Raw genomic sequence first — 115,343 nt, 5'->3', positions numbered from 1 at the left:
TAAGCACAGCCGAATCTGCATGTTTAATATCTAGAAAAACGTATAGATCGACACCGATACTGCTGAAAAAGTTTGTAATTTTTTTAAAAAAAGAGATAGCTTCGACATATCCTATAAATTCACCCTCTTTATAGACGGGAACAGTTGCCTTGATCCCTAAACGTCTTCCAACTTCTATGGAAGTTCTCGGTGTATCATGGGTATCGAAATATTTTAAATCGGTTCGGTAGTCTCCAATGGGCATCCCTGCATAGACATCATCCCAAGAGCGTGCAAATATATTTAATTCTTTTGTGATCACCTGCGCTCTGATTATGGAACCTGTGTTTTTTTGGATAGTTTGAGCAATGTCAAAAATAATCTGATATCCGAAATCCTCATCATCATTCTCAAGGCTGTCAATAAGAGTATGGTTTTTAGAGATCATTAACGCAACACGCAGATCTTCCATCTTCTGGTTTCTTAATTGGGTTTGCAGAGTAAGACGCATCTGATCCATAATTTTATAGATCTTTTGCTCTTTTACTTCATTTTTATAGTAAAAAAAGATGGTAACAGTAATGAAAATAATAAAAGTAAAAAGTGTTATAAATATTTTTTGCATTTTGTAATTGTATCACTAAATGTTATAAAACAATATTTTTTTAGATTTCTTAGAGATTGATTAGAGGAAAATAGCTTTTGGTTCTTAGAGGTTTACTTAAGAGAAACAATTGTAAACTTTCTAAGCTGATTGTCGGCTAAAAATATAGCGAAATATTATCTCTTTATTTTTCAGGAAAAACCCTCCGTTGGCTCAAGAGCCTAAAAATAAAGAGATAATATTTCTAAAAACCATAAAGAAAAAAAGTTTTATGGAAAGAGTATTGGGGAGAAAATGGAAAATATCGAAACTATAGATAGCGTATGTACATACTGTGGTGTAGGGTGTGATATCGCAGCAAATGTGGATACAAAAGAGAATAAGATTGTAAAGATCTTTGCTCATCCTGACGGTGTGGTTTCTCAGGGGAAACTCTGTATAAAAGGGAAGTACGGTTTTGATTTTGTTGATGCCGAAGACAGACTGAGAATACCGCGTATTCGTAAAAGCTTTTTAGAGAAAAATCCGGCGATTAAAGAGGTTGTGGCATCGGCGCTAAAAGAGTACGATGATACTTGGTATGAAACAGATTTAGATGCTGCTACTACTGCCTGTGCTATGAAGTTAAAAGAGCTTCAAGAGACGTACGGCAGAAAATCTGTCGCATCTATCGGAGGTGCTAGAACTTCGTGTGAATCTTCATACCTTTTCCAAAAGTTTACACGTCATACGCTTAACTCACCGCACGTAGATAACTGTGCTAGGGTTTGTCACTCTCCGTCGCTTAAAGGGATGCGTGCAACTATCGGTGAGGGTGCGGCAACAAACCCTTATAACGACATCTATAATGTTGAATTTATGGTTGTAATAGGCTCAAACACAACAGAAGCCCATCCGATCATTGCAAATCGTATCTTAGACGTGGCACGTGAAAACGATAACTTAGCAGTATTTGACGTACGTGAAATTAAACTCCACCGTTTTGCAAAATACAAAGCTATCATCCCTCATGAAGCGAACTTAATGGTTTTAAATATGCTTGCATATACGATTATCGATGAAGAGCTTTACGATGAGAGTTTTATAGCTGATCGTACAAAAGGGTTCTTAGAGTTTAAAGAGAAAATTTTAAATGATCCATACGCAAAACCTGAGTTCTTTGAGCAGATCGAAGGGTATGAGCATATGGGTAAAATGATCCGTAAAGTGGCTCGTGAGTATGCTCTGAAAAAATCTATGATCTTCTGGGGTCTTGGGATCACTGAGCACCTTGACGGCTCATACGCGGTAATGGCGATCACACACTTGGCACTTATGACGGGTAATGTCGGAAAAAGCGGTGCAGGTCTTATGCCTCTACGCGGACAAAATAATGTTCAGGGGACTTGTGATATGGGTATGCTTCCATATTATGATCCGGATTATCAAGAGCCTAAAGAGGTGGGGTTAATGACTCCTCAGCTTGTTGATGAGATGTTAGAGGGTCGCCTGAAAGCTGTTTTGAACATCGGTGAGGATTTAACACATATCCATCCGAACCTAAACAAAATCGACAAAGCGTTTAACGAGTTGGAACTTCTTTTTGTTCAAGAACTGTTTATGACAGATGTAGCAGAGCGTGCGGACATCGTAGTGGGTGTTAAATCTGCGTATGAAAAAACGGGTGTATATGTAAATGCGATGAGACGTTTACACCTTTCTCAACCGCTTGTAAAATCTGATCTTCCTGATGACTGGGAAGTTTTACAGATCCTTGATAACAAAATGGGCGGTTCAGCAAACTATGCAACTTCTCAAGATGTTTGGGATGAGGTGCGTGAAGTTGCGTACAGACGTTTTAGCGGAGCTGATTATCACAGACTTGAAAAACACCGTAAACGTGGACTGCAATGGCCTGTTCACACGGAAGATACACCGATCTTGCACCAGTTGGATTTCAGAACACCGGACGGTTACGGATATTTCAAATACAAACAGTATGAACCGCGTAACATGGTAGAAGAGATACTGGGTAATAAACTCAGCGGTTTTTATCTGACAACGGGAAGAACTTTAGCGCACTATAACAATGCTGCACAGACAAAACGTTCTGAAAAGTTAAACGATAGATACGACGAGGATGTTTTACTTGTAAGCGAAGCGGATGCTGAGCATTTTACTACAGAGAAAGTGATTCTTAAAAGTGAGTTCGGTGAATCTACACCGCTCACTGTAAAAATTACAGACAAGATCAAACCAAATACGCTGTTTGTAACATTCCACCATGCAAAATCAAAGATAAATAATCTCTTTGGTGATGCAAGAGATGAGCTGATCTTAACAGCTGCATTTAAGTCGATCAAAGTCGATGTAATCAAGTGCTAAAAATTATTTACCACTTTTAAAATGATAATGTTTCCAGTCAAGATGATTGGAAACATCTAACTTTTCCTCTTCAAACCATCCGGCAAAATTATTCTCTGCACATACACCAACTTGGTGGTGCAGTTTTCTAAAGCTGTTAACCTTCTCCTCTCTCGGTTGAAAATCAGTTGTAGCGTGACAACGCATACAGTGGGCATCATCCATCAACTCTTGCGGATCATCATCGCCATGTAGTTCCAGACAAAATAGGATAAGATATAATACAGTGTAGGATTTGAAGTAATTCATAGTAATCCTCCATCTCAAATAATTTTAGTATAGCGCTAACTTATAATGATTGACTTAAAGTTTTAGATTAGATAGGGGAGATTTCATCGGAATGAGTAGAGAAAAAGGTAGGGTTGCAGAGGATAAAGCGACTGTTTTTCTAGAGGAAAACGGGTATGAAATTATCGAGAGAAACTTCTATAGCCGTTTTGGTGAAATTGATATTATTGTGAGAAAAGAGAGGGTGCTCCATTTTGTTGAAGTAAAAAGCGGAGATGATTATGAGAGTGCCATTGCCAACATCACTCCGACAAAGCTTTCCCGTATTATTAAAACGGCAAATGTATATATGAAAAAGCACAATACCGAGTGTGATTTTACTTTTGATGCACTTGTTGTAACGTTAGATGAAGTAGTATTAGTTGAAAATATAACTTTATAAAGTTTTAATTATTAAAGTAGTAACATTTAGAAAAGTAATTATTAAGGATATCGTATGAAAAAACTTATGTTGGCATTGGCTTTGACTTCTGTAGCAACTTTTGCAGCTGACACGACTATTACTGCAACAATGCAATTGATGGATAGAGGTATGCAACAAGTACAAAGAGGGTTTATGTTTAACTCTAAAAGTGAGATTTTAAAAGGTATAGAAACTCTAAAAAACTCTGATGCAATATTTAAGACAGTTGATGTAACAACATTTATTCCTAATAACAACAAGGTTCGTGTTACACAAAACATTACAAATAATCTTAGTGAAGATTTAGAGGTACTGAAAAAAGCTATCGAAAATGATGAGTTTACTACGGCAACTGAGAAATACGGTAAAGTTCTTAATGATTGTGTAGCTTGTCATACAGTAATTAGAGGCTGGTAAAAATTTTTTCATTTAATTCAAAGATGGTATAATTTTTCAATTATACTTTTACGGAGAATTAGATGGAAGCAAAGATATTTTTCGGCTCACAAGCCGCTACGAAAGATACATTTAATGAACGAAAATCACCATATAACGGTGAAGTGGTTTCTAAATCTCCGATATGTGATGCCGGAGATGCAAACAAAGCACTGGAGATTGCCCAGCAAGCAGCAAAGAGTGCAAAACTCTCAACACTTTCTCAAAGATGCAACTGGCTTTTAGATGTTGTGTCAAAACTCAAAGAAGCAAAAGAAGATATTGCACAAACGATTACCGATGAGGTTGGAAAACCTATAGCATTTGCCCGTATAGAGGTGGAGAGATGTATAGAAACATTGACACTCTCGGCTGAGACTATGCGCACAATGGCTGGTGAAACGATCAATACAGACGCTATGGCTAGCGGGAAAAAGACACTCGCACTTTTTCGTCGTGAGCCTGTAGGTGTAGTAGTAGCGATTACACCTTTTAACTTTCCACTTAACTTAGTAGCTCATAAACTGGGGCCTGCACTTGTTGCCGGAAATGCCGTAGTACTTAAGCCGACTCCCGAAGCTCCTCTTACTGCCTATAAATTTGCAAAACTTTTCATTGAGAGTGAGTATGCTATCAAAGATGCTTTAAGTGTAGTGTACGGTGATGCCGAGGTTGGAAGTGCACTTATTACTTCAGATATTCCTCGTGTTGTGAGCTTTACGGGAAGCGTGCCTGTAGGGAACATTATCACTAAAAATGCAGGAATTAAAAAAGTGGGTCTTGAGCTCGGTGGAAATGCCGCGACGTTTATTGAAAAAACAGCGGATTTAAAACTAGCGGCTGAGCGTTGTGCACTCGGTGCATTTGTAAACTCGGGACAGGTATGTATCTCTTTACAGAGAATTTATGTAGATGATGCGGTATATGATGAGTTTGCAGCACTTATGGCCGAAGAGACGAAAAAACTTAAAGTGGGAAGTCCGTATGAGGATGAAACATTTATGGGACCGCTTATAGATGATGAAGCGTGTGAACGAGCAATGAACTGGGTTGAATCGGCAATAGAAGAGGGTGCCCAACCGATGTTACCGCCTCACAGAGAAGGACGACTTTTTTATCCTTGTGTAATGACAGAGGTTCATGACGATATGGCGATAGTATGTGAAGAGGTGTTTGCTCCTATCGTATCACTTGTGCGTGTAAACGGTTTTGATGATGCACTTCCGCGTATGAACAACTCGCCGTACGGTTTACAGTTCTCAGTTTTTACAAACGATCTAAGGATTACAAACCGAGCTATCGATGAACTTGATGCAGGGGGAATAGTGATCAACGATATGCCGACATTGCGTTTTGACATTCAGCCATACGGCGGTGTAAAACTAAGCGGTGTGGGACGTGAAGGTCCAAGATTTGCGATCGAAGAGATGACTGAAATTAAGTCAATTGTGATCTGCTAAGTTTTGATTACTCTGTTATTTCGCTCATCAAGTTTGAGCGAAATAACTTCAACTTGCCCTTGCGGCATAAATACAAGTTCCTTCCCATCGTCAGGGTTTACAAATATTACTTTTATATGGCCATCATAAAGTGACTTGGTTCTAATCTCAGCGTGAAGATCCTGCTCTAGTAACTTTTCAAGTTCGGCTTCCATCTGTTTTATGGACTCTTCTTTCTCTTTGAATTGATCTTCTCTCTCTTTGAACTCTTGAGATTTCCTTTTATACTCTCGAACACGAATTAGATCTTGTTTTGTTGGTGCTTTACCAGTTGACTGTGCTGCAAGTATACGTTTTTGAAATGTTTTTATTCTATCTATTTCTTGGGCGTGTTCTGCTATCTCTTTATGTAAAGCATCAAACTCCTCTTGATACTTTTTCTTTTTGTTCTTGATACCATTTTTCAAATCTTCTTTCTCTTGATGGTAAGCCTTAACTTTATCAGGATTGATCATTAAAGTGTTGTTAGAACCTCTGATACTTTTTATCTCTATAAGTTCGGAAGCTATAATTTTTGCATTGGAAACGAGTTCATCAATATATATTTTAGGGGCAATCAGTTCCCCACCGACAACTTTTTTAACATGAATCGATTTGTGAGCTGTTATTTTTCCTGTTTCAAGTATCTCGATTTCGGCATGATTAGCCGTAAGATCACCCCTGTGAAGTTTGATATTTGCTTTCTCTTCAACTGTAAAAGTTGCTCTTTTATGTGTTTGTGCATCAATGTTTACACTTTTGGCAGCTACATTTACGTTTGAGCCTATGCTTCCATTTACATGTAAATCTTTTACATCAACTTTTAATCCCTCTCCGATCGCATCATCATACGCTTCTTTATTGTGCCTTATCTCAACACTGATCTCATCTTTTAGCTCTTTTGCATCCAGGTGTCCCGTCGACTTATAATCAGCCCCTTCGAGTTTTAGCATTTTAGAGATTTTCAGTGTCTTGTCGTCATATTCGACAAAACCGTTATCGTTTGCATAAAATTCCAGAAATCTATCGTTTTCTTTGAGAATAACACTCTCATCCATCTCCGGTATAGTAAAGTTCTGAGCTAGCTTTTCAGGGATATATTTCCCTTCACAAGAGCGTCCGCCGCTACCGTTTAGAGGTTTTTTATAACGGAGGATTAACTCCCCTTTTTTTATTCCGTCTATATAGTTTCTTTGCTCATCTTGTTGATATGATAAGTAGACTTTTTGTAGCTCTCCGTCATTACCGTCAATCGGTTCAATCCCTTTTGCTACAACAAATTTTACATCTTTTGTCAGTTTTTTACCGTAAGGGAGAATTTTTACCAATTTTTCTAACTGTTTTTCTAGACCTTCTTCAAAAATATCTATTAAAAAGCCTGTGGCAAGTTTTTTGTGACGGATCTGTGTTAAAAGTTTTTCAGAAAGTGTGTCATCTTTGTTAAAGATACTTCCCGCTTTTATAATTGCTATCACTTTTGTTTTTTGTTTGTTTGCAGCTAGTGTTATTTTATAAGAGTTTATATCTAGGTCAGAAGGGAATATTTTAATATCGTAGCGTTGATAGATCCTTGCATCTTTGTCAAGTAAAATCTCTTGATCTATCTCGGCAGGATTTTCTACAATGAGATCATCTTTAATATCTTTACGTCGAACAAGTGTTTCATACTTTTCAAGAGTAAAATCAATATCTTTTATGTTAATATTTTTCTGTTGAGTATAGTTCTTGAGAGTTTTTGGTATCGATACTGTCTTTTTAGTAAAAGGTGCAAAAGAAATCATTTCAAGATAATAGCAAAAAAAATATCTATTAGGTGTAAAAATGAGAAAAAAAGTGATCATCTCTGCGTGTTTGTTAGGGGAGTTTTGCCGTTATGACGGAAAAACAAAAAAATATGATGAGTTATTGGAATATTTTAAAGAGTACGAGATTATCCCTTTTTGTCCCGAAGCGCCACTTTTTGGAACTCCCAGAGAGCGTATTAATGTGATGCTTATAGATGGAAAAAAGAGGATCGTAACAGATGAGACAAATAAAGACGTGACACAACTTTTAGAAGATGAGATACTCTCATTTATTGAAAAAAATCAAGATGCAGATGCGATAGTTTTAAAATCAAAATCCCCCTCTTGCGGATATAAAACGACACCTGTTTTAGATCAAAAAAAAGAGATACTTAAGTATGAAAACGGGATAGCAGCAGACTTATTTCAAAGCCACTATAAAGCCCTAAAAATCAAAGATGAGCTAACTTTTAGCGATTTTTAGATATAATCGCATAATTTTACAAGAAGAGATATATTGATGGATATTAGAGAAGAGTTTCTTAAGTTTTTTGAATCAAAACAACACGATAGAGTAGCTTCTGCGCCTTTAGTGCCAGATGATGCTACACTGCTTTTTAACAATGCAGGAATGGTACCGTTTAAAACTATTTTTACAGGTGAAATACCAACACCTGAAAACCCTCGTGCAACTTCATGCCAAACTTGTATCCGTGCGGGTGGAAAACACAACGACCTTGAAAATGTTGGACACACTGCGCGTCACCACACTTTTTTCGAAATGCTTGGTAACTTTAGTTTTGGTGATTACTTCAAAGAGGAAGCTATTTCACATGCTTGGGAATTTATCACTGAAGTTCTAGAACTTCCGATCGAAAAGTTATGGGTGACTGTTCATGAGAGTGATGATGAAGCCGAAGCGATTTGGATGAAGTATGTAGCAAAAGATCGCATTATGCGTCTTGGTGACAAAGACAATTTCTGGTCAATGGGTGATACGGGTCCGTGTGGTCCATGTAGTGAGATCTTTTACGATCAAGGTGCTGAACACTTTAGCGGTCCAGAGGACTATATGGGTGGTGATGGTGACAGATTTTTAGAGATCTGGAACCTTGTTTTCATGCAGTATGAGGTAAAAGTTGCAGGTGGTGAGAGAATTCCATTAGCAAAACCTTCGATCGATACCGGTATGGGACTAGAGCGTGTAGTTGCTATCAAAGAGGGTGCACTTTCAAATTACGGTTCATCTCTGTTTATGCCGTTAATCCGCAAAGTAGAAGAGCTTATTTCAAAAGAATACACGTATGCAACGGGTGCGAGTTATCGTGTTATTGCTGATCATATCAGAACGACTCTGTTCTTACTTGCTCAGGGTGTAAACTTCTCAAACGAAGGACGTGGTTATGTACTTCGCCGTATCCTTCGTCGTGCAGTAAGACACGGGTATCTTTTAGGATTCCGTGAGCCGTTTATGTACAAAATCGTAGATACCCTTGTAAGCATTATGCATGGACAGTATGAGTATTTGGCAGAAAAAGCTGATGCAGTAAAAGAACAGATCGAACTTGAAGAAGCAAGATTTTTCAAAACTATTGAGAATGGAATTGCACTTTTTGAAAAAGAACTTGATAATACTAAAGATGTGTTCTCAGGTGAGGTTGCATTTAAACTTTACGATACTTTCGGTTTCCCGTTAGACTTAACTGAAGATATGCTTCGTGAAAAAGGTTTAGGATTAGATGCCCAAAAATTTGAAGCACTTATGACTGAGCAGAAACAACTTGGAAAAGCGAATTGGAAAGGAAGCGGTGATGCAGCAGCACACGGTGACTTTAAAGAACTTATAGAAGAGTTTGGCGAAAATGTATTTGTTGGATATGACTTTACAGAACATTCTGGAGAAGTAAAAGCACTTTTAAATGAAGCGTACAAAAAAGTTGACACGCTTAAAGCGGGTGAAAAAGGTTGGGTATATCTTGACATCACTCCATTTTATGCTGAAAGCGGTGGGCAGACGGGAGACTCTGGTGAGCTAGAAGGTTTTGCAAAAGTTTTAGACACTAAAAAATTCTTTGAATTAAATCTTTCAGAGATTGAAGTGACAAAAGATCTAAGTGTTGGAACTGTAGTTGATTCTCATGTAGATATTTCAAGAAATGAGATCATCAAACACCATTCGGCAACACACCTTTTACACGCAGTTCTTTATGATGTACTTGGTGACCATATTGCACAAGCTGGATCACTTAATGAAGCAAACCGTTTACGTTTTGACTTTTCACACCCTAAAGCTGTGACTGCTGAAGAACTCACTGAAATTGAAGCACGTGTAAATGCACTTGTTTCTCGTGGCATTGAGAGAAAAACTGAAGTTCTGCCGATCGAAGAAGCAAAACATTCAGGTGCAAAAAGCCAGTTTGGTGAGAAGTATGGTGATGAGGTTCGCGTTGTAAGCTTTGAGAAAGCAAGTGTTGAGTTCTGTGGTGGTGTTCACGTTGACAACACTGCAAACATCGGAAGTTTCATCATCACTAAAGAGAGTGGTGTAAGTGCGGGAGTTAGACGTATTGAAGCTGTATGTGGAAAAGCTGCATACGATTACTTCTGTGAACAAAGAACTCTACTCAAACAAGTAGAAACTGAAGTGAAAAACCTTGATGTTCTTGCAGGTATTAACAGACTTAAATCGACTATAGAAGAGTTGAAAGTTGAAGTTAAAGAGGCTCAAGAATCTGCAAAAGTTGAAATCAAAGTAAATGAGATTAACGGTGTAGCTGTAGTTGTTGAAGAGCTTCCAAGCGGTGACATTAAAGAAAAAATCGATGAGCTTAAAAATCAACACGATAAAGTTGCTGCAATGCTTTTCCAAGTAAAAGGGGATAAAGTTTTAATTGCTGCGGGTATCAAAGATTGTGATGCTAAAGCAGGTGACTGGATCAAACAAATTGCACCGATACTTGGTGGTGGCGGCGGCGGCCGTCCTGACTTTGCTCAAGCGGGTGGAAAAGATAAAACAAAACTTCCTGAAGCGAAAGAAGCATCTTTACAATATATTCAAGAGGTACTTAACTAATGAAAGATTTTCTGGTACAACTTTTTGCGGAATATAAAACAATTATTGTTTTTTTACACGTAATCAGTGCAGTTGTATGGGTTGGTGGTATGATCGCGATGCGATATGCTGCTCATTACTCATTTGCTCAAATTGAGTCACCGCTTCACAGAATGCAAAGAAGTGCACATGCCTTAAAGAGATTATTTACAATAGTTTCTCCGTTTGTATTTATCTTAATTATTACGGCTGTTATTATGGCTGTGGGCTTAGGCTTTCGTGCGGCAGCTGTTGATGCAAGCGGTAATGTAATTGATGACTATGCAATGTATATCTATAACCTTGTACATGTGAAAGAGGTTATTTGGATGGTAATGGCAGTGAATCTTTTAGCTATGATTTTAAGACGTAACAAAGCACAAAAACTTTTAGATGCAGGTGACAGTGCAGGTGCTAAAAAAGCTTTAGAACTTATCGGAAAATATATGGTTCCTTTAAATATTATTTTAGGAGTTATCGCTATATTCTTAGGAGTTACCCTTAGAAATGCGTATTAGACTTGCTTCTTCATCTGAGACTCGTGCACTTTTACTGCAAAATGCAGAGATAGACTTTATTCAAGAGAGTGTAGAGTTTGATGAAGAGAGCATAGTTGCAACCTCTCCAAAAAACTTCGTATATCAGGCAACACTTGGAAAGTATGAAGCAAATCTCAAAGCTTTTGGGATTAATGATTATCCACTTTTAGTTGCCGATACCGTTGTTACCTCACAAAACCAAATTCTTCGAAAAGCAAAATGTAAAGATGATGCTCGTAATATTTTACTAACGCAAAGTGGAAATATTACAAGTATTATCACTTGCATGATCTACCATTCACAAACAAAGAAGATAGTAGATATCTCTAAAACAGATTATATCTTTGATGAGTTTGATCATGATGATTTAGAGAGTTATTTAGAAAGCGGCATGTGGCGTGGAAAAGCGGGCGGCTGTATGGTAGAAGGGTTTTGCAAGTCGTATATTAAAGATGTACGCGGGTATGAAAGTACTGCAATGGGACTCAGTGTAGAAGTGCTCAAGAGGTTTATGTAGATGAATATTTTCAACAACCGTAAGATCTATATATTCTTAGCAAGTTTTATCTCTATTTTAATGGTAGCTTCGTATTACTACTTTGATTTTGTAAATGCTAAAAAACATGAGATGCAAGAAGAGAATTACAAGCATCAAGCAACAAGTATGCAGTCTCGTGTAGCTCAGATGATTTACGAAAAACAAAAAGCTACTTTAGCAATTGCTTTAGTGCTCTCTCAAGATCAACGTCTAATTGAAGAGATAAAGCACAGAAAAGTTCATAGACAATATTATAAAGAGTTAGTAAAAAAATTAAAACAAGATACAGAGTATAAAAACATATGGTTCAATATAATAGATAAAGATTTAAACTCAGTATATAGAAGCTGGACCAATAGACGCGGAGATGACTTAACAAATGTAAGAGCTGATCTTGCAGAGGTTCTAAAAACAAAAAAAGTTCTCTATACAATAAGTTCTGGAAAGTTTACTGTTGCGATTAAGGCAATAGTGCCAATAATGGAATCAAATCGTGTAGTTGGTATACTTGAGCTGATTTCACACTTTAACTCTATAGAAAAAGGTCTTAAAAAATCTAAGATAGATTCTGTAGTTATGCTAAATAAAAAACATACTCAAAAACTGCAGTATCCTTTCACCGAAACCTTTTTAGAGGGGTATTACATCGCAAACTTTGATGTTCCAAAAGAGAAACTGGAGTATCTGCAACGCGAGGGGGTAGAGAACTATTTCTCTACTGGGTATAAGATTGAAAACGGTTACATGATAGTATCTTATCCAATAGTTGATTTTAACAAAGAGACTCTTGGGTACTATATAATGTTTCAAAAGTTGGCGGATATATCTACCGATGATGAAGAGTTTTTCATCTTTAAGTGGGTAGCAATCGGATTTATCTTTATCCTTATCTTAGCAGGTATGGTAAATCTTGTACTTTTTTATCTTTTAGCACGTCAAAAATCTTATATAAAAAATATTATAGACTCTTCAACAAATATAGTTGTTATAAACGACAAAAACAGAATTATAGATGTTAATCAAACATTTTTTAAGTACTTCTCAAAAGAGAAGGATATTGACGAGTTTAAAGATAGATACGGGTGTATATGTGAACTTTTTGTACATGAAGAGGGATATATAACGAGATATATGGACGGCGAATTATGGATCGATTACATCCTGAACAATCCTGAAAAAAGAAACAAGGTTAAAATCAATTATAACAATCAAAGCTACTATTTTACGGTAGGTGTTTCACTGGTTTCTGAAGAGAAAGGGTACTACAGTGCTATTTTTTCCGATGTAACCAATGAAGAGATGTATAAAATAAAATTGGAAAAATTAACTATTACGGATTCATTGACAAATATTGGTAACAGACGCTTTTACAAAACAAAAATTGAAGAGACCATCTCCCTTGCAAAACGTTACAAGTTCCCTATAGCAGTTATTATGATAGATATAGATCATTTTAAACGAGTGAACGATAAACACGGTCACGGTGTCGGGGATAATGTACTGATTGAGTACACAAAACTGATCTCTACAATGATTAGAGAGGCAGACATCTTTTGTAGAATGGGCGGTGAAGAGTTTGTGATTATCGTCCCGTATGCAGATGCTCAAAAAGGTGCAAAGTTAGCAGAAAAAGTAAGAAAAAAAGTAGCTGAACATAAAGTAGTGTTACCGATTACTATGAGTTTCGGTGTAACCGAATATATCCTAGGTGAAGATTCGGATCATCTTTTAACCAGAGCGGATGAAGCACTTTATCAAGCAAAAGCAAACGGTAGAAATCAAGTAGTAACCAGATGAATTTTTATAGCAACGAAATAAAAGCGTTAAAAAAGTCGGGGCGTTTTCGTACACGTGAAGTTTTAGATTATAAGATAAAAGATTTTGCCTCAAATGATTATCTGGGACTAGCTCACAATAAAGAGCTGCACCGCAAAACTGTAGAGGTTTTAAATGAGTTAGATCTCCATAGTTCAAAAGCTTCCCTTTTAGTAAACGGTTATCATCAGATACATAAAGATTTTGAAGATGAGTTGTGCAGCATAAACGGTTTTGAAGCGGGCGTTGTTTTAGGCAGCGGCTTTAATGCAAATATCGCCTTGATCGAGTCTTTGGTACGAAAAGGTGACAAGCTTTTTATGGATGAGCTCTATCACGCTTCAGGAGTGCTTGCTACAAACCTTGAACATGTAGATGTCACTTTTTTCAAACACAACGATATGGATGAATTGGAGAATTTACTCAAAAATTCAGATGCAAAAAGAAACATCGTAGCGGTTGAGGGGATCTACTCTATGGACGGCGATCTGTGTTCAAAAGAGGTTTTTGCACTTTGTGACCGATATGAAGCTATTTTAATTGTAGATGAAGCACATAGCAGCGGCATTGTCGGCAAAAAACTTATGGGTGTGTATGACCTTTACGATATTGAGATCAAACCAAACCATATTAAAATGGGGACACTCGGCAAAGCGTACGGAAGTTTCGGTGCGTATATTTTATCCTCTGCACATATTAACGAGTATCTCATCAACCGTGCAAAGCCTATCATCTATGCTACATCTTTATCTCTGTACGATACGCTGCTCGGGCATAATGCACTGAAATATATTATAGAGAATAAAGAGCTCTTAAGAGAGGAGATCAGCAAAAGACAGGCGATCATAAAAAAAGAGCTTGACTTAAAGATGGAGGGGCTAATTGCACCGATAGTTATCGGGGATAACCGTAAGGTGCTAGAGATCAAAAACAAACTCTTTGAGCAGGGTTACAGCATTGGCGCTATCCGTCAGCCGACGGTTCCAAGCGCAATTTTGAGGGTGATCGCACGACTTGGTGAAAGTTGTGAAGATTTAACCCTGTTATCTCAAATGATATCTCAAGAGGTGCATCTTGAAAATTAATAAGCTTGAGATAAAACATAAGGGTGATACTTTGGTAGATATCGCATTTGAGGTGAAAAACTCTTTAGCCCTTGTGGGACAAAGCGGAAGCGGAAAAAGTTTAACACTCAAATCACTTTTAGATATGTTACCTGATTCTATGGAGTTAAACATAAAAGTGGACAGTGCGATCAAACTGGGACGTAACGGGGATGTGAGTTTAGTTGTACAAAACCCTTTTACGGCACTCTCTCCCCTTACAAAAATAAAAAAACAGTTCTTTGTTCCTCATAAAAGGATAGAGCAGCTTTTTGATGAGTTGGGACTGGAACTTGCACTCTTAGAGAGATACCCTCCCGAACTTTCAGGCGGGCAGCTTCAAAGAGTTGTAATAGCTATAGCAATCTCTCAAAAGCCAAAGCTCTTACTGCTTGATGAACCGACAACTGCACTTGATCCGCAGACACGAATTAACATTATAGAGCTTCTAAAAGAGTTACAAAAAAAAGAGGGTTTTAAGATGCTCTTTGTAACACACGACATCGCTTCAGCGCAGTCACTTTGTGAAGATATCTGTGTAATCAAGTTGGGGAAGTTAGTTGAATGTGGTACAATGGCTAGTATAATTAACGATCCTCAAAATGAATATACAAAAACATTGATTGAAGCAAATTTTGCAAATAGGAAATATAGAGAATGATAAAAAAAATAATAATTACACTTTTTATTTTAGGATTATTATCACCATTTATAGTGTTTGGTTATTTTTATATTAAATTTGATTACGACGTTTCTGCGTTAGTTGATTATAACCCCTCAGTTACTACTCGTATCTACGATAAAGACGGGGAAAAAATAGCAAATATTTTTGATACAAAACACCGTTACTATGCACCGTTTGATGAGATTCCGCCGCGTGTAGTTGAAGCTTTGGTAGCCATAGAAGATACTACGTTTTTTGAGCATCCCGGAATTAATATCGATGCAATTTTTCGTGCAGCACTTAAAGTGATCAAAGCGGGGCATGCTGTTGAGGGTGCAAGTACGATCACGCAGCAGCTTGTTAAAAACGTTCTTTTAACACGTGAGAAAAAACTCTCCCGTAAGATCAAAGAGGCTATCTATGCGATCAAGATAGAAAAACTACTTACAAAAGAGCAGATTTTAGAGCGCTACTTAAACGAGATCTATTACGGGCACGGATATTACGGAATTAAAACGGCGGCTGACGGTTACTTTCATAAAAAACTGAGTGAATTAACACTTAAAGAGGTAGCTATCCTTGTCGGACTTCCAAAAGCTCCTTCATCATATGCACCGACAAAAAACTATGAGATCTCTATGGGGCGTGCAAACAGAGTTATTAACAGAATGCACGTACTGGGCTGGATAGACGATAGTGCTTACGAAAAAGCAATTGCAGAAAATCCAAAAGTATACGATGATACATTGACACAAAACAAAGCACCTTTTATTGTTGACGAGGTGGCTCGCAGAATGCATGCGATGGGATACAAAGATTTTAAAACAGGCGGTTATGAGATCTACACATCAATTGATCTAAAACTTCAAGATGCGGCAAGAGAATCATTGAAATATGCCTATGACAGATTTTTAACTAGGGTTGAAAAGTACAAAGAAAAAGAGGAAAAAGATATTAAAGCACTTCAAGAGCTTGATCCTGAGATTTTACTTGCAAAAGATATCAATTTGTCTAAAGTAAACGGAGCTATCGTTTCAATAGAACCAAGTACGGGAGATGTTTTAGCAATGGTTGGATCGGTTGACTACACTGTCTCTTCATACAACCGTGCTACACAGGGAAAACGTCAGCCTGGTTCTGCATTTAAACCTTTTATCTATCAAGTTGCCATCAATCTTGGATACTCGGGAGCAACAGAGTTAGTCGACATCGCAAAAACATATGATTATGAAAAAGACGGTGAGGAGATGAAGTGGCAGCCTAAAAACTATGAAAAAAATTATAAAGGGTTAATTCCACTTAGAGAAGCATTGATCCACTCAAGAAACCTTGCAACTATTAACCTTGTAAACGACATCGGCTTGCCGCAGTTGATAAGAGAGCTGAAAAAGTTTAACATCAAGCATCTTCCAAACGATCTCTCAATCTCGCTTGGGACAATGTCGGTATCACCTTTAGAGCTTGCAAAATACTATACATCTTTTTCAAATTACGGGACACAGGTGCAAACGCACCTGATCAGTTCTATCTATAAAGATGAAAAAAAGATCTACCAAAAAGAGGATCAAAGAGAGGAGATCTCTCCTGCCTCGCAGGCGTTTATTATGACAACTATCCTTCGTGATGTTGTTCAGCGCGGTACGGGTAGGGGTGCAAGAGTCAGAGGAATCGAATTGGCCGGAAAAACAGGGACTACAAACTCTAATGTCGATGGATGGTTTGCTGGATATTCACCGACGATTGAAACAATCGTATGGTTTGGAAACGACGATAATACACCTATGTACAGAAGAGAAACAGGGGGTAGGATAGCAGCTCCTGCTTTCTCACATTTTTATCGTCAAGTTTTAAAGATATATCCGCAAATAAAAAGAGAGTTTGATATCCCTGAAGGTGTACGTGAAGTAACCATTGACGGTGAAAAAGAGTACTTTAGCGATATCTCAAAACCACCAAAAGCAGAAGTTCATTCTGATGCTGCAGAGGAGTTATTATTTTGATAAGAGTTGTATTTTTATTTTCATTATTGGCTACATTGGTAAGTGGGGATGTCTTTACAAAAGGAAAGACTAATCTGAACTTTTTAGTAGGTTCGGGAGATACTTATAACCGCAGCTACGGAATAGTAGGTGTTGGAGCAGAGTATTGTGTTGTAGATAATCTTGCCGTGGGTGTTAACTATAGAGCATGGCTTGGTGCAGAACCAACGTTTAATGAACTCTCTTTACGCGGAGATTATTATATTTCACTCGATAGAAAACTAAGACCCTATCTCGGAGGTTTTGTGAAACAAACTTTTGTAAACAGCTCGATGTATGAGGATTTTACATCGTACGGTTTTAGAGGAGGTTTAAGTGTTATAACAAGTAAAAACACTTACATCTCATTTGGCTATACGGTAGAGTACTATGACACTTGTGAGCCATTGGAGCAATGTTACAGAAAATATCCTGAGCTAACGGTAGGACTCTCTTTCTAAGATGAAATCTCTACTGTTTCTAAGCCTTTCTTTCTTTTTCTTGTTTGGCGATGAAGCGGCAGATATTGTTAAAAAACTCGATGAAAATCTGAGGGGAAGCACTATCTATATAGAGCTTACTATGAAAGTAGTTTCATCGGGGCATGAAAGGGTGATCAAGTTAGAGAACTATGCGCAAGGAAGTGAAAAAAGTTTTGTCAAGATCACTTACCCGCCCCGCGATCGAGGGATCACTTTTTTAAGCTTAGATAATCAGATGTGGCAGTATGTCCCTAAAATCGAGAGGGTTATAAAAATACCGCCATCTATGATGTTGCAAAAATGGATGGGGAGCGATATCAGCAATGACGATATCGTAAAACAAAGCTCCCTTGTTGAAGATTACAATCCCAAGATCATCAATAAAAAAGAGAATATTGTGACCCTTCAACTTACTCCGAAAGAGGATGCAGCGGTTGTTTGGGGAAAGATAGATTTAGAGATTGACCTAAATACCTACACTTCCCAAAAAGACACCTACTACGATGAAGATGGAAAAATTGTACGTTTTTTTATCTATAGAGATGTCCAAAAGTACGGGAAATATTACATCCCTTTGTATTGGAGGGTAGAGCCGTATGACAAAGAGGGACAATATACGGAGATAACACTGCAAAAAGTACAATATGATATAGATATCCCCCATGAATACTTTCAAAAAAGTGCACTTAAGAGATTTTCTAGATAAAGAGAGTACAATAGCTTTATGTTCACTTTAGCACTCAAAAATATCTTTTATTATAAAGCACGCTCAATCACCACATTTATACTTACCTTTATCTCTACACTTCTTTTTATCGTCTATGTCTCTATGATGGACGGTTCACACAACTCTATGCTTGAAAACTCACTCAAAATCTATACCTCGGCTATAGAGATCTATAAAAAAGGGTATCGTGACGAGGGTGGCTATGAGTATTATCTTGAAAATGTTGACGCGTATAAAAACAAGATAAAAACAATAAACGGGATCAAAAATATTGCCGCAAGATATGAGACGTACGGTCTGCTTTCCTATAAAGACAATTCCAGTGCCTCTTTGGTTGTGGGGATAGAACCCGAGGCTGAAGCAGATATATCTACACTTAAAGAGGCTTTGCTCAAAGGAAGTTATCTAGAAGAAAATAGCGGAAAATGTGTCTATATGGGTGTCGATCTTGTGAAAAAGCTCTCTCTTGGTCTTGGAGATGAGTTTTCGTTTATAGGTGGTGCGAGTGACGGCTCTTTTGCCGCAGATATCTTTGAGTTGTGCGGTGTGTTTAAAACAGGGATGACTGAGTTTGATGCAGGAGCATCGTTTATCTCGAAAAAATATCTCGATGATTTGATGTATTCGAAAGACAAGGCCTCATATATTGTAGTAAGCGTAAAAGATTTAGAGCAGGTTGATGTTATAAATCAAGAGATTACTACACGCCTAAACAATGGGAACTTAGAATCACTTACATGGAAAACATTGATGGATACGATGGTCGAGGCTATGGAGGTTGACTCAATCTTTGGATATATCTCTTTGGCACTTTTTATGGTGGTTATCTTCTTTGTAATTATGATCTACGGTTTTATCAATGTGAGTGCTAGAATAAAAGAGATAGGTGTTCTACGTTCAATAGGAGTCTCAAAAAAAGCGCTTTTTAAACTGCTAAGTTATGAGATAGTCATTCTTACTCTTGCGGCACTTGTTTTTGCCATACCCATTGCAACATATATCACCTACTACTATTCACTCCATCCGATTGTAATCGATGGGATTGCGGAGATGTATAAAGATTATGGGGTAGTATCGGATGAGATCCCTTTTAACTTTGATCTATTTACTGTTGCCTGGAATAGTGCGGTTATTTTTCTTTTAAACTATATCAGTATCTTTTACCCGTATATCTATGTAAATCTTTTTACTCCGCTTGAAGCGAGCCGTCATGTATAAACTGCTTGCAAAACTTGCCTGGAAAAACTCTTTTTTACGACTTTCTCGTACATTCTTACTTATTATGATGATATCTGTGAGTATGAGTATGATGCTCTCGATCCAAGCCTTGTATGACGGGATGGCAGAGAATATGCTTGATAAAAACAGACGTTCATACAGCGGGGATGTGAGTATCTTTGCTAAAGGGTATCTGATCGACAAAGAGATCAAAGATATCATTAGTGATGCAGATATGATGACAAAGAATTTAAAAGAGAATCCCGGCGTTACTTCCGTGATAGGAAGGGTAAATGTTCAAGGGTTGTTATCTACTGCAAGAAAGTCCTCATTTATCACCTTGGTAGGGTTTGATTTAGAGGATGAAAAACAGTTTGGTCAGTTTGATCAGTTTTTAAAAAGTGGGGAGCTGAGTGTTGAGAAAAACTCTGCGATTATCGGTTTGGAGTTAGCTAAAAAACTGAAAGTGAAAATCGGCTCAAAAGTTGTTTTCTCCGCGCAGGATGTCCACGGTGAAATTATCTCAGTTGCTTACAAGATCAAAGCGATTGTACAAACTACAAATATAGCCCTTGATGCAAAAGGGATGTTTGTAGATAAAACAAGGCTGCAAAAACTGCTAGGACTCCAAAGCAATCAGGTCTCTCAAATATCTGTAATGCTCTCCGATGAAAAAGTAACAAAGGAGATTCAAAACAGATACAGAGAGTATGATGTAAAAAGTTTTATGGAACTCCAGCCGATGATGCAACAGATGCAAGATATAATGTATATCTTTAACTCGATCACTTTTATGATTGTCATGAGTGTTGTTTTTGTAGGAATCTTCGGGGTAATGTATGTCTCTATACTCGATCGTATACGTGAGTTTGGGATTATGATGAGTGTTGGGTATCATTATAAATATGTACGTTTACAGGTTATTCTTGAAGCTGTGATAGTTGGATTTTTAGGTTATGTTGTCGGTGCGGTTTTAGGGTACGGGATGCTTCTGTATCTACAATACTACGGGCTTGATTTTACCTCTTTTTCAGACGCTTTGGAGATGTGGGGATATGAGTCTGTGATATACGGAACAATCAAGGGGAGCTACTTTACAACTACCTTTGTCGCTATTGTCCTGGCCTCGTTATTGAGTGTAGTGATACCGCTAAGAAAATTGAAAAAGCTGAGTCTTGTAGATATCATAAAGGTTGAAAAATGATCAAAATTACAAATCTTCATAAATATTTTTACAAAGGTGAGCCGAGAGAGGTACATGCCTTAAACGATGTTGACCTTGTAATTGAAGATGGAGAGTTTACCCTTTTAAACGGCCCTTCCGGATGCGGGAAGTCAACCTTGCTCAATCTGATAGGTGCCCTTGATGATCTAAGCGAAGGTGAGATCTATTTTGATGATGATGAGGTAAGCTCACTGGGCGAAGAAGACAAAACTACTCTAAGGTTAGAGCAAATCGGTTTTGTTTTTCAGGCGTATAATCTTATCCCGGTTCTCAGTGTGAAAGAAAACATAGCTTTTATAATGCGTTTGCGAGGTTTTGAAGAGAGTATTATAGAGAAGCGTGTTACAGAGCTAGCAAAACTTTTAGATATCACAGACAAGCTTGAATATCTTCCAAATAATTTAAGCGGCGGGGAGCAGCAACGTGTAGCCGTTGCCCGTGCCGTGGCTACGAAGCCGAAAATAATTTTAGCGGATGAACCTACGGCAAATCTCGATTCTATAAACTCGAAAATTTTGATTGATATGATGAAAGAGTTAAATGAAAAAGAGGGGGTCACGATCATCTTTGCCTCACACGACGAGATGGTAAAAGAGAATGTACGAAGAGTGATCAATATGTATGACGGAGAGATAGTTGATGGTTAAGGTTTTAGCTTTTGTTATCTTGCTTATACCCTATACACTTTTTGCAGAGCTTGAGCTCAAAACGCAAAACACAAATATCACCCTGCTGCAAAACAATAATGACAAAAATCAAACAAAAGAGTATCTCTATAACTACGACAGATTGCGTTTTACTTTGGACTGGAAAGACAACGGCTATTTCTCTACCGTAATCGCAGACGGGATCAACTATTACGGGAACAAGTATGTAGAATCTGAACTCTTTGAGTATCAAAAAACCCTTAGAAGCGATACCCCCTTTAAAACACAAACCTCTTTTATGAACTACAGTAGCGGAAGTGCCTATGCCAAAGTTTACAGAGCTTACGGCGGATATGAAGACGAGGTAAACAGAGTTGTAGTGGGATTGCAGAGTATCACTATGGGGGTAGGTCGCATCTGGAATCCTACCAATTTGTACAACCCTAAAAATATCTATGCACTTGAGAGTGATGAAACTTACGGTGTAGTAGGCGTATTATATACAAGGTATCTTGATGATACATCACATCTAAGCGCTATTGTTTCTCAAAATGAAGCGGATAAGTTTCGCTATGCTATGCGCTATCAGGGGTTTTTAGAAGTAGCTGATTTTGCACTTGATGCAATCTACAGTGATGAGACCAAAATGATAGGGTATGAGGTTGACGGAAGTTTAGAGAGTTCAGGGGTAGGGGTACGCAGTGAGGGCGCTTACATTGAGAGTAACAATACAAAATTTTTTCAAGGTCTTGTTGGAGCTGATTACGGTTTTGAAGAGGGGCTTACTTTGGTTGTAGAAGCACTCTACAGCTCTAAAACGTTTACGGCTAAGGAGATATCTGAAAATTTAGATTCGGAGATATTGCCTAACTTGGTTTCATCCCCTTTATATGTAGCACTCTCACTCTCTTCCCCTCTAACTATCTATCTCGATGCATCTTTTATCTATATTGAGAGTTTTGGTGGTGAACAAAGTCGTTTTCTTTCACCGCAGCTTACCTATACGCTCAATGACTATAATAGTTTTACCTTAGGAGTTATGGTCAATGATGTTGAAAATAAGAAAAAGTATAACGGAGATTCGAGTACACTCTATTTTCGTTGGGATTTAGCGTTTTAAAAAAGAGATGCCTAAGAGGATGACCTCTTAGGACTTAGTTTGAGTAAGTTCTATTTAGTGCACAGAAAAGTGCTTTAACTGTAGCGATTGTGATATCGTTATCTCTTCCAACTCCAAAACAAGAGAATTTTTCTGCTGTTTTGAGCTCTATATACGCTACAGCTTTTGCAGAGCTTTTATCTCCGCAAGAGTGCTCAGAGTAAGATTTTATACTAAACTCATTTTTGTACTCTTTCATCAGTGCATCTTTACAAGCATCGATCGGACCGTTGCCAGTACCTTCAGATGTGATCTCTTTGCCGTTGTACTCATATGTTAAAGTGCATGTTGCAACTTTATTTTTTGTAGTTGAGCTAAAATCGATAAACTTGATATGTTGATCAAGTTCAAAATACTCAGCTTTAAATACACCGTAGATCTCTTCGCTAGTAAGCTCACGCCCCTCTACATCACTAAGCATTTGTACAGCACGTCCGATCTCAGGATGCATCGATTTTGGCAATTGGTAACCGTAGTTTTGCTCTAAAATGTATGCAACACCACCTTTACCCGATTGTGAGTTGATACGGATGATCGACTCATACGTACGACCTACATCGGCAGGATCGATTGGTAAGTACGGAACTTCCCAGAAAGGCTGCTCTTTTGCTTGCTGATATGCAAGACCTTTGTTAATCGCATCTTGGTGTGAACCAGAGAATGCAGTATATACAAGATCACCTACATACGGATGTCTTGGGTGTGTCGGTAACTCTGTTACACGCTCAACTACCTCTACAACTTCATTTACGTCTGAGAAGTCAAGACCGCTGTCAACACCTTGCGTTGTCATATTAAGAGCAAGTGTGATGATATCAACATTACCCGTACGCTCACCGTTGCTTAACAACGTTCCCTCAACTCTGTCAGCTCCCGCTAAAAGTGCAAGCTCTGTTGCCGCGATAGATGTCCCTCTATCGTTATGAGTATGCGTAGAGATAAGGATATGCTCACGATTATCTAAATGTCTGCTCATCCATTCGATCTGATCTGCATAGATATTTGGTGTAGCCATCTCAACCGTTGCCGGCAAGTTGATGATTACAGGACGCTCTGCACTTATTCCCCAACGAGCAGTTACTGCATTTGAGATTTTTGCCGCGAACTCTAACTCAGTTCCAGTGAAACTCTCCGGTGAATACTCTAAAAAGATTTTCCCGTCGTGCTGTGCTTCATATTTTTTTACAAGATCAACACCCTCTAACGCAAGTTCGATGATCTCCTCTTGAGATTTGCCAAATACGATCTTTCTTTGTGCAATTGAAGTTGAGTTGTAAAGATGCACAGTTGCTTTTTTTACACCTTGTAATGCTTCAAAAGTTTTGGCAATAAGATGTTCTCTTGCTTGAACAAGAACTTGTACCGTTACATCATCAGGTATTAATTTGTCATCAACCAACTTTCTTAAGAAGTCAAATTCAACCTTTGATGCAGATGGGAATCCCACCTCGATCTCTTTGAATCCAAGTTTGAGTAAGAGTGTAAAAAGTTCAAGTTTTTTCTCCATGTTCATCGGGTTAATAAGTGCTTGATTACCGTCACGTAAATCTACACTACACCAGATTGGAGCTTTTGTAATAGTATTGTCAGGCCATTGTCTGTTTGGCAAGTCTATTTTTGGATATGGCTGATATTTGCCACTTGGAATATGTTTCATAACAAACCCTTTTAACTTGAAATTTTTAATAAGACACTCTTACACACCTTATTAATTTTGGAATTATAGCAAAACTAAGGTTAGAAAACTTTTTGTTAAAGTAAAATGGGTAGTTTTGATAAGCTTAGTGTAAAAATTAGAATGTTGATATTTCAAGTAAGGTATCACGTGCAATTGTAATTTGAATAAATTTTTCATGATCTCCACCTAGATCGGGATGTACTTTCTTACTTATACGTCTGTATGCAGCTTTAATTTGGGCTGTTTCTAGTACACCTTCCAAAGGCAAACACAACAGTTCTCTAAACTCTTTTTCTTTGTGCTGTTTACTCTTTGCTTGAACTTGCTTTTGTTTATTAAAACGATCAATATCCTCTTGTTGTTTTCGTTGTTTATCCAAGGCTTCTTGACGTAAGAGCAGTCCATCTTCTATCCATTTTTCTTTAGAGATAACAATACAAGCGGCAAAACAGATTTTTCCATCTGTTTTTAGTTCATTTAAATCAAATGGCCCTACCATCTCATACGGCTCTTCCAGCCAAGCATATGTTTTGTCATCTCTGATTTTAATCTCACCGATTGTTACAAAATCACGAACACCTAAGTTGCCATTCCATATAATAAACTCCTCTTCCATCTTATTTACACTCGATCTAAAGAAAAAAGCTGCAGGGTATTTTTAGTTGCTTCTAAAGTTATGCTTTGCTCTGAACGGAACATTGCATTAGATATTTTTTCAACACAGGTGTATACTTCATCAAAATCATGTTCTGGATAGTTACTTTGTAGAACAATTTTTTTCATGGAAAGTTTGTTAAGCTCATCTTTGTCAAATGAATCTATACTGCTTGGACTAATGCCTAAGAAAAAATTTTCTAAGTCATTATGCTCTTTTGTAGCATTGAAGATGATACCTTTATGTTTATCTAACGCTTTATAGAGCGCCTTATCCAAGTTACTCTCTTCGATCATAATTACACGATCTTCTATACTCTCAAGCTCTTCAACGGTAGATATTTTTACACCTACACATTTTGCATCTGCTTTGTCTATAAGCTCTGTTGGCAGGGCATAAAAAATATTGTTATGTTCCTTGGATAACTTTTGTATCTCTTCGAGTGCTTTGGAATTTTTTGGATGAAGAACAAACATTTGTATACCTGTTTCTTCAATAATCTCTTCGATATCATCTATAAAAGTATCGTCGTAGTCACTTACATAAACATCAACAGTCATTTTCTTTCCTTAGGTTTCTAGATCGTTTAATACGACCCAAATTTTTGAAAAAGCAACCCTCTTTATATTCTTTAAAATCAAAGTTATCATAATGCTTTTTTATCAATATTAAATCTTCTTGACGTACATTGTACTTTTTGTTACAACGGTGGCAATATAGGGGTTGTATGCTCATGAAGTTTATATATGCAAGTTTTGTTCGTGTTAGTAGAGTAAAAAGAGTTAGTTAGATAGTTTAATGATTTATATTTGGAATTCTCAGTTGAAATACGGCACCGGCTGCGTTGTTTTTTACATTGAGCTCACCGCCGAGTTTTTGTGCTATCTGCATACTCATATAGAGACCGACTCCAGTCCCTTTTCCTTCCGGTTTTGTTGTTACTTCGGGCTTAAAGATATCACCGATTATATGGGCTGGAATTCCCCCTGCATTGTCTGCAATCTCTAAGTAGGTACAACCGTTGTCCTTCATAAAGTCTATAACAATTTCTCGGTTTTGTATAGCTCTTTCATTGAAAGCATCTTTGGCGTTGTTAATGATGTTGAGCACCAGGTGTTTAAACTCATTTTCATTACCGAAAATCAGTGTTTCATGCTCAGGTACTATTTTGATGTTAATGTTATTTTTCAAAAACTCGTCTTTGACTAAAAGTGCTACGCTTTGGGTTGAGCGTTTGAGCCCGAAAGTTTCATTTTTCTCTTTTGGTCTGAAAAAGTTTCTAAACTCTGAGAGGGTAGTGACCATATGATCGATCTGTACCTGCATATCTTCACGCATCTCTTTAAGTGAAGCAAGGTTTAAATCTCCCGATTCATAATCACTTACAAGTAGATCCCCCATCATTGAAAGAGCATTAAGAGGTTGTTTCCATTGATGGGCTACTGCATCCATCATCTCACCCATTGCAGCCATTTTTGCTTGCTGTTCAAATCTTTTTTGATTGAGTTTGCTTTTTTGTACTTCAGCGTTAATGCGCTGTTCGAGATCTTTGTTGAGTTTATCGAGTTCATCTTGACGTGCATTGTAGCGTTCTAAAAAAATTTCCAATAGAATGTCGAGATCGGCACGATGAGTAGAGTGTGCACTTTTTTTGACGGCGTCTAAAAGTTCTGTAGTATTTAAATGGGCGTATTCACCTTTAGGATTTTTGCGTCGTTTTATAACAATATCATTTTCTTGATTAAATGGATTGTTTTTCATGCTAAAGATTATAACCAAATTTTATTTGAAATTAAAAGAAAAAGAAAAAATTGAAAGGGGTAAATTTACACCTTTAAGGTGTAAATTTAGAAGAACTAGCACTGGTAAGTTGTTTTAAACTCGTATGCAGTTGGACGACCTTCATCAGGCCATACTTGACGCTCGAATTGGTAGTGTTGGTAAGCATCAATAAATTCTTGAGTAAATACAGGTTTTAGGAAATCGTTATCAGCGATTAAACCTTCAATTGCTTCACGTAAAGTGTGTGGCATTTGAACGATACCTTTTTCACGAATTTCATCTAATGAAAGTTCGAATAAATCGATATCCATTGGACCAGTTGGGATAGTTTTGTTTGCGATACCGTCAAGACCAGCCATCATCATAGCAGCGAATGCTAAGTATGGACATGCACTTGAATCCGGGAATCTCATCTCGATACGAGTAGCTTTTTCACCTGCACCGTAAGGGATACGACAAGCAGCTGAACGGTTTTGAGAAGAGTAAGTTAAAATACTTGGTGCTTCGAAACCTGGTAAAAGTCTTTTGTATGAGTTTGTTGATGGGTTTGTTAATGCAGCAACAGCTTTAGCATGTTTAAAGATACCGCCAGCATAGTGTAAAGCCATTTCAGAAAGGTTACCGTACTCACCCTCTTTGTAGAATAAGTTTTTACCGTCTTTCCATAGAGATTGGTGAACGTGCATACCGTTACCGTTGTCACCGAATAATGGTTTTGGCATGAAAGTAGCAGTTTTACCGTTAAGGTGTGCGATCATTTTAACAACGTATTTATATTTTTGAACGTTGTCAGCTGCACCGATAATGTCAGAGAAAACAACACCGATTTCACCTTGACCTTGAGCAACTTCGTGGTGACCAAGAACAACTTCTAAACCAACTTGCTCTAAAACTTGCATCATCTCAGCACGAAGATCTACCATTGAGTCTGTTGGAGCTACTGGGAAGTAACCACCTTTAGTTCCTGGGCGGTGACCAGTGTTGTACATATCTTCATAAGCAGTACCTGAGTTCCATTCACCCTCTTCAGTGTCGATTTTGTAACCAGCTTCATTGATGTTGTCAACAAATTTTACATCATCAAAAATGAAGAATTCATTTTCTGGTCCGAAGTAAGCAGCATCAGCAATACCTAACTCATCTGCGTGAGCAAGTGCTTTTTTAGCAATTGAACGTGGACATTTTTCGTATAGTTCACCTTTGTAAATATCAAAAACATCACAAAATACAACTATTGTAGGATCAGCAGTAAACGGATCTAAGAAAGCAGTAGGTACATCTACTTTAAGAAGCATATCCGACTTGTTAATTGGCTGCCATGCATCGATTGATGAACCGTCAAACGGTAAACCATTTGTTAAAAGTTCAGCTGATACAGCACTCATTCTGTATGAAATATGGTGCCATGCACCTTTAAGGTCTGTAAATCTAAAGTCTACAAACTGAACATCATTTTCTTCACAAAAAGTGAAAAATTCTTCTACACTGTTAACGAATTTTCCCATAAATTCTCTCCTAAATTTTTCTACTGTTAGTATATCCAAATTTTTTTTTGAGCACTACTTTTTATTGCTTAAAATTTAATCAATAAGGGATAAAACGCTTATTTTTCTAGAGTAAAGAGCTTGCAACGATTTTTGTTTTATCACTTTTTGCCAATTTTTTTTGCTTTGATAAGATGTGATTAATGTGATTTGAAAACTGAGATGTGTCTACATTATTTACATATAAAACTGATGCACTAACCGTTAACAATTCAAATTTTTTTTGCTCTCCGTCTCTATCTGAAGCAATTATGTAACCTCTCTCTCGATCCTCTTGCGAGTAAAACGTTTTTGCTTGATTTTCAAACTCTTTTATAACATTTTGTATCTGTTGATACCCCTGTGTCTGATCTTGGGATGAGACAAAAAAATCATCCCCTCCGATGTGGCCTTTGAAATACTCCTGAGGGAGATGTTTATGTAAAATATCTGCGAAAAGTTGGATGATACGATCGCCGTTTCTAAAGCCGTATTTGTCATTATACGCTTTAAAATTATCCAGATCAAAGTAACATAAAAGGTGTTTTTCATCGCATGAGATTGTAGAAATTGTTTTTTCAACAACTCTGTTCCCGGGCATTTTTGTCAATGGATTTTGATCACGTGCAGTTACGAGATTTTCTTCATGCATAAGTTTAATAATGTCACCTGCTGAAAGAAAACCTAAATAGTTTGCGTTTTGAGTTATGATAATCCCTTGGGAATCTCCGTTTTTGGAGTAGAGCTCAATGATTGTCGAGATGTCGCTTCTGACATCTGTTGAGGGACATTTTGCAATGAAGTTTTTAAGTTTTGAGGTCTCTTTATTTTCATTTAGTAAAAGTGACATCCCATAAGGCGAGTAGAGGTAGTCTTTTATTTGAGATTCGTAAAATACACCTACAGGTTCGTTGTTGTTATTGACAACAGGGACTATAGGAGTGTTGTTGTTCTCTTTAAAGTAGTCAACAACTTTTTGCATAGAAGATTTTGATTTTAAAGGTTCGATCTTATTAAGATATTTTAAAAGATTATTCCCTTTACGTTTGCGTTTATCCTCTTTAATCACATCAATAACATGGTAATATTTTTTCTCTATTTCATCAACGTTTACAGTCGGTTTTTGGACAAAATAACCTTGTACGAAATTACACCCTATCTCTTTACAGGTGAGGTATTCCTCTTTTGTTTCAACACCTTCTGCGATCACTTTAATACCGAGCTCAATGGCAAGATGGGTAATACTTTTGACCATCTGTTTCTTTTTGGTGTCTTTATCGATATTTTGGAGAAAATATCTGTCTATTTTTATAATATCGGGAGTAGAGTCAAAGAGAAGTTTATATCCAGCATAGCCAACACCGAAGTCATCTATGGCTATACAGAAGTTTGCATTTTTATAGTGTTGCAGCGTTCTTTCCATTCCGAATTTGTCAGATATTTCATGTCTTTCAGAGATCTCAAAACAGATAGTTTCTTGTTTAATGTTGAGCTCTTTTAAGATCTGGCTTGTGTTACCGGGTGCAAAATTATGCATCTCAAAGAGTCTGTTGTCAAGATTGTAAAAGAGTTTCAGGTTCTCAAAGTTTTTGATTTTTGTAAACTTTTTAAGTGCTTTTCTTCTGAGAGCCAGGTCAAAACAATAAAGAAGATTCTCTTTATATACCATGTCAAAAACTTCAAAAATAGATTTGCATCCAATATCTCTAAAGTTTCTAAGAAGTGCTTCAACCGCGTATATCTTACCCGTATGGATATTGACAATAGGTTGAAAAGCTATATCTAATAATTCAATTTTTTTCTTTAAATCATCAGCTAAATTACACTCAGGATTCTTGTGTTCCAAAATATCGTTCCTTTTGTTTTTTCTTTATTTTATCTATCGATACAACGATAAAACTATCGATACAGTCTGAAAAATCCGGATCGATATTGTAAGCACAAAATTTTATTCCACCCTCTTCACATAATTCACTATATTGTTTATAGAGTGTAGGTACGCTTGAACCTATACTGCTTAGTGACTGTTTTAAGGCTTTGAAGTTTTCCTTATACTCGCCGGAAGAGAATTCTGCTTTTATTTTTTTAGTAAGATCCTTATCGCTTTGAAAATTGTAAGGAATTTTCGATGTTACTAAATGCTCTTGGTCCGGAAAGTTTTTATCGTAAAAATAGAGGATCATATCTTTTGCGATCTTCGGTAAAGAAGCACTCAGAGTGACTGGACCATACATATAACGAATCTGCGGATTGTTTTTAAGATATGCTCCGATTCCATACCAAAGATAGTCTAATGCACGACTTCCCCAATATTTTGGCTGTACAAAACTTCTCCCTAACTCTATTGCATCGTTAAGGTAAGGATAAAAACTATCGTTGTAATTAAAAAGTGTAGAAGTATACAATGCATCTGATCCTAGTGTTTGTATAATATTTGAGCACTCTGCAATTCTATAGGCACCTACAATTTCGAGATCTTCATCATCCCATAAGATGATATGTTTGTAGTATCTATCGTATTTATCGATGTCTCTTTTCTTATTGATCCCTTCACCCACTTTTCTAAATGAGATCTCACGCAGGCGGCCGATTTCATTGATTACAATTGAGTTTTTATCTTCACTAGCATAGAGGTAGATAAACTTGCCGTCTTTCGTTTTTCCTAACAGCTGAGAGTTTTTTAACTCTTTTTTTATCGCTTTTGTATCTTCCGGATGGGCTATCGCTTTTTGTGTTTCAAAGTAGTTTTTTTTAGACTTTAACCCGTAGAGATGTTTTTTATAAAGATCGACAAGTTGAGATTGTTCGATCCCTTTTGGCATTATATTTTCAGCGGGAATCAACTCCCCTACAACCATCTCTATAGTATTGTTTTTTTGTTTAAACATCTCGTTTGGCAGCAGGGCAGTCGAGAGTTTTTTGTTGATTGTTGAAACAGAGTAAAAAGTTTTTGAGTTTTTTCCGCCGATATAGATAGGTAAAATAGGGGAATGTGTCCTGTGGGCAAATTTTAAAAAACCTTTTTTCCATTTTTTATCTTTGATCCCTGTAGGTGTTGCACGACTTACTTCTCCTGAGGGAAAGATTATGATCACACCCTCATTATCGAGTGTTTCATACACTTTTTCAATAGAGGCTTTTTTCTGTTTTGCCGTAAATACATCGATGTTTATAAGGATAGGTTTGATGTTTTCAAAAATCTCCAGAAAATCATTTGCAATCACTTTAATATCTTTTCTCACCTTAGATACGAGTTTAATGAGAGAGAGGGCATCTAGTGCACCTAAAGGGTGATTTGCAATGATCACAACTCTTCCGCTTGAAGGAATGTTTTCTATCTCGTTGTCATTTACAAAGAAGTTAAAGTTAAAGTACTCTAATACTTCATCTATAAACTCGTAACTTCCAAGGTGAGTGTTTTTTTTCATAAACTTGTTGATCTCGTCTTGATGAACAATAGAGTCTGCAAATTTTGTGACAGCTGATTTTAGTAGTTTTGAATTTTTTAGTTTAGGATATTTCTTGAGAATAGTTTGTTCTACGTTTAACATTAGGCGATCCTCTGAATAGATACATACCAGTCTTCGTTAAAGTATCTTACTTTATCGATAAGTTTGATGTATATTTTGTCATCTGTAAGCTCTAAGTTTTTTATATATTCTTCGGGGACATCAAGTTCTTCAAAAAGATGCTCTTCAATAACACCGAGGCTAAGTTCCTCTTGTGTGTATCCTAAGTATTCGAGTTTGTCTGTTTTGATGCTAAACTCACGCATTTTCATTTTATTTCCTATAAATAAAGTATAGGAGAATAATAAACTAGCTAGATTACACGGGGATTACAAGAGAATTACGAGAAGTAGATACTAAAAGTGGAACCTTCGTTCTCTACGCTCGAAATTGAGAGTTTAAAGTTATGGAGTTTAATAATCGTATCTACTAAAAACAGACCCAGTCCCAAAGAGTTGTTCCAAGTGTTTTTATGTACACGATAAAACTTGTCGGTAATGTTTTGAAGATCGTTTTCATTGATACCGATTCCTGTATCGATAATATCGATGTGTTCTTTGTCAAAATTGATAATCACTTCATCTTCTGAGTATTTGATACCGTTTTCTATTAGGTTGGAGAAGACAATACTCAGCATTGTTTTATCTGCTGTTATTTCAATATCGTGAGCACCGTTAATAAGTACTTCACGCCCTGAATAGTTGATCTTGATATTCTCGGCACAATCTTCAATCAACTCGTAAAGATTGAAAGTACTTAATTTTAATGACTGTTGTTTTGAATCAAGTTTTAACGATAGACGCAGAGTATCGATAAGCTCACTTAATTTTGTTCCATTGTTATGGATTTTGCTTAGGAACTTTTGTCTGATATTTGGATTGATATCTTCATCTTCGAGCAATGTTTGCGAGTAACCGTTGACAATAGCGATCGGGTTTTTAAACTCGTGTGATATTGCTGAGATGATGTCATCTTTTTGTTTGTTTAGCTCTTTGAGTTTATTTGTATATTTTGACTTTTTCTTCTCTTGTTTTACAATGATCTGAGAGACTTTTGTTAAGAGGTTTGTGATGAGTGCAAACTCTTGAGAATACTCAGATTTGATAAATGTAGATTTTTGTTTCTTTGTCAAAGACTTTAAAAAAGAGATGATGTTGGCAACCTCTTTTTCAACTTGGGAATTGAGTTTATACGTAAGATAAAAAATCGCGATAAAAAAGAGTGTCAGTACCGAAAAGATTTTAACTCCGAGTTGGAACATCTTCTCTTTGATCCCCTCAAGCTCAAGTGCCAGACGTATGTATAGGATTTCTCCCTTAATAGTGTACTTCTTTACTACATAGATCAGATCAAGTTTTAGCGTCTCGGAATGTCTTTTTTTGTAACCGTACTCTTTTGTATCGGCTTGGAGTACTTCATCACGGTATCGATGGTTTTCCATTTTTGTTTTATCTTTGTGAGATTCTGCAATAACGAGACCGTCGCCGTTTATGATCGTAGTACGGATATGAAGTTGTTTTTTTATATTTTGTACAAGTTTATCAAGGTCTGTACCGTTGTCGATCTGTAATGCTATAAGTTCTATATCTTGCAGAAGTGATTTTTTAGAACTGTCTAGATAGAAGTCGTACTCCCAAAAGTATACAATTGTACCAACGAACACGAAGAGTGTAAAAAAAAGTGCTAAAAACTTTCGAAGTACTATTTGATGAAATTTTAGCACTCTTACCCCTTAACTTATGAAGCTTGTAATTCGCCGCCAAGATTTACGTATAGTAATAAGCTCGCCATACTTATAGCACGTCCGGCAACTTTTTCACTTTTACGTAAAGCTCTTAGCATTCTATGATATTTTTCAAATTCACCGTTTCTTGTTTCAGCTTGTTTGATCAGATTTTTCTCGATCATAGAGTAAAGATCATCAGTTTTGTTCTCCTCTATAAGAACCTCTTCATATCTCTCTCTAAGTTCATCCGAATCAACACAGTTGATCATACTTACAGCAATTTTTACCGCTCTGATCGTAGAGTGCTGCATAGGAACAGCATACTCTTGAATAGTATCTTCTTCAAGATCTTTACATACATCTGTAAAACCTCTTATGAAACTTCTCGTATTTGCACATGCCCGAGCAAGTTCGTTAGTGATTTTAAAGTATGCTACGATCTGTCTTAGATCTCTTGCCTCAGGCGTATAAAGAGCTAAAATCTTGATGATTGAATTATCAATATCATTTGTTTTTGAAGATATGTTTTTAATGTAAGTTCTTGCTTCATTAAATTTATCCACATCGCATGTAATTATAGCATCAACTATCACTTCATTTGCTTTAAGCAGATCGTTTCCGATATTTGTAATTTTCTCTTGAACTTCATTTACGCTTGTTTTAAAAGTTTGTAGCATTTTTTCTCCTTCTTATCCAAAACGACCAGTAATATAGTCTTCAGTTTGTTTCTCTGCAGGGTTTAAGAATATTGTTTCTGTTTTGTCATATTCTACTAAATCACCAAGATACATAAACGCTGTATAGTCACTAATACGACTTGCTTGTTGCATGTTGTGCGTAACGATAGCGATACTTACTTCATTTTTCAACTCTACGATCAGCTCTTCAATCGCACCTGTTGAGATAGGGTCAAGTGCCGATGTCGGTTCATCAAAAAGTAAAACTTCCGGTTTTACCGCAACCGCACGTGCTATACAAAGACGTTGCTGCTGACCGCCTGAAAGACCCATCGCAGATTTATCAAGTCTGTCACTTACCTCTTTCCAAAGTGCTGAACCTTTAAGAGCTACTTCTACTCTATCTTGGAGTTCTGTCTTGTTTTTGATACCTGCAATTTTAAGTCCATACGCAACATTGTCAAAGATACTCATAGGAAACGGTGTCGGTTTTTGAAAAATCATCCCTACTTGTTGGCGCAGTTTGATAAATTCATTCTCTTTTTTAATATCTAGGATATTGTTATATTGTCCCGTTTCAAGATCAAGAAGTTCAATCTTCCCGTCATATTTATTACCAGGGTAAAGATCGTGAATTCTGTTCATTGAACGAAGAAGCGTAGACTTTCCACAACCACTCGGTCCGATAAGTGCAGTAATCTTGTTTTTTTCAATCGGTAGATTGATGTTTTTCAATGACGGATGATCAACTCCCGCATAAGTAAAAGAGAATTTTTTAATTTTCATAATTGACATAGAAGGTATCCTTATTTTTTGTTTCTTGTGATATATCTACCACTTAAATTGATGATCAGAACTAAAACCGTAAGTATAAACGATGCTGCCCAAGCTAAATCACGGCTTGATTCTTCAGGCTCATTTGCAAGGTCGTAGATACTTACCGTTAGAGACGGGAAACTTTCACTTAAATTTAGAGTGAAATAGTTTGAAGTCTCAGAAGTAAACAGTAAAGGTGCAGTCTCACCGATGATACGTGCAAATGCAAGTAGTATACCTGTCATAATACCCACTTTTGCCGCTTTTATTACGATGTCGATAATAACTTTGTATTTACTAGCACCCAGTGCAATACCCGCTTCACGAAGTTCACGAGGAACAAGAGAAAGCATAGAGTCTGTCGTGTTGATAACAACCGGAATCATCATAATAGCAAGTGCAATTGCTCCTGCATAACCGCTTGTTCCACCCGTTGGTACAACAACAACCGCATACACGAAAGCACCGATTACGATTGAAGGTGCCGACATCATGATGTCACTGAGATCGCGGATAAAAGAAGCGTACTTCCCTCGTCCGTATTCCTGGATGTAGATTCCCGCCGTCATACCGATAGGGATACCGATGAGTGACGCAAGACCTGCTAAGATCAGCTGCCCTACGATCAAGTTACGCAGACCACCCTCAACCAAGTCGTTTAAAAAGAGGCTGAAGTGAAATGAACTAAGCCCTTTTAAAAACAGCGTCGTTAAGATCCATGCCAAAAATGCAAGACCAATCAGTGCAGAGAGGATAGAGAGTGCTAAAAAGATTTTATTTAGAACAAGTCTCATTATTTAGCCTTTTTCAAAAAGTAAAATTTAGCAAGTGAAATTACACCGAAACTTATCACAAACAGGATAAGTGCTAAGTAAAATAATGCACTCTCACCTAAACCGCTTGCTTCACCAAAGTTGTTTGCCATTGCAACAGGAATCGAGATTGTCGGATCGTTGATAGCATCAGGGAGGCTAAAGATTGAACCGATAAGAAATGCTACAGCCATAGTCTCACCAAGTGCACGACCGAGTGCTAAGATGATAGAGCCGATTATACCAACTTTAGAGTATGGAAAAATAATATCTTTAATCACTTCAAATTTCGTAGCCCCAAGTGCGTAAGCCGATTCTTTTAAAACATTCGGAGTTGTGTTCATACTATCACGTGTAATTGCTGCCATAAACGGTAAAACCATTACACCAAGAACAAGACCTGCCGTGAGCAGTGAAACTTGGTAACCACCTACTAGATCGGCTACGATCGGAGCAAAATAGTAAAGTCCCCACATACCGAAAATAATAGACGGAATAGCAGCTAAAAGCTCAATTGCAATCCCCACGATATGGGAGATGTTTTTTGGTGCTATTTCAGATAAAAACACTGCAATCCCCATCGCAATCGGTAAGGCAAAAGCAAGTGCTATCAGAGTAGATAAAAGTGTCCCCACGATTGGGATGAGTCCACCGTAGATAGTTTTTGTATCTACATCATCTTCATCCAAAAGATCATCTTCATCTGCAAGCATCATATCGTCTTCATCAACAATTGTATTTGAAACGCTCTTAGACGCAGGTGCTTGTTCTAAAACTACCTCTTTATTCCAATCAGGATTAACAATGAAGCCTAAACCAAATTCATCGATAGCAGGTTTTGCAGCATTAAATAAAGTGATAAATATCCCAAGCAGGATTATAAGAACTAAAGAAGCACTACTTAATGAGAGCTTTTGAAAGATTTTTTCCATTAATTAAACCCTAGAATAAAAATTGGTCGAATTATATTGAAGGAATATTACAAGATGGTTACAATTGTTTAAAAAGAGGGAAAAAGGGGAGGGGAGAAAAGGTATTATTTAATACCTTTTTCTGCCCAGTATGTATTGATTTTATTTGTTAAGCTCTCTGGTAATGGAACGAAACCAAGACTCTTAGCAATCTCTTGACCGTTTTTGTATGACCAGTTGTAAAATGCTGTAACTTTTTTATTCATTTCCGGCTTTTCAGCAGGAACTAAAATAAACGTAGCCGCTACCATAGGGTATGAATCAGCTCCGGCAGGGTCAGCGATAACTGCATAGAAATCTTTTGCAGGATTTAAATCAGCTTTTGCAGCTGCAGCTTGGAAATATTTTAATTCCGGTTTGATGTAGTTACCAGCTTTGTTTTCTACAGTTGCCATTGCAATACCGTTGTTTTTAGCATCTGCATAGTCAATGTAACCTACAGAGAACGGAGTTTGTTTTAAAAGTGCAGCTACACCAGAGTTTGTTTTACCACCGATATGTTGCTCACCAGGCCAGTTAAGTGACTTTTTAGCACCAAATTCACCTCTCCACTCTGCAGAGATTTTTGAAAGGTAGTATGTAAAGTTATACGTAGTACCACTACCGTCTGCACGGTGTACGAAAGTTAATTTTTTATGAGGTAATTTAACACCTTTGTTTACAGATGCGATAACTTGATCATCCCAGTAAGCAACTTTACCGCTAGCGATAGCAACGATAGCATTACGGCTTAATTGAATGTTTTTTACACCTGGAACGTTGTAACCCATTGTGATTGCACCAACAACACCCGGGAATTGGTAAAGACCACTTTTCTTTAACGCTTTTGGAGAAAGAGGTTTATCTGTTCCTGCAAAATCAACTGCACGTGACTCAGCATCTTTGATCCCTTTAGATGAACCTTTTTTGATGTAGTCAACTTTAACACCAGTATCTTTATTGTAAGCTTTTAACCATTTTTGGTATACACTGTATGGGAAAGAAGCACCACTACCTTTAATAATGTCGTTAGCACTTAAAGAACCTGCTAGAAGCGTTGTTGCAAGAGCAATTTTAGCTATTTTAGTCATTTTGAATAACCTTTTTTAATTTGTTAAGATGCAGAAGTATAAAACAGTTAGGTTACAGAAGTATTACAAAAAATTTGATAGGGTTTAGAAGTATATATATAATATAAATGTATGTTTCTTTTTTGTAATCATTTTGTAATAAAGGTGTAATAAACTTCCATCAACAATTTAAAAAAGGAAGAAAACAAATGAAAAAAGTTGTTTTATCAAGCTTAGCTATTTTAGCAATAGGTTCAGTTGCTGCAAATGCAACTCCAAATCCAGAACTTGTATCAAAAAGTGTTTCTGAGGCTACAGGGATTGAACATGATATTCTTGAAAGAGTTCATTTCAAAGGTGACTTAAGATTAAGATATGAAAGTAAAGAAACTTACTATAACGATGGAACTGAAAGTTTAAAATATCTTAATAGATATAGAATTAGATTAATATCAGCTGTCGATTTAACTGAAAAACTGACATTTGAAGCTGGTATGAGAAGTGGATATGCAAATCCAACTTCAGGTAACCAAACATTTGAAACTAATAAAGCTTTAAGTGATTACATGTGGCAATCATTAAGATTTAATATCTTGGATGTAACATACAAAGATGGTGATCATACGGCAAAAATTGGAAGACACCCATATATGATCTACAGACCTATTAAGTCACAGCTTATCTGGGATAATGATCTCTCTTTTAACGGTGTAAGTTATAACTACGAAAATGATGCTCGTATCGTTAACGTAGGTGCTAACCAACCAACGTTTGCTGAAAGAGTGAACGCAAGAGATAACGTGAATCTATTTTTTGCACAATATGTAGAGAAAATGAAAGTAAACGATAATACTAAATTAAATTTAGGTGCAGGTCTTTACTATTACGACGGTTTAAAAGGGAATACAGCTATGTATTATCCTGAATATACAAAACATAGCCCATTAGGTGGAAAACAAATGGGTAATACATTTGTAACAGACGCATCGGGAGCTGATGTATATGAAAATGATTTCCATATTGCAGAAGCATTTGGAGAGTTACAGTTTAAAGATGTACTTGGTAAACCACTAGCTCTTGCTGCTGGAGTAGCATACAATGCTGCAGCGAGCAACAATAACTTTGGATATGATTTAGCTTTTCAAGTAGGTAAAGCAAAAGAAGTTCATGATTGGCAAGTAAAGTACTCTTATACTTACATTCAGGCAGATGCAGTACTAGGTGATCATAGTGACTCTGATAACTTTGGTGGTGGTTCTGCTGCTAAAGGGCATGCAATTAGAGCAAAATATAAATTTGGTAAAAATACATACCTTGCTGGAACATTCTTTTACAACTACCTTTTTTCAGGGAAAATTCCTGGCGAAGTAGGTGCAGATTATGAACGTGTACAGTTAGACGCTATCATCAAGTTCTAATAAACAAATTTCAAATTTCATTTCTCCTTTTTACAAGAAGCAAAGTTGAAAGACTTTGCTTTATTGTAAATCAAAAAAAATCAACTCTTAATTTATCATATATCCAATACCGCGGATAGTTTTTATGTAGTTTTTTTCTCCAAGAGGATCAATCTTTTCTTTTAATCTTTTGATCGCAACATTGACAGTCTTTTTATTTGTTGACTCTGATTCGTTCCAGATGTTTTTAAGTAAGAACTCTCTATCTAACACTTTCCCTTTATTGAGAATCATAAGTTTTAAAAGTGCTGTTTCAAGTTTTGTAAGACTAATCTCTACACCTGCTATTAAAGCTTTTTGAATATTGAGATCAAGTTGTATATCTTTATACTCTATATTTTCAATATTCTCCTTCGTTTGTGAATTTTGACGTTTGAGTACGGCATTGATGCGAAGCTTTAACTCTTCAATATCAAAAGGTTTTACTACATAGTCATCTGCACCTTTAATGAAACCCTCTTTGATCTCCTCTTGAGAGTTTTTTGCACTTAAAAAGATTACAGGTGTATTGATATTTTTGCTTCTGAGCATCTCTATATAGAAACTGCCTTCAATATCAGGCAAACCTCTATCCATTATTATTAAGTCGATCTGTTCTTCACTTAAAATATCACGGACATGTTTTGTATTTAACATCCCTATAACATCATAACCGTCATTTAAAAGATTGTACTCTAGTAACTCAAGTATATCTTGGTCGTCATCAACAAGTAATATCTGTTTTTTCATATAGATAATCCAATACTATTTTTAGGAGATTTTAAAATAGGTTTATTTCATTAGGATTACAAAGCAGTGAAATATTGTAATCGTTTTGTCGCTGTTTGGTTACGTCTATGAAATATTAGCATCTTACAATTGCAGCAAATCATTTTTACGGAGATTCTGATATGAACAAGTTAAAATCAACAACACTTAGTTTTGCTGCAATAGCTGCAATCGCTCTTACTGGCTGTGGTGGCGGAGGCGGTGGAGCAACAACTCCTGCTGCACCTGTAGCATCTTGTGATGCTAACTATATAGATGAAGTGTTATCATCTGATATTAATTCAAGTATTACTTTAGATGCTACTAAAGTATATGGTATGGATGGAAAAGTTAAAGTAACAAACGGTGCTACATTAACAATTCCTGCAGGTACAAAAATTGCCGGATGTACTGCAAGTTCATTTATGGTAATCACTCCGGGTGCACAAATTAATGCACAAGGTACACAAGCTGCTCCAATCGTGTTTACTTCACAAAAAGATATTAAAGGTTTATCAAGCGCGAATGCTGCTGGTGAATGGGGTGGTTTAGTATTAGCTGGTAATGCATATACACACAGTGGTGTAGTTGGTTACGAAGCTGATGAAACTGTACAGTTCGGTAACACTGATCATACTCACGATTTAGAGTCTTCTGGAACATTAAGCTATGTTGTTGTGAAACACACTGGTTACGAAGTTGAAAAAGATAAAGAGCTTAACGGTCTTTCTTTAGCTGGTGTAGGTTCTGGTACAACTGTTTCTAATGTAGCAATTATCGGTGGTCTTGATGACGGTTTAGAGATCTGGGGTGGTACTGTAAACATCGACGGTCTTTATGTTTACAATGCACAAGATGATTCAGTTGATACTGACTTAGGTTACCGTGGAACTATTAAAAACGTTTTAGTTCAACAAGTAAACGTTGACAGTACTAATGATCACGATTCAGCTGGTATGGAATTCGGTAACGATAACGATACTATTACAACTGACGATACTAATGCAACACAACCAAACATCATTAACTATACTGCTTATGTAAAAGGTGGTGGTTTCTATAATAAATACGATGCAGGTTTCAGATGGAACAATGTTAAATTTGTAAGTGAAAAAACTACAGATACTGCTCAAGTTTCATTCAGGGGTGCAGATTCATACTCAACTGGTGCTAAAAACATTGATGGAGACGTATGTTTCAAAGATACTGCTGTAACACTTACTGCTACAGAAGCGTACTCTAATACAAATACAAAAGATACAAGTCTTGATACTGCATACAAATATTTCACAACAAATGCATTTACATCAAATACAGGTGCAATTCACCTGGATGATTCTGTTACATGTGCAGGTGCAACAGAAGTAAATATCTGGAAAGGTAAAGCTGGTTCAAACAACGCGCTTGAAACACCATCTGATGCATTACCGTCTGAAATTACTACAAACATGACATTAACTTCTGACAAAGTTTGGTTAATTAACGGAAAAGTAAATGTTAAATCTGGTGCAGTTCTTACAATTGAGCCGGGAACAACTTTAGCTGGTGCTACTGCTAGTTCTTACCTTGTAGTTGAGCCGGGTGCACAAATTGATGCTAACGGTACTCAAGCAGCTCCAATCGTATTTACATCGAAAAAAGATGTTGACGGATATTCTCAAGACAATGCTGCTGGTGAATGGGGTGGTTTAGTATTAGCTGGTAATGCATATACACACTACTCAAACAACAAGTATGAAGCTGATGAGACAGTATCTTTCGGTAGTACAGATCATACTCACGATTTAGATTCTTCAGGTGTTTTAAACTATGTAGTAATTAAACACACTGGTTACGAAGTTGAAAAAGATAAAGAGCTTAATGGTCTTTCTTTAGCAGGTGTTGGTTCAGGTACAACTATTACAAACGTAGCAATTATCGGTGGTCTTGATGATGGTTTAGAGATTTGGGGTGGTACTGTAAACATCGACGGTCTTTATGTTTACAATGCACAAGATGACTCAGTTGATACAGACCTTGGTTACCGTGGTAACATCTCTAACGTTCTTGTAAAACAAGTAAATGTTGACAGTGTAAACAACCACGATTCTGCAAGTATGGAATTTGGTAACGATAACAACACTATCACAACTGATGATACGAATGCAACTCAACCAAACATCACTAACTTTACAGCATATGTAAAAGGTGCAGGTTTCTATAACAAATACGATGCAGGTTTCAGATGGAACAATGTTAAATTTGTAAGTGCTAAAACACTAGATACTGAACTTATCACATTCAGAGGTGAGGATTCTTACTTAACTGGTGCAAAACATGTTGACGGAAATGTAAGTTTCTATGATTCAGCTCTTACATTAACTGACAGCTCTACTTATGCAAACCTAAATGCAAAAGATGCTGTAGGTACTGCTTATGAGTACTTTGTAACAAATGTTGGTACAACTGGTTTAGCAGCAGCTGATGCAGCTCGTCTTTATGTAGATGATAACACATCTGCAACAGGTGTAATTGAAGCAAACGTATGGAAAGGTACAGCTGGTTCTAACGATCCTTTAGAGAACTAAGAAAAGCTTTATCCCCCTTCATGACTAAGAGTCCTTTTCTCTTAGTCATCCCTCCTATTTTTCCCCTTTAAATAACATTGTCACCAACTTGTAACCCTTGAGTAATCATAAGGTAATTTAGTTTTTTTATCATTGCACCATCTTAAAATATATGGGGAGTCCATGTCTAAAAAAACAATTAGTATCGCTTTGAGTGTGCTGCTTAGCTCTACTATGTTAAGTGCAAATTCTGATAATATGGCTGAGTCTTTGATGAAACTTCGTGGAGAAGTGGAACATTTAGATACACAAATAAATGATGAAAAGGATGCTTATAAATCTAGTATGAAATCACTTTCTATTCAAAAAAGTGAACTAGAAGCTATGGTATCTCGTGAAGATCTTAAAATCAAACAGATTAACAAAGAGTTATCTGACATTCAAGCAAAAATCGTTGCTGCAAGTAAAAACTCTCAAGGTTTAAAACCGATAGTTATTGAAGCAATCGATAATTTGAGTGCAATGATGAAAACTTCTATCCCTTTTAAAACAAGTGAGAGAGTTGAGTCTGTTGAAAAAATCAAACAACAACTAAACGATTCTTTAATCACTCCTCAAAAAGCGCTTTCACAAGTATATAACGCATATAACGATGAGATTAGAATGACTAAAGAAAACGGTATTTTTAAACAAACTATCGTTTTAAACTCTGAGGAAAAACTAGCAGAGATAGCTCGTATCGGTACTGCTATGATGTTTTTCAAAACACCTAACGATACAGTTGGATATGTTGTGAAAGACGGTAACTCTTGGACTTATCAAGAGGAACTAAACAAAGAGAAACAAACTGAAATTTTAAGTATCTTTGATGCATTTAAAAAGCAAATTAGAACAGGGTATTTTACATTACCGAATGCATTAATTTTAAGTGAGGCAAAATAATGAAAAAAATATTTTTAGCACTATTGGTTTTAGCGACAACTATGTTCGCATCGACTGAACTTGAAGAAGCATATGCAAAAGAGTTCGCGTTTTTAAAAGCACAAAAAGAGATGTTAAAAGCAAGAGCTGATGAATTAAAATCTTCAAATGCTCAAAAACTTCAATCTGCAAAAAATGAGATAGAGAAACTACAACAACAAGTTTTAGCAAAAGAGACAAAAAGCCAAAACTTGAGTGATGCACTGTTTCAAGCGCAACAAAATTTGGAGACGATGAGTGATGATACTTCTTTAATTGAAGCGGTTATCTCTCAAGGGACATCATCATTAAAAGAGTACGGAATTGAGCTTCCTTTAAATAAAGATGACTATCCGGCTACATTAAAAGCATTATTTGAAAAATCTTTAGCGCTTAGAGATGATCTGTCATCTTTAAAAGTGGAAGAAGGAAGTTTTTACTTACAAGACGGATCGTTAGCACAAGGAAAAATCGTAAAAGTTGGAAATGTTGCTGCATACGGTGTAAGTGATAAAGCTAGCGGTATCTTAGTACCGGCGGGTGATCATAAAATGAAAATCTTTACTGCACAGCCTGCAGAAGATGTAGCAAACGCTTTAGTAAATGAACAAACACCTGAGAACTTGAAAATCTTTATCTACGAAAATGTAAACAAAGAGATTTCAGATACTGAAGAGAAATCAACTTTAGATGTTATCAACTCTGCAGGGATCATCGGATGGGTTATCGTAGCACTTGGTCTTGTAGGAATTTTATTTTTAGTATTAAGAGTGTTCTACCTGCAATCAAGTACAGGGGCAAAAACACTTCCAACAGATACATTAAGTTCACTTTTAGGCAGCGGTGTAAACTCTACTTTAGAGTTCTTAAAACCGAAAAAAGGTGCAACTGCCAGAGTATTAAAAGCTACTGTTAGAAATCTAGACAGAGATAGAGAACATGTTGAAGATATCATCTCAGAAGCTATCATTCATGAGAGCTCTCGTCTTGATAAATTAAGTTCAACTATCTTAGTTATCGCAGCGGTAGCACCGTTACTTGGTTTACTTGGTACGGTAACAGGTATGATCGCAACATTTGACATCATTACAGAGTTTGGTACGGGTGATCCGAAACTGCTTTCAGGCGGTATCTCGATTGCACTTGTAACAACTGAGTTAGGTCTTATCGTAGCGATTCCATTACTTCTTGGTGGTAACCTGCTTAACAGCTGGGCTGAAAGTATCAAAGACTCTATGGAGCATTCAGCACTTCATATTGTAAATGAGTACAACAAGCAAAAATAATGGATACTTTAGTGACATTTATTCATCAGTTCATTGCTTATATGAACAGTGGCGGTTTTGTAATGTGGCCACTGTTTATCTTAGTCTTTGTACTGTGGTATGGACTTGGATACAGATACCATACGATTCAGCGCGGAACTAAAAAAAGTCCACGTGTTTTAATCAGAAAATTTGCTTCCGGCAAAAGAGAAATCCCTAAAGGGATCATTGACAGTGCTGTTGTTGATGGACTTGGGCTTAAAGCAGAGATTGCTGATCGAAAGATGCTCAGAAAGTTTCTTGATGATAGATTTTATGTGTATCAACAAACACTTAACCAATATGCTAAGTTAGTGAAAACGGTTGTAATAGTAGCACCGCTTATCGGGCTTTTGGGAACGGTTATCGGGATGATTGAGACTTTTGATTCGTTAGCTTCTATGAGTTTGTTTTCACAAAGCGGCGGGATTGCAGGGGGTATCTCTCAGGCACTATTTACGACACAGTTAGGTCTTGTAGTAGCAGTACCCGGGCTTGTTATGGGACGACTTTTAGATAAGAAAGCTTCAAAAATGGAGCTTGATCTAGAGCAGATAAAAGATATTTTATGTAGTGAGGAAAATTTAGATGAGATTTAGACGCAAAAAGGATGATATCAGCGACGTAGATATGTCACCACTGATCGATATGGTATTTATCTTATTGATCTTCTTTATGGTGAGTTCAACATTTGTAAAAGATATGAAACTAGACCTTGAGCGTCCTGGTGCATCATCTGCTACGCGCGCATCTAGTAAAGTTATCAGAGTATATATAGATAACCAAGCAGATGTATACATAGACAATCAACCGATTAAGCTATGGGCTGTTCAAGGAAAGTTAAGAGATATGTTAAGAACATCAACAAACAAATCTGTACTTGTAATTACAGATAACTCTATTGCGGTAGAGAAACTTATAGAGCTTGTTGATCAATGTAGACTCTCAGGTGCTAAAGATGTTGCCGTTGCAACTAAGAAAGAGGTAGGTTAATTGTGAATAACAATACATTTTTACTGCGTCTAAAAGCTTTTGGATGGTCTGTTTTTGGTTTATTTTTTGTTTTTGTTGTTGTAATTGAGATGAATGAAAACGGAATGTTGCCTCAAAACAAAGCAGAGAAATCTCCAATGAGTTTTGAGATGCAACAAGTTGTCAAACCAAAACCGAAACCAAAACCGAAACCAAAGCCTAAAAGAACTCCGCCAAAAGCACATAAGGCTTCAAACACTCCTAAGATGAGTTCAGCACTTAGCGGGATAGATACAGGTTTAGAATCTTTTATGGATAGCTCTCTGGATGTGGATGATAACCTTTTAAAAGATGCTGATAAAAATGTAATCATGAATGAAAGCAGTGTGGACGAAGCTCCGAAACCTGCTCGTCGTTCAGCGATGGAATATCCTAAAAAAGCAAAGAAAATGGGGATAAAAGGGTATGTACTTTTAAACCTTTTAGTAGATGCAAACGGTGATGTTAGTAAGGTAAAAGTTTTAGAGAGTGAACCTGCAGGCGTATTTGATGATGTCGCAGTAGAGGGTGTAAAAACTTGGAAATTTACTCCGGCACAGTACAAAGGCAAAGCTGTAAAAGTTTGGGCTAAACAAAAAATTAGATTTGATTTTCAATAAGAGATAGATGATGAAATTACTTTTAACAACAATATTTACTATACTGCTAAGTACCGGTATTTATGCAGACACTAAGAAAAATCAAGACGAAGTTGACTATGTAGCACTGGCAACGGTTCTGATCAAAGACGGTTACTACACTCGTGCAAATGATGCACTGAATCAAGTTGACCTGGATGATGAAACGATCGATAAAGTGCAGTACTACACACTTCAAGGTTTGGTAAAAGGAAAGTTAGGGATGTATGAAGCATCTAACAAAAACTTTTACCTTGCGATCGAAGCGGGTCAAACGGAAAAAAGCATCTATCTTTACATTGCACAGAACAGTTTTAAGCTTAAAAAGTATGGAGAGGCTATTAAAGCTCTTAATAGTGCAAAGGCAATTGTACTGCAAAAACCAAACATTATGGCACTTAAAGCCGAGTGTTATTTTCAGCTTAAAGAGTACGACAGAGCATTGGATGTATTAGCAGACGTAAATACTATTCATCCGAAATATTACGATGCGTACAGACAAAGATTTGCATACTACATCTCTTTAGAACTTTATCAAAGTGCTCTGAAAGATGCGGAAGTGTATCTAACGCATGCAAAAGTAAATGAGAAAGTGTTACTTTCGTTTATCAGTGCATTACGTGAAGCAAAAGAGTACAAAAAAGCTACCCTTTTAGCTGAAAAGGCACATTTGAAATATGAAACAAATGTAAAGCTGATTATCTTACTTGCAACACTTTATATCGACCAAGATATGATCCATCCGGCAGCGGATCTTTTTGATCAGGCGTCATTGCTTGATAGAAAATATCTTAAAGATTCTGCAGAGATGTTTAGACGTTCAAGAGAATATGTACAGGCTCTATATAAGAACTCGCAACTTCTTGATCCAAAACAAAAATACAAACAAAAGATAGCAATCTATCTTGAGTACGGAAACTATGAAAAAGTACTTTCAACACGTAGTGCATTAGAGAGAAACGGTTTACTTAAAGATCAAAACATCCTCTATGCTTTAGCGTATTCTTATTACGTAACGGGTGATTTTGACGAGAGTGAAAAATTACTTAAACGCATTAGCGATTCGGAACTTTTCAAAAAAGGGATCGAATTGAGAAAAAATATGAACAAATGTAAAAATAACCACTGGGAGTGTACACTATGAGATATCTATTACTAATATCCCTTTTTATCACAACAATGTTTGCACAAGGTTTGGGATCACTCTCTTTAGTTGTACTTAAAGAGGGGAAAGCACTCTCAAACCAAGAGTTTAAAATCTATAAGAAAGTAGATGGAAAACTTGATGACCTTAATGTTTTAAGCGGTAAAACAGATAGTGACGGATATTTCTTTTCAAAGTTATCTGAGGGTGAATACCAGATTCAACTCGTAGCAAAAGAAGATGGTAAAGTACAAGTATTTGTGAGAAAAAACGTAGCAGTTGCAGCGGATAAAGAATCGCAAATAATTGTTTCACTGAAAAATGACAACACAATTGCTTTTGTTGATTCGGAAGCACCTGATTCTAAAGAGCAAAATGCTAAAAAAGATCAAAAAGCTTTAGAGAAGGGGAGTGTTCTTTTAACATTGTCATCATCTGAAAACAAAAAGAAAATCGCCAATGCGACTATTTTTGTTAAGGGTACGCAGATCGAGGCAAAAAGTTCTAAGGAGGGTTTTGTAGAGCTTAATCTTCCGGCAGGTGAGCAAACGGTATCGATTATTCACCAAGATTTCAGCGCACAAACTATGAAAGTAAACGTAGTTGCAAACGAAGCAGTTACAAAATATGTAGAACTTACTCCTGCGGGAATGGAGTTAGACGAGTTTGTAGTACTTGCACCACATCTAGACGGTAGTGTAGAAGCGGTAATTGCTGAGGAGAGAAACTCTGATGCAGTTGGAAACGTACTTGGAAGCGAGCAGTTTGGAAAAAGCGGTGACAGTAGTGTCGCTTCAGCTCTGAAACGTGTGAGCGGTATTACAATTGTCGGCGGTAAATATGTATATGTAAGAGGGCTTGGTGATAGATACTCTACGGTTATGTTAAATAACTTGCATATCCCTTCACCTGAACCGACAAAAAGGGTAGTACCACTTGATATTTTCCCAACTTCAGTTGTTGAGAGTATTACAATTCAAAAATCATACACGGCAGATCTTCCTGCATCATTCGGCGGGGGTACTGTACTTATTAAGAGTAAAGATATTCCAAAAGGGAATGACGGGTATGCGAAGTTAGGATTGGAAGCTTTATACAACGATTCTACAGGGAAACAAGTTTTTACTAACAGTTCAAATTCGACACCGCTTCCTTCAAGTGTTTTAAACGGTGGAAACAACGTTGGCGGGATAGCTGTCACACAAGATGTTGCAAATGCAAGAACTTTAAACCGTGAGAGCACAACATTACCGGCAGGGATGAAGTTAGAAGCTAGTGCAGGAAAAAGTTTTGAGATTACAGATGATGTAAGTATCGGTGCTTCAGCAACATTCTATTATAAAGACAGTGCTGACAATGATGATGTAGTATATGACAAGTATTTCTTTGACAGAAATACAAACCAGGTTATTCATGATAACCATACTGAAACAAGTACAAGCACGTTAACAACAGAAACATCGGGTATGGTAAACGTTGGAGTTGATTATTTTGAGAACAATAAACTCAAATATACTTTCTTTACGACAGAAAAAGTTCAAGACAGAACTACAGTGGGTTCAATTGATTATACCGGTTCGGCAGACGATCGTGAAAAAACTTACTTAGAGTATGTAACGAAAAACTTAGATATGCAACAACTAAGCGGTATAAATGAACTGCGTTTCGGAGCTAAAACTGACGGTTACTTTGACAATATCATAGTTGAATGGGCTGCAGAAAAATCAGAAGCAAAACGTGAAGAACCGGGTACTGTAGAGTATAACTACAGACATGAATCGTCAGGGTTAAACTGGGACAGAAAAAACTGGTACTACTACTTTGTACTTAATGATGAAGTTGAAAACTACAGAGCAGATTTTTCGTTACCGTTTGAATTAAACGAACAAGACAACTATACGAAGTTTGGTATGTTTGTGTATAGCAAAACGAGAGATTTCGACAGTAGAAGATTTAAAATGTATAGTACTAACTTTACTCCGATGAGTGAAGATATGGATACTATCTATGATAAATATGCATCTTCACTTGATTTTTCGGCTTCATATAGAGATACGGATTCGTATCAGGCGACACAAGATGTTACGGCATTTTACTTGAAGCAACTTTTATCGGTTACTCATGATTTTGATATCGTGGCATCGGTACGTCAAGAGACATCAACGCAACAATTGACAGATGCAGCGGCAACGTATGCTCCTCTTGAAACAGCAGATATCTTCCCTAGTTTAGGGTTGACATATAGATTTGACAATGATGATATGCAGCTGCGTTTTGCATATGCGACATCGATTTCAAGACCGGACTTTCGTGAGTTTAGTAACAGTAGATACAAAGACCCGATTACGGAAAATATTGTATTTGGTAACCCTGAGCTAAAAGCAACATACATAGACCATTTAGACTTAAAATATGAGTGGTACCTCTCAAGTGATGAGGTGTTCTCTGTTGCACTATTCTCCAAAGAGTTCACGGACCCTATCGAGAAAGTTATCAAGCTTGACGATGCACAGGACAATACGTTCTTAGAAACGTATCAAAATGCAGATTCGGCAACAAGTTACGGTGTTGAAGTTGATTTACGTAAGAGATTTGGATTTATCAATGATAGATTTACAAACTTACTTTTAGCAACAAATGTGGCATACATAAACTCTGAAATCAAATTGAATTCAGATCCTAACAACCCATATACAAGCAGACTGACAAGCAAAACAAGAAGTATGCAAGGTCAGTCGCCGTATGTTGTGAACTTAACTTTAGGTTACGATAATGCAGATAGCGGAAATAGCGCACTTTTCTTATTCAATCAGATTGGAGAGAGAATTGTATCGTTAGGAACTGACGGAAATGAAGATATCTACGAACAACCGTTTAGTAAACTTGATTTTGTAACAAAATGGAAATTACTTGATAAAAATGACGGTGGTTTTTTCGAGTATGCAATCAGATTTAAAGCTGAAAACCTGCTTGATAGTGAATTACAATATAAGCAAGGTGAAAACATTGTTTCAACAACTAAACCGGGAAGATATTATTCTCTAAAACTAGATATTAAATATTAAAAACTCTCCTTTACACACTGCATAATTCCTAGTTTATTTAGGAATTATGTACTACTTATATCTCCTATAAAAAGTTTAATACAACATAAACATCATTTTCGATACAATAACGCAATTTTATATGTAATTCTTATTGGAGAAAATTAAATGGATGCAGCCAAATATATTTGGATGAATGGCGAATTTGTAGCATGGGATAATGCAAAAACACACGTACTTTCACACACACTTCACTATGGAAATGGTGTAATTGAAGGGACAAAAGCATACAAGACTGCAAAAGGGTATGCAATTTTTCGTTTAAATGATCATACGAAAAGATTAAAAGAATCGGCAAAAATGACACTTATGGAGATTCCGTACAGTGTAGAAGAGATGAACGAAGCACAGATCGAACTTTTAAGAAAAAATGAGTTCACTGGAGATAACGTATATATCAGACCATTTGCATTTTTAGGTTACGGTGTAATGGGTGTTTATCATAAAAACGCTCCTGTTGAAACTGTAATGGCTGCATGGGAATGGGGTGCATATCTTGGAGAAGAGGGTTTAAGAAAAGGTATTAAACTTAAAATCGCTTCTATGACAAGACCTGCGAATACTTCAAACATGGGTAAAGCAAAAGCTACTGCAAATTACTTAAATTCACAAATGGCAAAATATGAAGCTATTGACTGCGGATATGACGAGGCACTTTTACTAGATGACCAAGGGTATGTTGCAGAAGCAAGCGGTGCATCATTTTTCATGATCAAAGATGGTGAGATAATTACACCGCCAAGTGACAACGCTTTAGCATCGATTACACAAAAAACTGTAATAGAGATGGCAGAAGATATGGGCTACAAAGTAAGCCGTCGCCGTATTACTCGTGAAGAGGTATATATTGCAGATGAAGCGTTCTTAACGGGAACTGCTGCAGAGATTACACCTGTTGCACAAGTAGATGCTAGAATTATCGGTTGTGGTTCTCGCGGTGAGATTACAGAGAAACTTCAAAGTACATATTTTGATATTGTATTTGGACGTAATGCAAAATACGAGCACTATTTAACATATATTGACTAAACAGATAAAAGAACTAAAAAGAAAGAAGAGAATATGAAAGAAGAGAGTATGAAAATGGCCTCGGATATGAACGATTATTTTAATAAGAAAAAAAGTGAAAGCGGTTATAAAAAAACGTCATCAAACTCTGGTGGCGGTAACAGTGGTGGACCAAAAGGTCCGCAAATGCCAAATATAGATTTTAATTTTGGCGGCGGAAAAGCTGGACTGTTATACTTTATTATCGCTATCGTAATTGTTCTTGTTCTTGCAAAACCTTTTACGATTATCGAAGAGGGGCAAAGAGGTATTTTAAGTACAAACGGTAAGTACGAAGATCAAGCACTTTTACCGGGACTTCATTTCATCATCCCTGTTATCCAAAAAGTGTATCTTGTAGATACAAAAGTACGTGTAATCAACTATGCGACTAAAGTTGAAATGAGTGCTAACAATTCAGGGATTTTAACAAAACCTGCAATTACGGTTCTTGATAAACGTGGTTTACCGGTAAGTATCGAACTTACTGTTCAGTACCGTCTAAACTCACAACTTGCAGCACAAACGATCTCTAACTGGGGATTCAGCTGGGAAGATAAAATTATTAACCCTGTTGTTCGTGACGTTGTTCGTAACGTTGTCGGTAAATATGAAGCGGAACTTTTACCACGTGAGAGAAACACGATAGCACGTGCTATTGAAACTGGTATTCGTGAAAATATCGAAGGTTTAGAGAACTCTCCGGCTATTTTACAATCGGTTCAGCTTCGTGAGATTGTTTTACCTCAAAAAGTAAAAGAACAGATTGAGCGCGTTCAAGTTGCAAAACAAGAAGTTGAGCGTGCACAACAAGAAGTAGAACGTGCAAAACAAGATGCATTAAAACGTGCAGCTGAAGCACAGGGTGTGGCTGAGAAAGCTCGTATTGAAGCACAAGGTAAGGCAGATGCCGTAACTATTGAGGCAAAAGCAAAAGCAAAAGCAAATGATTTAATCTCAAAATCGTTAACACCAAAACTTTTACAACTAGAGCAGATCAAAGTTCAAGGGAAATTTAACGAAGCACTTCAAACAAATAAAGATGCAAAAATCTTCTTAACGCCTGGTGGTTCAACTCCAAATATTTGGGTTGATATGAAAAACGCTAAACAAAGAACAACGGCTCAGTAGGTTATGAAAGAGATTGTTAACAGAGTAGACTGGGAGAAGCAGGAGCTTCTTCCTGTCATTGTTCAGGAAGTTTCAACGAATGAAGTGCTCATGATGGCATACATGGATAAAGAGGCACTAGGGCTTTCTTTAGAGACAAATATTGCACATTATTACTCTAGAAGTAAGCAGCGTATTTGGAAAAAGGGTGAGAGCAGCGGACACATCCAAACAATTCATTCTTTTAATCTTGACTGTGACAACGATACTCTTTTGATTAAGGTTACACAAGAGGGTGTAGCATGTCATACGGGACGTAAATCTTGCTTTTTCACAGAGCTAAAAAGCGGTGAAACAACTAGCGAGGTTGAAGTAGATACAACTGCAGCCTACGGTGTGATCGATACACTGTACCATACGATTCAAGAGCGTAAAAATGCAGATCCTTCAACATCTTGGACGGCAAAACTTTTACATAAAGGTGAAAATACAATTTTGAAAAAAGTTGTAGAGGAAGCCGGAGAGTATTGTTTTGCGCATAAAGACAACGATGAAGAGGAGATGGTATATGAGGCGGCAGACCTTACATACCACATGTTAGTTGCACTTGCCAGCAAAAACATCTCTCCTGATCGCATTAAGCAAGAGCTTGCCCGTAGATTCGGAATGAGCGGAATTGCCGAGAAAAACTCAAGGGACGATAAGTAGGTAAGATGCAGGGTAGTAGGTTTAAGAGTTTTATTGACGGATTAATTACACAAGATTATATTCTCTTTGGAACTGTTTTACTTACCTTCTTAATTTTAATCATCCTAGCGATCGTATTACGTAACCGATTAAAAACCGCAGTGTTTTTAGTCCTTTTAGCATTTGGAATTTTCATAATCGCTCCCACTTACGGATATATAGAACTTCATAAATATCTTTTTAAAAATAAAGTTGAACTACTCAGTCAAAAAAAACTTAGCTTTGTAGAAGCGGTCGTTGTAAAAGGGAAAATTACCAACCTCTCTAAAAGGGATTTTTCTCAGTGTAAGATCGTTGCATCTGCGTATAAAGTGACAAGTAATAAGTTTAAAAACTATATCTACGAATTAAAGCCTTTTAAAAAAATGTCGATAACTAAAGATAATATTTTAAAAGGTGAAACGCAAGAGTTTAAAATTATTGTAGAGCCTTTTAGATACCAAAATAATTATAATATTTCTCTAGAGGCTGATTGTAAATGACTGCATTAAACTACGTACATTATATAACTTTTTTTGTAATATTTCTTCTATTCGTCGTTGGGGTGTATAAATCTTTCAAACAAAAAAAAGCTTCATTAAAAACTTCAATGCTTTTTACTACAGTATTAGTTAGTGTATTTTTAGCAATTTTCAGTGTCTTTGTTGTTGATAAATATACAAAGTCGGCAAAGCTTTATAAGGTAAAGAATAAACGCCTGTTGAGTATTGAAAAGATTGTTTACAGCGGTGTAGTAAAAAATACAGGTAGTTTCCCCATCGGTAAAGTTACTATAGAGATTAAGCTGGTTAACCGAGGTCATGCTACGGGTAATGTAAAAGGGGGAAGCTTTTACAAGTCTACAGGCTTTTTTGAGTTTTTTAACGACGGCCTTGGATTTGAGAGAGATAAACCGCAAACTATCATTAAAAAATTTGTGATCGCAAAAGATATGAAACCTGGAAAAGCAGAATCTTTCAGAGTTTACTTTGAATATCCTCCATATTTTACAAGTACAGCAGACTATATTAAACTTGAAGCTCACTAGGAGTTAAGTGTGCGAATTTTAATGTTAGAGGATGATCTCGTTCTAGCAAAACTTGTAAGTACTTTTTTATTACTCCATTTTAGAGTAGATACCGTCCATACAATCGAAGAAGCGAAGGTATATATAGCACAGTTTAATTATGATGTCGTACTCCTTGATCGTAATATTAACGGTGTAGATATAGGTCTTGAACTTATTGAGACTATTAAAAAGAAAAGTGCTTTAACAAGCATTATAGTAATTAGTGCTTATGACAGCATAGGGGATAAGATCAAAGGCTTAAATCTAGGTGCTGATGATTACCTTGACAAACCTTTTGACAATGACGAACTACTAGCCCGTATCCATGTCCAGGGGAGAAAAAATCAACCGCTTCCTGAAGTTTGCATAGATGGCTTGACATGTAATACGGTTGAAAAAACATTACTATATGAAGGGGAAGTGATCTCACTCTCTAAAAAAGAGAACAACCTTTTTTTCTATCTGCTGCAAAAAAGAGGTTCTATAATCTCCAAAGATGAATTACTGGATGCCCTTTATATCAATCCTCAAAATATCTCCTCAAATACGTTAGACGTTACCATTAAAAACATTAGAAAAAAACTACCTATATCATTGATCAAAACGATTAAAACAAGGGGATACACTATTGAATAAGTACTCTTTACAAACAACACTTTTAATTTATATGAGTGTTACAGTTATTTTTATAACACTAGTTTTAGGTTCATATATTATTTCAGATCACAGACGTTCATTAGAACAAAATTTATTATATAAAATGCATATAATTGCACATTACATAGTAGAGTCTAAATTATATATGAACTCTTCTAAGAATTTTAAAACAGAGTATATTGAAACAGAAAAAAATTTTCATCCGGAGAGTTTTGATACATTAGAAGATATCGAAGTATCTTATGTTGATAATATTCCGAAAAACCTACCTTTATTAAGTCTTGTAGAAATACTTCCTAATGATAAATATGTAGTTCTTATTGCAAATGAAGAGGGAGTTAATAAAGAAGTTCATACACTAATATTGGAGTTAGGTCTTGGTTTATTATTTTTATTACTATTTGCTATTGCGATATTCCACTTATTGTTAAAAAAACTTCTTTACCCGTTAAAATGTTTAGTCTCTTATTGTCATGCAGGTGCACAAAAACAAGACTCTTTAGAGATATGTTCAGGAAGTTACGAGATCAATGCGCTCAAAGATGCAATTTTAAATCTTCAGCAAAAAAATCAACTCTTATGTAAAGAGAAGCAAGATATTTTTAAAGAGGCGGCTCATGAGATTAAAACACCGATATCTATCTTAAAAGCAAGACTTGACCTCTTCTCAAAAAGCGATATGGATAAAGAGGAGTTTTTACACGAGAGTAATAATGACATCAATACTATCAGTAATAAACTAAGAGAACTTATCTTTTTAAAAGCGATTGAGTGGGATATACAGCAAGAAAAAGAGTTTGTTCCGATGCAAAATCAATGTAGTATGATGCAGGAGTTGTTTAAGCCTATTCTTGCAAAAAAAGAGCTCCATATGATCTCAAACCTGCAAGAAGATTTTTCTCTTTACATTCATAAAGAAGCGATTGGCAGAGTGATGCAGGCTATATTTGAAAATATTTTTATGCATACGAAAAACGGAACAACGATCAACACTTATGTAGATGCCAAAAAACATCAACTGAAAATCGTAAATGAGATAGACAATAAAAGTGATGAGTTACTTTTTAGTTCCCACATTGGAACAAAGCTTATTAAAAGACTTGCAGATAAATTAGAGTATACATACGATGCGTATGAGAAAGATGGATTGTTTTATACTGTAATTACTTTTGAAGGGCAGGAGGGGTAGTTACGGAGAATTAATTCTCCGTAACTGTTTTGCTAAATACTTCTGTAACTAGAAGTTTTTTACTATCGCTTAATGCTTGGTCTAACCAACCATCTGCACCTGTTAAGAATTTACCGTTTGCACCTTTTTGCATATAGTAAACTTTGTATGTAGTCGATACGCCTGTTTTTCCAGAGATATCATAAGTAAGTGTGTATGTCTCAGTCTCATTTGGACTTAAACGGTTATCACTTTCTACCATGTTTGAATCAAATCCAGGACGTACTACAAATACCGTAGGTGTAGAAGTATTATTATCTAAATCATACTTTTTACCTGTTTCATGTCCATAGATACGAGTAAAGTTTGTCGTATCAGTACTGTTAATGATTGCAGCATTAAATACGGTACCTTTAGTATCTGTACCATCAATATATTGATTTGCAATAGTTGTATCTGCTCCAGTTATCGTAACATTTTCAGCAGTAAACTTTTGACTTGATACTGCACTACCGTTAAGATCAGCTACTTTTCCTGGGAAATCTAATGCATCACTACCGTTTAGGTTTACAGATACTGAACTAGCAGCACTGCTATGAAGTGTTTTTCCTGTAAGTGTTGCAACACTGTTTGTTATATCTCCAAATGTAGATGCTCCCGTAGCACTTACAACCGGTAACATAGTCCCATTTTCATCTGTAACGATAATACGGCTTAATGTTCTTCTCATAGGATGAGCACCAGGGAACATATGTGCAGTTTTATTTGTAATAGTAGTTGTAACAGTTAGTATATTACCGCTAACAGATGTTGTAACATCAGCATTAAAACCGCTTTTTATTTTAGCGACAGCTGCTGCTTTATCCCCACCTGTTTTACTAGCACCTAGGAATGCATGAGAGTTTAACCATCCACTTGCAACAGGGTTCTCATCACCGAATCCTTCACTGTCATCAGCATAGAAGTGTGAAGTAAGTAATGTTTTGTCTGTAAAGAGTTTATCCGGACTTGCCCATTGATGTAGTACTTTGCCTTCAATACGCTCCATATGACACTTAGTACATTTTGGAGAAGTTGCTGTATCTTGGATATTATCATCAGTTCCGGTTGTAACTGCATTCCATGTAGAACATAGTTCCATAAATTGTCCCGCACCATCTTCACCGCTTGGCACTGCTGCACCTGCACTTCTTTGGTGACAAGATAAACATAATGTTTTTCCGTTGTTTCCAAAATGATTGTTTGTAGCATAATCAAAATCAGGATGTACTTGAGCAGTTCTGTTTGTCTCATCAGTACTGTTTTCATTTCTAAGACCAGTTACACCGAAAGGTCCATAGAACGGTCCACCTGTATAATGTACTTTTCCGTCTGTACCGTTAAGATCTTTACTCGCCATAGTGTATCTACCGTCAGCAGATTTTGCTATATCGTAATCATTTACATTTTTTGGCGTACTTGCAGGATTACTATATTTTTCAGGTCCCCAAAGTCTAAAGAACTTATTCATATCCGGATCAGTTGCATCTACATTATAGTTTAGAGCTGTTCCTGCTGCAGCTTTTACCGGTCCATGCGGTCCTACACGTAGATCTTTAAGGAGTGTATAGCTTGCAGGATCCTGCGTTAGTCCCATTAATCTTGGAGTTTCTATACTATGACAAAATGCACAGTTAATCCCTTCACGGTTTGCTTCATGACCTACATGGTAAGAGAGTTTATATAAAGTACCGGTTGTATGACTTACTGCAACTACACTTGCTTCTTGTGTAGGATCATAAGTCGTAGTTGTCGTTGCCAGATTGCTTTGATCATTAGCTTGAGCATTTTGTAAAGCTGTTGTATCTGCACCTGTTTGAAGCGTTGTAAGTGTAGCTTTGAAGTCACCTGCATAATAAGCTGCCGGAGCATGACATTTTACACATGTAAGAGCTACTTTAGATACCATCGCTTCAGTATATGGTATACCACCTACACTTGTCTTATCTTCACCGATTTTATTGATCTGCGTTCGTAAAAAGTCTTGGTATTTACTTTGGAAAATAGGATCTGACCAAGATTTTCCGTGCATAGAGCCTTTCCAAGTATCGTAGAGTTCATTATGACAGTTTTGACATTTGTTATCTGCACTGTCAAATAATGTATGCCCGTAACCTTCACCTGTATGGTACTCTGCAGCTGCAGCACTCGATAAAGCCTCTCTCGTCTCACCTTTATAATCAGTATATAAAATTTTTGCATCTGGTTCTGCTGCTAATGTAGCTGCCAAATGGGTACGAGCTTCTTCTATTGTTTTGATCTGTGTCTGATTTAAATCGTTTGCCTGAAGTTTTGTTTGCAGTTCATTTGCACCTATTAAGTGTGTCGCATTTACTTCAAGTGAAGTGATGCTGTTTTCAGTTGCCCACTCTTGAACTGCTGTACGTGTTTGACTGGTAACAGATATACCGTTTGTTGCATTTCCGTCATCATCGATTGATTGAAGAAAAGTAATAACGGCATCATCTGTTTCAATAATCTTTTTACCGTTTGTAAGATTTGCAGAAGAGATATTTCTAAGCGTAATATCTCCTAATCGTAAAGATACACTATCTCCCGCATTAAATTTAAATGAGCCATCACTTCCCGTATAACCTTGATAACCACCAGAAGTATTGTAGTCTACTCCGGCAACCGCTGAGTCTAAATAATACCCAGTTAAAGACGGTGTAGTGCTTGTTACACTACTTGTGTCACTATCTGAACCACAACCACTAAATCCACTTACAAGAAGTGTAGTAAGTGCTATAGAACCTAAAGTTGCATACTTCATATATTCCCCTTTGTATTTTATAGAATAGAATCTAACAGGAAATAGTATATAAAATCAAGATGAAAAAATTATGAAAAAATATTATTTTTTATAATAGATTGAAAATTAATGAAGGTTTTATAGCATTAAAAAATATTATGTTTCTGTAGGTAACAAGAGGAGGATGAAGTATTAGTATTTTAAATACTACTAATACTTAAGACCTATCTTTTTAAGGGCGGCATTTATGTGTCGAACTTGTTTGTTCTTATCACGGCACCAATCAGGTGCGATCAAAGAGTTGTCATCAATCCCTGCGGTAATTCTTTGTACATTGATATTTGCAGGCTTCATCTCTATCGCTTTTATAAGGGTATCGAGATAGAGCTCTTCTGTGATCGGAGTAAATTCTCCACGTGCATACTCATTTGCTAATGCTGTACGTTTTACAACATAAAGCGGATGGTATTTTACGGAGTCTATTCCCCATTCATAAGCTTGTTTTGCAGTCTCTAGCATCATCTCCTGAGTCTCATCTGGAAGACCGAAGATTAAGTGACCGCATACATTTAAGCCGGCTTTTTTAGACTTTAATATCCACTCTTTTACATTGGCACTATCATGCCCACGGTTAATTCTGTCTAATGTTTTATCGTATACAGACTGAATTCCAAACTCAATCCATATCTCTTTTTCACGTGCAAGCTCAGATAAATATTCTAAAGTTTCATCGGTAATAGAGTCGCTTCTAGTCCCTATACTAAGACCTACTACATTAGGAAATGTAAGTGCTTTATCGTAAAGTGCTTTGAGTGTTTCAAAGGGTGCGTAAGTATTTGTAAAAGATTGAAAATATACGAGAAATTTTTCAGCTCCGTACTCTTTTGCTTGTCTTGCAGAAATAGCTTGAAATTGTTGTTCAAGTTGTAGTAGCTGTTTTTCTAGAAAAGGGTTCTCTTTTGAATCGAGGTTAAGATGAAACCCTTTGAGTTCTTGTACCTGATCGGTACTTGCACTAAAAGAGTCGTTTTCACAAAAGGTACATCCACCTTTTGCTACTGTTCCATCTATATTCGGGCATGTAAAGCCTGAGATGTTTATACCAACTTTATAAACTTTGCAGCCAAATTTGTCTTTGAGATAGCCGCCAAATGTATATATTTGTTTTAAAGACATTAAACGATGTAGTTACCCGTAAAACATGCTGTACAATATGTGTCTTCTTTTGCATTTACACTGCGAAGTAAAGCTGCTTCGTCAAGGTATGCTAAAGAATCAGCTTCGATATATTTACAGATCTCATCAACACTCATATTTGCTGCAATGAGTTTATCTTTGTCCGGTGTATCAACTCCGTAGAAACAAGGATCAGTTGTCGGTGGAGAAGAGATACGCATATGTACTTCGGCAGCACCTGCTTCTTTTAACATTCTTACGATTCTTCTTGAAGTTGTTCCACGTACGATAGAGTCATCGATAACGATAACTTTTTTACCCTTGATCACTTCAGGCATAGGTGAAAGTTTCATTTTTACTTTTAGATCTCTCATCTCTTGAGTAGGCTCGATAAATGTACGACCGATGTAGTGATTTCTCATAATACCCATCTCATAAGGGATACCGCTCTCTTGAGCATATCCGATAGCAGCCGGGACACCACCGTCTGGAACAGGAATAACAACATCAGCTTCAATAGGCTCAATTCTCGCTAACTCTTTACCCATATCTTTTCTTGTTTGATACACTGACTGACCAAATACAGTTGAATCTGGACGAGCGAAATAAACATACTCAAAGATACAGTGTTTTGGAGTCGGTTCAAATACCTTGATACTTTGTGGAGCTTTACCTTCTTCAAAAACTAAAAGTTCACCCGGTTCTACGTCACGGATAAATGTAGCACCTACAAGATCAAACGCACATGTTTCACTCGCAACTATATAGCCGCCGTTTCCAAGACGACCAAGGCTTAAAGGACGGAAACCATGGCGATCACGCATAGCAAACATTTTTGTTCTACTTAAAAATACAAGTGAAAATGCACCCTCGATTTTCTCAACAGCATCGATGATACGATCAAGAAGTTTTTCTTTTGAACTTTTTGCAATCAGGTGGATAAGGTTTTCAGTATCCATAAATGTTTGAAAAATTGCACCTTTTTCAATAAGTTGATTTCTAACAGCCTCTGCATTTGTAAGGTTACCGTTATGAACGATAGCCATTTCGCCAAGATCGTATCTTGCAAAAACAGGTTGTGCATCAAGGATAGAATCATCCCCTGCAGTTGAATATCTTGTATGACCTATAGCACTTGTTCCTCTAAGAGTTTCTAAGTTTTTTTCGTTAAAAACTTTCATTACTAAACCACGGTCTTTGATGGTATGAACTTTTGTACCATCAGCTGAACTTATTCCTGCGGCCTCTTGACCACGGTGTTGAAGAGAATGGAGCGAGAAGTAAGCAAGTTTTGAAGCTTCTTCATGACCAAAAATCCCAACTACTGCACATTTTTCATTCATATTTTCGAGCAAGATAGAGTCCTTATATATATCTACTTAAATTAATGTCGTAATTATACTCAAAAAAACTATAAAGAAGATGAAAGTTCTTTCCGATACTTTCTTAATCGAAGAGAAGTTTAAGATAGGAATTGGAACTGTTTTTGCTTTTTAATTTCTATCAAACAAAATAGGTAGGAGAGAATGGATATAGTATTGCGCAATAACCTTATTCTTATTACTACAGGGTTTGATACCCTAAATACACCTTGGATGAGGGAATTTCTAAACCATCATACACGCGGTATGCTGTTCTTGCCTAAAGCGGTATTAGTGTTTAGAAACGAGTCTTTAAAAGAGATTAGGGAAGAGTTTTTACATAAACTCAGTGCCCATCATGCACAAGTACACGATTTTAATCATCAGTTTTTTCTACGCTCGATGTTAAAGTTCGGTTCTCAACCGATCAAAATAGAACTTGATAAAATGGAAGAACCGGAAAATGTGAAAGTAAATCTTTACGCATACGATAAAAATACGGTCTTAATCTCTTTAGAAAAACCAAATTCATGGGTAACTAACTATATGCGCTCACAACTTGAAGTGTATGTGGAGCGTGGAACCGATGTCTCTTTAGTTGTAGATGTTAGTGATTACAAGGCAAAAGCTAGACTTGAACGCGCGTTAAACAAGCGACACATTTTGCATTATCAGATCCAATATACTTTCGATAATAAGTTTATGTCAAAACTTTATAGTGATTTTGCAAGTTATAGTTTCGGTGATCTCGTAAAAGAGAGTGAACAAGAGAGTAAAAAACAGTTTTATACTATTTTAGAGTGTCCGGTAGGTGCGAGTCAGGATGCCTTGAAGAAAAGTTATAAAAAACTTACTAAAGTGTACCATCCAGATAAGATCTTTCACGAAGAGCCTCATATGGTTGAACACTATACAAACAAGTTCCAACTGCTTCAAGAAGCGTATGAAGCATTGAAAATTGTCAGCTAAAAAGGTGAGGTAGGGCACACTCTTTAGAGTTGCTTTTTACAAGGGCTTTAAAATCATCACTTGTATAAAGTCCAAGCTCGGCACCCTGCATCGCTTCAAGCTCTTTAGAAAATCCCCGTTTTGAAAATAAGACGATTTGAGTAGGGATGAGGTTGAGTTTTTCACACTTATCCCGAATTTTATGAAGCTCTTTTTTATTTACCTTATGATTGGTCCATTTACATTCACCGACATAAATTCTGCCGTTTTTTGTCACAGTCAAGATATCTATTTCAACATTAGCATCCCAGTAACTCCCAGAACTGATAATATGAGCATCTCTTAAGTTATAGTTTAGCAGAAGTTCTGAAAGCTCTTCATACACTAAGCTTGTATAGGAGTTGTGTTTTTGTTCAAACTCATCGAGTACTTTTTCAAAATCTCCCTCTTTAATCGCTCTGATGTTGGGACTTATAAAATAGAACCAAAAACGTATAAAAGGGTAGGTGAAAAATACTTTATGGGAGATTCTATGTCTTGCATCTGCACGTTTTAGCTTTGCATTGGGTGAGTCTTCTCTTGGGTGTTTTTCACGGGAATATTCCATCTCGATCAACCCTTTCTCTTGAAGATAGTTGATCGCAGCACCACCGTTACTGTTGTTAAGACCAGCTCTGTTAAAAGCGGAAAAGATTCTTCGATCACCAACTGCTAAAGAGCGAAGAAGTCTTTTATACTCTTTGTTTCCGAGTGTAAACTCTTCGATCTTCTCATGAAGTGATTCAAAGTTTTCTAAAACTAATGTTTGGATAAGCTCTTTGAGATCTTTTGTCGTATCTATTTGCCAGTCCAGTCCGCCAAAAACTGAAAAGTAAGATATCTGTGTCTCCATATCATCAGGGTAATTTTTAAAATAAAATGAGCGAAATTGCTCTAACAGCCTCAAGTTTGTCATAGAGGTATTTTAGCACAAGAAATCTATATTTTTACAGTTCACTGCCCCATTTTATAGCATCCAGTCCATACTTCTCCCGTAAAACCTGAGAGGAACGTGTAAGTTTATGCATCTTTTGTTCATCATCAAAACCTATGAGTGAGAGCTCTTTTTTTGAGTGTTTCGTAAAACTGCCCGCTTGGATACTGAGTCTGATCACACGTAATCGTTTCTGTGTATCTGCTTCATTAAAGAGTTCTACACAGATGCGATCAAATTTTTTGTCTGTGAACACTTCCGCCATTGAAAGGCTTGCACGAGTTTTTTTGTTAAGCTCATAAGCAATAGAGAGATGAAATACGGTGGGAATAACATCAAGTTTCATAATCGCAAAACTTAGATGCCTTGCCAAGATATGGATCCTTCTTCGCAACTCTTCTCTGTCAAACAGCGGTTCAATAGTGCGTGAGATCCCGATCGATTTTCTCTCCCTCTTTGTCTGTATGGGAGCATCGACCTCTCCGTTTACACGTTTATAGAGCTCTTTGGCATAAGGTCCCCAGGATTCTAAAGTACCTCTTCTTTGTCGCAGTTCTCCGAGTGTATGGATCTGTACGGCGTGAAGTTTTTCTCTCATGCTTCTTCCCACTCCTGCAAAATCTTCTACCTTTATGGGGTTTACAAACTGATCAAAATCCCAAGGGTAGATCGTTTTTGAACCAAAAGGTTTTGCATAGGTTGTAGCGAGTTTTGCAATATATCTGGTTTTCGCGGCACCTATCGAGACGGGAAGTTTTATATCTTTTTTTATCTCATGACGCAGTGTGTCTATAAACTGAGGGACATCCTCATCTTCGATCCATCCACCGAGATCTCCGTAAAACTCATCTATGCTCGCTTGTTCGATCAGCGGGATTTTGAGGTTAAGATATTCATGGAGTTTATGGGAAAGCTCCTGATACAAACTCATATTGGGTGCTTTGATAATAAGATGGGGGCAGAGTTGCAGAGCATCTTCTATGCGCATTGCTGTTTTAACACCGTATGCACGTGCTTCATAACTTGATGTTGTAAGTATACCGCGAACCTTACCGTCACTGTCCCTAAAAGCATCAAGGTCATCATCTTTTTCCTCATACGCTTTAAAAAATGTCGGAACAAAACTGCCGCTGTTTGCAAAGTTTACGGTTTGATTTTTTGCTTCGGTATTAAATATTTTGGTATCACTGCGTCCACCGATAGCTACGGCTTTGTGTTCAAGGCTTGGATCAATGGTGCGGATGGCACTGACAAAAAAGCAGTCTATATCTATATGGATCTTCATAAATAGAATAATATGAAAAAAAAAGGGTAACTTTTTGTTTTATGTCAATTTGCAAAAATTTTACTATAATTTGGAAAAATTTCTTTGGAAGTACACTATTTTATGAAATATCTACTTATCTTTTTAGTTCTCTTTTTCAGTGCCTGTAGTGTTAAACAACTTGAAAAAAGTTCTAAAATGGTTGTTTTTAAAACGAAAAATATCCGCTTTTCCGATCTCGGGTATATAGGTCAGGGAAAAGAGAGCGTGGAGATCGATCTCTACGTTGTGGGTAAAGCGTTTAAAAAGATCTCTATTGACGGTATGATATGTATCGACGGGGAAGGGTGTATGAGAAAGTCCTCTTTTAATGAGGAGTATCTCTCATCGGCATACCCGGATGATCTCCTTAAAAATGTTTTTTTAGGCGAGCCGATTTTTGATAAAAAAAATTTGATTAAAACAGATATTGGATTTGTGCAAATTATTCAAAGCAGCGGTGTAGATATTGTATATAAAGTGGAGTTAGATGAAATCTATTTCAAAGACAGAAAAAACAAAATATTTATAAAGATAAAGGATGTAAACTAATGGCGAAATTTGTAGGGGCACATACGAGTGCAAGCGGCGGAGTTTTTAATGCAATCACAAATGCACAGGAGATAGGGGCAAAAGCATTTGCACTTTTTACAAAAAATCAAAAAAGATGGGATGCTAAACCTTTTGATGCTAAGACGTTAGATACTTGGTTTAAAACTTTAGAAGCATCTGGAATCCAGCCAAAACATATATTGCCTCACGATTCATACCTGATTAATCTCGGACATCCCGAAGAGGAAAAACTCCAAAAAAGTCGTACAGCTTTCATAGACGAATTACAGCGTTGTGAGATTTTAGGACTTGATAGATTAAACTTTCACCCGGGAAGCCATCTCGTAAAACTCTCTGCTAAAGAGAAAAAAGACCCAGAGTATGTAGAAAAAGTGGAAAATGAGTGTCTGGATGTGATCGCAGAATCTATCAACATCGCACTTGACAAAACAAGCGGTGTAAAAGCGGTGATCGAAAACACGGCCGGACAGGGGACAAACCTGGGGTATAAGTTTGAGCATCTAGCGCGTATTATCGAGAAAGTTGAAGATAAGAGCCGTGTGGGTGTTTGTATTGACACTTGTCATATGTTCACAGCAGGGTATGACATCAGAACTCGCGAAGCGTACGATAAAACTTGGGGTGATTTTGACAAAATTGTAGGAAGAGAATATTTAAGCGGTATGCACATTAACGATTCGAAGCCGCCGCTTGGAAGCCGTGTTGACAGACACCACTCTTTAGGTCAAGGGGAGATAGGTCTTGATGCATTTAGATTTATCATGAATGATGAGAGAATGGATGACATTCCACTTGTTCTTGAAACGATTGATGAATCTATCTGGAAAGATGAGATCGCACTTTTATACTCTTTTATTGATTAAGGTTGATTTTTGTAATATAAGTTAAAACAATACAAAAAAAGGACTATAAGTAGATGAAAAAAGTGGGATTATTGTTAATTATTACAGCAACGGCACTTATGGCAGGTGGGTATAAAATACCTGAGACTTCTTCAAATGCAGTAGCATTAGGAGCTGCAAATATAGCTCACAATCATGAGAATGCAGATGCTTCATATTACAATCCGGCAAAGATGGTCTTTATGAAAGATACAAATAATCTTGAAGTCAACCTTATGTATATCGGACTTGATAAAGTGAAGTATGATGGTACTGTAAGTGGCACTGGACCATATAGTTTAGAATCTACAAAAGAGAATTTTTTAATACCTTCATTGCATTATGTATCTCCAAAACTTGGAGATAACGGAGCAAGAATCGGTGTAAGTGTTGTAGTCCCCGGCGGACTCTCAAAAAGATGGCAGAGCGCTCCTGCAAAGAATTTTGCCGAAGAGTTTACATTGGAGATTGTAGAAATAAATCCGACAGTAGCATTTGAAGTAACTGACAAGTTGGGATTTGCCGCCGGTTTTAGAGTTATAGATACAAAAGGTGTAGTGAATAACGCGTATTATGACATGGAAGGTGATAGTACAGATTATGGATATAATCTTGCATTGGCGTATCAGCCTACATCAGATTTAGAATTGGGTGTAACGTATCGCTCAAACATAAACCTTAATGTGAACGGAAATACGACAAGAATTCTTACTGTCAATAACGGAGGTGTAGATGTGAGTGTACCGCTGCCGGCAGCTTTTAGTATCGCAGCTGCATATACATTGCCGAGTGCTACAACAATTGAGGTTGTATATGAAAAAACTTTCTGGTCTGCATACAACTCTTTAGACTTTAGTTTTGAAGATCCTACGGCTAATGTTGTCTTTGGAGATTCGATAGAGAAAGATTGGAAAGATACAAATACTTTTCGTGTAGGTGTTACTCAAGAGTTAACTGATTTGACTATAATGGCAGGTTTAGTAATAGACCAGACACCGGCTCCTGAAAAAACATTAGGTTTTGAACTTCCCGATACAGATACTACATCAGTAGCCTTAGGGGGAAGATATAGAATAAATGAAACTTTTGATTTTGGAGTTTCTGCACTATACTCTATGCATAAAAACAGAACAGTGCAAAATGATGACCTTGACGGTGAATTTACCGAAGGAAATGTTATACTTATCTCAGCAGGACTGGGATATAAATTTTAAGGATATTTTTGAAAATACTAGCAGACTTTTTAAACACACAAGATGTCGAAAAGAGTGGGATATATATACATCTCAAATGTAGTGTAGAGGAAGCAAAAATGCTTCGTTACGTGGTAAAAAAATATGTTGAAGGGCAAGACGACGTCTTGGTTTTTCAACTTTTACAAGATCTTTACACACATACAAACTATGAATATTTGGACAACTTACAGTCTGTCAAAAACTTACTGGAACTAGGATGGCTGCACCAGCAAAGTTTTACTCCGATCAAGATTGCAGACGTGACACCGTTAGAGTTGTTAAACGGTGCAGTGGGTCTTACATCTTCATTTTTTAAACTGCTACAAGACGGCTCACTTGATCTTGATCTTCCGGAAGTAAAACCGTATGCCGATCATCTTGAGTATCTCCAAGATCAGTTTTTTAGAATCGAGCTCTATCAAAAGATGAGTGTGATTCGTCAAAATGTGCACGAACACTCTGTAGGGATTGACAGACTTCAAAACAAACTGCAGCTTTTAGAGAAAAGGATAGAGGAGAGAGTTTCACAAACAGATGAGGAACTTGTACTTGACCGCTTTTTTAAACAAAAGAAGATGAACAACTATGAGCAGGTGATCTTTATTGCCCTGTTACGTGAAGAGTACAGCTCAACAGATATTTCGCTTCGTGAGATGAATACACTTATTGATCTTATCTCTTTAGATGAGTATGAGCGTATTAAAAACCGTTCACTTTTAGAAGACGGTTCAAACTTGATTGAGAACAACATCATTGATTATGAAGAGATGCTCAATCCTTTTGGTGGTATTTCACGTGCATTTTACATTGTTGATGAGGTACTTCAAAGTATCATCCATCCTCAAAAAACAAAAAAAGTAACTCGTTTGAAGCTCAATGCTTTGATCGAAGAACAAGATATTTTTGAGCTTGTTGAACCGGATACATCGCTAGAGGATGTTGTTTTAAATATAAAGACAAGAGAAACTCTAGAAAATCTGATGAAACAGGTTGACAAAGAGGTGGTAGCCCGTTTAGTCAAATGGGGTATTAAAAATAAAAAGTCAGGGATAGATGCACGTATAATTTTCTATGGAGCGGCAGGGACCGGAAAAACTATGACGGCATACTCTTTGGCAAAGTCGTTAAAGAGACAAGTACTTGCTTTTGATTGTTCAAAGATCCTCTCTATGTATGTGGGTGAAAGTGAAAAAAATGTACGTAAAATTTTCGATACTTTTTATGAGCTTACTGAAAAAACAAAAACAGAACCTATCTTACTTTTAAATGAAGCGGACCAGTTTTTAGGAGCGCGTAGCAGCGGAAACATAACAGGTTCTGATCAGATGCATAATCAGATGCAAAATATCTTTTTAGAGCAGATTGAAAACTTTAGAGGGATGCTAATCGCAACTACAAACTTACTCGAAAATATAGATGTGGCATTCTCAAGAAGATTTAACTACAAGATCGAGTTTAAAAAGCCTGACTTTGAACAACGTATTGAGTTATGGGAGAAGATGCTGCCGGCAGAAGCACCGTATGAAGAGGATTTTGATAAAACAAAACTTGCAGAGTATTCGTTAACGGGCGGACAGATTAACCTTATCATTAAAAATACAGCGTATAAAGTTGCAGTAAAAGATGAACCTGTCTTTTTAATGCATGATTTTATCACTGAGATAGAGCGTGAAAAAAGCGGTAGTTTTGATAACGAAAAATCTATGGGGTTTTTAAATAAGTAACAATATATCAACATATATTGATGTATTTGTTTTTTTTAGATAAACTTTTGTATCGTTAGGATACGGGGTGCTGTTTGGATAAAAGATCAGAAGCTTCATTTGCAAAATATAAAGAGTTTATTCAAAGATATATCTCTGTAAATATTTTAGAGTGGAAGATATTTACCTCCAAACTCTCAATAAAAAAGTTTAAAAAAAATGAGACAATCCTCTACCAAGGGGACGTTTGCAAAGAACTCTACTTTATTAACAGCGGTTTGGTGAGGGCTTACATCTTAGATGAAAACGGTAAAGACTTTACATGGACTATCTTCTTTAATGATCAAAACTCCCATGTGACCAATCTTTTTGTAGTTGATTATCAAAGTTTTCTTGAACAAAAGCCTGCAACTATTTACATAGAAGCATTAGAGGATACAGAACTTGTTTGTGTCTCTTACAAAGATGTAGAGTTTTTATATAACAACTTTAAAAAGTGGGAACGTTTTGGACGTTTAATGTCTGAAGCTGCATACAGATATCTCCATAAGCAAACTATTGAACGTCAGTGTAAAAGTGCCGATGAGAGATTTTTACTGTTTATGGATGAGACACCACACCTTTTAGAAAAAGTTCCACAGTACCACATTGCAACTTTACTTGGGATCACCCCGCAACATCTTAGCCGTTTAAAAAAGAGAATTAACATAGGTGAATGATTAAAATTTTGTAATTGAGTAAGATATTGCAAAATCAAAACATTAGATTAAATTAGACAAGGAGAAAAGAGTGCATCATAAATTAGAAAAGATGCTTGGAAAATTTGGAGAGTTTATAGGAAAACACCCTTTTATAGTGTTGTTATTTTCACTATTGGTAATAGCTTTTCCAATCTCAAATGTTCCAAAGATCACTATGGATACGTCAACGGAAGGGTTTTTACATGAAGAGGACCCGATGCTCATCAAATATGAAGCTTTTAAAGAGCAGTTTGGTAGGGATGAGAGAATATTAATCGCTATAGAAAACGATAAAGTTTTTTCTGTAGAGTTTTTAACAAAACTCAAAAAGCTTCATAAAGATTTAGAAGATAATGTTCCATACCTCGATGAGGTGACTTCACTCGTAAATGTAAGAAATACACGAGGTGAAGCTGATCAGCTGATCGTTGAAGATTTACTTGAAAACTTTCCTCAAACACAAGCAGATGCACAGAAGATAAAAACGATTGCCATGGCAAACGAGTTTTACAAAGATCTGCTTTTATCACGTGACGGAAAAATCACAACGATTATGATCGAAACAAAAGCGTTTATCTCTGACGAAAAAGAGAATATAGACGATATGTTTAGTGAGTTTGATGAAGCCCCTGCACAAGATGTGGTAAAAACTCCTTTAACAGATACACAAAATGCCGAGATCGTACGAAAAGTAAGAGAGATTGTAAATAAATATTCCGATGATGATTTTAAGATCTACTACGCAGGAAGTGCGAGTGTAATGGATGCTCTGAAATCTATGATGAAAGAGGATATGCAGAAGTTTACACGTGTGACGATTTTAATTATTTTAGTATTTCTGTTTTTAATTTTCAGACGTGTAAGTGCAACGTTTTATCCCCTTGTCGTGATCATCTTATCACTTCTTACAACTGTCGGAACGATGGCATACTTCGGCGTAGCGTTTAAACTTCCGACTCAGATAGTTCCTTCACTTTTAATTGCGGTGAGTGTCGGTGCAACGGTGCATGTACTTTCGATCTTTTTTGACAAGTTTAATGCGAGTAAAGATAAAAAGGGTGCCATCGCTTTTACGCTGGAGCACTCGGGTCTTGCTATTGCTATGACGGGGCTTACAACTGCAGTTGGAATCGCATCGTTTGCGGGGAGTGAAGTTGCACCTATTTCCGATATGGGTAAATTTGCTTCACTAGGTGTACTTATATCGCTGTTTTTAACACTTACGCTTTTACCGGCGCTTTTAATGATTACCCCAATGAAGCCAAAAGAGATTAAAGAGAACCATTGGTTAGACAATCTAATGAAAAAGTTTGCATACTTTCCGACACACCATCCAAAATCTGTTGTAGTTGTGAGTATATCGTTAGTAGTGCTTTCAATCGCGCTAGCTACAAATATAAAACTCTCTCACTACCCTTTAGAGTGGTTTCCAAAAGATGATCCAAACTATGTTGGTACTCACTATATCGACGACAATTTAAACGGCTCGTTGACAGTTGAAGTGGTAGTTGATACAAAAGAGCAAAACGGCTGGCAGAACCCAGAGAGACTCCAAAAGCTAGATAACCTTAACAAAGAGCTTGCAGAGTATGATGACGGCAAAACATATATAGGAAAAGTGGTCTCACTCGATACGATCGTAAAAGAGAGCAATAAAGCGCTTCACGAAAACAATGAATCACTTTACACAATCCCATCAGATCAAGCTTTACTCTCTCAAGAGCTGCTGCTTTTTGAAAATAGCGGCAGTGACGATCTTGAAGATGTTGTTGATTCCCAGTTTTCAAAACTACGAGTTACCGTGAAGGTGCCTTGGGTTGACTCTATAGAGAGTGAAGATATGCTCGCTCACGTTCAAACAAGATTTGAAGAGACATTCAAAGATGAAGAGGTTACGGTAACGGGGATTATCCCTATCTTAGTGCATACTTTTACACAGGCAATCCGCTCATCGGTAGAGAGTTACATTATCGCTTTTACGCTGATCGCAATTCTTATGATGTTTATTATGGGGGATGCGCGTCTTGGACTTATCTCTATGATACCAAATTTATCTCCTGTAATTGTGGGGCTTAGTTTAATGTACATCTACCATATCCCTCTTGATATGTTTACCCTTTTAATCGGCTCGATTGCTATCGGACTTGCAGTGGATGATACCATTCACTTTATGCACAACTTCAAGCGTTACTATCTCAGAAGCGGTGATGCAATTGTAGCGGTTGAGAACACTTTTTTCACAACGGGTAAAGCGTTAGTGATTACAACTATAGTACTTTCACTTGGATTTTATGCGTATATGTTTGGAAATATGGAAAGTGTACAAAACTTTGGATTTTTAACGGGAAGTGTTATTATCTTAGCACTTATTGCCGACTTATTGTTAGCTCCGGCACTGATGGTTCTAATTGCAAAAAGAGGATGGATAAAATGATCAAAAAGATATGTTTAGTTACGTTATTGGGGTTTGGGAGTTTCATTCAAGCGAATGAAGCAAGAGATATCGCTCAAAAAGTTTATGACAGAGATGACGGTAAAACTATCATCCAAGATATGAAGATGATACTTATCGATAAAAATAACAATCAAAGAATCAGAGAGATCAAAACATTCGGAAAAGATTTCGGCAAAGATGACTACAGAATCATGTTTTTTAAATCTCCTGCAGATGTAAAAGATACTGCATTTTTAACGTATGATTATGATGATGCAAGCAAAGATGATGATCAGTGGCTCTATCTTCCGGCACTTAAAAAAGTAAAAAGAATTCCGACAAGCGATAAAAGTTCAAGTTTTATGGGGAGTGATTTCTCATACTACGACATGACAAAAAGAAGCGTAGATGATTACACATACAAAATTATGAAACATACACAAGTACGCGGACATGACACAACTATGCTTGAATCGCTTCCTGTGAATGAAGATGTGATTGAAGAATCGGGTTATGTAAAAACTATAGGTTTAGTGCGAGAAGATATAGATATGGTGGTTCGTTCAATCGGTTTTATGAAAAACGGAGATAGAAAATATCTTGATGTGACTAAGATGCATAAACAAGAGGGTATATGGGTAGTTGATGAGATGGTAATGACAACAAAGCAGGGCAAAGCTACTCTTCACAAAACAATCTTGCAGTTTGAGAATATCAAAGTGAACAAGCCGATCGATGATGATGTATTTACTACTAGAAGACTCGAAAAAGGACTCTAGTTGTTAGGGCGTTTTTTTCTTTTATCTCTACTGGTAACTACATTGGCTGTTGCAGATGATGCCGATGCTTTTATGGATGGGTTTGATGAAGAACCTCTTAGCATGGTAGTACAACCTCAAAAAGAGGAGAGTAGATTCTCTTTATCAGATTACGGCATTGAAGGAAAATTCAAACAGGAGTTTGCCTACAGTTATCAAAATGATGCCCCACACGACAGATTCTCTTCTCTAAGAACATCTTTGTTCCTTGAGTATAACAGAGATCTTTGGAAGAGCTTTAAATTTAAAATCAACGGAAACGGATTTTACGATCTCTCTTACAAAATGAAAGGGGAAGAGGAGTTTACAAAAGAGGAGCTAAATGCTCTGCAAAGTGAAGTTGAACTTTTTGATGCCTATATCCAAGGCTCGATTACTGATGATCTTGATATAAAACTTGGACGTCAGGTGATAGTGTGGGGGAAAAGTGATACTATCCGCGTAGTTGATGTACTTAATCCTTTAGATAATCGTCGTCCCGGTATGGTAGATATTGAAGACCTTCGTCTAAGTACGACGATGGCAAAGTTTGATTACTATTATGACAACTGGGATATTGCACCGGTTATCATACTTGAACAGCGCGAAGATAAAAATCCCCCGTTTGGTGGAGATTTTAATCCGTCACCTGTCAAACAGCCTTTACAGAAAAAGCCGAATGATGTAACGTATGCTCTAAATATTTCCGGAGAGTTTACAGGGTTTGATTTAGATTTTTATTATGCAAATATCTACCCGAATTTCGAGTTTTATCCAAGAACAGATGTTAATATTGAAAGTAAGATCAATATGTACGGTGCAGCTATCGCTTATGTATATGGAAGCTTGCTTGTTAAAGGAGAAGCGGCATATATGCAAAACTATAAGTTTTTGCAAACGGGAGATGAAAAGTTTGACAGACTTGATATGTTGCTAGGTTTTGAATATAACGGAATTGCAGATACAACGGTGAGTCTAGACCTTGCCAACAAACGGTTTGTAAATACGAATTCGTTTAAAAAAGATAACTATCAAGGAGCTTTTCGAATTACATCCGACTTTAAAAATGCAACGGTGCACCTTAACTACTTAGTAAGTGCATTTGGAGATACGTTTGATGGGGGTGGATATCAAAGAGCTTGGATCGAATATGATGCTTCAGATAGTATCAAAACTACTTTAGGTGTAGTGGACTACCTTAAAGGAAATAGCTTTTTTGATGCCATAAGTGATAACGATATGCTTTTTTATGATATTTCATACAGTTTTTAGCGGGTTTGTCACAAAAGTATTACTAAACTACACACAATCTTTCACTACAATTTTTTCAGTGTTGCAAATCGTGACACTGAAAATTTCTTTTTTTCATAAAAACTTTTTTTAATACTCTTTTTGATATAGTGCAGTAACTGTTTTTTCTAACTCTAAAGAGCATTTTATTTTAATAACATAAAGTGTTTTTAGAGGTTGGAAAACAAATATATAAACAAGGGTTACATTCTTAGGGGTAACTTCTTATTTAAAAAAGGTAGGTTATATGGAGCATATTAGTACTGCAAATCCGTATTTTGGGGTATTTGTACTTTTTGTTATAACATTTGGTGCTTTTATTGCAACGACTACAATCGCAAGACTTGCGAGTCGTGCATTAGCTGCTAAAGACACTGAAAAAATTAAACTTTCGGTTTATGAATGTGGGCCTGAGGTAACGAAACAACCAAACAGAGTTTCACCTCAGTTTTATCTATTTGCACTTTTGTTTTTACTATTTGATGTAGAGATAGTATTTATGTTTCCTTGGGCTGTAGATTTTAAAGTACTTGGATGGTTTGGATTTGCTGAGATGATTATGTTCATCCTATTATTAGCAATAGGTTTCGTTTATGCATGGAAAAAAGGAGCGCTAGAATGGCACAACATAAAGTAAATTATACACAAGACGGTGGATTGCCGGTAGCACTTACATCGATCGACAAAGTGGTAAACTGGGGTCGTTCGAACTCAATTTGGGCATTGACTTATGGTCTTGCTTGTTGTGGTATTGAGATGATGGCTTCGGGTGCATCACGTTTTGACTTTGACCGTTACGGAACTATTTTCCGTGCATCTCCTCGTCAGGCTGATGTTATGATTGTAGCGGGAACACTTACAAAAAAACACGCTGAGTTTATTAAACGTCTTTATGACCAAATGACTGAGCCTAGATGGGTTATCTCAATGGGTTCATGTGCAAATACTGGTGGTATGTTTAATACTTACGCAACTGTTCAAGGTTGTGACAGAATTATCCCTGTTGATCTTTATCTTCCAGGTTGTGCACCTCGTCCTGAAACACTTCAGTACGGTGTAATGTTATTACAACAAAAGATCCGTGCACAAAAAGCGGGTAAAGCACAAAAAGCTAAAAGGTTAATGTAATGAGAGCGTATACACCAAAAGATGATGTACAAGCAAAAGCTTATTATACAGATAGATATTATGTAGCACCGCAAGTTCCTAAAACTCCAGTTGAAGATGATGCAGTGTTTGCTGCTGATCTTGCAGCTATCAAAGCGAAGTTTGAAGTAAGCGATGCGTATATCCAAGTTGAGCAAATGGTTGTTTATATTCAGCCGCAAGATATTTACGGTGTACTTGAACTTATGAGAGACGAGTTAGAATATACTCAACTTTCAGAGTTAAGTGCGATCGATTGGTTAGCAAAAGACGGTACTTTCGAGATTTTCTATCAAATGCTTTCTATGACTAAACGTAAACGTATCCGTATCAAGTATTTCATCAAAGAGGGGCAAGCTGTTGACTCTGTTGAAAAACTTTTCCGTTCTGCTGACTGGTCTGAGCGTGAGATGTTCGATATGTTCGGTATCGAAGCTAACGGTCACCCATTCATGAAACGTATCCTTATGCCTTACGACTGGCAAGGTTTCCCACTTCGTAAAACTTACCCGTTAGAGGGTGATGAGTTTGCTGCTTGGTATGAAGTTGATAAAATCTACGGAAAAGAAGCACGCGATATTATCGGGCCTGAACTTCGTGATACTGCAAGAATCGACAGATACGATTCAGAACGTTTTGCACGTCTTGGTTTTGAAGTTCCAAAAGGTACTGAAATCACTGACGATATGGAAAGAACAGTTCAAGAGTATCAAGAAGATGGTGGAGTATTCCTCATCAAAAAATATACAAAAGAGTCATCAAAAGTTATTGATGATCCGCAAAGATAGGGTGGTATAAATATGGCACAAGTAAAAAACAGATTAACACCGTTTTTTGAAAATATTACATTTGACAGAGAAGATAATGAGCTAATCTTAAACTTCGGTCCACAGCACCCGTCTGCTCACGGACAGTTAAGACTTATGCTTCACCTTCAACAAGAGCAAATTACAAAAGCACATCCAGATGTTGGATATCTTCACCGTGGTATGGAGAAGATGGCTGAAAATATGATCTATAACGAGTTTATGCCTACTACTGACCGTATGGATTATATCGCTTCATCTTCAAACAACTACGGTTTTGCACTTGCAGTTGAAAAACTGATCGGACTTGAAGTTCCTCGTCGTGCAAAAGTAATTAGAATGATGCTTTTAGAGATTAACCGTCTTATGTCACACCTTTTCTGGTTAGCAACTACTGCTCTTGATATCGGTGCGATGACTATCTTCTTATTTGCATTCCGTGAAAGAGAATACCTAATGGATATTATCGAGGGATACTGTGGTGCACGTTTAACTCACGCAGCTATTCGTATCGGTGGTGTTCCTTTAGATATCCAAGATGATTTCTTGGCACAACTAAGAACTTTCTTAGACAAACTTCCACAAAACATTAAAGATTACGAAGATCTACTGGATTCTAACCGTATCTGGAGAATGAGAATGGAAGATGTTGGTGTTATCTCAACAGATATGGCACTTTCATGGGGTTGTACAGGTCCAATGTTAAGAGCTTCTGGCGTAGCATGGGATATCCGTAAAGAAGAGCCGTATGAACTTTATGATGAAGTAGAATTTAATGTACCGTTCTCTGACAAGGGTGACAACTTCGCGCGTTATAGAATCTATATGGAAGAGATGAGAGAATCTGCGAAGATCCTTTATCAAACAATAGAGATGTATGAGAGATGTGTTAAAGAGGGACAAACTGAGTTAATGGCTCACGCTCCTAAATATATCTCAGCTCCAAAGCTGGATATCATGACACAAAACTACTCTTTAATGCAGCACTTCGTACTTGTAACTCAAGGTATGAGACCGCCGGTTGGTGAAGTTTATGTTGCTACTGAATCACCAAAAGGTGAACTAGGGTACTACATCAACTCTCAAGGTGGACCGTATCCGTACAGATTAAAACTACGTGCGCCTTCTTTCTGGCATACAGGAATTTTAACTGACCTATTACCTGGTCACTATATTCCGGATGTTGTTTCTATTATTGGTACAACAAATATCGTATTTGGTGAGGTAGATAGATAATGAAAAGATATGATCTAAGACATTTAAAAGATAATTTTGAACCTCGTATGAAAGAGATCTTAGGTGAAACTCACAAACCAAGTGAGACACTTATTTTTCTTTTTGAAATTGGCGACTTTACACCTGTACAAAGAAGTGCAGACTTAGTAAAAGAGTGTGGTTGGGAGTTATACAACTCACTGAAATTCAACGAAGTTGACTGGACTATCGTTGTTAAAAAAGATTAGGAATTTGTTTTGAGCAAAGTATATTTTTCTACTTGGAATGGTGAACTGGTAAACAATGTCGGTAAACCTCAAGAAGAGTGGGAAGAATCAGCTTATAACCTGCCGGCACAGTATGACGATCATAGATCTTCACGTGCATTCATCGGTTGGGACGGTGTTACACTTTTTGATGAAGATGTAGATGTTATCCGCCTGGCGATGGAATACGCAGCTCAGTACCAAGAGTACTCTGAAGCGTGTGGTAGATGTGCACCGGGACGTTGGGGTGGACGTATTTTATACGATCAACTTGATAAAATCGCTCGCGGTGAGGGTGAAGTAGCTGATTTAGACCACTTAAAAGAGATCGGAAAAAGTATGCAGATCACATCTAAATGTGAGATAGGAAAAACTGTTCCAAATCCTATTTTAGATCTGATGACACACTTTGAAGATACTTTCCTTGAGTGTATTAACGAGAAAAAGCCGTCAAAACATTACGATGCAGATGCAAGTTATATCGCAAAAATAACTGCACCTTGTACAGACGCTTGTCCGGCACATGTTGATATTCCTGGATATATTGAAGGTGTAAGAGATTTACGTTTCGATGATTCACTAGAAGCAACTCGTCAAACTATGCCGCTTGCTCACACTTGTGGTCGTGTTTGTCCACACCCTTGTGAAGATGCATGTCGTAGAACAAACCTTGATGAGCCTATCTCTATTATGGCGCTGAAACGTTTAGGTGCTGATTATGAAACTGATCATGGTTTTAATTATTTCCATCCTATGGAGAAAAAAGAATCTATCGGTAAGAAAATTGCAGTTATCGGTGCAGGCCCTGCAGGTTTAACTACAGCATACTATACAGCTGCTGAGGGAATTGAAGTTGATTGTTATGAAGAGCTTCCGGTTCTTGGTGGTGAGGTAACTGTTGGAGTTCCTGAATACCGTATGCCGTGGGATAAGTACGCACAAGATATCGAATGTGTTCGTGATATGGGTGTAAACTTTATCACTAACCGTAAAATTACAGCTGATGATATGCGTAGATTTGAGCAAGAATATGACGCTGTAATGGTAGCAACTGGTACGCGTATCTCTAAAAAAGTTCGTTGTGACAATGAACGTGAAGAGATTAAAGGTTACTGGGGAGCAATCGATTTCCTTGACTGGGTAAACCTGTATGAGAAGTTTGATATTAAAACTCCTAAACATGTCCAAGAGCAGCAATTGCTTCCAACTGATCACGTAGATTTAACTGGTAAAACAGTTGTGTGTGTAGGTGGTGGTTTTACATCTATGGACGTTGTACGTTGTTCAATCCGTGCAGGTGCTAAAAAAGTATATATGATTTATCGCCGTGATGAGAAAACTATTATCCGTAATACTACGTATGAAGAATATCACGAAGCAGTTGAAGAGGGTGTAGAGTTCCTTTTCCACTCTGCGGTAAATAAAATTACAACTGATGAGAATGATGTATTAACTGAACTGTTGATCGATAAGTTTGAATTAGTACCGGATCCTGATGGCGGACGCCCGAATTTAGAAAAAGTTGAAGGTGCGTCGTATACGATTGAAGCAGATTATTTAATCCCTGCAGTTTCTCAATCGGCTGATCTTGATCTTCTTCCTGAAGAGTGGGATATTGAGATGACATCATGGGCTACTATTAAGACTAACGGTAAAGACTATATGACATCTCGTAAAGGTATCTTTGCTTCAGGTGACTGTGAATATGGTCCGATGACTATCGTTAATGCAGTAGGTCAGGCTAAACGTGCAGCATCTGTAATGTCAAGATATGTACAAACTGGTGAGATCACTTTAACAGATGAAGAGATCATGGAAGATCACTTAATGAAGTTAAAAGTGTATGACAAAAACGAGAAAATTACTGGTTGGTTACCGGGATTACCACGTGAGCATGCAGAAGTGCTTGATGTTGATGTGAGAAAAGATAACAACAAAGAGGTAAATCTTGGATTTACTCAAGATCAGGCTTTAACTGAGGCTGAGCGTTGTATGCGTTGTTATTATATCGCTATGGTACAGGCATAAGGGGGCTGAATGAGTAAGACAATTAACTTTAAAATTGATGGTCAACTTGTAGAGGCTCAAAAAGGTGAGACTATTTTACAAGCTGCACGTAAAGCGGGAATCTATATTCCGACTATGTGTTACATCTCAAAAACAAGTCCGTGTGCATCGTGCCGTATCTGTTCTGTAGAGGTTGAAGGGGTTGATGGTTTCATACTTTCATGTAATACTCCTCCAACTGAGGGAATAGAAGTTAAAACAAACTCTGCAGAATTAGAGCAAGAACGTACAAACATCATGAAGCTTTATGATGTAAATCACCCGTTAGAGTGTGGTGTATGTGACAAATCTGGTGAGTGTGATCTACAAAATATGACTCTAGAATTTGGTGTAGATGCTCAAAACTTTTCTGCTCGTGAACAACATAAAACTGTAAAAGATTGGGGACTTATCTCTTACGATCCGGCTTTATGTATCATGTGTGAGAAGTGTACACACGTTTGTAATGAGTCTATCGGTGATGATGCAATTGATGTTTATTTTGGTGGATACAGTTCAACTATTATCCCTAAAAATGCAGAGAAACTTGATTGTACTTTCTGTGGAGAGTGTATAGCGGTTTGTCCTGTCGGTGCACTTGTAAGCAGTGAGTTTAAATACTCTGCAAATGCATGGGAACTTTCTCGTGTACCATCAACTTGTGCACACTGTTCAGCAGGATGTTCATTAGAGTATGAAGTAAAACATACTGGTTTAAACGGTAATGATGCTATCCATAGAGTGAAAAATAACTTTGAGTTTACATCTTTATGTGGAGCTGGACGTTTCGGATTTGACTTTAACAATGAACAAAAAAGTGATGCAGCGGCATTTAACAAAGCTGTAGAGGCTGTGAAAAATGCAGGTGCTATCCGTTTTAGTTCTATGATTACAAATGAAGAGGCGTATATTCTTCAGAAATTAAAAGAGATGTTAGGTCTAAAACTTTTCAATGAAGATGCAAAACAATACGCTGACTTTATGAAATCGTACAGCTCTGTAAGCGGTAAACTACACCACAGCGGTTCATTAGATGCTATTAAACAAGCTGAGGCTGTAATTGTTCTTGGTTCAAGAATAGCAACTGATAATCCTGGTGTAAGATATGCACTTACAACTGCATCACGTCACAACGGTGCAAAAATTGTATATGCACACCCGATCGAGGATGCTTTACTTCAAAATACTGTTACGCAGTTTATGAAATATGAAGCAGGTTCTGAAGAAGGTGTACTCGCACTTATCGCTAATGAACTTTTAGAGAATGTTGATGTAGATGAAGATACAAAAGCATTTTTAGATAACTTAGATCTAGGAAACCTATCTGCTGAGAGCAATGTAGGTGACGATGAACTCAAATTTATGAAAAAATCTTTTGCTCGTGCAAAAAATAATGTACTTGTAATCGGTAGCGATGTTTTAGCTCACGCGCGTGCAGAAAATATTGCAAAACTTGCAGCAACAATTGAAAAGTATACTGACTTCTCGTTAGTTGTAGTTCCATCTGAAGTAAACACGACGGGTGTAAGTATGATTTGTGATCTTGATGCTGATGAAAACAGTGCTAACGTAGTTGGTTACAACGAAAAAGGTGATTTTGTTATCTCATCTTTAGGCTCTGCTGATTTAGCGGTACCTGCACTGAATCAACAAGAGGGTACAGTTGTTAGCATTGACAATAGAGTATTGCCTTTAAACGTTGCACTTGGTTTTGATGGATATACGTTAAACGATATAGCAAACGCTTTAGGTTTAGAAGCGAAAAATACGATCGACTACACAAAAGAGTTATCAAATATTGCAGGCTTTAAAGCGGTAGAGTTTGATAACTTAGAGAACTTCTTAAGCCCGTTAGGGGAAGATGTAAGAGGTTATCTATTAGACGAGGTTGAAGTTGAAACAACGGCAAAACTGGAAGATGTAGAGGAATTACCGGAGTATAACGGTACTATTATCTACAATGCAAACCCTGTTTTACAGTTTAACAACTATACAAACAAAACAACACAATTACCAAAAGATGATGCACTAAGAGGTTCACAGCAATTTGCAACAGCTGCTAAAATCTCTGACGGTGACAAAGTTACAATCACATTTGGTTCACAAAGTGTTACAAGAACTTTTAAACTTGATGATGAGTTAAAAGGGACTATTGCACTTAATCCAGTATTTGATATGGAAAGTATGAGTGCATATAGATTTGCAAAATCCAAGATAGAAAGAGTGGTATCATGAGTAAAATCAGTATAAATATTGATGGTCGTGAGATACAGACGCAAGAGGGTGAGTATATACTCAACGCCGCTCGTGCGAATGATATCTTTATCCCGGCAATATGTTATTTGACTAGATGTTCTCCAACTCTAGCTTGTCGTATTTGTCTTGTTGAGGCTGACGGGAAACAAGTATATGCTTGTAACGCTAAAGCAAAAGACGGGATGAATATTACAACTACGACTGAAAACATTGAAAAAGAGCGCCGTGCAATTATGGAAGTTTACGATGTAAACCATCCATTACAGTGTGGTGTTTGTGACCAGTCGGGTGAGTGTGAACTACAAAACTATACTTTAGAGATTGAAGTAGATTCTCAAAGTTATGCGATCAAAGATGTAGATAGAAGTGCTCATGATTGGGGACACTTACACTACGATCCGGGCTTATGTATCGTTTGTGAAAGATGTGTAACTGCATGTAAAGATATGATCGGTGACAACTCTTTAAAAACAATTGCACGCGGTGCTGAAGGTATCGATACAGAGTTTAAAGAAACAATGCCTAAAGATGCTTATGCAATGTGGAATAAGTTAAACAAGTCTGTTATCGGTCTTACTAACGGAACTGATGAACTAGATTGTACATCTTGTGGTGAGTGTGCTGCTGTATGTCCTGTTGGTGCATTAGTAGATACTCACTTTATGTACAAATCAAATGCATGGGAATTAAAACAAGTTCCAGCTACTTGTGGTCACTGTTCTGCGGGATGTCAGATCTCTTACGATGTAAAACATACAAGTTTACATGATGACACAGAGAAAATCTATCGTGTAATGAATGAGTGGAACTATGTATCGCTTTGTGGTGCAGGTCGCTACGGTTTTGACTATCAAAACGCCGATGTTACAAAAGATGAGACGGCATTTACTAATGCTCTTGAAGCTTTCAAAAAAGCAGATACTATCAAGTTTACATCAACGATCACGAATGAAGAAGCATACCTACTTCAATCTATGAAGGAAAAATTTGGTTACAAACTTGTTAATGATGAAGCAAAAGCGTTCCAAACTTTCTTAAAAGATTACTCTGAAGTGAGTGGAACATCATTATATGGCGGCGATCTAAAAGTTACTATGGATTCTAATTTCATCGTTTCTGTTGGTTCGGCACTAAAAGCTGATAATCCAAATGCAAGATATGCACTTAATAACTCTTTAACTGTTAACAAAGGTGCGGGACTTTATTTCCACCCTGTGAAAGATCCTATTATTGAAGGTCTTGGTAAGTCTATTATGACAGTTGAACATGCTCCTCTTCAAGAAGAAATAGCACTTTATTTAGTACTTGATCTATTCGGTGATAAAGCTGCAATGCCTGCTGATATTACTGAATATCTTGCATCTTTCCACTCTGAAAAAACTGTAACGGTTGAAGAGACTGTAAAAGAAAAAGTTGTTGAGATCGTTAAAGAGATGAAAGTTAACGAAGAGACTGGTGAAGAGGAAGAGGTTGAAGTAGAAAAATCTAAGATGGTAAATAAAAAAGTCTCTAAAGAAGTTGTTGTAGATGATAACAAACTTTTAGAACTTCTTGGCGCACAATCTGACTTTATGGAAGCTTTAGAGAAAAATACTAAAAAAGCTGAAACTTTTGCTCTTATGGTTGGACCGGATCTTTATACGCATCCAAACGCTAAAAACTTAGCAAGATTAGTAGCTCTTATTGAGAAGTATTCTAAGTTTGAAGTAACAATGATCCCTGCACTAACAAACTCTTTAGGTGTAAGCTTAATTTGTGATTTAGATGAGGCAGCGGGTTCATATGCTATCGGTTATAACACAAAAGGTGACTTTACGCTTTCAGCTTTAGGTGACGGTGATTTAGATATGCCTGCTATGAATCAGCAAGAGGGAACTTTAACATCTATAAATAAACGTGTTAACCCTACAAATGCAGCAGTGTCATATGGCGGATATGAATTAAATGATATCGCTAATGCATTAGGCTTTAATGCTGAGAATGTAATTGACTATACTGCAAGTTTACCGACAGAAAAAGGTTTCAAAGCAGTTGATTTTGACAGCCTACCAAACCATTATGAAAATGACGGTACAGAGGTTAGAGGTTACGTGTTAGAAAATGTAGCAGTTAGCGCTACTGGCGACGAAAGTGTGGCTAAATTCAGCGAGGACAAGCTAGAAGGTAGTATAATCTACCTTGCTAATCCGGTAAGACAATTTAATGATTTTACTAATAAAGCTACTGAACTTGATGAAGTAAGTGGTGTATATATGTCTGAAGAATTTTTATCTAACTCAGACTTTAATGAGGGTGATACAGTTAGAGTTAAAACTAATAAAGGGGAGCTTACTGCTGCTGTAGTTAGTGATAACAAAATCTCAGGTTCAATAGTAGTTCTTCCTACTTTTGATTCAAAATTAAATTCAGAGGCTTTATTTGACGGTTATCGTTTTAATTCAGCTTCGATAGAAAAGGTGTAGTGTATGGACAGCGCATATTTAATAGAAACGATAATTAAAGTTGTTGTAATTTTACTAGTGTTTTCAGCATTAGCTGGTATTGGTACATACTTCGAAAGAAAGGTACTGGCATTTATGCAACGTCGTTTAGGACCAATGAATGTTGGTCCTTACGGTTTACTGCAAGTTGCAGCGGACGGTATTAAACTTTTTACTAAAGAGGATATTATCCCGACTGGTGTTGTTGTAAAAATCTTTAAAATAGCTCCGGTAATTACAGCTGCTACTGCATTTATGGCTGCAGCTGCTATTCCGTTTTTACCGTCTTTTACACTATTTGGATATGAAGTTCATCCAATAGTTTCAGATATCAACATAGGTATCTTATACATCTTAGGTATTATGGCTGTTGGTTTATACGGACCTTTACTTGGTGGTATGGCTTCGGCAAATAAGTATTCACTTATTTCAGCTGCTCGTACAGCTGCAGTATTTATCTCTTATGAGGTTGTAACTGGTTTATCAATTTTAGCTCCAATTATGATGGTTGGTTCACTTTCATTAATTGATTTTAATGAATATCAAGCTGGTGGAATTTCAGAGTGGATCGTATGGTCACAACCTGTTGCATTTGTACTTTTCTGGATCGCAGCATTTGCTGAAACTGGTCGTACACCGTTCCACTTAATTGCTAATGACCACGAAATTATTGACGGTTTCGGTACTGAGTACTCTGGTATGAGATGGGGTCTTTTCTTCATCGGTGAGTATGCAAATATGTTCTTTATCTCATTTGTTATTCCTCTAATTTTCTTAGGTGGATATGGTGACGGTAGTTTACTAGGTGCTTTAGGTTTACTTGCTAAAGTTGCATTCTTTTTCTTCTTCTTCCTGTGGACTAGAGCTGCATGGCCAGATGTAAGACCGGATCAACTTATGTGGTTATGTTGGAAAGTGCTTATGCCAATCGCAGTGATTAATGTTGTAATCACTGGTTTTGTGATGATGTTTTAAGGGGATATGAATGAATATGGAACCATTTAATGATAGAAATGTAGCAGAGGGTGGCTACTATTTAGTAGATATTGAAGATTATCCCACAACTCCATGGGGTAAATTCAAACGTGTTGCAAAAAGAACTTTTAAAGGGGAGCTTTTTGTAGGTCTTTGGGTTGTACTTCGTGAAATGATCAAAGCTGATATTCACACGGTACAATATCCTGCTGAAAAGATGCCAATCGGTCCAAGATACCGTGCGGTTCATGAGATGAAACGTCTTTGGGAATCTGATGCTGAGAGATGTATCGGTTGTGGTCTTTGTGAAAAGATTTGTATTTCTAACTGTATCCGTATGGAAACAAAATACGATGAAAACCAAAGAAAAGAGGTTTCTGAATATAGCATCAACTTAGGTCGTTGTATCTTCTGTGGTTATTGTGCAGAGGTTTGTCCTGAACTTGCTATTACTCACGGTGGTGAGTATGAAAATGCAAGTGACCAAAGAGAGCATTTCATCCTTTATGATGATATGTTAACACCGATAGACACTATGAAAGCAAATGCTCAAAAAGAGTTTGAAGGTTTCGGTGCTATTACACCACATGAAGATGAGCGTGTTAAGAAAACACCTCTAGCATATTAAGGAGTTTGGATTATGTTTGAAGCGGTAGCGTTTTACTTGTTTGCATTTTTAACAATTGCGATGTTCTTTATCACTGTAACGACATCTCAAGCGTTATATGCATTAACTGCATTAGCAGCGGGAATGATTTTTATATCGGCATTTTTCTTTATCCTTGGTGCTGATTTCTTAGGTGCGATACAAATTATCGTTTATACGGGTGCTGTAATGGCTCTTTATGCGTTTGGTATGATGTTCTTTGATACTACTCGTGAAGTTAAAGAGAAGCAGGGGAACAAATACATCATCGTTGGTATGGCAACGCTTTCAGCTATTTTAGTTGTTGCAATTTTTGCAGCTCCAATCGTATCTGATAACATGATGGCTTTTGCTCCGGCACTTGATAATGTTGGAAATACACAACAAGTTGGTGTTGTATTATTTACAAAATATCTTATCCCGTTTGAAGTAGCGGCTGTAATGCTTTTAGTAGCTATGATCGCAGGTATTATCTTAGCTGGTAAGAAAATGGATCTTTCATTAACTCTTATGAATGCTGATGAGATAAGAGAACTTGAAGAAAAAAATAAAAAGGTGCTTTCATGATGGAAATAGGTTTAAATCACTATCTTGTTCTATCTACAATTTTATTCGCTATTGGTTTAGTGGGTGTAATGAAAAGAAAGAACCTATTATTACTGTTTTTCGCAACTGAGATTTTACTAAACTCTGTAAACATCGCTTTTGCTGCGATTTCACACTACTATGCTGACTTAACTGGTCAGATGTTTGCATTTTTTGTAATTGCTATTGCTGCTTCTGAAGTTGCAGTTGGACTTGGTCTTTTAATTGTATGGCATAAACGTCACAACAATGTTGACTTAGAAACTATGGCAAGTATGAGGGGATAAAATATGGAAAAATATTTATACATTGCACTTTTTGCACCGCTAGTAAGTTCTTTGTTCTCAGCGCTTTTTACAGCGACACCAAAGAAAACTTTTACTGGTATTGTAGGAAGTTTACTAATATTTACATCGTTTGTAAGTAGTTCTATTCTTTTAGCTCACATACTTGGTGGTGGTGAAGCTGTTCATGTAGAGCTTATGACTTGGATGGCTACGGGAGATCTTTATATCCCATTTGGTTTTGTTGTAGATCAGGTTTCTGTAACTATGATGATGGTTGTAACACTGGTATCTACTATTGTTCATATCTATTCAATCGGATATATGGACCATGATGCAGGTTTCAACAGATTTTTTGCTTGGTTATCGGCTTTCGTTTTCTCAATGATGGTTCTTGTAATGAGTGACAACTTCGCTGGTCTTTTCATCGGTTGGGAAGGTGTTGGTCTTTGTTCTTGGGGTCTTATCGGATTCTGGTACCATAAAGAGATCGCAACTTGGGCAGCAAACGAAGCGTTCATTATGAACCGTATCGCTGACCTTGGTATGTTAATCGGTATCTTCTTAATTTACTGGAACACAGGTACTTTACAATATACTGAAGCATTCACTGCAATGGCTAACTTAGATACAGCTACACTTGTATGGATTGGTATCTTCTTATTTATCGGTGCTATGGGTAAATCTGCTCAGTTTCCTCTACATACATGGCTTGCAGATGCGATGGAAGGTCCAACTCCTGTTTCGGCTCTTATCCACGCGGCAACAATGGTAACGGCTGGTGTTTACTTAGTTATCCGTTCAAACGAACTTTATGACATGATTCCAAATGTTGGATTATTCATTGCGTCTCTTGGTGCATTTGTTGCGATCTTTGCTGCATCTATGGCACTTGTAAACCGTGATATGAAAAGAATTATTGCTTACTCTACACTTTCTCAGTTAGGGTATATGTTTGCTGCAGCTGGACTTGGTGCATACTGGGTAGCACTTTTCCACCTTATGGCTCACGCATTCTTTAAAGCACTATTATTCTTAGGTGCAGGTAACGTAATGCACGCTATGCATGATGAGCTTGATCCGTTTAAAATGGGTGGACTTAAAAAGGTTATGAAGTGGACATTTATTATGATGACTCTAGCTTCAGTAGCACTTGCTGGTATCTTCCCACTTGCTGGATTCTTCTCAAAAGATCTAATCTTAGAAGCAGCATTTGTTGAGCATCACTATATTATCTACTCAGTGTTATTAATCACTGCAGGTTTAACGGCATTCTATTCATTTAGATTAGTTGCTCTTATCTTCCACGGTGAAGAGAGATATAAACTTTTCGGTATCCATCCTCATGAAGCATACAAATTTATGCTTGTAGCGATGAGTCCGTTATTGTTATTAGCTGTAATTGCAGGTTCACTAAAACTTTCATACTTTGAGATGATTACAAACCTTTTACCGGCTATTGAATACCATATTCACCATCCTGTAGTTTATTGGGCAATGACAATCGGTACGCAGGTTTTTGTTATCTTAGCAGTACTGTTTGCATATAAAAAATATGCATCTTGGTCAACTGTACCTGACGGGTCAAGCAAAATGGAACAAAGTTTTGTGTATAAAGTGTTATACAACCAATACTATATCCCATATGCGTATGAGAAATATTTAGTAGAGCCGTATAGAGAGATCTCAGAACTATTTTGGAAAAAAGTTGATCTTAAAATTGTTGATGCAACAGTTGACGGTATTGCAGGTATTCTTTACGGTACAGGTGAGAAAACTAGAGGTATGCAAAGTGGAAATCTTTCTACGATGTTAAAATGGATGGTAGGTGGTACTGTAGTACTACTATCTTTAGCTGTAGTTTTTGGATTAGCAGTTAGATATATTGATGAGATTAAAGCTATCTTATCAGGTTTAGGAGTAATGTAAGATGATAGATCACATTTTATCAATTTTAATTTTCTTTCCAGCATTAGCGGGTATTTTAGGATTTATGATCCAAAAAGAGAGTATCCGTGCTTTTGGTGTGAGTGTTTCTGTTGTTGAGTTCGCACTCTCGCTATGGCTATGGTTTGCATTTGACGGCAATGTTTCTGGTATGCAATTTATGGAGCAGTTACCTTTAGTACCTGCATATGGTATTAACTATATTTTAGGTGTTGATGGTATCTCTTTATTTATTATCATCTTGGCTTCATTCTTTACAATGATTGGTATTGCGTCACTTACTGATACTCCAAACGTTAAGAACATGATCATTACACTACTGTTTTTACAAATGACTATGATTGGTGTTTTTGCTGCTTTAGATGCAATCGTGTTCTACGTGTTCTGGGAACTTTCTCTTGTACCAATGGTATATATCATCGGTGCATGGGGTGGACCGCTTCGTATATATGCATCAATTAAGTTCTTCCTGTATACATTTGCAGGTTCACTTGTAATGCTTGTTGGTATGCTTTTTATGGCATTCTTTTACTACCAAGCTACTGGTGTATGGAGTTTTGCTCTACTTGACTGGTATAGACTTATCTTACCGGAGACATTCCAGTTATGGTTATTTGCAGCATTCTTTATCGGTTTTGCGATCAAAGTTCCAATGTTCCCGTTCCATACATGGTTACCATATGCTCACGGTCAAGCACCGACTATCGGTTCTGTTATCCTTGCAGCTATTTTACTTAAGATGGGTACATATGCGTTTATCCGTTTTTCATTACCACTGTTCCCGGATGCATCAGCATTCTTTATGGTGCCAATAGCAATTATCGCTATTATTATGATCATCTATACTGCGATGGTTGCATATGCTCAAGAAGATATTAAACAAGTTGTTGCTTACTCTTCAATTTCACACATGGGTGTTATTATCCTTGGTACTTTTGCATTAAACGTTGAAGGTATCTCTGGTTCTATTTTCTTAATGATTGCACACGGTGTTGTTTCAGGTGCACTGTTCTTACTTGTTGGTGTTATCTATGACAGACGTCATACTAAGATGATGAGTGAGTTTGGTGGTTTAGCGAATGTTATGCCTAGATATGCAACTATCTTTGGAATCATGTTAATGGCTTCTGTTGGTATGCCGCTTACAATCAACTTCGTTGGTGAGTTCTTAAGTTTACTTGGATTCTATCAACAATCACATATGTTGACACTACTTGCCGGTACTGCGATCATCGTTGGTGCTATCTATATGTTGTCAGCATACAAAAAAATGTTCTTTGGTAATGAGATTAAAGAGGAGAATAAAAATCTTCCTGATGTAAATAAACGTGAACTTATTGCATTAATTCCATTATCTGTTATTACAATCTGGTTAGGTGTATATCCAAAACCTGTATTAGAGCCAATTGACAACTCTGTAAAAGCAATTGTTCAATTAATGCACAATAAGTCACAAACTGATTTAGCAAAAGAGAGAATTCCTAATCTTGTTGAGTCAAAAGAGATAGTTATTGCTGCAAAATCTTCTATTAAGGAGGTACATTAATGTTATCACCAATAAATATCCCTGTAGAGTCGTTAAACTTAATGACTCTAGCACCAATGTTAATACCTATCATTGGAGCACTATTAATTTTAGTTGTTGATCTATTTAAAGGTGGTCTTCATAAGAGTTTATATGTAGTACTTTCTTTATTATTCTTAGGTATGGATTTTATCGCACTTGTAGATTCAAGTGAGATCTTTACTCAAAGTGGTGTCACTATGGGTGTGTTTGATTTAATGTTAATTGACGGTTTAGCAATACTTTCACAATTTATTATTGTGCTTGCATCTATGCTGTTTATTCCATTAGCGTTAACACACAAGCGTTTCCACGAGTTCTCGTATCCTGAGTTCTTTGCATTGTTCCTATTCATGATTGGTGGATTCCAGTTTATGGTTTCGTCTGATAACCTAATCCTTATCTTTGTAGGTTTAGAGACGTCATCTTTAGCGCTTTACACTATGATCGCTATGCATAACCGTGACAAATCATTTGAAGCGGCAGTTAAATACTTTACTATGGGTGCATTAGCAGCTGGTTTCTACAGTTTTGGTGCGATGGTATTTTATGCACTTACTGGTTCAGTTGAGATCAATAAAATCGCTTTAGTTTTAGCAAACAACAACTATGCAGATATCGGTTACGTGCTTGTAGCTGTAGTGTTTATGTTAGCATCTTTTGGTTTCAAACTATCTCTTGTTCCATTCCATACATGGGCACCTGATGTTTATGAGGGTAGTTCTGCTGCAATGGCTGGATATATGTCAATCGTACCAAAAATTGCGGCATTTGTTGTGACTATGAGACTTTTTGAATTCCTAGTTCACAGTGATATCGTTTGGTTAGAAGTTATCCTTTACATCTTTGTTGTTGTAACAATGACTATCTCTAACCTTTGGGCACTTGTACAAACAGATGTGAAACGTATGCTTGCATACTCTTCAATCTCTCATGCAGGTTTTGTTATGGCAGCTATCTTAATCGGAACAACTCAAGCAAATTCTGCATTGTTCTTATACTGGGTACTGTTCTCATTTGTAAACCTTGGTTCATTCTCTATGTTATGGATCTCAAGACAAAAACATTTACGTGAGCATCAGATGTCAGATCATTCATTTGATAAATTTGCAGGAATGATAAAAACTGCACCGATTAGTGCACTTATTATGGCTCTGTTCATGTTAAGTTTAGCAGGTATTCCTCCATTTGCACTATTCTGGGGTAAACTATATATGATTTCTTCTGCAGTAACAAGCGGATATACGATATTAGCACTTATTATGGCTCTTAACTCTGCAATTGCAGGTTACTACTATTTAAAACTTATCGTGTATATGTTTATGAAAGAGCCAATCATCGACAACGACGGTGGTCAGCTATATGTAGCAAATGCTACGAAACCGTTAAACACTATCATTGGTATAGCAGTATTAGGAACAATCTTTGCTTTTCTAGCTGTAAATCCACTACTAGAGTTTATTACGGCTTTTGTATACAACAGTGGTTATTAATAGATAATAATTTCAATAAAGAAGGGGAAGAGATTTGTTTAAATGGATACTCTTAACCCTTATACCTATCCTCTCTTTTGCACTTGAGATCTCTATCGACAGTGCAAAAGAGAACTTCATAAAATACTCTATCTTACATCTCAACGATCAAAGTAAATTTACCTGTAAAGCTTTACAAAATGAATTTCAAGAAACAAAAGAGATCGTGTGTGCATTTTCAAAAAGATCATCTAAAGATGTAAAACATCTAGAAGATGAGTTTTTTAAAGTGAATACCTTTATACAAAAGGGTACTTTTTTCCTCTCTATAAAACCAAAACATAAGATGAAACTCTATTCAAACATATTTGACCTTACAGAAGACACTACTCTTTTTAGTGCAGATGTTTCGTTAAGTGATAGCTGGATAGTTGTAGGATATAAAGACAAGTTTCCTTTAGTGAAAAAAGATCAGCGTTCCGATTTAGCAATTAATTTTCCTTTTTATATGGAGCAAGATAAATTACCGTATGTTGGTAGTTTAGATATCAAAGGGAATCCGGTTGCAATCAAAAGAGTGGAAGATGTTTCGGAATATATAAAAGTAAAACAATATTTTGAACAAAAAGATTATGAGAGATGTTTAGATATTACAAATGATATTTTGAAAAAATATCCAAATACACTTTTTAAAGCAGAACTTCTTTACTATAAAATTAAGATCTATGAAAAACTAAAAGATTATGACAATGTTATAGAGAGTGCAAAAATCTTTTTACGCGAGTACTCGGCAGATGAAAATGTTGCAGAAGTACTCTCTTTAATAGCATACGGATATTCGAAAATAGGTTTAAGTTCCGATTCCGACTATTTCTTTGATAGATTATTCAGTGAACATGCAGGAACTAAATATGCACAACGCGGATTTATCTATAAGGGGGAAGCACTAGAGGAATCTGGCGGTGCTTCACAAGCTGAAAAATTTTATAAAAAAGCTTTATATGAAACGAAAGATGTTGATGTGGCAGTAGAAGCTGCTTACCATCTTTCTAATTTGGCATTTTCACAATCTCCAAAAGAATCAAGTAAGTATTTAGAAAAAATATTGAAAGTAAAACCGCAGTATTTTAAAGAGGATTTAAAAACCTCTTTAGACCTCGTTAAAGAGTTGGTAGAAGCAGGGCAATATCAAACTGCTGCGGATATCGATTCTGCATTGCTTGATGCTATTAATCCTACTTACGATGAATATGAAGAGGTCTTGGCTTATAAAGGATTGTATTTAGCTCATACAAGTGAAAAAAGAGCAGCATTAGATGCTTTAAACAGTTATATGAAAAAGTTTCCGGAAGGAGATTACATAAAAGAGGTTGAATTAGCCAAAGATCAACTCTTTTTCGATGTAGATGATATGAACAGTAGTGTGAAACTAGCAGAGTTCAATAAGTTGATCGAGGAGTATCAAAACGATTCAATCGGATCAAAAGCATTATATGAAAAAACAAAACTTTTGAACAGTTTGGGAAAATATGCTCAAGTTCTTAATTTAAAGTCGGAACTATTGGCTTTAGACCAAACAACATATACTGAAGTACCTTCTATCATAGAGACTGCAGCTATTGGAGCAATGCAAGAATCACTGGAAAAGAAAAACTGTGAAGAGGTCCTTATAATATCAAGTGAACACAATGTAACCCTTTCAAGTAAATGGGATGACGGTGTTTATGAATGTGCCATGATGGGCGGTGATTATCAGTTGGCAAAACAGATGACAGTTAAAAATATTGACACCAAAGATGTTCAAGAGAAAGAGAAATGGCTCTTTAGATACATAAAAGTAGATTTTGCGACAGGAAACTATCAGGATGTTCTTCAAGCAGCAAAAGATTTAACGACACTCATAGAGCTAGATAAGGATGAAAAATACTTAGAGGTATATAGAATCTTGTTTGACACATATAACCGTTTAGAAAAACAAGATGAGATGATCAAAGCGATAGTAAAAGTTGAAGAGGTTTTCAAAGACAGTTATAAAGATATAGACAGATATGCAAATATGGTTGCAGTAGGTGTTGCAAAAAAAGATGATAACATGGTGATTAAATATGGTAAAAAAATCTATGACTTGCAAAGACGAACATCATCACATGCACAAACACCATATATAGAGTTCTCTTTATATCAAGCATATATGAATAAAGATAACTATGAAAATGCCTTAGAGGTTATTAAGTCTTTAGATGATGCAAAACTCTCTACAAGCGATAGAGCACGCCAAAAATATTTACTTGGTTCTGCATATAGTAAGTTGTGGAAAGATGATGAAGCTCAAAAAGCATATGATGAAGCAATCCAAGCAGATAAAGGTTCTGCTTGGGCGAAGTTAGCACAAAGTGCTAAAAATATTTAGAGATAAATTTTTTTAGTTTATCTCTAAACAATCAGAGATAGAGTAAAGTCCTGCCTCTTTATCTGCAAGCCATTTTCCGGCACGGATAGCACCCTTAGAGAACGTATTTCTACTTGTTGCAGTGTGGTTCAGTTCTATAAACTCACCGTCGTTATAAAAACCTACAGTATGGCGTCCTACGATATCACCACCGCGAAGTGCCATTACTGCTATCTCATCACTAGTTCTTTCTCCGATGTTACCGTCACGTCCACTTACGCGTACCTTGTCTATATCAAGTCCACGACCTGCTGCAGCTGATTCACTGAGTGTTAGTGCCGTACCGCTTGGTGCATCTTTTTTGTGTCTGTGGTGCATCTCAACGATCTCGATATCAAACCCTTCTAAAGTTTTTGAAGCCTGATATACAAGTTTATTTAAGAGTGCTACACCTAGACTCATGTTTGTAGCGTATAAAACAGGCATAACTTCACTAGCCTGTTTTAAAAGATTTAGTTGGTGTGTATTTAAACCGGTTGTTCCGATAACGAGCGGTTTTGGTGTTTTTACTGCTTCTTCAAGTAAACTTTCACAAGCTTCAGGAAGTGAAAAGTCTATTACTATGTCACAACCATTTAAAAATGTATGCATGTCAGATGTTACTAAAACAGAAGGATCAATAGCAAAGTCTAAAGAATTACGTACAAATACACTACTTACACTCATACCCGCAGTTGATTTTAAATCCTCTATTAACAGTTTTCCTACACGACCGCTTGCACCAAATACGCCAACTTTTATCATTTGTTATCCTTTTACTCTATGAAAAAACTTTTTGAAATAGTAACATCTCTTAGTTTAAAAGTTCATCAACATAGCTAATTGCACTCAGTGCGGCAACTGCACCGTCACCTGCTGCACTAACAACTTGTTTTGGAGCTTCAACACGCATATCGCCTGTTGCAAAAAGTCCAGGAACTGAAGTTTTCATACTAAGGTTAACCATAACTTGCCCTTGCTCATTTACATCACAAAGGAAAGAACCGTCTTCTTGGATAAGTACTTGGTTGTTTACATCATTACCAACAAATGTAAATACACCCGGTACTTCAATATCTCTGGTTTCACCATTATTATTGATAACGCGTACACCAGTTACACCCATAGCATCACCGTAAACTTCTTCAGGAGTAGAGTTTAATACAAGTTCAATATTTTCAGTGTTCTCTACACGTTTAACAGTATTTGGTGCTGAACGGAATGTGTCGCGTCTGTGGATCAGATATACTTTTGAACAAATTTTTGCCAGGTAAAGTGCTTCTTCAAGTGCTGTATCACCACCGCCGATTACTGCTACCTCTTTCCCTTTATAGAAAAAACCGTCACAAGTAGCACATGTACTTACACCTTTACCGAAGAACTCATCTTCACCTTTAAAACCTGCACGTCTTGGAGAAGAACCAGTTCCTACAATTACAGAGTGTGCCTGATCTGTAGAGCCATCACCTTTGTGGATTGTAAAAACATCTCCCTCTTTAGTAATACGAGTAACTTCTACCATATCGTGTTTAAGACCAAATTTTTGACATTGCTCAGGCCATGGCATCATAAGATCCATTCCCGTAATCTCACCTGTTACACCAGGATAGTTTTCTATCTCAGAACTTTGTGTAATTTGTCCGCCGGGCATACCTTTTTCATACATAACTACATTTTCTAATCCGCCGCGTGTCGCATAAAGTCCTGCAGTTAAACCTGCAGGTCCACCACCAACTATAGCACAATCAAGTATCATTTAAAATCCTTTTATAATGTTTTTATTTTGTTTGATATCTCATCTAAATTATCAAGTTTGTGTATCATACTATCTTGTTTATAAAGAGAATCTTTTTGTTTCTTTATAAAAAAAATAGATGGTATTTCATAAATATTAAAGCGTTGAATAAACTGTAAACTTGTAGTAGTTCCTGAATGTAAAAAGGTAGTGTTTTCTGTATTTGGAGCAACATCATTATAGTAATCGATAGCAATTACAGGGAGCTCTGTCTTTATGTTTGAGAGTTTTTGTATAGTATTTCTTTGTTTTGAAGAGTAAAAGATAACAAGGTATTTATCCTCTTTAGGAATAAAAAGATCCTGCTTTTCGTAAAAGACCCAATCTTTGAAGTTTATAAATTTATACTCTGAAAACTTGTAGTTAAAATAAGCAAAGGCACCAGCGATCATAGCAGCACCGAAAAAAGAAGCCAGCAGTGTTGAGAGAGAAAAAAGAGATGTACCCTTTTTTCTTTCCCTTTTTTCTTTCATATATTATAAAAGAGAGTTAAGTTTGTCAGCGAAAGCTTGTTTTGAAGCAGCACCAACCATTTGCTCAACCATCTCACCATCTTTGAAGAAAAGAATAGTTGGGATAGAACGAATACCGAATTTAACAGCAATGTCTTGCTCTTCATCTGTATTTACTTTACAAATCTTAGCTTTTCCGTCAAACTCTTCAGCTAATTCTTCGATGATTGGAGCAATCATACGACATGGACCACACCATGGAGCCCAAAAGTCTACTAATGTAACACCTTCTGCTACTGTTGATTCAAAATCTGCACCTGTTAATTCAATATATTTACCCATTCGGATTTCCTTTTTACATTTATTGTTGTATGTCTGTATTATACAAATGAAAATATTAAAGCTAACTTTATATCTTCACAACATATTTCTTTTTAGAGTTTTGTTAATAATATGGGCAAATATGGGTAGTTCTGTGTGAGAAGTTTTGTTATACATCGAGCAATTATTATAAGTTTCTTGATATAAATCAAGTAATAATAAATATAAATTTGTATAATTAATGCCATATCAATGAAAAAAGGGTAAGTTGTGGATTTACAAATTACTGATGGAGAGATAGGTGTTAGACCACCTGTTGCAAAACCCCATCCCGGTTTTTTACATGAAGTAGGTGAAGAGAGATTCAAAAAACTTGTATATGATCACTATGAATCTATAAAAACAAGTGATATCGCATTTTTATTTCCAATTTTTGATGATGATGATTTTGAAGAAGCAAAAGAACATGCTTTTGCATTCTTAGTTGAAATTAGCGGTGGGCCTGATTACTTTACTCAAACAAGAGGGCAGCATCAAATGGTTGGGCGTCATGCTCCGTTTCGTATAGATGAACATGCTAGAAAATCGTGGTTAGCACTCTATAAACCACTTTTAGAAGCATTGGTAGATGAAGGGATTACACCTGAATATATCGAATCTTTTTGGAATTACCTTGATATATTTTCAATGTGGTTGGTAAATACGAAGAGCTAAAATTTTAAAAATTTTCGCTCTCTGTTTTCATAATAGGCACATTCTTTGTACCCAACGTCACGTGCAAGTTTAACAACTTGATCGTTATAAAGGTTCACTTGCTCAGGTTTATGAGCATCTGAACTAAATGTGATCGGAATATCTAACTCAAATGCTGCTTGGAGCAACTCTTTTGAAGGGTAAGCTTCACCGATAGGTTTTCTATACCCTGCAACGTTAATCTCCAATGTCATATCAGCTTCTTTAATAGCATGAAGTGCATTTTTCGCAAGTTCTACAATATCTTTATTTGGCATAAACTTAAATACTTTAATAAGGTCAAGATGTCCTACAATATCAAACAGTTTTGTTTTTGCCATTTTTTCAATGGCTAAAAAATATTTTTCCCAAATTTCATCAATATTTTCATGTTCATATCGACCGATAAATTCCGGATTGTCAAATCCCCATTCATCTATGAAGTGAACAGAACCTATAAGATAGTCTACATCTGCATCAAGTACTCTTTTATCCATATGCCCTTCTAGGTAGTCAACCTCATATCCGAGCAAAATTTTTATCTGATCTTTATACCTCTGTTTTGCATCTAAAACATCTGATTCATAACAGCTCATCTCTTCAAAGCTCATACGATATTTAGGGTCAAAATCCATAGGTGCATGATCGGCAAAACCAAACACTTTTGTGCCTGAATTAACAGCTGCTAATATATACTCATCAATCTTCCCATCTGCATGATTACAAAGGGGTGTATGGTTGTGTAAATCGACGATCATGTGTGCCTTTTATTATTTATTTTATGTTATTATAGTGTTAATTAATAAATTATTCAATTTTGGAGATCTTGATGACTCAAGAAGAATTAGATGCATTGATGGGTGGCGATCTAGACCTAGACAGTCTTGAAGACGAAGAAGAGGTGCAAAACGAGGAAGTTGAGCTAGAAAGTGATGCTTCTAATGTACCTGATATGGAAGGTAAAGAACCACCAAAGTGGGGACCTCCTGCAACTCATGAAAATAAAGTAGTGCATCAACTCGATGATGTTACCAAAGAGTCTGAAGAGAAAGCATCAGAGATTTTTGATATTATTGAGGCAATTAGCAATGACCTTATGGATAAAGAAACAGATCTTAGTAATGTAGTGGATATATTAGAAGCAAATGTAACACTCTTTAAAACACTAAGTGAAAAGTTTCCGGATGTAAGTACATTTCAGACACAACTTGAAACAAATGAGAATGCTTTAGCAGAAGCACAGTCTGTAGTGGAAGTATTACAAAATTCAGGTGATTCGATCATGAATGTAATGGATATTATGCAGTATCAGGATATCCACCGTCAAAAAATCGAACGTGTTATTAATGTAATGAGAACTTTATCTCATTATATGAACTCACTATTTGAATCACAAGTAGATGATAGTTCACGTGTATCTTCAGCAAAACATATTGAGGGTGATGAGAACGATGAACTTGCTTCAACAGAAGATATAGAAGCATTATTAGAACAATTTGGACAGGCATGAAAAAAGTAGAATTATTATCTCCGGCAGGAACGCTGGAGAAGTTAAAGATCGCTCTTGATTTTGGAGCAGATGCAGTATATGGCGGGGTGAGTCATTTCTCGCTTCGTATTAGAAGCGGGAAAGAGTTTACGTTTGAAGATTTTGAAGCGGGTATCAAGTATGCTCATGAGAGAGGGAAAAAAGTATACGCTACGATCAACGGTTTCCCTTTTAACTCACAGATAGAGCTTTTAAAAAAACATATAAAAAAGATGGCAGAGTTAAAACCTGATGCTTTCATTGTGGCAACTCCTGGCGTGTTAAAACTTGCACATGAAATAGCACCGGAAATGCCCTTACACCTTTCAACACAAGCAAACGTGATGAATGTTCTTGATGCAAAAGTGTATGCAGATATGGGGGCAACTCGTATTATTACAGCTCGTGAGATCTCTTTAAAAGATTTAAAAGAGATCAAAAAAGAGTTGCCTGAACTTGAACTTGAAGTGTTTGTTCACGGAAGTATGTGTTTTGCATACAGTGGAAGATGTTTAATCTCAACACTTCAAAGCGGACGTGTTCCAAACCGTGGAAGCTGTGCAAATGACTGCCGTTTCCCTTATGAGATGTATGCTGCAAATCCTGAAACAGGAACACTTTTCAAACTTGAAGAAGAAGAGGGGATTGGGACATATATTATGAACTCAAAAGACTTGAACCTTGGCTCACATATCAAAGAGATACTAGACAGCGGCGTAGTTGACAGTGTAAAGATCGAGGGTCGTACAAAAACATCTTATTATGCTGCAGTAACTGCTAAAGCATACAGAATGGCTATTGATGATTATTATGAAGGTAAAGAGGATATTGCTAAGTATCAGTATGAACTTGAATCTTTACAAAACCGTGGATATACAGATGCTTATCTTATCTCTCGTCCGTTTGAGAAACATGATACGCAAAGTTTAGATTTTACTATGCAACTGGGTACCCATCAGGTAACGGGTGAGTCTACGGAAGACGGTGAGTATTATATGTGTAAGTATAAAACACTTCCGGGAGATGAACTTGAAGTTGTTATGCCGTTAGGTGAAACAATAGAGTTTGTTGAAAACGAATTTGGTAAAACATACGAGAAAGATGGACGTGTCTATTTGAGTTTTGCAAAACTTCAAGCACAAAACGGAAAAATTTGGGAGAGTGTTCATAGTGGAAATATTAACCCTATAAAACTTCCTACTAAGTTCCCGTCATTTACATTCTTTAGAATACCTTCACACCCAGATATGGGAACTTATCCGAAAAAGTAGAGAATCTCTACTTTTTACTCTCATTACTCTCAAGGTATCTTTTTTCAAACTCATTAACCGTAAGAGGTTTAGAGTAGTAATATCCCTGTACTTCATCACAACCGTTTTCTTCTAAGTATTTTAGCTGTTCAAGTGTTTCAACACCCTCTGCAATTGTTTGCAACCCAAGGCTGTTTGCCATGTTGATAATCGCATTTACTATCGCTTTATCTTCTGGATCGATTGTAATGTCTCGAACAAAAGATTGGTCAATTTTGAGTTTATATGCTTTGAACTTTTTGAGATAACTAAGGCTTGAGTATCCAGTTCCAAAATCATCAATCGCAATTTTTATACCTACGTGATGCAGTTGATTTATAATATTGATGGCACTCTCAGGATTACTCATAATAGCACTCTCTGTGAGCTCTATCTCTAAATAGCTTGCAGGAAGGTCAATCTCATCTAAAAGTTGAATAATATTATGTTGTAAATTTGCTTGATTAAATTGCACAGCTGATAAATTTACCGATATACTAATATCTTGAAGTCCTCTATTTAACCAGTTTTTTAACTGTCCTACAGCAGTTTTCATCACCCAGTCACCTATCGATAAGATAAGACCGCTACTCTCTGCTAAGGGGATAAATTCAGCAGGAGATATATTTCCGTATTCGGGATGTTCCCATCTTAGCAGTGCTTCTAATCCAACAAGTTTGTGTGTAGTTAATGAGATCTGTGGCTGATAAACGACATGGAGTTCATCGTGTGCAATTGCATTATGTAATGCGTTTGTTAAGAGCAGATTTCTTTTTGTTTGCATCTGCATCTCTTGTGTAAAGAATGAGTAGTTGTTTTTCCCATTATATTTTGTACGATACATAGCAGTGTCTGCATTTTTATAAAGGGTGTCTTTATCCATACCGTCATCCGGATATACAGAGATTCCCATAGAAACTGTAACAGTTAGTTCATTCTGTTGAATAGTGAAAGGCTGGTAAACTGTAAAGAGTAGCTTTTCTGCAATTTTTTGTGCTTGTGCAGCATCTGTCATCGGTAGGAGAATTATAAACTCATCCCCTCCGAGTCTTGCTATCGTATCTTCATCTCTTAAGACGTCACGCACTCTTTTAGAAAATTCAATAAGGAGTTGATCACCTATGTTATGCCCAAGAGTATCGTTGATATCTTTGAAGTTATCAATATCTAAAAATATTAAAGAGAAATTCCATTGATTTTTTTTAGATAATGCAATGTTGTACTCTATCTTAGATTCAAGTTTTGCTCTATTTGGAAGCCCTGTTAAACTATCATAGTTTGCCATATATAAGATACGCTTTTCAGACTGCTTTTGTTCCGTTATATCATCATAAAGGCCAATAATTCCTATCACTTCACCCTTGGCATCGAGTAGGGGAAGTTTAGAGGTTCGTAACCAGATGGTCTTTCCGTTTGGAGTAGTTTGGGGTTCCTCAAAAAAAAGTTTTGGCTTTTTTGAAGTGATAACTGTGAGGTCATCGGCATTATAGAGATCGGCTTGATCTTTCCATGGCATTTGTTGATCGGTTTTTCCAATCATCTCATCAGGAGAATTTGTACCTGCATCTTTTGCAAAAGCAGTATTACATCCAAGATAAGTTAAGTCTTTATCTTTCCAAAAAACTCTTGTCGGTAGTGAGTTGATAATGGAAGAGAGAAGATTATAAGACTCTTTGAGTGCACTTTCTGCTTGAGTCCTAGCAGTTTCACTCTCAAAAGCATTAAGAGCATGGGTAATATTAGATGTCATCTTTAGAAGTAGCTCTTGTGTTTTTAGATCAAAAGCATTGAGAGTATCGGAATAAAGGTTAAGTGTCCCTATAATCTTAGTACCGGTACCGATAGGGAGTGCAGCAGATGACCTCCAATGAAATTGACGTGCTCTATCATGCCAAGGAGTTGTATGGGGGTCGTTTAAAAAATCTTGACACCAATAAGGCTTTGCTTGCTTATATGCAATTCCGCTTGGTCCGTTTCCTAAAAGGTCATCTTTTATTTTGATAGAGATATCTTTAATATACTGAGTACCTATTCCACAGTATGAAACAGGTTTAAGTTGACTCGAGTTTTCATCAACCAATCCGATCCATGCCATGCTTATATGATTGATAGTAAGAATATCTTTACAAATTTGGGCAAATAATTCAGATATGTCTTTTACATTATTAATAGTGTCATTACACAGTGATAATGCACTGTAGAGTTGAATAATCTGCTCTTTTTCTTCCATTGCTAGTATATACCTTTATTTAAATCGTCGCTATTATATCAAACTCTATTAAAAAACAATTTGATATACTTGCACTGTAAAAATAAGTAAGGATAAAAGTATGAAGTTTGTTTCTATAGTTATAGGTTCAAAAAGTGATTATGAGGTAATGAAGTCGTGTTCTGACACATTAGAGGCTTTTGGTGTAAACTATGAGATGATTATTTCATCTGCTCACAGATCTCCTGAGAGAACTAAAGAGTATATAGTTGAAGCTGAGAAAAAAGGTGCACAAGTTTTTATTGCTGCAGCGGGTATGGCAGCGCATTTAGCGGGTGTTTTATCTTCTAAAACAGTAAAACCAATCATTGGTGTACCTATGTCTGGATCTGCTTTAAGTGGAATTGATGCACTTCTTTCTACTGTTCAAATGCCAGCTGGAATGCCAGTTGCTACAGTAGCTATAGGTAAAGCCGGAGCTATTAACTCTGCATATTTAGCGATGCAAATTTTAGCGCTGGAGAATGAAGAGCTAGCTATCAAGTTACAAGAAGATAGAATTGCAAAAGCAAAAAAAGTTGAGATGGACTCGCAAGAGATAGAAACTATCATTAGCTAATTTATAAATATGCGGGAGTAGACAATGCAGTGGATGCGTGATGAAGAATATAGCAAACTAACAGGACTTGAGCTTAGTGCGATCGAGGATCTGATCGAGCGCGGAAAGTTAAGTGTTAAAGTTGAAGATGGTGTACGCTATATAGATCCTTCAAAGGGTGCCACTGAAGTTGTCGTTCCTGCAAAATTACAAGAGCTATCACAAAGAAATATCCACGAAATGATAGTTCAACCGGAATTTGTTGAAAAAACTATAGGGACAATTATAAATCTTCATGAGAAAGTTCTTGATGCAAAAGATGAGACGATAGAGTCAATCAAAACAGAGAATGAATTTTTAAGAGAAGCATTAGCTTCCTTACAAGAACTTTATGATGAAGATAGAAAAACAATCCATACACTTCAAGAACAACTCAAACTCTCTCAGCAAGAGGTTGAGTTTATGAGAAGAAAATACAAACTGATGTGGAATAAAGCGATAGATGAGCACACTTCATAATGAAAATAGATGAGGCTTGTGTCGGTTGCATAGTTAACCAAAGTTTTAAAGTAGCTAATTCGATCAACGCTGATAAAACACTCTCAAACAAACTTACTTCAACTGTTGAAAAGATGAGTGAAAACTTCTCTTTTGAACAAACTCCCCCTGAAATTGCAGCCGATGTGTATGAAAAAATGGCTCAGATTGCAAATAAATTTGACCTTTATGATGAGGTAAAAGAACACTCCACACAAAAGGCAATCTCTTTTATACCCTTACTTAAAGAGAGACTTTTCCAAAGTGAGAACAAGCTTTTAACAGCAACTAAAATAGCTGTAGCCGGTAATGTGATAGACCTTGCTGCTGAGGTTGAATTTGATCTGCACGAGGAACTGGAAAATATTTTTCATATAGATTTTGCCCATGATGATTTTGAATCGTTTGCAAAAGAGGTGCATAAAGCAAAAAACATACTTGTGATAGGTGATAATGTGGGGGAACACATTTTTGATCATCTTTTTATCCAAACACTTCAGGAACTTTACCCCAAAAAAGAGCTTTCATACATGGTACGTGGTAATCCTATCATTAACGACGTAACAATGAAAGAAGCTAAAGAGGCAGGATTCGATACACTATGTAACTTAGTAGACAGTGGTGTAAATACACCTGGATTTATGTACGAAAGAGCAAGCCAAGAAGCAAAAAAACTTTTTGATAATGTCGATCTTGTAATTAGCAAAGGGATGGGTAATTACGAGTGTATGAGCCCGGCAAAAAGAGAAAATATTTGCTTCCTACTTAAAGTAAAATGCAATGTAGTAGCATCCTCTTTAGGTAAAGAAGTAGGGGATATTATCTGTAAGTTAACATAAGGAATCTCATGAAAAAGAAACTTTTGAACATAGCAAGTTTAGCGCTTTTATATTCAAGTTTATATGCAGGAAGCGGAAGTTATTCAATCTCGCTTGTTAATATGGAGATGGATTATAGAGAATATGACGAGAATGGCCTCATTTTAGATAGTGAACAATCAAATGCTATTTTAGGTTTTGAACTTGGATATGATTTAGACTTATCATGTAGTGCATATGGATGTTCAAATTTAGGATTTAGATTTTCTGGAATTACTGGGCGTTCAGACTATGTCGGCTCATATATTGATAGTGGTCTCCCTTACGGAAGTTTACAATCGACTACATTTAATATTTTATACGATTTAAGTGTTGATTACACATTAAAAAAAGAGTTTTCAGCGATAGATTTAATATATGGAGCTGGAGTTGGATATCATGCTTGGTATCGAGAATTGTCCAGTACTCAAAATGAACTTTATAGTTGGTTTTATGTAACACCTGTTGTCGGTATTTCAAAAGAAGTTATAGACAATTTTAATATTGGTTTAATTGCAAAATATAAATATGGAATTGCTCCTACAATGATCGCTAATACTATTAGTGATGAGTTTAAGCTGGGAAGTGCTAATACATTTGAATTAAGCATCCCTGTAGAGTACAGCTACACTGATGAAGTAAATTTTTGTATTGAGTATGTTTATTCAAGACAGGTGATTGATAAATCAAACGAGATTACGGTTGGAACATATAGATATTGGGAACCGGACAGCACAACAAATGACAAGTATATAAAGATCGGTGCCATCATTAAATACTAACTTTATAAATTAAAAAGCGAGTAGATTGTATAATTTCACAATTAATTTTGAGGTGATAAACGAATGATTACATTTAGCGAAATGTTATTAAAACTACAAGAATTTTGGATGAAAGAGGGTTGTAATATTGTTCAACCTTATGATATCCCCGCAGGTGCAGGAACATTTCATCCGGCTACTTTTCTTCGATCACTAGACTCTACTCCATGGGCTACTGCATATGTAGCACCTTCACGCCGTCCGACTGACGGTAGATACGGTGAAAATCCAAATCGTCTTGGATCATACTATCAGTTTCAAGCGATTATAAAACCATCACCGGATAATATCCAAGAATTATACTTAAAATCTTTAGAGTATCTTGGTCTTGATGTTTCAAAACACGATATCCGTTTTATCGAAGATAACTGGGAATCTCCGACACTCGGTGCATGGGGACTTGGTTGGGAAGTTTGGTTAAACGGTATGGAAGTTACACAATTTACTTATTTCCAACAAGTAGGCGGGATTGAATGTAAACCGGTAACTGCCGAAATCACATACGGAACTGAACGTCTTGCAATGTATCTTCAAGGTGTAGATACTGTTTTTGACATCGTATGGAATATCGATAAAGACGGTAATAAAACATATTACAAAGATGTACATAAAGAGAGTGAAGTAGAATTCTCTAAATACCACTTCGAAGTAGCAGATACTGCAATGCTTTTTGATGAATTTAATGCAAAAAGTACTGAATGTCTTAGAACACTTGAAGCAGGACTACCGTTACCTGCGTACGATCTATGTATGATGGCTTCACATGTATTTAACGTTCTTGATGCAAGAAAAGCGATCTCACAAACTGAACGTCAAAATTACATCTTAAAGATTCGTGAACTTTCTCGCGGATGTGCTGAGCTTTACAAAGCACAAGAGGAAGAAAGAAACAAAAGAGTAAACGGTTAATATATTGCATTTTGCAATCTTTTGTCCTTTCTAATAAAACTTTTGTTATAGTTTTTCCCATATAGCTAAAAAGAGACGGGGATGGAACTTTCAAAAGATCAAGAGGCAAAATTTAAAAAACTTGGTATCAACTCCCTATTGGAGTTGGCACTTAGTGTTCCATCTTCATATGAAGACTACCGCATAAACTCCACTTTAGTACCAGGTAAACCACAAGTTATAGATGCTACGATCGAGTCTGTATATCGTGCACCGAATTCACTTCAAATCACTTTTTTTGCACACAACTTCGGACACACTATTCAAGGTGTAATATTTAAACCAAAACCTTATATGATGCATGCATTTAGTGTTGGCAGCAGAGAGTTCTTTTATGGTCTTGTTGATTGTAAAATGGGGCACTGTAGTATGAGTATGCCAAAGAAGATCACTCAAACAGGAAAAATTTTTTCAAAATATAGATCAAATTTACGTAATGATGTAATGAACCGATTTACAGAAGAGTTGTTGACAAAAGAAAACTTACTGCAAGAGGGTCTTAAAGAGAATATTGCAGATGAAATTTTACGATTACATTTTCCAGATGAATTACCGCAAAAAGAGTTAAGTGATGATAATTTACATGCATTGAAGTATTTAGAACTTTTTACATATCTTTCCCAACTTACTAAAAAAAGAAGATACTTTCAGACTCAGATCACTAAAGAAAGTGACTATAAACCTTGGGCAAAACAACTCCCTTTTGAGCTGACACCTGAGCAGATAGGTGCTATTGAAGATATTAAAAACGACTTTTCAAAAGATGTTGCTGCAAGACGTATGGTTGTCGGTGATGTAGGAAGCGGAAAAACAATGGTTATTCTTGCTAGTGCCTATATGATGATGCCTTATAAAAGCATTTTGATGGCACCCACTACAATACTGGCAAATCAACTCTATGAAGAGGCACAGAAGTTTTTAGATGTGAAGTCTGTACTTGTCACAAATAAAACGAAAAAGGTAGATCTTAGCGAGTATGACTTTATTATCGGTACGCACGCACTGCTATATAGAGAGTTGCCCGAAGCGGGAGTTGTGATGGTTGATGAGCAGCACCGTTTTGGTACTGCTCAAAGAAATATGTTAGAGAAATTGGTAAGTTATGGTGAGAAAAAACCACACTATCTACAGTTCTCGGCAACGCCAATTCCAAGAACGCAAGCAATGATAGAATCGGCTCATATCGATGTGAGTCTGATCACTTCTACCCCTTATAAAAAAGATATAGATTCAAAAGTGATCCATAAGAGTGACTTTAAAGAACTCCTTGAACATATTAAAAGTGAGATAGCGCAGAATAATCAAGTACTGCTTGTATATCCGCTAGTTGAACAGAGTGAGGTTTTAGAGTATCAAAGTATAGATGAAGCTCGATCGTATTGGGAAAAAAACTTTGAGAACGTATATGTTACTCATGGAAAAGACAAAGAGAAAGAACAGGTGTTACTAGATTTTAGAGAAGATGGCTCAATCCTAATTGCTACTACAGTCGTAGAAGTAGGTATATCTTTGCCGAGGCTAACTACTGTTGTTATTGTAGGGGCCGAGAGGCTGGGGCTTTCCACTTTACACCAGTTACGTGGTCGTGTAAGTAGAACAGGTTTAAAGGGGTATTGTTATCTTTATACAAACCAAAAAGAATCAAAGAGATTAGAGGAGTTTGTAAAAACTACCAATGGATTTGATATTGCAAATTTAGATTTACGTTATAGAAAAAGCGGAGACCTCTTAAAAGGGACAAATCAAAGCGGAAGTCAGTTTAAATACTTTGACTTCGCACTTGATGAAAAAATTGTTTCTGAAGTGAAAAACGACCTATTAATATAGTCCAAATTTACCGTCGTTTCTTTTGTAAAGAACACGAGTTTTATCTTCATTGTCGATGAAAATATCAAACATTTTTCCAGACTCTTTTAAGTCGTTTAAAACATCTTCAACTTCACGTGGTTTGTAAAGTTCAAGTTCAACAGGAACTATCTCATCTTCTAGTTCAGCTGCTACTTCTTTTACATCTACATTTTCAGATTTGATCTCATTTAAACCAGTTTTATGGTGATCAACTTCTTTATCGTGTAGACGACGAAGAGCTTTTTCAGCACGTTCTAAAGCAATATCAATAGCAGCATGAAGGTCGCCGTCATTTTGACTAATAACAATAGTATGTTTTTGAGGAAGATTTAAAACAAACTCAACATTAAAATGCTCTTTCCCTTTTTTGTGTTGAGAACTTGCAACTGCGTTTGCAGAGATGATGTCCATATTGTATTTTTTAAGAGCTTCGATCGAGCTTCTCATATGATCTTTGATAGTATCTGTAAGTTCTAAACCTCTACCAGTTAAAGATATATTCATACTATAATCCTTTTTTATTAGATTATAGCATTTATAAGTTTAGAAATAACCAAGAAGTTTACAGTTTTTGGATGCTTCTACGGAAGTATCTGATAGGTTCTGTAGTTAAGTTTACATCATGAAGTGTAACTGTGACATCCATCAATACTGAACCGTTTTGTTCGGGAGTTGTTACAGGTGTTGTTTGAGTATAGACATTACATCCGACAGGCCCTGAATTATTTGTGTAGATATATTGCATAGTAACGTTTGCATCATATTGGATATCTGAAGTTTCACCGAAAGTTATAAGATAGTTATTTAAACAGCCGTCTTTTGCAATTTTTAAAAGTGTAAGTTCTGCAGCACTTTTTGCATAAATAGATGCTTGTTCGTAAAGATAAATATCTGTTGTTGTTTTAGTCGTTTGTGTGATTAAACGTAATGATAATGCACCAATTGTTCCTATGAGAACCATTACAATTATAGCCATAATCATGGCTAAACCATTTCTATGGCTTTTTAAAATACTGTTTTTTCTTTGCATATTGAGTAATCCTCTATAAGATCGGAATTTGTACATACTTGGATCTGAACAACAGAGCCTATCGCTCTATATCTAAACGTACTAACATTCTCCATAAGTTTAACTTCAGTACCGTCACTATATTTTTCACCTTCCCAAGGCTGATAATCGTACCAAAGTTTTAAAGTACCCGTATTTGTTGAGTCATTATAATCATCTATACCAACTGCATATGCAGTCCACGCGAGTTGATAGTTTTCATAGATATCAATGCCACTCAAACTATTTATAGCATTAGTGTCTGCATTTCGAGGGACAAGTTCATCGATTGCACCGGCTTTGACAGGATGCATAGTATGGTTTTGATCAGTGAATTTTATCGTTGGACGTTGCCAACCATAATCGGTATGTACATTTGTATTAGAACCTGGAAAATAGATAGCTGCATTTGCTAAACTTGAATTACCATTAGAAAGAGCATCTATTAAATCATTTATAGCTGTAGTGTTGGTTTCAGGAGTTTTGAGTAGGGTCGCATTTGAGTTATCAAGATCGATGATACCACTCCATAGAGGTTTTGTACTTCCTCTAAAACCTTCAATATCGGTCGCCACCCATTCAAGTATATTATAATCATCACTATTTGCAGTAGACAATGAGGTAAAGTTCGTATCGTCAGAACTTTTTCTGGCGATAATTGATTCTTTAATTCTATACTGTAAACGCGAACCAACTAATTCTACTGCGTTTTGACTTTTTTCTTGGAGAGAGCTATTGACACTATTGTGTACAAAATTATTATAAATTTGAGCAAGAAGTTCTACACCGAACTTTGCAAGAATTCCCATTACTACTATTACGAATATTAGTTCTAACATAGTAAAAGCATTTTTTTTCATTAGAACATCCTTTTCTTATATGGTTCAACTTCACCAATATTTGCTACTTCTGCTTTTAATTTAGTTATCGGATTATTATCAGGATCTGTAATTGTTACAGTCACAATTTTCACATTATTATCTGTACTTTTTTGTGTAACGCTTAATGTGCTCAGATAGTCTGTTTTATATCCAGATGGACCTTTTGTGTCTGTAAAAGCAGTGTGAGGGGTGAGTGTAAGATCATTCAGATCATATACTGAACCACCGTTACTATTGGCTGGAGAAGTCGTGAGGTTATCTAAACATCTTCTGTGAAATGGCTGATTAATATGACCGGGACGTAAATTCGTAGTAGAATTACAGTCATTACTGATATCGATAACTCTTGATAATGCACTGAAGTTCGAATCTTGCATGGAGTTCTCATCCCAATAAACACTAGTTGCACCCATCAATTCTGCAGAAGCTGCGAATATAGCCTCTTGTGCCAGATTATTTTCTACATTTTGTTCCGATACCTGCATAAAAGTAGGTACAGATAAAACAACAATGCTTATAACAACAATAGCAAAAATTAACTCAATCATGGTAAAAGCAGTTCTTTTTCTTAAATTGTTCATTCTGATTACCAACTTATTCTCCTATTCGCTTTTTTCCCGGCCTCTACATTTGTTGTACTATTCGTTTCATGTTCACCGCTCCAACCTGTACTCATTTTATTGAATTCTGCTTGAAATTCATTACGAGTCGCATTTGGATTGTCCGGATCGTAAATAAGCCATTGTGAAGCATTAATCTCCATTGTTGTCTGGTAAGGATATCCTAATGAAGCATCATAACTTAGATCAACTGTACTTGGATTTGTAGTGCTATTTAAGTTACTTGTATTAACTCGTGTTGTAGTGGCTTTTTCACTTACATTGAGAATCATACCATGTGTTGGCGCAACATGATTAGTGTTTCTATACCATCTTATATCATCTGTTCTTTGTAAATTAAGTGAGAATGGAATTATAAGTGTAGTATTACAGTCCACTAATGTTGAATCTTGACCAAAACAATATGTTTCATAATAAATATTGGCATTGTTTAATTCACCATCTGTAGTTATTTCATATCTTTGTTTACTTGCATGAGACCTACCATATGCCATTGTAGCTTTGCCAGATGCTGTTCCTATACCGCTATCATCATCTTGTATAGTAACAGTTCCAATAGGTGCAGTTCCTGTATATTCTGATGCAATTGTAATGTTTAAATCTGAACCGTTAATATCAAAAGGATTTGTAGGTATATTGACAACTCTTGGGATGTTGAACCTTAATACTTTCGAAAGGTTACTATCATCATTCCAAAGAAATGTTCTAGTACCGTTAAGATCGCCATTATCAACTCCAAAACCAAGTAAAATTGCCGGGATGATATTAGATGCATTTGCTTCTGAATGAATACCGTCATTGTAATATATAGTTATCGCTAGTGGGTTTTCATAGAATTCCCCATCTCTAAAGTTTTCAGTTACAGCATCTAATTTATTTCTTGCTTCTATACGTGTAGTAATTCTGGCTGCCATAGAATATGTTGATGTGTCCCCTGGAATTAGATTTGCAAGATATGTAAATGTACCAGGGTTTCCATCATTATTTGTAATATTTAGATCGACAAATGAAAAATGGTGTGGGATAAATGTGACATTTTTATCTCCACATATATATCTGCCAGTTTCCGAACAATCTCCAGTAGTATCATCTGAATCTATTGCAGACCAATTGATATCTTCTATATGTAGTGTAATGAAACCGACATCACTATATGAAACACTGGCAACTTCCCCACTTATACCATTGTATGTAGATGTACCATTTGTTATATTGAAATCACCAAGAGTAACAGCTCCATTTAAAGTATTGTCGACAGCTCGAGGAGTTGCTGCATTCCATTTTATAATACCATTCCCTGATATATAACTAGAAGTTTGGTTGTAGTCTTGAGTTGGTGTTGTAGTTCCATAGTCCACAGCAGTTATAGTTGTATTATACTCTTGTGCAGCACGCATTAAGTCTGGATATTCAGATTCAGAACTATCGATGAGGAATGCACTTGGTCTTAGTGCAAAATGATCAACAGAACATGTTGATTCTGCAAGTGCACCCATAATACAAGCTAGACAACCAAGTTTATTTGAGTACTCAGGTGGATTAATAGTTGCACCATCCTTAACTCCACCACAGTTAGCTGTGTAGTTATTAACTTGACAAGGAGAATCTGCACCAATACTTCCCGAACCATCTTCACTCAAACCGTAACATGCAGTTAAAATATACTCATTAGTAGCATTGTCTTCCGGTGGAAATGCTTCATTCGCTTGTAAAGCTGAACCTAAACAAGCTGGAACACCACATAAAGAACCGTGTGTTGAACTCTGCTTACAGCTATTACTAACATTCATTGAATTAAAAAGGCTATTCCAGTCCAAAGCTTTAAGTTTTAAGCGTGAATCACTCATTGCTAATGATGGCATTGTAAGTGGGCTTAATGTAGTTCCAGAACTCTCTCCAGGGAATATCTCTGCCCATCCATAAGGAGTACCATCTTCTGCTGTAGGTGCTATATCTTCTGTACATGTTGAATCAGAAAGTGTGATTTCAACTGTTAGTGGAAGCGTATCAAAAGTACCAGTAGGAGCATATGTCTCTACACCTGTTCCATCACTGCCTAGATATACAGCATCAAAATTGTATCCGTCTTTCGTAGATATTTTTGTTGTTAAATCTGGTCCATTCGCATCAGTATACGTAGCATCACTGTAAGTATCAACAGCATCTACAAAACCAGTTGAAAAATCTGGTAAAGAAAGATAATATGCTCTACAAACACCTTTAACTAGAAGATCGTCAAGTTCATGTACAGCATTTGAACCACCTGTACTTGCAGTTACTGCCAGTCTAACATATTCTGGTGATGCTCCTTGACTTCCAATTGCATCAAATTTGTTAATGATAACACTTTCATATGTTCCATCTCTGTTGCTATCTCTTTCTAAGGTAATATAAAGATGTGTAGGATCTCTAGAGTCTACAGTCATTCTAAATCTACCACCGGAATAGTTAGTAGTAGAAGACCATAGTACAGGATTGAGTGTACTTGTTCCTGCTAAATATGTATAGCCAGTTTGACCACTTCCTTGACCACGGATAGCAACAGCATTTGATATAAAGCCTGTCCCCCCGATTCTTCCTTCAGTAGGGTTAGAATAGTTACCAAATTCATCAAGTCCTAGTCCAAGCCATCCACCTTCAAAACCTGGACAGCCACCAGAAACTGTACAGTCACTACTACATCCAGAAACACCACTTTGACATTTTTGTGCGTAGCCTAATGAACCACCAAATGCACCGGGAGCCGGTGAAGCTCCAATTGAAGAGTCATATAAAACAATAGCAAAACCATCTGCTCCACTGCCATTATAAGCAAAGTGATCAAACTCGATAGAGATAAGATTATTTGCAGCGGCAAACTCATAGTCTTTCGTCATCGCAGTTGAAAGTCCACCAGTTGCGGAAGTCATTCTTAGTCTTTCATTTACAATTTGCGGTGTGTACCCACCTTGGCTATATAAGAGCCTCCAGTCCGTATCTAAATTTCCGGAAAAATCTTCATCGTAACATATTGGAGAATTGTTTTGTTCTAAGATAATTATTTCTGTAGGGTTATAGTTACCAAAACTTACTACATTAGCATAAGCAGAATCTACTGTTATATTTGATAGTTGTACAAAAAAGTTCTCTTCAAGTTCAATAGGAACGTCGTGGATGATATCAATGTAAACAGTTTTTTCTGTTTCTCCCGCTGCAAAAGTAACAGTTTGTACTAAAGCTCGAAAGTCTTCTTCAGAAATAGCTGATTGCGGTGTTGCTTCCATAGTACTGTATGTTACACTAATATCAAATGTAGCAGGATGAGTAAGTTTTAAAGTAAGTGCAAGAGCTTGTATGTCATTATCCGCTAGGTTGATATCCTCAGCAATACTGTATACTGCGTTTTCGAATCCAATTTTTATGGCTTTAAATTCAAAGTTTGCTGTAAATCTTAAAGCATCATTACCATTTTTTTCTTGAATTCTTACATAATAAGTCTGCCCACCAGCGACATAAAACGTTGCAGAGTCACTTGTTAGTCCACTTGTTTGTTTATATACATTGTCACTGTCACACGAAGTACCTATAATAAAAGTTTGTTTTTCTTCAGTTAAAGTACCGTTTTGACCATAAGATATAGTCATCTCTCCACCAACACTAGGAGTAAATTGAAAATATCTTGATTTATAAGAACCTGTAGAATCTTCACTGTATATTGCATTTGCATCATTACTTGCCCCATCTATATTAAGGACAGATTCTCCTGGGCATACATATTCTGCTGCATGAATATTAGCAACGAAATAAGAAAAAACAAATAAAAATAAAACTATCTTACTTCTCATCTCTAACACCTTTTTAGTAAGAAAATTACTCTAAACTTTACTTTCTTTCAGTAGTAAAGTTACAGTTACCTACACTTCAATTGTCTAACTTTATCACTTAAGTATAGCTTAAATAGAATTAAATAAATATAATGTAATAGATTATTTATCTTATATCTTAAAAATAAAAGTGTTTAAACACTATTATATATCTTTTGGATAAAATAACAATACTAATTATTAAATAGG

Annotated in this window: 102 protein-coding genes (1 of these 102 only partly in view); 68 read left to right on the top strand and 34 right to left on the bottom strand. The window is 36.6% G+C overall.

All coding sequences use genetic code 11. The annotated features are described in order from the left end of the window. Positions 1 to 604, bottom strand: partial view of a cache domain-containing protein gene (locus QWY88_RS07355; protein WP_304545650.1) — the 5' portion only. 491 nt of this gene lie to the left of the window's left edge; the window shows 604 of its 1,095 coding nt (coding positions 1-604); it begins with the start codon at positions 602 to 604; its stop codon lies off the left edge, out of view. A 273-nt stretch (positions 605 to 877) separates the two neighbouring features. Here QWY88_RS07355 and QWY88_RS07350 point away from each other — a divergent pair, with 273 nt between their 5' ends. Next, the gene (locus tag QWY88_RS07350; RefSeq protein ID WP_304545648.1) at positions 878 to 2,947 is read left to right on the top strand and encodes a molybdopterin oxidoreductase family protein; all 2,070 of its coding nucleotides are present in this window, start codon (positions 878 to 880) and stop codon (positions 2,945 to 2,947) included. A 3-nt stretch (positions 2,948 to 2,950) separates the two neighbouring features. Here QWY88_RS07350 and QWY88_RS07345 read toward each other — a convergent pair whose 3' ends face one another. Next, entirely contained in the window at positions 2,951 to 3,235 is a 285-nt protein-coding gene (locus QWY88_RS07345; RefSeq protein WP_304545647.1) for a hypothetical protein, read from the bottom strand. Between the two features lie 91 nt (positions 3,236 to 3,326). Between QWY88_RS07345 and QWY88_RS07340 the strand changes: the two genes are divergently transcribed. The 3 genes from QWY88_RS07340 to QWY88_RS07330 all read left to right on the top strand — a co-directional run bounded on the left by QWY88_RS07340 (position 3,327) and on the right by QWY88_RS07330 (position 5,572). Further along, complete coding sequence (locus QWY88_RS07340) at positions 3,327 to 3,656, top strand: YraN family protein (RefSeq protein WP_304545644.1); 330 nt, start codon at positions 3,327 to 3,329, stop codon at positions 3,654 to 3,656. A 54-nt stretch (positions 3,657 to 3,710) separates the two neighbouring features. Next, a complete protein-coding gene (locus QWY88_RS07335) occupies positions 3,711 to 4,094 on the top strand; it encodes a cytochrome C (protein ID WP_304545642.1) in 384 nt (127 codons plus the stop codon). A gap of 62 nt (positions 4,095 to 4,156) precedes the next feature. Continuing rightward, a complete protein-coding gene (locus QWY88_RS07330) occupies positions 4,157 to 5,572 on the top strand; it encodes an aldehyde dehydrogenase family protein (RefSeq protein ID WP_304545640.1) in 1,416 nt (471 codons plus the stop codon). Here QWY88_RS07330 and QWY88_RS07325 read toward each other — a convergent pair. Next, complete coding sequence (locus QWY88_RS07325; RefSeq protein ID WP_304545638.1) at positions 5,569 to 7,371, bottom strand: flagellar assembly protein A; 1,803 nt, start codon at positions 7,369 to 7,371, stop codon at positions 5,569 to 5,571. The genes QWY88_RS07330 and QWY88_RS07325 overlap by 4 nt on opposite strands. Positions 7,372 to 7,411: 40 nt before the next feature. On the opposite strand from QWY88_RS07325, the gene QWY88_RS07320 reads away from it, so the two are divergent. Genes QWY88_RS07320 through QWY88_RS07255 form a run of 14 tightly spaced genes read left to right on the top strand, consistent with a single transcriptional unit; the run spans position 7,412 to position 22,561 of the window. Beyond that, the gene (locus tag QWY88_RS07320) at positions 7,412 to 7,858 is read left to right on the top strand and encodes a 2-thiouracil desulfurase family protein (RefSeq protein ID WP_304545636.1); all 447 of its coding nucleotides are present in this window, start codon (positions 7,412 to 7,414) and stop codon (positions 7,856 to 7,858) included. 36 nt (positions 7,859 to 7,894) lie between these two features. After that, a complete protein-coding gene (gene alaS / locus QWY88_RS07315; protein ID WP_304545634.1) occupies positions 7,895 to 10,447 on the top strand; it encodes an alanine--tRNA ligase in 2,553 nt (850 codons plus the stop codon). Next, complete coding sequence (locus tag QWY88_RS07310; RefSeq protein ID WP_304545632.1) at positions 10,447 to 10,983, top strand: hypothetical protein; 537 nt, start codon at positions 10,447 to 10,449, stop codon at positions 10,981 to 10,983. Before alaS ends, QWY88_RS07310 begins: the two co-directional genes overlap by 1 nt. After that, positions 10,973 to 11,521 (top strand): septum formation inhibitor Maf, encoded by a 549-nt coding sequence (gene maf, locus QWY88_RS07305; RefSeq protein ID WP_304545630.1) that lies wholly within the window; start codon positions 10,973 to 10,975, stop codon positions 11,519 to 11,521. The genes QWY88_RS07310 and maf overlap by 11 nt, the downstream gene beginning before the upstream one ends. Further along, the gene (locus QWY88_RS07300; protein WP_304545628.1) at positions 11,522 to 13,339 is read left to right on the top strand and encodes a sensor domain-containing diguanylate cyclase; all 1,818 of its coding nucleotides are present in this window, start codon (positions 11,522 to 11,524) and stop codon (positions 13,337 to 13,339) included. Next, positions 13,336 to 14,442 (top strand): aminotransferase class I/II-fold pyridoxal phosphate-dependent enzyme, encoded by a 1,107-nt coding sequence (locus tag QWY88_RS07295; RefSeq protein WP_304545626.1) that lies wholly within the window; start codon positions 13,336 to 13,338, stop codon positions 14,440 to 14,442. Before QWY88_RS07300 ends, QWY88_RS07295 begins: the two co-directional genes overlap by 4 nt. Then, the gene (locus QWY88_RS07290) at positions 14,432 to 15,121 is read left to right on the top strand and encodes an ATP-binding cassette domain-containing protein (protein ID WP_304545625.1); all 690 of its coding nucleotides are present in this window, start codon (positions 14,432 to 14,434) and stop codon (positions 15,119 to 15,121) included. The genes QWY88_RS07295 and QWY88_RS07290 overlap by 11 nt, the downstream gene beginning before the upstream one ends. Then, a complete protein-coding gene (locus tag QWY88_RS07285) occupies positions 15,118 to 17,124 on the top strand; it encodes a penicillin-binding protein 1A (RefSeq protein WP_304545622.1) in 2,007 nt (668 codons plus the stop codon). Before QWY88_RS07290 ends, QWY88_RS07285 begins: the two co-directional genes overlap by 4 nt. Further along, positions 17,121 to 17,603, top strand: coding sequence for a hypothetical protein (locus QWY88_RS07280; protein WP_304545620.1), 483 nt, complete (start codon positions 17,121 to 17,123; stop codon positions 17,601 to 17,603). Before QWY88_RS07285 ends, QWY88_RS07280 begins: the two co-directional genes overlap by 4 nt. Position 17,604: 1 nt before the next feature. Beyond that, complete coding sequence (locus QWY88_RS07275; protein ID WP_304545618.1) at positions 17,605 to 18,330, top strand: outer membrane lipoprotein-sorting protein; 726 nt, start codon at positions 17,605 to 17,607, stop codon at positions 18,328 to 18,330. 18 nt (positions 18,331 to 18,348) lie between these two features. Continuing rightward, on the top strand, positions 18,349 to 19,569 hold the full coding sequence (locus QWY88_RS07270; RefSeq protein WP_304545616.1) for an ABC transporter permease: 1,221 nt from the start codon (positions 18,349 to 18,351) through the stop codon (positions 19,567 to 19,569). Next, positions 19,562 to 20,773, top strand: coding sequence for an ABC transporter permease (locus tag QWY88_RS07265; protein WP_304545614.1), 1,212 nt, complete (start codon positions 19,562 to 19,564; stop codon positions 20,771 to 20,773). The genes QWY88_RS07270 and QWY88_RS07265 overlap by 8 nt, the downstream gene beginning before the upstream one ends. Beyond that, a complete protein-coding gene (locus tag QWY88_RS07260; RefSeq protein WP_304545612.1) occupies positions 20,770 to 21,441 on the top strand; it encodes an ABC transporter ATP-binding protein in 672 nt (223 codons plus the stop codon). The genes QWY88_RS07265 and QWY88_RS07260 overlap by 4 nt, the downstream gene beginning before the upstream one ends. Beyond that, entirely contained in the window at positions 21,434 to 22,561 is a 1,128-nt protein-coding gene (locus QWY88_RS07255) for a hypothetical protein (protein ID WP_304546020.1), read from the top strand. The genes QWY88_RS07260 and QWY88_RS07255 overlap by 8 nt, the downstream gene beginning before the upstream one ends. A 34-nt stretch (positions 22,562 to 22,595) precedes the next feature. Here QWY88_RS07255 and leuA read toward each other — a convergent pair whose 3' ends face one another. The 14 genes from leuA to pstS all read right to left on the bottom strand — a co-directional run bounded on the left by leuA (position 22,596) and on the right by pstS (position 37,819). Continuing rightward, positions 22,596 to 24,257 (bottom strand): 2-isopropylmalate synthase, encoded by a 1,662-nt coding sequence (gene leuA / locus QWY88_RS07250; RefSeq protein WP_304545610.1) that lies wholly within the window; start codon positions 24,255 to 24,257, stop codon positions 22,596 to 22,598. 136 nt (positions 24,258 to 24,393) lie between these two features. Next, positions 24,394 to 24,894: a J domain-containing protein gene (locus QWY88_RS07245; RefSeq protein WP_304545608.1), complete on the bottom strand. Its 501-nt coding sequence runs from the start codon at positions 24,892 to 24,894 to the stop codon at positions 24,394 to 24,396. A 5-nt stretch (positions 24,895 to 24,899) separates the two neighbouring features. After that, positions 24,900 to 25,493 (bottom strand): hypothetical protein, encoded by a 594-nt coding sequence (locus tag QWY88_RS07240; RefSeq protein WP_304545605.1) that lies wholly within the window; start codon positions 25,491 to 25,493, stop codon positions 24,900 to 24,902. A 235-nt stretch (positions 25,494 to 25,728) separates the two neighbouring features. Next, positions 25,729 to 26,694 carry a sensor histidine kinase gene (locus QWY88_RS07235; RefSeq protein WP_304545603.1) on the bottom strand — a complete coding sequence of 322 codons (966 nt, stop codon included), beginning with the start codon at positions 26,692 to 26,694 and terminating at the stop codon, positions 25,729 to 25,731. 95 nt (positions 26,695 to 26,789) lie between these two features. Next, positions 26,790 to 28,220 carry a type I glutamate--ammonia ligase gene (gene glnA / locus QWY88_RS07230; RefSeq protein WP_304545602.1) on the bottom strand — a complete coding sequence of 477 codons (1,431 nt, stop codon included), beginning with the start codon at positions 28,218 to 28,220 and terminating at the stop codon, positions 26,790 to 26,792. A 106-nt stretch (positions 28,221 to 28,326) separates the two neighbouring features. After that, positions 28,327 to 30,084, bottom strand: coding sequence for a GGDEF domain-containing protein (locus QWY88_RS07225; RefSeq protein ID WP_304545600.1), 1,758 nt, complete (start codon positions 30,082 to 30,084; stop codon positions 28,327 to 28,329). Next, positions 30,065 to 31,789: a bifunctional ornithine lipid synthase OlsF gene (olsF, locus tag QWY88_RS07220; protein ID WP_304545598.1), complete on the bottom strand. Its 1,725-nt coding sequence runs from the start codon at positions 31,787 to 31,789 to the stop codon at positions 30,065 to 30,067. The genes QWY88_RS07225 and olsF overlap by 20 nt, the downstream gene beginning before the upstream one ends. Beyond that, entirely contained in the window at positions 31,789 to 32,019 is a 231-nt protein-coding gene (locus tag QWY88_RS07215; RefSeq protein WP_304545596.1) for a hypothetical protein, read from the bottom strand. The genes olsF and QWY88_RS07215 overlap by 1 nt, the downstream gene beginning before the upstream one ends. A 68-nt stretch (positions 32,020 to 32,087) precedes the next feature. Further along, positions 32,088 to 33,470, bottom strand: a complete 1,383-nt coding sequence (locus QWY88_RS07210) for a sensor histidine kinase (RefSeq protein ID WP_304545594.1) — start codon at positions 33,468 to 33,470, stop codon at positions 32,088 to 32,090. A 14-nt stretch (positions 33,471 to 33,484) separates the two neighbouring features. After that, the gene (locus QWY88_RS07205; protein WP_304545592.1) at positions 33,485 to 34,150 is read right to left on the bottom strand and encodes a phosphate signaling complex PhoU family protein; all 666 of its coding nucleotides are present in this window, start codon (positions 34,148 to 34,150) and stop codon (positions 33,485 to 33,487) included. A 12-nt stretch (positions 34,151 to 34,162) separates the two neighbouring features. Then, the gene (gene pstB / locus QWY88_RS07200; RefSeq protein ID WP_304545590.1) at positions 34,163 to 34,945 is read right to left on the bottom strand and encodes a phosphate ABC transporter ATP-binding protein PstB; all 783 of its coding nucleotides are present in this window, start codon (positions 34,943 to 34,945) and stop codon (positions 34,163 to 34,165) included. Positions 34,946 to 34,956: 11 nt separating this feature from the next. Next, positions 34,957 to 35,760, bottom strand: coding sequence for a phosphate ABC transporter permease PstA (pstA, locus tag QWY88_RS07195; protein WP_304545588.1), 804 nt, complete (start codon positions 35,758 to 35,760; stop codon positions 34,957 to 34,959). Next, complete coding sequence (gene pstC, locus QWY88_RS07190) at positions 35,760 to 36,710, bottom strand: phosphate ABC transporter permease subunit PstC (RefSeq protein WP_304545586.1); 951 nt, start codon at positions 36,708 to 36,710, stop codon at positions 35,760 to 35,762. The genes pstA and pstC overlap by 1 nt, the downstream gene beginning before the upstream one ends. 104 nt (positions 36,711 to 36,814) lie before the next feature. Beyond that, positions 36,815 to 37,819 carry a phosphate ABC transporter substrate-binding protein PstS gene (gene pstS, locus QWY88_RS07185; protein ID WP_304545584.1) on the bottom strand — a complete coding sequence of 335 codons (1,005 nt, stop codon included), beginning with the start codon at positions 37,817 to 37,819 and terminating at the stop codon, positions 36,815 to 36,817. A 188-nt stretch (positions 37,820 to 38,007) separates the two neighbouring features. Here pstS and QWY88_RS07180 point away from each other — a divergent pair, with 188 nt between their 5' ends. After that, the gene (locus QWY88_RS07180) at positions 38,008 to 39,216 is read left to right on the top strand and encodes a putative porin (RefSeq protein ID WP_304545579.1); all 1,209 of its coding nucleotides are present in this window, start codon (positions 38,008 to 38,010) and stop codon (positions 39,214 to 39,216) included. 87 nt (positions 39,217 to 39,303) lie between these two features. Here QWY88_RS07180 and QWY88_RS07175 read toward each other — a convergent pair whose 3' ends face one another. After that, on the bottom strand, positions 39,304 to 39,984 hold the full coding sequence (locus QWY88_RS07175) for a response regulator transcription factor (protein ID WP_304545576.1): 681 nt from the start codon (positions 39,982 to 39,984) through the stop codon (positions 39,304 to 39,306). 161 nt (positions 39,985 to 40,145) lie between these two features. Here QWY88_RS07175 and QWY88_RS07170 point away from each other — a divergent pair, with 161 nt between their 5' ends. The 15 genes from QWY88_RS07170 (at position 40,146) to QWY88_RS07100 (ending at position 56,507) form a co-directional block, all read left to right on the top strand. Beyond that, entirely contained in the window at positions 40,146 to 42,569 is a 2,424-nt protein-coding gene (locus QWY88_RS07170; protein WP_304545575.1) for a hypothetical protein, read from the top strand. A gap of 162 nt (positions 42,570 to 42,731) precedes the next feature. Further along, entirely contained in the window at positions 42,732 to 43,490 is a 759-nt protein-coding gene (locus tag QWY88_RS07165; RefSeq protein ID WP_304545573.1) for a DUF3450 family protein, read from the top strand. Continuing rightward, entirely contained in the window at positions 43,490 to 44,794 is a 1,305-nt protein-coding gene (locus tag QWY88_RS07160) for a MotA/TolQ/ExbB proton channel family protein (protein ID WP_304545572.1), read from the top strand. The genes QWY88_RS07165 and QWY88_RS07160 overlap by 1 nt, the downstream gene beginning before the upstream one ends. Further along, positions 44,794 to 45,411 carry a MotA/TolQ/ExbB proton channel family protein gene (locus QWY88_RS07155; protein WP_304545570.1) on the top strand — a complete coding sequence of 206 codons (618 nt, stop codon included), beginning with the start codon at positions 44,794 to 44,796 and terminating at the stop codon, positions 45,409 to 45,411. The genes QWY88_RS07160 and QWY88_RS07155 overlap by 1 nt, the downstream gene beginning before the upstream one ends. Beyond that, positions 45,401 to 45,805, top strand: a complete 405-nt coding sequence (locus QWY88_RS07150) for an ExbD/TolR family protein (RefSeq protein WP_304545568.1) — start codon at positions 45,401 to 45,403, stop codon at positions 45,803 to 45,805. The genes QWY88_RS07155 and QWY88_RS07150 overlap by 11 nt, the downstream gene beginning before the upstream one ends. Positions 45,806 to 45,807: 2 nt before the next feature. Next, positions 45,808 to 46,443 (top strand): energy transducer TonB, encoded by a 636-nt coding sequence (locus QWY88_RS07145; RefSeq protein WP_304545565.1) that lies wholly within the window; start codon positions 45,808 to 45,810, stop codon positions 46,441 to 46,443. A 10-nt stretch (positions 46,444 to 46,453) separates the two neighbouring features. Next, positions 46,454 to 47,605 carry a tetratricopeptide repeat protein gene (locus QWY88_RS07140; protein ID WP_304545563.1) on the top strand — a complete coding sequence of 384 codons (1,152 nt, stop codon included), beginning with the start codon at positions 46,454 to 46,456 and terminating at the stop codon, positions 47,603 to 47,605. Next, the gene (locus QWY88_RS07135; RefSeq protein WP_304545561.1) at positions 47,602 to 50,670 is read left to right on the top strand and encodes a TonB-dependent receptor domain-containing protein; all 3,069 of its coding nucleotides are present in this window, start codon (positions 47,602 to 47,604) and stop codon (positions 50,668 to 50,670) included. The genes QWY88_RS07140 and QWY88_RS07135 overlap by 4 nt, the downstream gene beginning before the upstream one ends. Before the next feature lie 147 nt (positions 50,671 to 50,817). Beyond that, positions 50,818 to 51,738: a branched-chain amino acid transaminase gene (locus tag QWY88_RS07130; protein WP_304545560.1), complete on the top strand. Its 921-nt coding sequence runs from the start codon at positions 50,818 to 50,820 to the stop codon at positions 51,736 to 51,738. A 54-nt stretch (positions 51,739 to 51,792) separates the two neighbouring features. Further along, the gene (locus QWY88_RS07125; RefSeq protein ID WP_304546019.1) at positions 51,793 to 52,887 is read left to right on the top strand and encodes an SPFH domain-containing protein; all 1,095 of its coding nucleotides are present in this window, start codon (positions 51,793 to 51,795) and stop codon (positions 52,885 to 52,887) included. 3 nt (positions 52,888 to 52,890) lie between these two features. Continuing rightward, entirely contained in the window at positions 52,891 to 53,574 is a 684-nt protein-coding gene (hisIE, locus tag QWY88_RS07120) for a bifunctional phosphoribosyl-AMP cyclohydrolase/phosphoribosyl-ATP diphosphatase HisIE (protein ID WP_304545558.1), read from the top strand. A 5-nt stretch (positions 53,575 to 53,579) separates the two neighbouring features. Next, positions 53,580 to 54,095, top strand: coding sequence for a DUF2393 domain-containing protein (locus QWY88_RS07115; protein ID WP_304545556.1), 516 nt, complete (start codon positions 53,580 to 53,582; stop codon positions 54,093 to 54,095). Beyond that, positions 54,092 to 54,640 (top strand): DUF2393 family protein, encoded by a 549-nt coding sequence (locus QWY88_RS07110; RefSeq protein WP_304545554.1) that lies wholly within the window; start codon positions 54,092 to 54,094, stop codon positions 54,638 to 54,640. Before QWY88_RS07115 ends, QWY88_RS07110 begins: the two co-directional genes overlap by 4 nt. A 9-nt stretch (positions 54,641 to 54,649) precedes the next feature. Continuing rightward, a complete protein-coding gene (locus tag QWY88_RS07105; protein WP_304545552.1) occupies positions 54,650 to 55,297 on the top strand; it encodes a response regulator transcription factor in 648 nt (215 codons plus the stop codon). Continuing rightward, complete coding sequence (locus QWY88_RS07100; protein ID WP_304545550.1) at positions 55,290 to 56,507, top strand: ATP-binding protein; 1,218 nt, start codon at positions 55,290 to 55,292, stop codon at positions 56,505 to 56,507. The genes QWY88_RS07105 and QWY88_RS07100 overlap by 8 nt, the downstream gene beginning before the upstream one ends. A 10-nt stretch (positions 56,508 to 56,517) precedes the next feature. Here the strand turns inward: QWY88_RS07100 and QWY88_RS07095 are convergent, their stop codons facing one another. From QWY88_RS07095 to purF, 3 genes are all read right to left on the bottom strand, one after another. Continuing rightward, complete coding sequence (locus QWY88_RS07095; protein ID WP_304545548.1) at positions 56,518 to 59,298, bottom strand: multiheme c-type cytochrome; 2,781 nt, start codon at positions 59,296 to 59,298, stop codon at positions 56,518 to 56,520. A 189-nt stretch (positions 59,299 to 59,487) separates the two neighbouring features. Next, positions 59,488 to 60,453, bottom strand: a complete 966-nt coding sequence (mnmL, locus tag QWY88_RS07090; protein WP_304545545.1) for a tRNA modification radical SAM protein MnmL/YtqA — start codon at positions 60,451 to 60,453, stop codon at positions 59,488 to 59,490. Continuing rightward, a complete protein-coding gene (purF, locus tag QWY88_RS07085; RefSeq protein ID WP_304545543.1) occupies positions 60,453 to 61,808 on the bottom strand; it encodes an amidophosphoribosyltransferase in 1,356 nt (451 codons plus the stop codon). Before purF ends, mnmL begins: the two co-directional genes overlap by 1 nt. A gap of 171 nt (positions 61,809 to 61,979) precedes the next feature. On the opposite strand from purF, the gene QWY88_RS07080 reads away from it, so the two are divergent. After that, a complete protein-coding gene (locus QWY88_RS07080) occupies positions 61,980 to 62,783 on the top strand; it encodes a J domain-containing protein (protein ID WP_304545541.1) in 804 nt (267 codons plus the stop codon). On the opposite strand, the gene QWY88_RS07075 is transcribed toward QWY88_RS07080, so the two are convergent. Together QWY88_RS07075 and QWY88_RS07070 are read right to left on the bottom strand one after the other, a co-directional pair. Beyond that, the gene (locus QWY88_RS07075) at positions 62,776 to 63,717 is read right to left on the bottom strand and encodes a DUF234 domain-containing protein (protein WP_304545539.1); all 942 of its coding nucleotides are present in this window, start codon (positions 63,715 to 63,717) and stop codon (positions 62,776 to 62,778) included. The two genes, QWY88_RS07080 and QWY88_RS07075, sit on opposite strands and share 8 nt — an antisense overlap. Positions 63,718 to 63,748: 31 nt before the next feature. After that, positions 63,749 to 65,020 (bottom strand): Y-family DNA polymerase, encoded by a 1,272-nt coding sequence (locus QWY88_RS07070; protein WP_304545537.1) that lies wholly within the window; start codon positions 65,018 to 65,020, stop codon positions 63,749 to 63,751. Between the two features lie 102 nt (positions 65,021 to 65,122). Here QWY88_RS07070 and QWY88_RS07065 point away from each other — a divergent pair, with 102 nt between their 5' ends. From QWY88_RS07065 to QWY88_RS06950, 24 genes are all read left to right on the top strand, one after another. Continuing rightward, complete coding sequence (locus tag QWY88_RS07065; protein ID WP_304545534.1) at positions 65,123 to 65,590, top strand: hypothetical protein; 468 nt, start codon at positions 65,123 to 65,125, stop codon at positions 65,588 to 65,590. After that, positions 65,590 to 66,474 carry a deoxyribonuclease IV gene (gene nfo, locus QWY88_RS07060; RefSeq protein WP_304545532.1) on the top strand — a complete coding sequence of 295 codons (885 nt, stop codon included), beginning with the start codon at positions 65,590 to 65,592 and terminating at the stop codon, positions 66,472 to 66,474. The genes QWY88_RS07065 and nfo overlap by 1 nt, the downstream gene beginning before the upstream one ends. A gap of 53 nt (positions 66,475 to 66,527) precedes the next feature. Beyond that, positions 66,528 to 67,706: an OmpP1/FadL family transporter gene (locus tag QWY88_RS07055; protein ID WP_304545529.1), complete on the top strand. Its 1,179-nt coding sequence runs from the start codon at positions 66,528 to 66,530 to the stop codon at positions 67,704 to 67,706. 8 nt (positions 67,707 to 67,714) lie between these two features. Beyond that, a complete protein-coding gene (locus tag QWY88_RS07050; protein WP_304545527.1) occupies positions 67,715 to 69,451 on the top strand; it encodes an ATP-binding protein in 1,737 nt (578 codons plus the stop codon). Between the two features lie 74 nt (positions 69,452 to 69,525). Then, on the top strand, positions 69,526 to 70,149 hold the full coding sequence (locus QWY88_RS07045) for a Crp/Fnr family transcriptional regulator (protein WP_304545525.1): 624 nt from the start codon (positions 69,526 to 69,528) through the stop codon (positions 70,147 to 70,149). Between the two features lie 70 nt (positions 70,150 to 70,219). Then, positions 70,220 to 72,604 (top strand): efflux RND transporter permease subunit, encoded by a 2,385-nt coding sequence (locus QWY88_RS07040; RefSeq protein ID WP_304545524.1) that lies wholly within the window; start codon positions 70,220 to 70,222, stop codon positions 72,602 to 72,604. Then, on the top strand, positions 72,601 to 73,383 hold the full coding sequence (locus QWY88_RS07035) for an outer membrane lipoprotein-sorting protein (RefSeq protein WP_304545522.1): 783 nt from the start codon (positions 72,601 to 72,603) through the stop codon (positions 73,381 to 73,383). Before QWY88_RS07040 ends, QWY88_RS07035 begins: the two co-directional genes overlap by 4 nt. Next, positions 73,384 to 74,673, top strand: a complete 1,290-nt coding sequence (locus tag QWY88_RS07030) for a DUF1302 family protein (protein WP_304545520.1) — start codon at positions 73,384 to 73,386, stop codon at positions 74,671 to 74,673. It begins immediately after the preceding gene. A 265-nt stretch (positions 74,674 to 74,938) separates the two neighbouring features. After that, a complete protein-coding gene (locus QWY88_RS07025; RefSeq protein WP_193113293.1) occupies positions 74,939 to 75,328 on the top strand; it encodes an NAD(P)H-quinone oxidoreductase subunit 3 in 390 nt (129 codons plus the stop codon). Further along, positions 75,310 to 75,819, top strand: a complete 510-nt coding sequence (locus QWY88_RS07020) for a NuoB/complex I 20 kDa subunit family protein (RefSeq protein ID WP_304545517.1) — start codon at positions 75,310 to 75,312, stop codon at positions 75,817 to 75,819. The genes QWY88_RS07025 and QWY88_RS07020 overlap by 19 nt, the downstream gene beginning before the upstream one ends. After that, positions 75,819 to 76,625, top strand: coding sequence for an NADH-quinone oxidoreductase subunit C (locus QWY88_RS07015; protein WP_304545516.1), 807 nt, complete (start codon positions 75,819 to 75,821; stop codon positions 76,623 to 76,625). The genes QWY88_RS07020 and QWY88_RS07015 overlap by 1 nt, the downstream gene beginning before the upstream one ends. 12 nt (positions 76,626 to 76,637) lie before the next feature. Then, positions 76,638 to 77,879: an NADH dehydrogenase (quinone) subunit D gene (gene nuoD / locus QWY88_RS07010; RefSeq protein ID WP_304545514.1), complete on the top strand. Its 1,242-nt coding sequence runs from the start codon at positions 76,638 to 76,640 to the stop codon at positions 77,877 to 77,879. Then, entirely contained in the window at positions 77,879 to 78,106 is a 228-nt protein-coding gene (locus tag QWY88_RS07005; protein ID WP_193113289.1) for an NADH-ubiquinone oxidoreductase subunit E family protein, read from the top strand. Before nuoD ends, QWY88_RS07005 begins: the two co-directional genes overlap by 1 nt. Positions 78,107 to 78,115: 9 nt before the next feature. After that, a complete protein-coding gene (locus tag QWY88_RS07000; protein WP_304545510.1) occupies positions 78,116 to 80,152 on the top strand; it encodes an FAD-dependent oxidoreductase in 2,037 nt (678 codons plus the stop codon). A 9-nt stretch (positions 80,153 to 80,161) separates the two neighbouring features. Next, the gene (locus QWY88_RS06995) at positions 80,162 to 82,405 is read left to right on the top strand and encodes an NADH-quinone oxidoreductase subunit G (protein ID WP_304545508.1); all 2,244 of its coding nucleotides are present in this window, start codon (positions 80,162 to 80,164) and stop codon (positions 82,403 to 82,405) included. Continuing rightward, positions 82,402 to 84,888: an NADH-quinone oxidoreductase subunit G gene (locus QWY88_RS06990; protein WP_304545507.1), complete on the top strand. Its 2,487-nt coding sequence runs from the start codon at positions 82,402 to 82,404 to the stop codon at positions 84,886 to 84,888. The genes QWY88_RS06995 and QWY88_RS06990 overlap by 4 nt, the downstream gene beginning before the upstream one ends. Before the next feature lie 3 nt (positions 84,889 to 84,891). Continuing rightward, positions 84,892 to 85,881, top strand: a complete 990-nt coding sequence (nuoH, locus tag QWY88_RS06985) for an NADH-quinone oxidoreductase subunit NuoH (protein ID WP_304545504.1) — start codon at positions 84,892 to 84,894, stop codon at positions 85,879 to 85,881. A 10-nt stretch (positions 85,882 to 85,891) separates the two neighbouring features. Beyond that, on the top strand, positions 85,892 to 86,509 hold the full coding sequence (gene nuoI / locus QWY88_RS06980; protein ID WP_304545502.1) for an NADH-quinone oxidoreductase subunit NuoI: 618 nt from the start codon (positions 85,892 to 85,894) through the stop codon (positions 86,507 to 86,509). Between the two features lie 12 nt (positions 86,510 to 86,521). Further along, a complete protein-coding gene (locus QWY88_RS06975; protein ID WP_304545500.1) occupies positions 86,522 to 87,094 on the top strand; it encodes an NADH-quinone oxidoreductase subunit J in 573 nt (190 codons plus the stop codon). Continuing rightward, complete coding sequence (nuoK, locus tag QWY88_RS06970; RefSeq protein ID WP_193113282.1) at positions 87,091 to 87,399, top strand: NADH-quinone oxidoreductase subunit NuoK; 309 nt, start codon at positions 87,091 to 87,093, stop codon at positions 87,397 to 87,399. The genes QWY88_RS06975 and nuoK overlap by 4 nt, the downstream gene beginning before the upstream one ends. Positions 87,400 to 87,402: 3 nt before the next feature. Beyond that, on the top strand, positions 87,403 to 89,325 hold the full coding sequence (gene nuoL, locus QWY88_RS06965) for an NADH-quinone oxidoreductase subunit L (RefSeq protein ID WP_304545498.1): 1,923 nt from the start codon (positions 87,403 to 87,405) through the stop codon (positions 89,323 to 89,325). Between the two features lies 1 nt (position 89,326). Then, entirely contained in the window at positions 89,327 to 90,889 is a 1,563-nt protein-coding gene (locus QWY88_RS06960; RefSeq protein WP_304545496.1) for an NADH-quinone oxidoreductase subunit M, read from the top strand. After that, positions 90,889 to 92,400: an NADH-quinone oxidoreductase subunit NuoN gene (gene nuoN, locus QWY88_RS06955; RefSeq protein ID WP_304545494.1), complete on the top strand. Its 1,512-nt coding sequence runs from the start codon at positions 90,889 to 90,891 to the stop codon at positions 92,398 to 92,400. Before QWY88_RS06960 ends, nuoN begins: the two co-directional genes overlap by 1 nt. Positions 92,401 to 92,434: 34 nt before the next feature. After that, on the top strand, positions 92,435 to 94,789 hold the full coding sequence (locus tag QWY88_RS06950; protein WP_304545492.1) for a tetratricopeptide repeat protein: 2,355 nt from the start codon (positions 92,435 to 92,437) through the stop codon (positions 94,787 to 94,789). A gap of 12 nt (positions 94,790 to 94,801) precedes the next feature. Here the strand turns inward: QWY88_RS06950 and dapB are convergent, their stop codons facing one another. The 4 genes from dapB to trxA are packed head-to-tail and all read right to left on the bottom strand — an operon-like array spanning position 94,802 to position 97,396. Next, the gene (gene dapB, locus QWY88_RS06945) at positions 94,802 to 95,572 is read right to left on the bottom strand and encodes a 4-hydroxy-tetrahydrodipicolinate reductase (RefSeq protein WP_304545490.1); all 771 of its coding nucleotides are present in this window, start codon (positions 95,570 to 95,572) and stop codon (positions 94,802 to 94,804) included. A 49-nt stretch (positions 95,573 to 95,621) separates the two neighbouring features. Further along, the gene (trxB, locus tag QWY88_RS06940) at positions 95,622 to 96,560 is read right to left on the bottom strand and encodes a thioredoxin-disulfide reductase (protein ID WP_304546018.1); all 939 of its coding nucleotides are present in this window, start codon (positions 96,558 to 96,560) and stop codon (positions 95,622 to 95,624) included. Positions 96,561 to 96,574: 14 nt separating this feature from the next. Beyond that, a complete protein-coding gene (locus tag QWY88_RS06935) occupies positions 96,575 to 97,075 on the bottom strand; it encodes a hypothetical protein (RefSeq protein ID WP_304545488.1) in 501 nt (166 codons plus the stop codon). Positions 97,076 to 97,078: 3 nt separating this feature from the next. Then, positions 97,079 to 97,396, bottom strand: coding sequence for a thioredoxin (gene trxA / locus QWY88_RS06930; RefSeq protein ID WP_193113275.1), 318 nt, complete (start codon positions 97,394 to 97,396; stop codon positions 97,079 to 97,081). Positions 97,397 to 97,645: 249 nt separating this feature from the next. Here trxA and QWY88_RS06925 point away from each other — a divergent pair, with 249 nt between their 5' ends. Further along, positions 97,646 to 98,089, top strand: a complete 444-nt coding sequence (locus QWY88_RS06925; protein ID WP_304545484.1) for a globin domain-containing protein — start codon at positions 97,646 to 97,648, stop codon at positions 98,087 to 98,089. Here the strand turns inward: QWY88_RS06925 and QWY88_RS06920 are convergent. Further along, on the bottom strand, positions 98,086 to 98,865 hold the full coding sequence (locus QWY88_RS06920; protein WP_304545482.1) for a histidinol-phosphatase: 780 nt from the start codon (positions 98,863 to 98,865) through the stop codon (positions 98,086 to 98,088). The two genes, QWY88_RS06925 and QWY88_RS06920, sit on opposite strands and share 4 nt — an antisense overlap. 71 nt (positions 98,866 to 98,936) lie before the next feature. Here QWY88_RS06920 and QWY88_RS06915 point away from each other — a divergent pair, with 71 nt between their 5' ends. Both QWY88_RS06915 and QWY88_RS06910 read left to right on the top strand, forming a co-directional pair. Then, positions 98,937 to 99,617, top strand: coding sequence for a chemotaxis protein (locus QWY88_RS06915; RefSeq protein WP_304545480.1), 681 nt, complete (start codon positions 98,937 to 98,939; stop codon positions 99,615 to 99,617). Continuing rightward, a complete protein-coding gene (locus tag QWY88_RS06910) occupies positions 99,614 to 100,906 on the top strand; it encodes a peptidase U32 family protein (protein WP_304545478.1) in 1,293 nt (430 codons plus the stop codon). The genes QWY88_RS06915 and QWY88_RS06910 overlap by 4 nt, the downstream gene beginning before the upstream one ends. A 7-nt stretch (positions 100,907 to 100,913) precedes the next feature. Here QWY88_RS06910 and QWY88_RS06905 read toward each other — a convergent pair whose 3' ends face one another. Next, the gene (locus QWY88_RS06905; protein WP_304545475.1) at positions 100,914 to 103,154 is read right to left on the bottom strand and encodes a sensor domain-containing phosphodiesterase; all 2,241 of its coding nucleotides are present in this window, start codon (positions 103,152 to 103,154) and stop codon (positions 100,914 to 100,916) included. 100 nt (positions 103,155 to 103,254) lie between these two features. Between QWY88_RS06905 and purE the strand changes: the two genes are divergently transcribed. The 6 genes from purE to recG all read left to right on the top strand — a co-directional run bounded on the left by purE (position 103,255) and on the right by recG (position 108,721). Next, entirely contained in the window at positions 103,255 to 103,752 is a 498-nt protein-coding gene (gene purE, locus QWY88_RS06900) for a 5-(carboxyamino)imidazole ribonucleotide mutase (protein WP_304545473.1), read from the top strand. 24 nt (positions 103,753 to 103,776) lie between these two features. After that, positions 103,777 to 104,250, top strand: a complete 474-nt coding sequence (locus QWY88_RS06895) for a DUF3972 domain-containing protein (RefSeq protein ID WP_304545470.1) — start codon at positions 103,777 to 103,779, stop codon at positions 104,248 to 104,250. Continuing rightward, positions 104,250 to 105,107: a damage-control phosphatase ARMT1 family protein gene (locus tag QWY88_RS06890; RefSeq protein WP_304545468.1), complete on the top strand. Its 858-nt coding sequence runs from the start codon at positions 104,250 to 104,252 to the stop codon at positions 105,105 to 105,107. The genes QWY88_RS06895 and QWY88_RS06890 overlap by 1 nt, the downstream gene beginning before the upstream one ends. Before the next feature lie 8 nt (positions 105,108 to 105,115). Next, a complete protein-coding gene (locus tag QWY88_RS06885; RefSeq protein WP_304545466.1) occupies positions 105,116 to 105,907 on the top strand; it encodes a hypothetical protein in 792 nt (263 codons plus the stop codon). 63 nt (positions 105,908 to 105,970) lie between these two features. Next, the gene (gene glyQ / locus QWY88_RS06880) at positions 105,971 to 106,855 is read left to right on the top strand and encodes a glycine--tRNA ligase subunit alpha (RefSeq protein ID WP_304545464.1); all 885 of its coding nucleotides are present in this window, start codon (positions 105,971 to 105,973) and stop codon (positions 106,853 to 106,855) included. An 81-nt stretch (positions 106,856 to 106,936) separates the two neighbouring features. Then, positions 106,937 to 108,721: an ATP-dependent DNA helicase RecG gene (gene recG, locus QWY88_RS06875; RefSeq protein WP_304545462.1), complete on the top strand. Its 1,785-nt coding sequence runs from the start codon at positions 106,937 to 106,939 to the stop codon at positions 108,719 to 108,721. On the opposite strand, the gene hpf is transcribed toward recG, so the two are convergent. From hpf to QWY88_RS06850, 5 genes are read right to left on the bottom strand one after another with little or no spacing between them, the layout of a single operon-like run. Then, the gene (hpf, locus tag QWY88_RS06870) at positions 108,713 to 109,246 is read right to left on the bottom strand and encodes a ribosome hibernation-promoting factor, HPF/YfiA family (protein WP_304545458.1); all 534 of its coding nucleotides are present in this window, start codon (positions 109,244 to 109,246) and stop codon (positions 108,713 to 108,715) included. The genes recG and hpf overlap by 9 nt on opposite strands. Before the next feature lie 58 nt (positions 109,247 to 109,304). After that, positions 109,305 to 109,772: a hypothetical protein gene (locus QWY88_RS06865; protein ID WP_304545456.1), complete on the bottom strand. Its 468-nt coding sequence runs from the start codon at positions 109,770 to 109,772 to the stop codon at positions 109,305 to 109,307. Further along, positions 109,748 to 110,650 carry a type II secretion system protein gene (locus tag QWY88_RS06860; protein WP_304545454.1) on the bottom strand — a complete coding sequence of 301 codons (903 nt, stop codon included), beginning with the start codon at positions 110,648 to 110,650 and terminating at the stop codon, positions 109,748 to 109,750. Before QWY88_RS06860 ends, QWY88_RS06865 begins: the two co-directional genes overlap by 25 nt. Then, a complete protein-coding gene (locus QWY88_RS06855) occupies positions 110,650 to 111,264 on the bottom strand; it encodes a prepilin-type N-terminal cleavage/methylation domain-containing protein (RefSeq protein ID WP_304545453.1) in 615 nt (204 codons plus the stop codon). The genes QWY88_RS06860 and QWY88_RS06855 overlap by 1 nt, the downstream gene beginning before the upstream one ends. Beyond that, entirely contained in the window at positions 111,258 to 115,115 is a 3,858-nt protein-coding gene (locus QWY88_RS06850; protein WP_304545451.1) for a Calx-beta domain-containing protein, read from the bottom strand. The genes QWY88_RS06855 and QWY88_RS06850 overlap by 7 nt, the downstream gene beginning before the upstream one ends. Positions 115,116 to 115,343: the final 228 nt, after the last annotated feature.

It is taken from the genome of Sulfurimonas sp. hsl 1-7, assembly GCF_030577135.1.
In the GTDB taxonomy this organism is placed as follows: Bacteria; Campylobacterota; Campylobacteria; order Campylobacterales; family Sulfurimonadaceae; genus Sulfurimonas; species Sulfurimonas microaerophilus.
The sequence above is the reverse complement of the archived record's forward strand: the minus strand, read 5'-3'. Positions and strand labels throughout refer to the sequence as shown.

Bases quoted from the DNA above. Each gene is read 5' to 3' on its own strand.
- QWY88_RS06865 (WP_304545456.1), bottom strand. From the start codon at position 109,772: ATGCAAAGAAAAAACAGTATTTTAAAAAGCCATAGAAATGGTTTAGCC.
- olsF (WP_304545598.1), bottom strand. From the start codon at position 31,789: ATGTTAAACGTAGAACAAACTATTCTCAAGAAATATCCTAAACTAAAA.
- QWY88_RS07135 (WP_304545561.1), top strand. From the start codon at position 47,602: ATGAGATATCTATTACTAATATCCCTTTTTATCACAACAATGTTTGCA.
- QWY88_RS06895 (WP_304545470.1), top strand. From the start codon at position 103,777: ATGCAGTGGATGCGTGATGAAGAATATAGCAAACTAACAGGACTTGAG.
- QWY88_RS06995 (WP_304545508.1), top strand. From the start codon at position 80,162: ATGAGTAAGACAATTAACTTTAAAATTGATGGTCAACTTGTAGAGGCT.
- QWY88_RS07155 (WP_304545570.1), top strand. From the start codon at position 44,794: ATGGATACTTTAGTGACATTTATTCATCAGTTCATTGCTTATATGAAC.
- QWY88_RS07005 (WP_193113289.1), top strand. From the start codon at position 77,879: ATGAAAAGATATGATCTAAGACATTTAAAAGATAATTTTGAACCTCGT.
- leuA (WP_304545610.1), bottom strand. From the start codon at position 24,257: ATGAAACATATTCCAAGTGGCAAATATCAGCCATATCCAAAAATAGAC.
- QWY88_RS07340 (WP_304545644.1), top strand. From the start codon at position 3,327: ATGAGTAGAGAAAAAGGTAGGGTTGCAGAGGATAAAGCGACTGTTTTT.
- QWY88_RS07255 (WP_304546020.1), top strand. From the start codon at position 21,434: ATGGTTAAGGTTTTAGCTTTTGTTATCTTGCTTATACCCTATACACTT.
- QWY88_RS07325 (WP_304545638.1), bottom strand. From the start codon at position 7,371: ATGATTTCTTTTGCACCTTTTACTAAAAAGACAGTATCGATACCAAAA.
- QWY88_RS07025 (WP_193113293.1), top strand. From the start codon at position 74,939: ATGGAGCATATTAGTACTGCAAATCCGTATTTTGGGGTATTTGTACTT.
- QWY88_RS07140 (WP_304545563.1), top strand. From the start codon at position 46,454: ATGAAATTACTTTTAACAACAATATTTACTATACTGCTAAGTACCGGT.
- QWY88_RS06960 (WP_304545496.1), top strand. From the start codon at position 89,327: ATGATAGATCACATTTTATCAATTTTAATTTTCTTTCCAGCATTAGCG.
- QWY88_RS07180 (WP_304545579.1), top strand. From the start codon at position 38,008: ATGAAAAAAGTTGTTTTATCAAGCTTAGCTATTTTAGCAATAGGTTCA.
- QWY88_RS06905 (WP_304545475.1), bottom strand. From the start codon at position 103,154: ATGGAAGAAAAAGAGCAGATTATTCAACTCTACAGTGCATTATCACTG.
- nfo (WP_304545532.1), top strand. From the start codon at position 65,590: ATGGCGAAATTTGTAGGGGCACATACGAGTGCAAGCGGCGGAGTTTTT.
- nuoL (WP_304545498.1), top strand. From the start codon at position 87,403: ATGGAAAAATATTTATACATTGCACTTTTTGCACCGCTAGTAAGTTCT.
- QWY88_RS07260 (WP_304545612.1), top strand. From the start codon at position 20,770: ATGATCAAAATTACAAATCTTCATAAATATTTTTACAAAGGTGAGCCG.
- pstB (WP_304545590.1), bottom strand. From the start codon at position 34,945: ATGTCAATTATGAAAATTAAAAAATTCTCTTTTACTTATGCGGGAGTT.
- QWY88_RS07055 (WP_304545529.1), top strand. From the start codon at position 66,528: ATGAAAAAAGTGGGATTATTGTTAATTATTACAGCAACGGCACTTATG.
- QWY88_RS06920 (WP_304545482.1), bottom strand. From the start codon at position 98,865: ATGATCGTCGATTTACACAACCATACACCCCTTTGTAATCATGCAGAT.
- QWY88_RS07320 (WP_304545636.1), top strand. From the start codon at position 7,412: ATGAGAAAAAAAGTGATCATCTCTGCGTGTTTGTTAGGGGAGTTTTGC.
- purE (WP_304545473.1), top strand. From the start codon at position 103,255: ATGAAGTTTGTTTCTATAGTTATAGGTTCAAAAAGTGATTATGAGGTA.
- hpf (WP_304545458.1), bottom strand. From the start codon at position 109,246: ATGAATATATCTTTAACTGGTAGAGGTTTAGAACTTACAGATACTATC.
- QWY88_RS06885 (WP_304545466.1), top strand. From the start codon at position 105,116: ATGAAAAAGAAACTTTTGAACATAGCAAGTTTAGCGCTTTTATATTCA.
- QWY88_RS07080 (WP_304545541.1), top strand. From the start codon at position 61,980: ATGGATATAGTATTGCGCAATAACCTTATTCTTATTACTACAGGGTTT.
- QWY88_RS06860 (WP_304545454.1), bottom strand. From the start codon at position 110,650: ATGAAAAAAAATGCTTTTACTATGTTAGAACTAATATTCGTAATAGTA.
- QWY88_RS07300 (WP_304545628.1), top strand. From the start codon at position 11,522: ATGAATATTTTCAACAACCGTAAGATCTATATATTCTTAGCAAGTTTT.
- QWY88_RS07125 (WP_304546019.1), top strand. From the start codon at position 51,793: ATGGCCTCGGATATGAACGATTATTTTAATAAGAAAAAAAGTGAAAGC.
- alaS (WP_304545634.1), top strand. From the start codon at position 7,895: ATGGATATTAGAGAAGAGTTTCTTAAGTTTTTTGAATCAAAACAACAC.
- QWY88_RS07150 (WP_304545568.1), top strand. From the start codon at position 45,401: ATGAGATTTAGACGCAAAAAGGATGATATCAGCGACGTAGATATGTCA.
- QWY88_RS07160 (WP_304545572.1), top strand. From the start codon at position 43,490: ATGAAAAAAATATTTTTAGCACTATTGGTTTTAGCGACAACTATGTTC.
- QWY88_RS07240 (WP_304545605.1), bottom strand. From the start codon at position 25,493: ATGACTGTTGATGTTTATGTAAGTGACTACGACGATACTTTTATAGAT.
- QWY88_RS07035 (WP_304545522.1), top strand. From the start codon at position 72,601: ATGATCAAAAAGATATGTTTAGTTACGTTATTGGGGTTTGGGAGTTTC.
- pstC (WP_304545586.1), bottom strand. From the start codon at position 36,710: ATGGAAAAAATCTTTCAAAAGCTCTCATTAAGTAGTGCTTCTTTAGTT.
- nuoD (WP_304545514.1), top strand. From the start codon at position 76,638: ATGGCACAAGTAAAAAACAGATTAACACCGTTTTTTGAAAATATTACA.
- QWY88_RS07130 (WP_304545560.1), top strand. From the start codon at position 50,818: ATGGATGCAGCCAAATATATTTGGATGAATGGCGAATTTGTAGCATGG.
- QWY88_RS07115 (WP_304545556.1), top strand. From the start codon at position 53,580: ATGCAGGGTAGTAGGTTTAAGAGTTTTATTGACGGATTAATTACACAA.
- nuoN (WP_304545494.1), top strand. From the start codon at position 90,889: ATGTTATCACCAATAAATATCCCTGTAGAGTCGTTAAACTTAATGACT.
- QWY88_RS07095 (WP_304545548.1), bottom strand. From the start codon at position 59,298: ATGAAGTATGCAACTTTAGGTTCTATAGCACTTACTACACTTCTTGTA.
- pstA (WP_304545588.1), bottom strand. From the start codon at position 35,760: ATGAGACTTGTTCTAAATAAAATCTTTTTAGCACTCTCTATCCTCTCT.
- QWY88_RS07335 (WP_304545642.1), top strand. From the start codon at position 3,711: ATGAAAAAACTTATGTTGGCATTGGCTTTGACTTCTGTAGCAACTTTT.
- QWY88_RS07065 (WP_304545534.1), top strand. From the start codon at position 65,123: ATGAAATATCTACTTATCTTTTTAGTTCTCTTTTTCAGTGCCTGTAGT.
- QWY88_RS07110 (WP_304545554.1), top strand. From the start codon at position 54,092: ATGACTGCATTAAACTACGTACATTATATAACTTTTTTTGTAATATTT.
- glyQ (WP_304545464.1), top strand. From the start codon at position 105,971: ATGATTACATTTAGCGAAATGTTATTAAAACTACAAGAATTTTGGATG.
- QWY88_RS07170 (WP_304545575.1), top strand. From the start codon at position 40,146: ATGAACAAGTTAAAATCAACAACACTTAGTTTTGCTGCAATAGCTGCA.
- QWY88_RS07075 (WP_304545539.1), bottom strand. From the start codon at position 63,717: ATGACAAACTTGAGGCTGTTAGAGCAATTTCGCTCATTTTATTTTAAA.
- nuoK (WP_193113282.1), top strand. From the start codon at position 87,091: ATGATGGAAATAGGTTTAAATCACTATCTTGTTCTATCTACAATTTTA.
- QWY88_RS07020 (WP_304545517.1), top strand. From the start codon at position 75,310: ATGGCACAACATAAAGTAAATTATACACAAGACGGTGGATTGCCGGTA.
- QWY88_RS06850 (WP_304545451.1), bottom strand. From the start codon at position 115,115: ATGAGAAGTAAGATAGTTTTATTTTTATTTGTTTTTTCTTATTTCGTT.
- QWY88_RS06915 (WP_304545480.1), top strand. From the start codon at position 98,937: ATGACTCAAGAAGAATTAGATGCATTGATGGGTGGCGATCTAGACCTA.
- nuoI (WP_304545502.1), top strand. From the start codon at position 85,892: ATGAATATGGAACCATTTAATGATAGAAATGTAGCAGAGGGTGGCTAC.
- QWY88_RS06890 (WP_304545468.1), top strand. From the start codon at position 104,250: ATGAAAATAGATGAGGCTTGTGTCGGTTGCATAGTTAACCAAAGTTTT.
- pstS (WP_304545584.1), bottom strand. From the start codon at position 37,819: ATGACTAAAATAGCTAAAATTGCTCTTGCAACAACGCTTCTAGCAGGT.
- QWY88_RS07205 (WP_304545592.1), bottom strand. From the start codon at position 34,150: ATGCTACAAACTTTTAAAACAAGCGTAAATGAAGTTCAAGAGAAAATT.
- QWY88_RS07345 (WP_304545647.1), bottom strand. From the start codon at position 3,235: ATGAATTACTTCAAATCCTACACTGTATTATATCTTATCCTATTTTGT.
- QWY88_RS07215 (WP_304545596.1), bottom strand. From the start codon at position 32,019: ATGAAAATGCGTGAGTTTAGCATCAAAACAGACAAACTCGAATACTTA.
- QWY88_RS06935 (WP_304545488.1), bottom strand. From the start codon at position 97,075: ATGAAAGAAAAAAGGGAAAGAAAAAAGGGTACATCTCTTTTTTCTCTC.
- glnA (WP_304545602.1), bottom strand. From the start codon at position 28,220: ATGGGAAAATTCGTTAACAGTGTAGAAGAATTTTTCACTTTTTGTGAA.
- QWY88_RS07270 (WP_304545616.1), top strand. From the start codon at position 18,349: ATGTTCACTTTAGCACTCAAAAATATCTTTTATTATAAAGCACGCTCA.
- QWY88_RS07295 (WP_304545626.1), top strand. From the start codon at position 13,336: ATGAATTTTTATAGCAACGAAATAAAAGCGTTAAAAAAGTCGGGGCGT.
- QWY88_RS07245 (WP_304545608.1), bottom strand. From the start codon at position 24,894: ATGGAAGAGGAGTTTATTATATGGAATGGCAACTTAGGTGTTCGTGAT.
- QWY88_RS07350 (WP_304545648.1), top strand. From the start codon at position 878: ATGGAAAATATCGAAACTATAGATAGCGTATGTACATACTGTGGTGTA.
- maf (WP_304545630.1), top strand. From the start codon at position 10,973: ATGCGTATTAGACTTGCTTCTTCATCTGAGACTCGTGCACTTTTACTG.
- dapB (WP_304545490.1), bottom strand. From the start codon at position 95,572: ATGATAAAAGTTGGCGTATTTGGTGCAAGCGGTCGTGTAGGAAAACTG.
- hisIE (WP_304545558.1), top strand. From the start codon at position 52,891: ATGAAAGAGATTGTTAACAGAGTAGACTGGGAGAAGCAGGAGCTTCTT.
- QWY88_RS07175 (WP_304545576.1), bottom strand. From the start codon at position 39,984: ATGAAAAAACAGATATTACTTGTTGATGACGACCAAGATATACTTGAG.
- mnmL (WP_304545545.1), bottom strand. From the start codon at position 60,453: ATGTCTTTAAAACAAATATATACATTTGGCGGCTATCTCAAAGACAAA.
- QWY88_RS07265 (WP_304545614.1), top strand. From the start codon at position 19,562: ATGTATAAACTGCTTGCAAAACTTGCCTGGAAAAACTCTTTTTTACGA.
- QWY88_RS07165 (WP_304545573.1), top strand. From the start codon at position 42,732: ATGTCTAAAAAAACAATTAGTATCGCTTTGAGTGTGCTGCTTAGCTCT.
- QWY88_RS06975 (WP_304545500.1), top strand. From the start codon at position 86,522: ATGTTTGAAGCGGTAGCGTTTTACTTGTTTGCATTTTTAACAATTGCG.
- recG (WP_304545462.1), top strand. From the start codon at position 106,937: ATGGAACTTTCAAAAGATCAAGAGGCAAAATTTAAAAAACTTGGTATC.
- QWY88_RS07310 (WP_304545632.1), top strand. From the start codon at position 10,447: ATGAAAGATTTTCTGGTACAACTTTTTGCGGAATATAAAACAATTATT.
- nuoH (WP_304545504.1), top strand. From the start codon at position 84,892: ATGGACAGCGCATATTTAATAGAAACGATAATTAAAGTTGTTGTAATT.
- QWY88_RS07330 (WP_304545640.1), top strand. From the start codon at position 4,157: ATGGAAGCAAAGATATTTTTCGGCTCACAAGCCGCTACGAAAGATACA.
- QWY88_RS07275 (WP_304545618.1), top strand. From the start codon at position 17,605: ATGAAATCTCTACTGTTTCTAAGCCTTTCTTTCTTTTTCTTGTTTGGC.
- QWY88_RS07015 (WP_304545516.1), top strand. From the start codon at position 75,819: ATGAGAGCGTATACACCAAAAGATGATGTACAAGCAAAAGCTTATTAT.
- trxA (WP_193113275.1), bottom strand. From the start codon at position 97,396: ATGGGTAAATATATTGAATTAACAGGTGCAGATTTTGAATCAACAGTA.
- QWY88_RS06910 (WP_304545478.1), top strand. From the start codon at position 99,614: ATGAAAAAAGTAGAATTATTATCTCCGGCAGGAACGCTGGAGAAGTTA.
- QWY88_RS06990 (WP_304545507.1), top strand. From the start codon at position 82,402: ATGAGTAAAATCAGTATAAATATTGATGGTCGTGAGATACAGACGCAA.
- QWY88_RS07235 (WP_304545603.1), bottom strand. From the start codon at position 26,694: ATGAAAAACAATCCATTTAATCAAGAAAATGATATTGTTATAAAACGA.
- QWY88_RS07070 (WP_304545537.1), bottom strand. From the start codon at position 65,020: ATGAAGATCCATATAGATATAGACTGCTTTTTTGTCAGTGCCATCCGC.
- QWY88_RS07285 (WP_304545622.1), top strand. From the start codon at position 15,118: ATGATAAAAAAAATAATAATTACACTTTTTATTTTAGGATTATTATCA.